The sequence below is a fragment of the Arthrobacter sp. 179 genome (assembly GCF_052379645.1).
Taxonomy (GTDB): Bacteria; Actinomycetota; Actinomycetes; order Actinomycetales; family Micrococcaceae; genus Arthrobacter_H.
In genome coordinates this window covers 1-95217 of the sequence record NZ_JBQSYU010000013.1, presented here as the reverse complement: position 1 = coordinate 95217, position 95217 = coordinate 1, and the positions used below count along the sequence as shown (strand labels likewise).

The following is a 95217-nucleotide window of genomic DNA, read 5'->3' as shown; positions in this document are numbered from 1 at the left end:
CGGCGGGTGACCTTGCCGGTGAGCTGGGCGACCGGCTGCAGGAACAGCGGCCGGGCGGCGATCCAGCCGGCCACCACGACGATCGCCGCGACCACGAAGATCCAGAACCCCACCCAATTGACCACATCGGGGCCCTGGCCGCTGTACATGTAGTTGAGGTTCCGGCGCATGCCGGTGGTGAAGACCAGGACGACGTGCACGAAGATGAACACGACGAAGTAGAACATCACCGGCAGGTGGATGATCCGCGCCAGCAGGACCGGATAATAGCGGTTGATCTTCCACTGGGTGGACCACAGCGAGGACATCCGCACCCCGGTCACCACCGCCAGCGGCGCGGCCACGAAGATGGTGACGAAGTAGGCGAGCAGCTGGATGCCGTTGTAGTTCTGCCAGGCCGATTCCATCGGCCACTCCAGCGACAGATACTGCAGCCCCGCCGAGATGGCCTGGGGGAAGACATCCCACCCCGTCGGGATGATCCGTTTCCAATGCCCGGTGGAGAAGACCAGGACGTAGAAGACCACCCCGTTCAGGATCCATAAGCTGCCCAGGCTGTAGTGCAGCCACAGGTAGATGCTCATCTTGGCCGGTGGATTCTGCCGGTTGCGGGGCCCCACCGTGCGGGTCCAATAGGCTTCCGGGGTCCGTTCGGTACGCACCATCCACCCGGCGCGGATGATCAGGATGATCAGGAAGAAGTTGAAGAAGTGCTGCCATTGCAGCCACCAGGGGAAACCGTCGGCGGTATCCGTGGTGGCCGGGGGCTGGCCCGGATACTCGGCGAGGAACCCCTGTCCGGCGGAGCTGCCCAGATACCATCTGGCCCCGAGGACGGCGGCGGCGAGCGCCACGACCACGAGGGGGCAGATCCAGACCAGTTTGAACCATTTGGACTGCCTGAAACCCGAAACAGGCCGCTGGGCCGGTGTTCTCATTGCGCTCCTCTGCCTCACCTTCGCCCCGGCTCCATGGGGTCACCGGGTCCGCCCATCATCCCCCGGACGACTCCCGCCGCCGTAGTGCGGCGGTCAGGGCCGGTACCACCTGGTGCAGGTCCCCGATGATGGCGTAGTCGGCCTGGGTGACCATGGGCGCATCGGGGTCGGTGTTGATGGCCACGATCATCTTCGCCGATTGGCAGCCAGCCCAGTGCTGGACGGCGCCGCTGATGCCGCAGGCGAGATAGACCTCCGGGGAGATCCTGCTGCCGGTCTGCCCGATCTGTTCATGGTGGGGGCGCCAGCCGAGGCTGGTCACCACCCGGGAGGCCCCCAGGGCGGCGCCGAGCTGGTCCCGCAGCTGAAGCAGGTCATCGAAGCCATCCGCGCTGCCCACGCCGCGGCCGGCCCCGACCACCACCCGCGCCCCGGTCAACGTCGAGGTGGCATCGGGGGCGCCGGTTTCGACCCGGACGACGGCGGTGACCAGATCGGCGTCGGAGAGTTCGGGCTCGAATTCGTGCCAGACGGGAGCCGAGGCGTCATCGGCCGCCACCGGGTCCACGGCATGCCCGGCGACGGTGAGGACCCGGGGTGCACCGTCGAGCCGCATGTGCTCGAAGACGCCCCCACCCATCACCTGGCGCGAGAGGACCAATGGTTCGGTATCGACGATCCCCACGACGTTGGCCGCCATCATCGCCCCTGCCCGGGCGGCCACATGGGCCAGGACCTCGCTGCCGCGCGGGGTTCCCGCAGCCAGCACGTAGGCGGCCGGCACCGCTCCGAGGGCGGTCGCCCAGCCGCTGGCGCCATAGCGTTCCAGCCGTTCGCCGGCGGCATGGTGGATGGAGTCCACTCCCTGTTCGGCCAGTTGGGCCGACAACTTCTCCTTCACCCGTTCCTGCGCTTCGGGGCCTCCGGCCGAGGCCTCCCCGGCCCCCAGGGGACCAATGATCAGTGCCTCGACGGTTTCGCCACCGAGCCGGCCGGCCAGTTCCCGCGCAAAGGTCAGGGTCTCCAGCGAGGTGGGGGTGGCTCCGTCGCTGCCGGTTTCCACGAGGACCAGAATCATCGGTTCAACACCCCGCTGCTGGCCAGGATCTCGACCAGTGCCGGGACCGCATCGGGCCCCTCACCCAGGATCTGGACCGTACTGGGTTTCGTCGGGGGCAGCGTCAGCTTCACCCGGCCGGAGCCGATCGGCTCGATCAGGGGGTCCTTGCGGTCGATGCTCAGTCGCTTGGCCTTGAGGCGGCCGCGGATCGAGGGGTAGCGCGGCTCCACTCCCCCCTCCTGCACGGCCATCACCGCGGGCAGGGGGACCTCGAACACGTCGGTGCCCTGCGGCCCGGCGCCCCGGGCCAGCACCGAGGATCCGTGGATCTCCGCGGTGTTGATCCCGGTGAGGACCGGCCGGCCCAGGGCGAATCCCAGCCGGACGCCGACCTGGAAGTCACCGGTATCGGCGGCGTCGTTGCCGACGAGGATCAAATCGTAGGCGGCCGGCGAGGCGCGGACCTCCGCGGCGATCGCGGCCGCCACATCGGCCGGCCCGTAGGATTCGGGGTCCGCGGTGATCAGGGTGGCTGCACCGGCCCCCAGCGCCACCGCGTACCGCAGTTGTTCGGCCGCCTCCGCGGTACCGAGGCTGAGCACCCGTACTTCACCGCCGGTGTCCCCCGCCAGCCCGACGGCGAGCTCGATCGCGCATTCGTCGTGTTCGCTCAGCGTATGGCCGACATGGCGGGCGTCGATGCTGTGCCCATCCTGGCTCAAGAGGATCTCCCCGGCGATTTCCGGGACCCTTTTGATGCAGACCAGCAGATTGACCATTTTCAGCTCCTGATTCTGAGGTTCTCGGGGTCGAAGACGGCGGTCGCATCGGTGGCGACCACGCTGACCGGATAGGAACGGCCCAGGTAGTCCACGGCCAGCCGGGTTCCCACCCGCGCTTGCGCCGGGGGAAGGAAGCTCATCAGCAGATGCACGCCCAGCGATGGCGCCGATCCCGCCGAGGTGACATAGGCCCCGCGCCCGTGCGCGTCGATCAGCGGTTCCCCCTCGGGACCGGTGACCGCTTCACCGCCGAGCATGTAGCGGCGCACCCCCGCCTCGTCCCGGTGATCGTCCACTTGCAACGTGCACAGGATGCGCGCCGGGTCCTGGGAGCGTTGGCGCAGATAGGCGTCGCGGCCGATGAAGTCCTGGGCCTTCACCCGCGGCCGCATCATTCCGGTCTCCACGATGGTCCGCTCCGCGTCCAGTTCCGCACCGAACGCCCGGTAGCCCTTCTCCAACCGTCCGGTGGTCCCGTAGACCCCGTTGCCCACCGGCACCAGGCCATCCTCCCGGCCGGCCTCGGCCAGCAGCGACCAGAGCCGGGCCCCTTGCTCCATCGGCACATACAGCTCCCACCCCAGTTCCCCGACGTAGGAGATCCTCGAGGCGTGGACCTCCAGGGGGCCGGCTTCCAGGGGCCGGCAGCGGGCGAACCTGAAGCCCTCCGCTGAAATATCGGAGTCGGTGATCCGGCCCAGGACGTCCCTGGCCCGCGGGCCCCAGAGGCCGATGGTGGTCAGTTCGGAGGTGCGGTCGACCACTTGGGTGGTGGCCGGATCCACCCGCCGGTCGGAGAACCACTTACGGTCGATGTTCCCGCTGCCGCCCCCGGTGACCACCCGGAAGTGTTCCTCCCCCAGGCGCATGATCGTCAGGTCGGAGCGGAAACCTCCGCGCGCGTCCAGCACCGGGGTGTAGATGACCCGTCCGGTGTCCACGTCCATCTGGGCCACCGCGACCCGCTGCACCGTGGCGAGTGCCCCCGGGCCGAGCACGTCGAAGATGGCGAAGGCGGAGAGATCCACCATCCCGGCCCGCTCCCGCATCGCCAGGTGTTCGGCATTGATGATCGGTGACCACCACCGCGAATCCCATTCGGCGGTCCGGTCCATGACCGCGTCGCCGTATTCGGCCAGCAGTGGCGCATTCGAGGCGTACCATTGCGGCCGCTCCCAGCCGGCGGCCTCGAAGAAGGTGGCTCCGAGCTCCACTTCGGCCTGGTGCATCGGGGCCAGGCGGACCCCGCGGTTGCTCAGCCACTGCTCGGACGGGTGCACGATGCCGTAGGTCTTGTGGAAGCCCTCCTCGACACGGGCCTTCACATGGGTGCGCGTGCGTTGGTGCGGATGGAAGCGGGCGATGTCGGCGGCGTGCGTATCGTATTCGGGGGTTCCGGTGGTCATCCATTCGGCGATCATCCGTCCGACGCCGGGGCCTTCCTTGATCCATACGGCCGCCGCGGACCACAGCCCGGCCACCTCGGGGGTCTCCCCCAGCAGCGGGCCGCCGTCGGGGGTCAGTGAGAGCAGCCCGTTGATGGCATACCTGATCTCCACCTGGGGGTTGCCCAGGATGTCGGGCATCAGCTCCAGGGCCTGTTCCAGTTGTCGGTCGAAGTCGTCTTCCGTGAACGGCATTTCGGTGGGTGAAAGCTTGGACTGGGCGATGGAGGGGATGTCTTCGGCGTCGTGCAGGATGGGCCGGTGTGCGTAGGAGCCGATCTCCAGATCACCGCCGTGCTGGCGTTCGTAGCATCCGGTGTCCATGTCACGGATGATCGGGAAGGAGATCTCACCGCTGGTGTCGGCGAACTGCGGAACCGGTCCGACGCTGATCATCTGGTGCACCGTGGGGCTCAGGGGAATGGAGGCCCCGGCCATCCTGGCCAGTTTCGGCGACCAGACACCGCAGGCGATGACGACGGTATCGGCCTCGATGGTTCCGGCGTCCGTGTGCACCCGGCGGATTCGCCCGTCCTCGACCTCCATGCCGGTCACCTCGACCGTGGGGCAGACCTGCAGCGCCCCGAGCCCCAGGGCCGCCTCCCGCATCAAGGTGCCCGCCCCCTGGGAGTCGACGACCCCGACCCCGGGGGTCCAGAAGGCCCCGCGGATGATCGAGGGCTCGAGATAAGGCACGCGGTCGACCACGGCTTCCGGGGTGACCATCTCCGATTCAATGCCCCAGGCCCGGGCCGAGGTCAGACGCCGGTGGAGCTCCTGCATCCGTTCGGCGGTGCGCGCGACCTCGAATCCGCCGGATTGGGTGAAAACGCCCATTTCCTTGTACTGGCGGATGCTGTCGGCCGTCAGATCGGTGATTTCGCGTGAATGGTCCACCGGGAACAAGAAGTTCGAGGCATGCCCGGTGGACCCGCCCGGATTCGGCATCGGTCCCTTATCGAGCTGGACGATATCCCGCCACCCCAGGCGGGCCAGGTGGTGGACGATGGAATTGCCCACGATTCCGGCGCCGATCACCACTACTCGTGCACTCGCGGGAACCGTACCCATGACGCCACCTCTATCGGCCGTCGTTCACTGACGCGGCGGGCAGCTCGGGCCACCGTGCATGAACCGCCGTAGCTGAACCATTGCGCGTTTGGCGGTCGCCGTCAAGGGGTGTGTCCCCGCGTGGGCATCTCGCTGAATCCGGGGTGGGCGTGGGAGGCTTCGCCGCGTTCGGGCCTGGCGATGAACCGGGCGATCTCGCGGGGCTTGGATTCCTGTCATTGAGCGTGCGGATCCGATGGTACAGCGCGTAACGGTTGGTCCCGTTGAGTCGTTCGCGGCCCGGGTCAGGCCCGTGAATTCCCCGCCCTTCCGAGGCAGGACCAGCAGAATCGGCCACCAGGGTCTATGCGCAAGCAAACTACTTTGCTAGCATCCTAATCATGCCCACTGAAGCCACCCCGGATCCGGACCGGAAGGTCCAATTCAACGTCTACCTGCCCGCCGGACTGGTGCGGGAGATCAAGCACGCGGCCATCGACGCCGAGACCTCCCTCTCGGCCTATGTCGCCGAGGCCCTGACCGGACACCTGAAGGAGAAGAACTAATGCTGCGCCTGGCCCCCATCCGGTTCACCGACCACATCGGTCCCTGGACCACCCTGCTCGAGGCCCTCGGCCTGGCCCACGCCGTCGACACCGACGGCTGGCATGAGTTCGACGCCGCGTCCGGCCGTGTCCGGCTGCACGCCACCGACGCCGATCACCCGGCAGGGACCACGCTGCTGTCCTTCGAGGTCGGCGATCTGGAGGAATTCGCCCGGCGCACCCGCGCTGCGGGAACCCCGGTGGAGGTCACCGAGGAAGCCCACGGCAGCACAGCCACCGTCACCGGCCCCGATGGCCTCGCCTTCCCCGTCACCGTCCAGGCCTCCCGCCCCGAACCGGCAGCGGCCGACCCCGACGTCCAGGTGCTCGTGCTGTGGATGACCCCCGAGCCGCAGGGTCCCGCCGAGACCCTGCGCCATATCGGCGCGCGTCCCCGCATCGCCAGCGACAGCGGCGGCTGGGTCCAGTTCCAGGCCAAGAACGGCGGGCTGGTCGCCACCCATTCGGGCCCCCGGGCCTTTGCCACGCTCAGCTTCGGGTACGACGGCGATGCCGAGGCCCTGCACACCCGGCTGCGGGAGGCGGGATTGGACGCGAGTCTGATCGACGAGTCCTATGGACGCACCGTGCTGGTGGGCAACCCCGATGGAGGGGAGCCGATCTGGATCAACGAAGCCCAGCAGGATCTCTACGGCTACCACCGGATCGCCGACTAGCCGCGGGGCTGGAGGAGTCCGGGGGGCCCGACCCTACTCGGAGGCCCCGTCCCGGTCCCGACCATCGAGGAACAGACTGAGTACCACCAGGGACAGGCTGAGGATCGCCGCGACGAAGAACCCGCTGCGGAATCCGGTCACCTGCGCCTCGATCCCGGTGGCACCGGCCAGGGCCGAGGTGGCCGTCCGCGAGGCCAGGATGCCGACCAACAGGGCGGTTCCCGCCGCCCCACCGAGCTGCTGCAGGGTACTGAGCACCGCGGAGCCATGCGAGTGCAGGCGATGCGGCAACGGGTTCAGGGCCGTGGTGAAGGCCGGGGTGAAGATGAAGGCAAAGCTCAGCGACATGCCCAGATACAACGTCAGCACCCACCAGATCGGGGTGTCGGAGGCCAGTCTGGAGAAGGCGAACATGACCACCGAGAGCAGTGCCGTCCCCGGGATCAGCAGGGGGCGCGGACCGACCTTGTCGTACATCCGGCCCACCAGGGGCGCCAGCAGGCCCATGAGCAGCCCGCCGGGGAGCATCAACAGCCCGGTGCCCAGGGTGTCCACGTCCCTCACGTTCTGTAGGTAGATCGGCAGCAGGATGATCACCCCGAACAGCGACACCATGGCCAGGACCATCAGGGACAGGGCGAGCGTGAAGTTCCGGTAGGTGAAGGGCCGCAGATCCAGCAGTGCCGTGTCGCTGCGCTGCAGACGCAGTTGCAGCACCGTGAACGCAGCCAGCGAGACGAAGGAGACCGCGAGCGCCACCAGGGCGCCGACTTCCGGGCCCTGCCCGGCCCCTTCGCTGCCGCCACCGATCCGGCTCAACCCGTAGACCAGCCCGCCGAAGCCGGGAACGGCCAGCAGCAGGGAGGGGATGGACAGCGGCATGGAACCGGCCACTGCCTCCCGGGGCAGCCGACGGGCCCCGGCGATGAGGGCGACCAGGGCGATCGGCAACACGATCAGGAACATGAACCGCCAGGACAGGTACTGCAGGATCAGCCCGGAGATGGTGGGCCCGATGGCCGGGGCGACCGAGATCACGATCGACACATTGCCCATCACCATCCCGCGACGGGCGGCCGGCACCAGGTCCAGGACGGTGGTCATCAGCAGCGGGAGCATGATCGCGGTGCCGCTGGCCTGGATCACCCGGGCCCCCAACAGGACCTCGAAGCCCGGGGCACAGCTGGCCAGCAGGGTCCCCGCGGAAAACAACCCCATGGCCAGGGTGAAGACGGTGCGCAGCGAGAAACGCTGCAAGAGGTAGCCCGTGGTGGGGATGACCACCGCGGTGGTCAGCATGAACGCGGTGGCCAGCCACTGCACGGCGTCGGCGCTCACATCGAAGGCGACCATCAGCCGGGGCAGCGCCACGTTCATGATCGTTTCGTTGAGGATGACCACGAAGGCCGAGACGAGCAGCACACCGATGGTCATCTTCGCGGCGGGGTCCAGCCGGTCATCGCGGACGACGGTGGAGCCAGCGGGGTCGGAGTGTCCCGGGTCCAGCGGGGAGTCTTCGGAAAGCACAGGGGGTCCTCTGGTTGATCGGCCGCGCCGGTCGGCGCCGCCGGGTGCATCGGTGGTGGGGTGAAGGCCCGAAGAAGTGATCGAGGGTTCCGAACCACGATAAACCATCACGTGACCCGGCAGTTTGACCAGTGATCCACCCCACAGCCCTTTTCCGTCAATCCGTCACGTCCCGGAATGGGGGCGTGAAGTGTCGGGGTGGATGCGATAAACATGGGGGTATGAACGTTCGTACCCCGGACCCCAATCCCGGCTGGCTCTCTGAAGAAGACCTCTATGAGGCCCGGCAACGCCTGCCCATGCTCTACGTCGAAGCGATTCCGGTCCGCTTGGACCCGCTGGGCTATGTCAACGAGGTCGGTCTGCTCTACACCGCCGACGCCGCAGGGCACTTCACCCGCACCTTCGTCTCGGGTCGGGTCATGTACCGCGAGACCATCCGCGCCGCCCTGGTGCGCCACATGGAGAAGGACCTCGGCCCGCTGGCGATGCCGCAACTGCCGTTGAGCCCCGTGCCCTTCACCGTCGCCGAGTACTTCCCCTCCCCCTCGGAAACCGGGCTGACCGACGAACGCCAGCATGCCGTGGCCCTGGCCTATGTCATCCCCGTCCGGGGCGAATGCAGTCCCCGCCAGGACGCCCTCGAATTGACCTGGCTGACCCCGAGCGAGGCCCTGAGCCCCTCCATCCGTGACGAATTCGCCGGTGGCCGCGCCAACATCCTTCGACAGGCGCTGGCCCATGCGGGCTGGTGCGAGTAGGTAGTGACCTTGCAGCATGACTACATCCGGGCCGTTCGCGCCGAAAAAGTGGCTCCGGGAAACCGGTTCATCACCCGTACGGGGTCCCCGAGCCTGCCGGTGACCGGCGTCCGGACCGTTCCGGACAGCTTCGGCACCCCGGCCTACATCGAAGCCACGCTGGACAACGGCCAGAAGGTCACCATCGCCCATGGCTCGACCATCCGCGTCCACACCGTGGAACCACCGCCGGAGGCCACCCTGGATGAATTGACGGTGATCCCCGTGGAGGACGGCTCGCCCGAGGCCATCCTGATCTCCATCGCCCGCGAATATCCGTGGGACCAGCGGGTGCTGGCCCCCATCGCCAAGCTCAGCCGCGGTTTCAACCCGAAATCCGGGGCCCAGCTGGAGGACGTCCGCGATCTGGCCCATCTGCTCTTCGTCGAGCTCGACGACCAGCCGAATGTGTGGCGGGCCCTGGGCGTGTTGACGGAACTTCCCTTCGACGGGAACTTCGGGCGGTGGAAGTCCATCCAGTCGGCTCTGGCGATTGCCGCCTACCTCGCCGCCACCGACGGGGACTCCGAGGCCTCCCACCGGTATTCGGAATCGTTGCGGGTCACCGACCACATCGAGGAGGACCCGCTGAAGGACAAGCTCACGGCCGAGCTGCGCCAACGCCAACTCGACGAGCCGAACCTCTTCGACCGCGAAATCCACCGGGCCACCGCCGCCGGTGACTTGGTGGCCATCCGCTCCTGGCGGATCGAGCGGCTCGACGCGCTGCTGTATCTGCTGGCACACGGCGGGTCGCGGGCGCTGACCCGCGAGGAGCTCCAGCGCATGGTCGACAACGAATTGGAGACCTTGCGCTCCATCGACGGACCGGGACAGCAGGAGGCCGCGCAGGCGGCCGACGACGCCGACGCCCCCGACTGACCCGGTTCAGCCGACGGGCGCAGCGAAGGGCAGGCGTCGGCGCAGTGCCGAGCCTGCCAGGGCGACGGCCACCCCGATGACCGAGCCGATGACCGTTTCCAGGATCCGGTCGTAGAGCAGTTGCGTGCTCATGCCCGCCACCAGCGAGATGCCGACCAGGGCGAGCGGGGTGACGCAGACCTGCGCCCAGAAGTAGTTCCGTGTGATGAGCATTTCCGCGCCGAACTGGGCCAGGCCGAGGAAGAGGATGATCATCCACGGGCTCGGTTCGGCCAGGATGATCAGTGCCATGACGCCCAACCCGGTGAGCGTGCCCAACACGCGGTGCAGCCCGCGGGCGATGCGGTGGCGGGTGGTGTGTCCCACGAGGGGGACGACGGCGGCGACCATCGCCCAGTAGGGGTGGCCGGTGCCCAGCACCGGGGCCACCAGCAGGGCGACCGTCCCGGCCAGCCCCGCGGCCACGAGGTACCCGATGGATTCCACCTTGATGGCCAGCTGGACCGCGGGGCTCTGCGGCCGCAGCCCGCCGACGTTCCACGGGGTCCGCCGTCCGGCGGAGACGCGTCCAAGCTGTCCGAGGAGCACGCACGACGTCACCGTGGCGATCGCGGTGACCAGGACCATCCCGAGCCCGGGGATCTCGGGGATGGAGGCGATCGCGGCAAAGCAGAAGATGTGGAACAGGGAGCCGGCGGGCCGCAATTGGGCGAATCCGGTGGCCAGCGAACACGCCCAGGCCACCAGGGTCGTCAGCCCCACGATCACCCATCCCCCGGCCGGGGAATCATGGTCGACCAGGAGCACGTTCACCGCCCAGGCGGCACCGATGAGCACCACGAACAGCACCCCGGCGCTGGCCTGCGAGCGCAGCCGGTCGCGGTGGCCGGGAACGCGTCCGAAGATCCCGGTGAAGGCCCCGAAGATCGCGAAGATCGCCAGGTCCAGCCGGCCCAGGCCCAACAGCACAGCCAATGGCAGGAACACTCCCAGACCGCAGCGCACCCCGATCCACGGGTCCTTGTCGCCGGGTCCCAGCGTCAGCAGTCGACGCAGCGTCAATGAGTCGTCCACTGCTCTCCTGGGTTGGTGTCTGCATCCACCCTATGACCCGCCGGCCCGCGGTCGCGGGGTCATCGCTGGCGCGTTCGTCACAACGTCCCGTCGGCATGGGGCAAAATGGTGGGGTGTCTGAAACCGATTCCCCTCCTGACGTGACGACCGCCGCCTCCGCCCCCGAGGCCCCGGCGTCGGACCCCGCGATCGCCGTGGCCCCGCATCCACGCCAGGACGCGTTCTCCTTCGAGGTCGGCACCCGGCTGACCCACGCCGACGGATCCGCCTCGCTGGGACGCACCGGCACCATTCGCACCCCGCACGGGGACATCCGCACCCCGGCGTTCATCGCCGTGGGGACCAAGGCCACCGTGAAGGCCGTGCTGCCCGAAGCCGTGGCCGAGCTGGGGGCCCAGGCCGTACTGGCCAACGCCTACCACCTGTATCTGCAGCCGGGCTCGGACCTCCTCGACGCCGCCGGCGGGCTGGGGGCGTTCATGAACTGGCCCGGACCCACGTTCACCGATTCGGGGGGCTTCCAGGTGATGAGCCTGGGCTCGGGGTTCAAGAAGGTCATCGACATGGAAGGTGCCGCCGCCGCAGGGGGCGACGACACCGTGGCCCCCGGCAAGGAACGCCTGGCCAATGTCGACGAGGACGGGGTCTGGTTCAAATCCCACCTCAACGGGGACCGGCACCGCTTCTCCCCGGAGATCTCCATGGGCGTGCAGCACCGGATCGGCGCGGACATCATGTTCGCCTTCGACGAGCTGACGACCCTGCATAATTCGCGGGGCTACCAGGTCGAATCCCTGGAGCGGACCCGACGCTGGGCCGAACGCTGCATCATCGAGCACTTCCGGCTCACCGACGAACGTTTCCCCAAGCCCTACCAGGCGCTCTTCGGGGTCATCCAGGGCGCCCAGTATGAGGATCTGCGGCGCAAGGCCTGCCGGGATCTCGGGGACATGCCCTTTGATGGCTTCGGCATCGGCGGGGCCCTGGAGAAGGAGAACCTGGGCACCATCGTCGGCTGGTGTTCGGAGGAACTGCCCGAGGACAAGCCACGGCACCTGTTGGGCATTTCGGAGCCCGATGACCTCTTCACGGCCATCGAGAACGGTGCCGACACCTTCGACTGCGTCTCCCCCACCCGGGTGGCCCGCAACTCGGCGTTCTACACGGCCCACGGCCGGTTCAACCTCTCGGGACGCCGCTACCGCGCCGATTTCACCCCGCTGCAGGAAGGCTGCCGCTGCTACACGTGCACGCATTATTCCCGCGCCTACATCCATCACCTGTTCAAGGCGAAGGAACTGGTCAGCCACACGCTGATCTCGATCCACAACGAATACTTCGTGGTCTCGATGGTGGACCGGGCCCGTGAGGCGATCGAAGACGGTACCTTCGCCGCGTTGAAGGAGTCCACGCTGGCCGCCTATTACGCTGGCGCCCCCGACCCGCAGGGCCTCTAGGCAGGCCGGGGGCGGTACGTCCCGGCGAACCAAGCGCCCACCCCGAGGCCCACCGTGAGCACCAGCAGCACGGCGGGAATCGCTGCCCCCAGCACCGCCAGGGCCCACGGGACGACGGCGATCAGCATCAGTTCCGGCCCGTGGACGGCATGGCCGATGAGCGGCAGGGCGCCGCGGCCGAACATCTGGCGTTGCAACACCGCATCCCAATCCAGTTCGGGCCGGTAGGCCAGCCGCAGGGATCCTCCGGCCACGCCGATCCCGCAGAACACCCCGATTCCGATCAGCAGGATCCATTGTCCCGGCGCGCCCGGTCCGACCAGCGCCCACCCCAGGATGGCCCCGGCCAGTGCGCCCCAGGCGCTCAAGACGATCGCCGGAAGCAACCCGTGGGCCTTGCGCGCGGACTTCGCATCCAGGGGCAGCAGGGCGTCCAGCCCCGGCACCCGGGCCGCCTCGGCCGCCGCCACCCCGGCGGCCTGCCCGGCCAGGGTCGCCGATACCGCGATGGCCACGCATAGTACGACGGCGGTGCCCCCGCCGCGGGCGGTGACGGCCCCGGCCAGCAGGGCCAGACTGATCACCAGCCGGCCCCACACCGGACCGGTGCGCAGCAGGACCAGCGCTTCGGCCCGCAGCAGGGCCCCCACCGGGGCGCCGGTGAAGCGTGCGGGGATCATCCGGGGCCAGGGATCACGGACATGGCTGCGCCGGCGGGGGCCGTGGGCAAAGGAGCCCAGCAGCGACCGGGCGTCGAGCAGGGCCAGTGAGTTCCCCGCGTGTCCGCTGATTCCACCGGCCTCGAGCAGCTCCGAGGTGGGGATCCGCCCCAGCAACGGACGCACCACCGCCCAGCCCACCAGGGCCACCAGCAGCAGGGCCGCGGGGATGGCCCAGTTCCCCGTGGATGGCCACGCCGAGGGCAGGCCCGCCCAGATCCCCGGGGTCAGCAACCTGGCCGTTCCGGCGGCCCGGAGGATCGCGTCCACGGCGTAGGCTAGGACGATCAGGCCGCCCAGGACCCGGAGCCCCCTGCCGACCATCGGGCGCAGATGCAGGATCTGGCCGGCCGCCACCAGGAGTCCGACCAACACGAATTCGGCGCCCAGCGTGAAGCTGCCGGCGGCCAGTTCGCCCAGCGGCGGGCCGCTGAATCCGTTGTATGAGGCGGTTCCGGCGGAGAGGCCCAACGGCAGCCAGAGCACGGCGCCGACGATGAAGACCCAGACCAACCGGTTCCGCAGCTGCCGGGCGAGCATCGGCACCCGGTCCACCGGCAGCGAGAACCACCACAGGCCCTGGGCCCGGTCCACGGCCACCGGCCCCATCCGGCTCAGCAGGGACGCCACCCCCAGCAGGGCCAGCAGCAGCAGGGCCGAGCCGGCGTCGGCCCCCGGGACGACGGCGATGCCCTCGCGGACCAGGGATCCGGCGGCCGATGCGCGCATGCCCTGGGCCAGGAATTGGACGACGCCGGAGAGGTAGGCCAACAGGATGACGGCCCCGAAGAAGGTGATGTAGAAATCGCTCCAGCGGTCGGGCCGCTGCGCCCGACGGCGATCCCGGCGCAGCCGGTGGGTGGCCGCGACCGGGTCGAAGTCCGAGGGTGGGCCCCCGGGGACCCATGCTGGAAGGGACCGTCCCGCCCCGGAGGCGTGGACGCTCATGCTCCGCCGATGGCCGCGGCGCCTTCGGCTGCGGTGGCGAAACGCAGTCCCTCGTCGACGATCAGGCAATGGTCCACCACCGTGGTGAGCAGGATGGCGTCGTGGGTGACCAGCAGGACCGCCCCGCCATCGTCGATCCGGGCCCGCAACCTCACCGCGAGTTTCGCGCGCATCGGCGGGTCCAGTCGTTGTTCCGGCTCGTCCAGGACCAGTAGTTCGCTGGGCCGGATCATCCCGGCGGCCAGCAGCAGGCGGCGGCGTTGGCCCGAGGACAGGGCCCCGGGCAGGGCGTGGCGGGCCGTGGTGAGTTCGAAGAATTCCAGTTCCCGCTCCACGGCTTCCTGCCCGTCGGGGACCTCGTGCCCCGAGGCGATGAGCTGCAGGTGTTCCTCCACGGTGAGCGAATCGAAGAACGCGTCCTCGTCGAAGACCGCGGAGATCATCCGGCGGTGGATGTGGGAGGTGTCGTCGGTGAAGACCCCCAGCACCGAGGCCGTACCGGCCAGTGGGGGCTGACGGCCGATGAGGGTGCGCAACAGGGTGGACTTCCCCGCGGCATTCAGCCCGACGATCCCCAGGGCGTCTCCCCGGTCGAACACCAGATCCAGGGGTCCGCAGACTTCGAATTCGCCGTAACCGGCGACCAGTTCCCGGGCGGTCAGCAATGGGGCGTCCTGCGTATCCATACCGCCCAGCGTACCGGCCCCCGTCTCAGCTCCGGCTCTGGCCGTAGGTGGGTTCGTGGCGCTTGAACCAGCGGATCACCAGCGTGGTGATCGGCACAAAGAGGAACTCCACCCCCGTCTTGTAGACGAACCCCACCAGGACGTAGTTGATGAACTGTCCGGCGTCGGCGATGCCGATCACCGAGGCGGCGATCGAGCAGAAGATCAGGGTGTCGGCGAATTCCCCCACCCCGGTGGAGCCCATCAGCCGTCCCACCAGCCCCTTTTCCCCGAAGCGGTCCTTCATCTTCACCAGGACATATGAGTTCAGGGTCTGGCCGACCAGGAACCCGCACAGCGAGGCGGCCACGATCCGCCAGACCGGGCCCAGGGTCCGTTCCAGCTCCTGTTGACCGTGGTAGAAATCCGCGGCGGGCAACATGATGATCACCCAGAAGCAGAAGGTCGCGAACGCCGCCAGCAGGAAGGTGATGATGATCGCCCGACGGGCCGCCTTGAAGCCATAGACCTCGCTGACGACGTCGCCGAGGATGTACGCCAGCGGGAAGAGGAAGAAACCCCCGTCGGTGATGATCGGTCCGAAACTCACCCCCTTGGTCGCGCCGATGTTGGACAGGATGACCACCACGGCCATCAGGGCCAGCACGGCCGAGAAGTAGGGGCTTCCGGCGGAGGCGAAGACGGCCTGGCGGGCGCGTCCCGTCGTCGGTTCGGTGGGCATGGTGTTGACGGAGTCGCCGGAGGTGGCGGGCATGAGGTGGTTCCCCTTCTGGAAGTGGTTCGCCAGGCAGGGTGCTCCGGGTCGCCCCGGGTCCGCCGCCCGCTGTATTAGCACTTGACGCCTCCCATTCTCCCATGTCCACGGCCGGCCCGGGATTCCGGTCGCAAGCCGTGGACGAAATATATTTTGAACATGTTCAAAACTTGCTATGGTGGGCTTGATCCCGGCGATGACGAGGCAACGATGGAACCGAAGACCCATAAATCAGCCCTCACCCGGGCCCGGATCCAGACAGCCGCCCTCGCATTGTTCTCGCGCGACGGCTTCCACCGCACCACGATGCGTGCCATCGCGGCGGAAGCCGGGGTCTCCCCGGGCAACGCCTACTACCACTTCTCCTCCAAGGAGGATCTGGTCCAGGAGCTGGCCCGCGGGCTGATCGATGAACAGTTGCGTGCCGCCCGCCCACTACTGCTGTCGGGCAACAACCTGCAGGACAACATCCGGATCGTGCTGGATGCGGCCTTGGACGCGGTGGCCCCGTTCCACGATTTCGGTTCCGTGTTGATCCGCGCGGCGATGAGCCCCGACACCACCACCACGGCGGGTGTCACCCGGGCCAAGGAGTTCGCCCTGTGGCGCCAGGCGGTCGCCGCATCACTGCCCCGACCGCCCCTGGCGATCCGCGACGACCTGCCCGAGCTGCTCTGGTTGGTCCAACGCGGCCTGATCATCTTCTGGGCCTACGATTCCTCGCCCGACGCCGATCGCAGTCGCCGGCTGGCCGCGAATGCGGCGGCCCTGATGGCCCGCCTGGCCGTTCTGTCCAGGCTTCCGGTGGTCCGGCACATCATCGATGACGTGATCGGGGTCGTCCGCAACGTGCAACGCGACGAAACACCCTAAAATGAGAGCATGACTTCCACGCAACAGCATTCCTCCCCGGCCATCACGCTGACCATCGCCGGTTCCGAAGCCACCGGCGGGGCAGGGGCACAGGCCGACCTGAAGACCTTCCAGCAGCTGGGAACCTTCGGGATCACGGCCCTGACCTGCATCGTCTCCTTCGACCCGAAACAGGGGTGGGATCACCGTTTCGTTCCCGTGGAGCCCCAGGTGATCGCCGACCAGCTCGAGGCCATCCAGACCTGCTATTCCGGTCAGCTCGATACGGTGAAGCTGGGCATGATGGGCAGCCCGACCACGATCGACACGGTCGCGACCGCACTGCGGGCCCAGCAGTGGAAGAACGTCGTGCTCGATCCCGTCTTGATCTGCAAGGGCCAGGAGCCCGGACATGCCCTGGATACCGACCAGGCACTGAAATCCACGTTGCTGCCGCTGGCCACCTTCGTGACCCCGAACCATTTCGAGGCCGAATCCCTGTCGGGCATCACCATCGACAGCGTCGAGGACCTCGAGCGTGCCGCCCGCATCATCCACGAGGCCAGTGGTGCCGCGGTCCTGGCCAAGGGCGGAATCCGCCTGGCCGGCAGCGACGCCGTCGACGTATTCCACGACGGGACGACCACCGAGGTCCTGTCCACCCCCAAGATCGGCGAAGTCGCCGTTTCCGGTGCCGGATGCTCGCTGGCTGCCGCCGTCACCGCCGAGCTGGCCAAGGGGGCCACCCCGCTGGAAGCCGCCCGGGCCGCCAAGACCTTCGTCACCGCAGGTATCGAACACCGGATGGCCTCCCACGCGCCGTTCGACGCCCTCTGGCAGGGAGGCATCACCGCCTGACCGGCCCCGCGGCACGGTCGTGGCGACGACACCTCATCGAGGGGTCGTCGCCACGACTTTTTTGGCGGCCGCACCGGTCCTCGAGGTCCCTCCAGTGAACACTTTCCGCGGAAGTCCACACTTCGTGTGGTTTCGTGACACCGACTCATTGAAAGTTTGCGGCGACCAGCCCTCGGACCCTCCAGTGCCGACCTGCCGAGATCTGGGGTGTCATAGCCCCGCCCCGACTACCATCCGGTAGCAGCAAGGGCCTGCCCGAGCCGCTCGCGCACCCGCTCTTTTTTGACACCAAAACCGCGCCAACAGCGCCGTTCCGGCGCGATGGAAACTCTAAAGCAACTCCTTGACTTGTGACGACACTCACTTAGGCTATGGCGTGGGGCGCTCCGGGGTAACAGCCCCATCGGTGCCCCGAAACCGCCCAATCGGTTACAAGGAGCATCATGAATCACTCGCATCGGCCACGGCTGGCCCGTTCCGTCGTGGCTGCGGTCTCAGGCTTGGCCCTGGCCGCCACCATGTCGGTTCCCGCCAATGCCGCACCGAAAGACATCAATTCAACCCCCGGAAGCCAAGCAGAGGCCTTCGGGGGTTCCTCATTGGATCAACAGGACATCAAAACGCTGCAGGACCTGAAGGTTTCAGGGCCCATGGTCAGCAAGAAGGGCGAGGTCACCGCCTACGTCCAGTTCAGTGGCGAAGGCGCCTTCGCGGCCACCCAGCCCTCGAACGTGGCCCGCAGCAAGTCGGCCCCGGTCAAGAACAAGACCAAGGTCAAGCAGATCCGCAAGAACATCGAGTCGCAGGGTGCCTCCGCGGCGAAGGCCTCCAAATCGAAGGTCGTCTACACCACCACGAACGCCCTTCCCGGCGTCGCCCTGCGCGGGGACGCCGACGCCCTGCGCGCCCTGTCCAAACGTTCCGACGTCGTGAAGATCACCGCGATCGTGCCGAAGTCCCCGACCAACAAGGGCTCGGTCATCGACACCAAGGCACTCAACGCCTGGTCGGGTCTGGACCAGACCGGCGACGGGGTCACCATCGCCGTGCTCGACACCGGCGTCGACTACACGCATGCGGACTTCGGTGGTCCCGGCACCGTGGAGGCCTATAAGAAGGCACAGGCCTCCGACGACCTGCCCGGCCCCGACTCGGGGCTGATCGATCCGGATAAGTTCATCGGCGGTTGGGACCTGGTCGGTGACGACTACAACGCCGATCCCTCCTCCCCGACCTACCAGCCAGTCCCGAAGCCGGACGCCAACCCGCTGGACTGCCAGGCGGCAGGGCACGGCACCCACGTTTCCGGCAGTGCCGCCGGCTACGGGGTGGACGCCGAGGGCGGGACGTTCGACGGGGACTACTCCACGCTCGATGCCAAGGGCGTCTCCTCGATGAAGATCGGCCCCGGCTCGGCCCCGGAGGCCCAGCTCGTGGGCATCCGCGTCTTCGGCTGCGGAGGATCCTCCTCCGTGGTGGGCCAGGCCCTGGACTACGTCCTGGACCCCAACGGCGACGGCGACTTCAGCGACCGCGCCCAGATCGTGAACATGTCCCTCGGCTCGGACCACTCCCCCGTGGACGATCCGGAGAACGACATCGTCGATGCACTGGCGGAACTGGGGATCCTCTCGGTCGTCGCCTCCGGCAACGCCGGTGACGTGACCGACGTCGGCGGCTCACCGGGCAACGCCCGCTCCTCGCTGACCGTGGCCAACACGGTGGGCTCGAAGATCACCCTCGACGGGGCCAACGTCCTGACCCCCGATGACGTGGCCGGCACCGCCGCCGGACAGTATTCGGCCAGCTTCGACTACACCGATGCCTCCAAGGAGCAGCTCACCGGTGAAGTCGTCATGGCCGACCCCTCGAATAAGTTCGGTTGCGACGCCTTCCCGGCCGACACCGACTTCGACGGCAAGTGGGTCTGGATCCAGTGGGAGGAAGACGGCGACTTCCCCTGCGGTTCGGCAGCACGCTTCAACAACATCGAGGCCGCCGGCGGCGCCGGCGTCGTCCTGGATTCACCGCGCAGCGTGTTCGACGCCGGTATTGCCGGCAACGACAAGATCCCGGGCATGCAGCTCAATAAGGACTACTCCGAGAAGCTGCGTCCGGCCGCCGAAGCCGGCACGCTGAAGCTCGAGCTCGACAAGGACCTCATCGGAACCGCCTCCGGCGAATCCGGTGCCTTGGACACCTTGAACTCCAGCTCCTCTCGCGGGGTCCACGGTTCAAACGGCGTCGTCAAGCCCGACGTCGCCGCACCGGGCACGCTCATCGGCTCGGCAGGCGTGGGTACCGGAAACGGCCCGGCCGTGATGACCGGCACCTCGATGTCCACCCCGCTGACCGCGGGCATCGCCGCCCTGGTGGCCGGCTCCGGCAACTACAGCGCCTACCAGGTCAAGTCGATGGTGATGAACACGGCCACGGCCGACGTCACCGCCGATAACGGCGAGACCTTTGGTCCGAACCGCGTCGGCTCCGGTCGGGTGATCGCCGATGCGGCGATCAAGACCCCCGCCTACGCGTTCGCCACGGATGCCCCGGATCTGACGACGCTCTCGTTCGGCGTCGTGGAGATGGGCAAGAAGAAGATCAAGAAGACCAGCTCGATCACCGTGCAGAACACCTCCAAGTGGACCCAGCACTACCGTCTGGACTACGTGCCCTCGACCACGATCCCCGGCGCTTCGTATTCACTGAGCACCGATAAGGTCAGCATCCAGCCGGGCAAGTCCAAGAAGGTCAAGGTCACCCTGACGATCAAGCCCCAGAAGTTCGCCAAGACCATGGATCCGACCATGGAGAAGCAGCAGCTGGGCCTGAACCGCCAGTACCTCGCCGACGCCACCGGTCGCATCGAACTGCGCGCCAAGGGCCAGCCGGCACTGCGCGTTCCCGTCCAAGCCGCGCCCAAGGCGTCCAGCAACATGCGGGTGAAGGGCAACAACATCAAGACCAAGAAGGGCAAGGTCACCGCCCCGGTGAAGCTCAAGGGCAAGGGCCTGCTCACCGGCAACGGTGACGAGCGCGTCCTGTCCCTGGTCTCGGCGTTCGAGCTCGGTGCCACCAGCAAGAAGCTGCCCAAGGCCATCGACGAGATCCCGGGCGCCCGCGCCATGGATCTGCAGTATGTCGGTGCCGCCTCCGATGCCCCGACCAACGGGGTCTCCGACGGTCTGCTGAACTTCGGTATCAGCACCTACGGCAACTGGGCCCACCTGGCCGGCGGGACGGAGATCAACGTGGAAATCGACACCAACGGGGACGGCAAGCCCGACTTCGTCACGTTCAACACCAACGTCGATGGCCTCGATCTCGATCTGGCGGCAACGCAGGACCTGAAGACCGGTGAGCAGGTCGACCTCTGGCCGACCAACGGCCTGACCGGTGAGACGGACTCCAACACGTTCGACACCAGTGCCGTGAGCCTGCCGGTTTCGTTGGATGCCCTCGGGGTGTCCGAGGATTCTTCGGGCCAGGTCCAGTACCGGGTCAGCACGTGGAGCCAGTACAACGCCGATGAGTCCGGGGCCCAGGTCCCGGTCGACACCACCGACTGGATCGCCTACAACGCGGTCGATCCGGATCTGTGGTTCGAGGGCGCCGGAACCGGGACGGCCTTTGCCGACCTGCCGGGCCAGAAGCTCACGGCACACGTCCAGGACTACTCCAACGCCTTCCCGAAGAAGCGGATGATGGCGAAGAAGAAGGCCAACCAGGAAGAGGGCTTGTTCCTGCACCTGCACAACAAGACGGGCAAGAAGGCCCAGGTCGTGACCTTCACCAAGAAGTAACGGCTACATGAAAGCAGGGGCCGGCGGATTTCGATCCGCCGGCCCCTCCTTCATGAGCACCTGCTGTGTTGCGTTGGATCCGGCCGACCCGCGTTGCCTGCCGGGGACAGCTCAGCGGCCGGGCCTCCAGCCGAAGTCCGGGTCCCGGCGTTCCAGGAACGCGGCCACCCCCTCGTCGATATCGGGCCCGGCGGCCATTTCCGTCCAGGCCGTCTCCCAGGCACCGGCCAGCTCCGCCGGGTCCGTGGCCGGGTCGGTGGCCCGGTCGATGAGCTCCTTGGTGGTGTGCATCGAGTACCGCGACCGTGCGGTGAGCTCGGTGAACAGCTCCCTGACGGAGTCCTCGAACCCGTCGGCGGGTACGACCTCGGCGACCAGTCCCATCTCCCGGGCCCGCGGGGCCCCGAACGTCCGGGCGCTCATCAGCACGTATTTCGCCGTGGCCGGGCCCAGCAGCCGCACCAGGCGGTCGATGCCGGCCCGCGGGTAGATGATCCCCAGTTTGGCGGGGGTGATCCCGAAGGAGGCGTCGGTGGAGGCGAAAATGAAATCGCAGGCCGAGGCCAGCTGCCATCCCCCACCCATGCAGTGGCCCTGGACGACGGCGATGGTCGGCTTGCCGACCCGGGCGAGTGCCTGGTCCGCGGCGGTGAGGTGGTCGGTCCTGCCGTCCTGGTCCAGGATGACGTCGCGCAGCTCCCCGATGAACACCCCGGCGCTGAAGGTTCCCCCGGTCCCTCGTACGGCGACCACATCCACATCGGGGCGGTCATCCAGATCGGCCGCCGCGGCGGCGATGTCCTGGCACATGCCCCGGGTCAGGGCGTTGCGCTTGGTGGGGTTGACCAGCGTGATCGTGCCGACCCCTGCCTCGACGCCGACGGTGATCCCTGGACCGCTCGGCGCCGCGGCCTTCTCGGGGGTCTTCATGACCTGGTGCTGGACGGGCGCAGCTTCACGTTGATCTGCTTGGTCTGGGTGAAGCCTTCGAGCATGCCCTCCAACGAGACCTCGCGTCCCATGCCCGACTGCTTATACCCGCCGTAGGTCTGTCCGACTACCTGGCCTCCGCCCTGGTTGACCTGGACCCAGCCGGCCTGCAGCGAATGTGCGGTGTCCAGGGCGCGGTCCAGATCGTGGCTGAAGACATAGGCGGCCAGCCCGAAGTGGGTGTCGTTGGCCATTTCGATGACTTCCTCGCGGGTGTCGAAGGGGATAGCCATGAGCACCGGCCCGAAGATCTCTTCACGGGCCAGCCGGAAGTCGTTGCGTCCCCCGCCGAAGACGGTGGGCACATGGTAGAAACCACGGGTCAGTTCACCTTCGGTGGGGGCGCTGCCGCCCAGGAGCGTTTCCAACCCGCCCATCGAGCGGCCCTCGTCGAGGTACCCCGTGATCCCGGCATGCTGTTTGGCGTTGATGACCGCACCCATGTCGCTGGCTTCCTCCAGCGGGTCCCCGACCTTCATGGCGCCCAGTCGCGGCACCAGTTCGGAGAGCACCTCGTCGTACACCTCCCGGTGGATGAACAGCCGCGATCCGGCCGTGCAGCTCTGGCCCTGGCGGGCGAACCGCGAGGCGAGCAACAGCTGGTCCACCAGCTGGTCGTCCACGGCATCGGGGAAGACGATCGAGGGGTTCTTGCCGCCGAGCTCCATGGACATGTGGGCCAACCGTTCCCCGGCCTGGGCGGCGACGCCGCGGCCGACTTCGGTGGATCCGGTGAAGGAGACCTTGTCCACCCCCGGATGTTTGGCCAGCGCGTCGCCGATGACCGCCCCGCGACCGGTCAGCGCATTGAGCACACCGGCGGGCAGGTGCCGGTTGCAGACCTCGGCCAGTTTCAGGATCGTCAGCGGGGCGTCGTCGGCGGCCTTGAGGATCACGGTGTTCCCGGCGGCCAGGGCCGCCGGGATCTTGAAGCCGGCGATCATCAGCGGCGAGTTCCACGGCAGGATCGCGGCGACGACCCCCAGCGGTTCGCGCCGGGTGTATTGCAGCTGGTCATCGCCTGCGGGCAGGGTGGTGCCCTTGGATTCGCCGGCCACGCCGGAGAAGTAGCGGAAGAGGGAGACCAGGGAAGCGACTTCGGGACGGGCCTGGGTGCGGATCGCATTGCCGGTGTCCAGGGCGGTCAGCCGCGCGAATTCCTCGGTCTCCGCCTCGATGTCATCGGCGATCAGTGCCAGCGGGCGGGCCCGCCTGGTGAAGTGCTGGGCGGCCCATCCCCCGAATGCCCGGCGTGCGGCACCCACCACGCGTTCGACGTCGTCCACGGTGGAGGCGGGCACCCGGGCGATGACCGATTCACGCAAGGCCGGGTTGGTGACGTCGCGCCACTGCCCGGAGACCGAGTCCACGCGCTCCCCGTCGATCCACTGCGGCCAGTCCAGGATGTCGGCGCCCGTGGAGCGCGAGGCCTCCACGGAGGTGCCGGCGGCCTCGTTCGTGGCCGCGCGGGCAGCCGCCTGGGGGTCGGTGCCGGCGGCGCCGTTCGTGGTGGGCGGGGTGGTGTTCTGGCTCATGCTGCGCCTCCGATGGTCGATGTGTCGTTATCGCCGGTTGTGTCGTGATGGGTCCCGTCGACGAGCTGGACGATCGCCGAACAGTCCAACCCCTGCGTCCCATCCTGCATCAGAGTCTCGGACATTGACGAGACCTGTTCGGTCAGCACCCGCTCGGTGTTGGCCTGCCTGCCTGTCAGCGGTGATGCGGAGAGAGTCCCCCGCCCATGACCAGCATCACATGCTGCTACGGTGCACTCAAGCACCAAAAAGGCATAAGCGTTGTGCAGATATGCACATACCCGATGGATACGAGCCCCCATGAACAGATCCCCCAGCCCCGATGACCTGCTGATCCTGCTGACGGTCGCGCGGTTGGGTCGCTTCACCGCGGTGGCCGAGGCCCTGGAGACCACACACACCACGGTGTCCCGCCGCATCGCCGCCCTGGACCGGCAACTGGATGGCCGGACCCTGGATCGGACCTCCACCGGGTGGGAGCTGACCGATCTGGGGCACCATGCGCTCCGGGCCGCGGAATCGATCGAGTCGAGCCTGACGGAGCTCAAATCGGCGGTCAGCCAGCGCGGGGAGGAGGTGTCCGGCGTCGTGCGCGTCCATGCCTCCGATGCCTTCGGTGCTTATATCGCCGCACCGGCGATCGCCCGACTCCAGCAGGAGCACCCGCGGCTGAAGGTCGAACTGCTCAGTGCCACCCGTCGGGCCAGCCGCAACCGTTCGGGGGTCGATCTGGAGGTCGTCGCCGGGCGGGTGGAGGATTCGCGGGCCGAAGTCATGGTCCTCACCAGATACTTCCTCCGGTTGTTCGCCAGCCCCGCGTACCTGCACGACGCCGGAGAACCGGCGACCCTGACGGACCTGGCCCGGCACCGTTTCGTCTCCTACGTCGATTCGGAGCTGCAGGTCGCGGAGCTGGACTACCGCTCCTCCGGGCTACCGGTCCCGGCGGCGGCCTTCCAGGCCACCAGCATCTTCGCCCAGCTGCAGGCGGTGCGCGCCGGCGGGGGCATCGGCATGCTGCCTTCCTACGTGGTCCACCAGGACCCGGGGTTCGTTCCGGTCCTGGCCGATGACTTCGAACGGGGCATCACCTACTCGGCGGTGGCCCGTACGGAGTCGCTGCGCTCGCCCGGCGTGAAGGCGGTCGTCGAGGCGCTCCTGACAGAGACCCGGGGCCGTCGCAAGGCGCTCCGGTCCTGACCCTCCCCCGGGGTCAGCGCGGCAGGGCCCTTCATGACGCCGCCGCCTCCGGGGGGCGGGTGTCCATCCGGCAGTGGTACCGGGTTAGTCGTCCGCATCCTTGGAGTTCGTCAGGACGTCCCCGCTACCGGCATCGATCTGCACCTCGTGCTTGGCGCCGGCGTCGTCGATCAAATCGCCTTCCCAGACGGTCGTGCCGTGCTCGTCATCGAGGCCGAGTTCGGTGATGCGGGCATCCGGGACGGCATCGCGGAACTTCGCGGCAGCCTCCTTGAAGTCAACCTTGGCGGCGTCGACCCGATCCTGGTGCTTTTGCCGATCCTGCTCGTCGTCGTCTTCCGTGGAAGGCGAGCCGATCACGCTGCCGTCGTCGGCGGAGATGTCGACTTCGTGTTCGGTGCCATCGGAGGTCACGACCTGGACTTCCCACCGGGTCCCGTTCTCCTCGGTTTCAATCGATATCACCGTACTGTCGGAGACTTCCTCGAGGGCGGCGTCGCCGGCGTCCTCCAAGGAGATGCCCTCGCTGTCGGTGCTGCTGCCCGAAGCGCCCGCTTCATTGCCGGCGTCCGAGGATGGGGACATGGCCGGCTGGCTGGAGGACTCCGCTTCCGGGCTGGGTGCGGCGGAACCGTCATCTCCGGAGCCACCACCGGAACAACCGGCCAGTGCGAGCATGGTGACGGCCGAGACTGCGACGAGCTGCCGGGGGCCCCGAAGCCGTGCCGTGGTGCGTGGCGCTCCGGCCTGAATGCTCTCAAGATCCTTGGACATTTCGCCCTCCAATACTCAACGTGCTTGAACCGGCCAAACTACGCCGCCCGTCGACCAACGTCCAGTCATTTCGCTCGCGGCCGGATCCCCTGGCCACCCTTAGACCGGAAGTTCCCCCGCCCCCTTCAGGCTCTTCATCACGATCGTCGAGGTCAGCTTCTCCACTCCGGCCAGCCCCACCAGGACCTCGTCATAGAACTGCTGGTAGCTGGAGAGGTCGGTGGCCATGACCTTGAGCAGGAAGTCAGGTTCCCCGAATAGTCGTGAGCCCTCAACGATTTCCGGGATGGATGCCACCTCGTCCTCGAAGGCATACATGTTCTGCCGATCCTTCAGGGTGACGAACACCAGGGCCTGGAAGCCCAGCCCGATCCGGGGCGCGTCGAGGATCGCCCGGTAGCCCGAAACGACTCCGGCGGCTTCAAGGTCACGAAGTCGACGGTGACAAGGGGCGACGGTCAGACCCACTTCCGCGGCCAGGGCCGTGACGGTCATCCGACCATCCTGTTGAAGCAGGCGCAAAATATTTCTATCTATATCGTCAATCACGCAAGAACCTTATCGTGAGGCGCGTCGTTTCCTCGAAAAACGGTAAGCACTTTTGGGGCGGAGTTTCCTAAGCTTTCCCCGAAGAGCAACACGACCACCAGGAGCGCCTCATGGACCCACATCTGATCCTCGGATTCGCCGCCATGTCCGTCGCCCTGGCCCTGACGCCGGGCGCCGACTGGGCGTATGCGATTTCCTCCGGACTCAGCGGGCGAAGGATCGCCCCTGCCGTGGGTGGCCTGCTCAGCGGGTTCATGGTCCACACCCTGCTCATCGTCGCTGGTCTTGCGGCATTGGTCATTGCCCTGCCCCAGTTGCTGGCCGCCCTGACGCTTGTCGGTGCCGCCTATTTGATCTGGCTCGGTGTCTCGACCACCCGCTCCTGGCGCGACGCCGGCTACACCAGTGCCGCCGAGGGGGCCCAGCCCCCGCCCGGGAACGGCAGCAGCTTCCTGCGCGGGCTGGGCACCAGCGGAACCAACCCCAAGGCCCTGTTGCTCTATCTGGCCCTCATCCCGCAATTCATCGATTTGAATGCCGGGCTGCCGGCGCCGGTGCAAACCGGCATCCTGGGGATCTCCCATATCCTGGTTTCCGCCGTCGTCTACACCGGCGTCGCCCTCGGCGCCCGCCGTCTGCTGGCCAGCCGCCCGACAGCAGCCCGCATCGTCACGCTCTCCAGTGGCGTGATCATGCTGGGCCTGGGCGCCTTGTTGCTCGGTGAGCAGGTCATCAACCTCACGGCCGGCTAGCCGCGGGTTCCGCCCGGCTTCGTCCAAGGGCGCCGAGGCCCGGCGGGTTCCGTCGTGAGCGACGGCTCAGGGGCAGGGCTTCCAGGTCCTGCCACCGGGCGCGTAGCAACGAGGTCCGGTATATCCCGGATAGGGGGTGCCGGTCTTCTTCGGCACCTTCCTGGTGGCCGGAGGCGCAGCAGGAGCCTGCGCCGGCGCCTTCCGCGTTCTCCGCTTCGCTGCCTCGCGGGCTTCCTTGGCCTGGGCAGCCTGGCGGGCCACCCGTTGTCGTTCGGCGATCCGGGCCTTCTCCTGCCGGGCTGCCTCCGCGGCGGCAGCCCGGCTCGCCGCAGCGGCCTGTTGCGCGGCAACCGCCGCTGCCTTGGCCTCGGTCTTCTTCCGTGCTTCGGCTTTGGCCTTGGCCTTGGCCTTCACGGCGGCTTCGTGTTCCCGGGTCACCAGCAGCTGCCGGCGTTCCTTCAGGATGCCCTCCTGCCGGGTGGCTGCCGCCGTGGCCTTGGATAGCCGCGGAGCCAGTTTCCCGGCCACCACGGAACCAACGACGGCACGGACCGCGTCTCCGGAGTCATCGGTCCGGCCCAGCAGCAGATCGGCCGCCTTTCCCGCAGCAAGGGCCGTTGCCGCACCGGACAGGAGCCCCGAGGCCTCGGCAGAGGTTTGCGCGGTCGCCGTCGGAACCGTTGCCAGCTGGTCGATGGCCGATTCGATCTGAGCGGGAACGGTGCATTCGACCGTTGCACTAAAAAGTCCCGTTTCCTCCTCGAGCGCTTCCTGTTGGGCCGCGAGGACCTCGTCGTGGAAGCGGTGGTTGGGCTCGAACAGGACGGCCACCCCCAGGCCTTCGCGGGCGATGTCCGCATTGACCAGGTCCCCGTCCAGATAGACGCCGGCCAGGGTGCGATCGTAGCGATCGGTACGTTCGACGTCGTACTCGAGGTGGACCCCGGTTCCGGCAGGAAGCCGCTGGCGCAGATACTCGGTGGCCTCGGGGCCCAGGCACTGCACCGGGGTGTTGGGCTTCTTGGTCTCGGGGGTGTCGACGTTCAGCAGTCGGATGGTCTCCTCGGTTCCGTCGAGTGAGGCCACGAGGGTATCGCCGTCGACCACCCGGACCACGGTGGCATCCGCCCCGGAGCTGGACGGGGTGTCCACCGCCGCCGACCCGCCGGAGGTGCAGCCCGACAGGGCAACGGCGACCGCCACGGCAGCCACGACGAACCGCGGGCTCTTCCGCCATGGCGACGGGGTCACCGGATTCCGGACCGACATTGGTCTCCCCCCAGGATTGCCCGCACGCTTCGAATGGTTCAAAGCATAACCCCGGTGCGACCGATCACGGCTTCTTGTTCTTGCCGCCCCCGTCATGGCTCCTGCCGTGCTTCTTCTCTTTTTCCTTCTTCTTCTTGGCTTCTTCCTTCTTCTTCTGTTCGGCCTTCTTTTTCTGCTCGGCCTTCTTCTCGGCCGCCTTGCTCTTTTCGGCGGCCTTGCTCTTCTCGGCGGCCTTGCTCTTCTCCGCCGCCTTGCTCTTTTCAGCGTCTGCCTTGGCCTTCTGCGACGCGGCCGCACGCTCCTGGGCGGCCCGCTGCTCGGCAGCCCGCTGTTCCGCGGCGGCGCGTTCTGCGGCGGCCTTCTGCTCGGCCGCGCGTCGTTCGGCAGCGAGTTTGGCTTCTTCCTTCTTCTTCTTGTCCTCGGCCTTCTTCTTGGCCACCAGCTTGGTGTGGACGCCTTCGACTTCACCCAGGCGCTTCTTCGCCGCGCTGACGGTTCCGGAGATCTCCTTTTCCCACCGGGCCTTCTCGGAGGCATAGACCACGGCCTGCGCGGTACCTTCCTTGACGTCCATGCCGGTCAGCGATTCCTTGGCCGATTCGCCGTCCTTGAGCACCGATTTCAGGTCGTCGATCATGTCCTCGGCGGATTCGATGCTGCTCGGCGGGGCCTTCGACACGGACTGCATCCGCTTCATGGCCGGTTCCACCGTGGCGGCGATGGTGCATTTTTTGGAACCGTCGAACAGTCCCTTGCCCTGCTCCTGGGCGGAATCCTGGGCCTCCAGGACGCGGTCGTAGTAGGGGTTGTTGGGGCTTTGCTTTTCCGCGACGGCAAATCCTGCCTTGGCCATCTCCGCGTTGACGAAGTTGCCGGCGGAGAACGCCGCCGCCATGTTCTTCCTGCGCTTGGGAGGCATGTCGTCGTCGTATTCCAGACGGACCTTCTTGCCCTCCGGCAGCATCGTCTTCAGGTGTTCGGTGGCCTGGTCACCGAGGCATTCGGCATCATCGCCGGCGGCCGGGGCCAGGACGTTGAGCAGATCAACCGTCTTTTCCTTGCCGTCGACGTCGGCGATGAAGGTATCGCCGTCGAGCACCCGGACGACGACCCCGCCGAATTCAGGGACGTGGTTGTCCTTGAAATTGATGCGGCAGCCGGCCAACGACGACGTGACGACGAAGACTCCGACGACAACGGCCGCGGCCCTCTTCAAGGGGCGGTTGTTCAAAAGCGATGGATCCACCATGCGCTGGCCTCCAGTGGGTTGCGGGTGGTGTGACCACGGGCCGTGGACTACCGAATGTAGTACCACGGACCGGGATAGGCCAAGGCCACCCAACAAGTACGACGGCGGCCCGGTGGGCCACCCGGATCTATCGTCCGAGGCGCGCCGATGGCGCTAATGGTTGCGGAGGGGCGGGGTTGGACCCCGTTTCCGCGCATCCCGGGCGTCGGAGCGGGGCACAGCCGGGATGACATTCCACAAGGATTTTACCGTGGATCGACCGACAACCCCACATCGGCATGGTGCGCCGCCCTCAGGAGGCATGGGCCGGGGTGCTGAAGGCGGCCGCCGAACGCAGCGTGGCTTCCGCCTCCACGGGGTTGATCCGCGCCAGGGTCATCCCCGCGGTCAACAAGGCGAAGAGCAGACGGGCCCGCTCGTCGATCCGGGTTTCGGCCTGGGCGTCCGGTCCCTCCGGCGGGGCCTGATCCACGGCGGGCGCCGGCAGGTCACGGCGCAAGGCGGCAGCGAAGGCCCCGGTCACTTCGACCCGGTAGGCCTCCATGGCGGTACGCACCGCTTCGTCACGGCTGTTGCGTCCCGATGAGGCGGTGAGCAACAGGCATCCGCGCTGTGGGCCGACTTCCCCGCACACGGCATCGGCCAGGGAATCGAAGTAGGCGCCAAGCCCCGCGGCCCCGTCCCGGGCCGTGACCAGGACCTCGAGCCGGGGCCGGACCACCTGGTCCAGATAGCTCTGCACTGCCGCGTCGAAGAGCCCCCGCTTGGAGCCGAAGGCGTTGTAGATGCTCGAGCGGCCCAACCCCGTGGCCCGCTCCAGTTCGGGCATGGCCGCGGCATCGTAACCCGCGACCCAGAAGACGTCCCGGGCCGCTTGGATGACCTCATCCACGTCGAATGCCTTGCTCCGTGCCATGTGTCTCCTTCCGGCCCCGTCGAATCCCCCGGCATTGCGCTCGGGGTGAACTTCGCCTCAAAATGTTTATTTTGTATCGATCGTTCTAATATTATAGACCTATCGCAGTCAGCGATACCACCGACTTCAAGGGAGCAATTCCATGACTTCCAGTACACAGATCCAGCTCGCCCAGCGCCCCACCGGGTGGCCCGACCACGAGAACTTCCGCACCGCCGTCGTCGATCTTCCGGCATTGGGCGAAGGCGAGGTACGGGTCGCCAACGACTTCATCTCCGTCGACCCCTACATGCGCGGCCGGATGAACGACAACACCGGATCCTACATCCCCCCGTTCAACGTCGGCGAGGTCATGGGAGGCGGGGCCGTCGGCCGCGTCATCGAGAGCCGCGACGATTCGCTGGCCGAAGGCACCCTGGTCCTGCACGACCTGGGCTGGCGGGATGTCGCCCAGGGCCCTGCCGCAGGATTCCGCGCCGTACAGGAACTGCCGGGCCTGCCGGCGTCGGTCTACCTGGGCGCGTTGGGCATGACCGGCCTGACCGCCTGGGTCGGCCTGCTCGAGATCGCCTCCATGAAGGAAGGTGACACCGTCTTCGTCTCCGGTGCCGCCGGGGCCGTGGGGACGATGGTCGGCCAGATCGCCCGGCTCAAGGGCGCGGCCCGGGTCATCGGTTCGGCGGGCAGCCCCGAGAAGATCGAACTGCTGACCTCCAAGTACGGGTTCGATACCGCCTTCAACTACAAGGACGGCGATATCGCCGGCCAGCTGGCAGCAGCCGCCCCCGAAGGCATCGACGTCTACTTCGACAACGTCGGCGGCGAGCACCTCGAAGCAGCCCTCGGCACCCTGAAGACCGGTGGACGGGTGGCCCTGTGCGGGGCCATCTCGCAGTACAACATCACCGAGCCCGAGGCCGGCCCACGGAACATGGCCAACCTGATCACCAAGGGCCTGCGCCTGCAGGGCTTCACGGTCGGGAACTACACCGAGCACCTCCCGGCCTTCGCCGAACAGGCAGGGGCCAGGCTGGCGGCCGGGGAGCTCGTCTTCGACGAGACCGTGGTCGAGGGACTGGATCACGCGGTCGACGCGTTCCTGGACCTGATGCGCGGCGCCAACACCGGCAAGATGGTCGTCAAGCTCTAGCCGACACCATCCCGGGGCCCCGGCCTCCCCACCGCGGGGAGGCCGGGGCCGGATTCACGCGGTGACCACGGGCAGGTCGGACCATTCGGTGGTGTAGCGGGGCGAAGCGAATTCGCGTTTCATCGTCCAGGCCGCCGGTTCGGCCAGCCCGGCATGGCCCAACCCGATCGCCGCCTGTCCGAAACGGGCGCGCACATCCCCGAGCAGCGTCCCCATCCGGCGCTCCTCCCCCTCGGCCGTGAAGGCCTCGAAAGCCGCCTGGCCATCCGCCGGCTCCAGGCCCGAGAGCACCACCCCGGCCCGCACGTACCGCATCCCGGGGACCAACCGTTCCCGCATCGCCGCGACGGCGGTCCGGGTGAGCACGATCGGATCCTGCGTCGGCGCCGACAACCTCACGCCCACCACCGGATTCGCCCCCGGTGCTTCCGCGGATCCGGCAAAGCGGCTGACCCCGGCACTGACGGTGAGCATCGTGGCCCGCAATCCCTCGGCAGCCATCCGCGCGGCCCCGCGTTGGGCGTAGAGCGCCATCACCTGGTCCATGTCCGAGGCGGTGGTCACCGGGGTGGAGAAACTACGCGAGAACATGATCTGCGCCTTGTCCGCCCGCTCCTCGACCTCGGGAATGCACGGTGTGCCGTTGAGTTCAAGCACGGTGCGCTGCAGCACCACCGAGAACTTCTTGCGGATCACCAGCGGGTCCGCCGCCCGCAGATCGGCGATCGTTTCGATGCCCAGGGCGTTGAGGCGTTGCCCGTTTCTGGCCCCGACACCCCACAGCCCGGTGACGGGGACGCGTGATTGGATGCGGTGGATCTCCTCCGGCGGGACGCTGTCGAGTGAACAGACCCCACCCAGACCGGGGTTGTGCTTGGCCACGTGGTTGGCGAACTTCGCCAGGGTCTTGGTCGGGGCGACCCCCACGCAGACCGGGACCCCGACGTTGCGCCACACCGCTTCCCGGATCCGGCGCGCGCTGTCCCGCAGCCACGATTCGTCCCCCGGTAGCCCGATGAACGACTCGTCGATCGAGTAGACCTCCTGCCAGGCGCCGAACCGTCCGATGACCTCCATCACGCGGGACGACATGTCACCGTAGAGCTCGTAGTTGCTGGAGCGGGCCACCAGCCCCATGCCCTCCGCGCTCCCGGCGACCTGGAACCACGGGGTGCCGGTCTTGATGCCGAGCTGCTTGGCTTCGGGTGACCGGGCGACCACGCAGCCGTCGTTGTTCGAGAGCACGACGACGGGACGGCCTTCCAGTCGCGGGTCGAAGGCCCGCTCGCAGGAGACATAGAAATTGTTCACGTCCACCAGTGCCATGCGCCCGCGTCCGGGACCCGGCTCAGACATGGTGCAGGCAGCGGGTGACCACGCCCCAGACGGTGAGGTCCTCCAACGCCCGGACCATGACCGGACCGGTCGCGGGGTCGTCGGTGCGCAGCCAGACCCCATCGGCGTCGATGCCCAGGCGCCGGATGACCATTTCGGCCTCCAGGACGGCGATGACGACCCGGCCGTCGCGCACCGGAAGGGAGCGGTCCACGATCACCTCGTCCCCGTCGCAGATGCCCGAGGCGGCCATCGAGTTCCCCGCCACACGCATGATGAACGTGGACGTCCTATCGCGGATCAGATGCCGGTTCAGGTCGATCCCACCGTGGAAGTAGTCGCGGGCCGGGGACGGGAAGCCGCTGGCCTGGCGTTCCGCCGTCGGCCCGCCGGTGGCCTCATCCCCGCCGAAGGTGCCGGGCGGCGGGACATGCACGGGCTCCTGACCGAACACGACACCCCCCTGGAATAGAACAAACTTTCGATGACCAGCGTAGCATCACCGGCCCCGGTTCCCGAGCCGCCGTCGGGCACCAAAAAACCGGTCCCGATCGCAGGGATCGGAACCGGTTTGGTGGGCGGCGGAGCCTAGGCGTCGACGGTGATGACCGTGACGACGGGCTTGCGGCGCAAGGCGCGGTCGGACCAGCGCACCAGGGCCTGGGAGATCGCCCGTTCCGCGTCCGGCCCGGTCTTGACGCCCTTGAGTCCGTTGAGGGTCTTCTCCACGATGCCCACGGCCTTGCCGAGGTCCTTATTGGAGAAGCTGAAGCCCACCGGGAAGAACTCGGGGTCCTCCTCCAGGGCGCCGGTCGCCGGGTCCACGATGGCCAGCACGGTCAGCGCGCCGTCCTCGGCCAGACGGATGCGGTCCTGCAGGGACTCCTCCGTGGCCGCGCCGGCGACCATGTTCTCGACGTAGACGTAGTCGGCGGCGACGTTGCCCGAGACGCGGGCGACGCCGTCCTTGAGGTCGACGGTCACGCCGTCCTCGAGGACCAGTGCATTCTTGGGATCCACCCCGGTGCGCACCGCCAGTTCGGCGTTGGCCTTCAGGTGGCGGTGTTCGCCGTGGACCGGCATGACGTTCTTCGGGCGCACCAGATTGTAGCAGTACACCAGTTCGCCGGCCGAGGCGTGCCCGGAGACGTGGACCTTCGCGTTGCCCTTGTGCACCACGTTGGCGCCGAGCTTCGTCAGGTCGTTGATCAGGCGGTAGATCGAGGTCTCGTTGCCCGGGACCAGCGAGGAGGCCAGCAGGACGGTATCGCCTTCGATGAGGTCGATGATGTGGTCCTGGTTGGCCATGCGGGCCAGTGCGGCCATCGGTTCACCCTGCGAACCGGTGCAGATGATGACGACCTTCTCCGGCGCCATCTTGTCGACCTCCTTGAAGTCCACGAGCACGTTGCGCGGGATCTTCAGGTAGCCCAGCTCGCGGGCCGTGCCCATGTTGCGGACCATCGAACGGCCCACGAAGGCGACCTTGCGGCCGTACTTATGGGCGGAGTCGATGACCTGCTGGATGCGGTGCACATGCGAGGCGAAGGAGGAGACGATCACGCGGCGCGGGGCGGTACGCATGACGTTGTCGATGGCCGGCAGCAGATCGGCTTCGGCGGCCATGAAGCCCGGGACCTCGGCGTTGGTGGAGTCCGGCAGGAACAGGTCCACGCCTTCCTCGCCCAACCGGGCGAAGCCGGCCAGGTCGGTGATGCGGCGGTCCAGCGGGAACTGGTCCATCTTGAAGTCGCCCGTGGCCAGCACGGTGCCGGCACCGGTGCGGATCGCCACGGCCAGGCCGTCGGGGATGGAGTGGTTCACGGCCAGGAACTCGAGGTCGAAGGGACCGAACTTCTTGCGTTCGCCTTCCTTGACCTGGACCACGTTGGGCTTGATCCGGTGTTCCTGCAGCTTGGTCTTCACGAAGGCCAGCGTCAGCCGGGCGGAGATCAAGGGGATGTCGGCGCGTTCACGCAGCAGGTACGGGATGCCGCCGATGTGGTCCTCGTGGCCGTGGGTGAGCACGAGGCCCACCACATCGTCCAGGCGGTCGCGGATCGCCGAGAAGTCCGGGAGGATGACGTCGACGCCGGGGTGCTGTTCCTCGGGGAAGAGGACGCCGCAGTCGACGATGAGCAACTTGCCACCGTATTCGAAGACGGTCATGTTGCGGCCGATCTCTCCCAGGCCGCCCAACGGCATGACACGCAGGGCTCCCTTGGCGAGTGCGGGCGGGGTCTGGTGCTGCTTTTTTCTCAAGAGTGTCCGTTCTCTGTGCTGTTCTGGTTTCTTCGGTATCCGGCCGGCAGCGTCAGGTGAACAGTCGACGCCGGAGCGAACCGGGAAAATCAAGGGCTTCAGCGACCCACGGGCGGCAGAAGCATATCTACCTCGACTTTACCACCGCTTCGGCGCTACGCCGCCGTCGGGCCCCGCGCAGCAGCGACCCCGCGCGCTTCCGGAGGAGGAATCGTGCGGTGGACCGGTTATTCGGCGGGGTCCTGCACCAGATGCCTGCCCAATGCCTCGCGCTCGTCATCGGTCAACGCGCGGGAGGCCGCACCGTCGGCCGCCAACGGGACGATGACCGTGGTGCCCACGAACACGGTCGTCCCGTCCTGGACGCCGGTGTGTCGCAGGGTGAAGGATTTCGTCCCGATGCGCTCGATGCCCAGGCCGATGGTCATCGACGGGATGTATTCGGCCTGGGCCAGGTAGTCCACGGTCATCGAGGCGACGACCACCCCCATCAGCAACCGGGCGAACCCGTCCTCGGTGCGGATCCACCGCACCCTGGCTTCCTCCATGAGGGTGACGATGCGGGCGTGGTTCAGGTGGCCGTTGGCATCCTGATCCGACCAGCGCAAGGCAATGGTGACGTCCGTGGAACTCATGGCCCCACCCTACCGGGGCCGCTGGCGGCTAATAGACGACGTCGAAGACCCAGACCGCCAACGTCATGGTGGTCAAAGTGGTCAGGACCAGCGAGATGACGTTCAGCCAGATGCCGGCCTTGAGCATGTCGGAGATCTCGACGTAGCCGCTGGAGTAGGCGATGGCATTGGGCGGGGTGGCCACCGGCAACATGAAAGCACAGGTGGCGGCGATGGCGACGGGAACCACCAGGAGCATCGGGTCCAATCCCAGCCCGACGGCGACCCCTCCGATCAGCGGCAGGAACGCGGCCGCGGTGGCCGTGTTGCTGGTCAGTTCCGTCAGCCCCAACACGATCAGGGCCACGGCGGCGATCAGGACCACCACCGGCAGGAAGCCCAGGCCGTCCACTTGTTCGCCGACCCATTTGCTTAGGCCGGTTTCGGTGAATTGAGCCGACAGGGCCAGCCCGCCGCCGAAGAGCAGCAGGATGTCCCAGGGCAGTTCCTTGGCACTGCCCCAGTTCAGCAGCGGGACGCCCTTGCGCAGGTTCGCCGGGATGATGAACAGGGCCACGGCGACGCACATCGCAATGACGGCATCCTCGATGGAGGTATCGGGCCACAGCAGCGGCACGGTGATCCAGGAGGCCGCGGCGAGCACGAAGATCGCCAGGACCAGTTTCTCCCCGACGTTCATCCGGCCCAGCTTCTTGTACTCATCGGAGATGAGCTGGCGGCCGCCGGGGATCTCGCTGATCTCGGGCTTGAAGATCACGAAGGTCAGCAGGTACCAGGCCACCGCCATGAAGACGACCGACATGGGAACGCCCACCAGCATCCACTGTCCGAAACCGACATGGATGTCGTGGGCCTGTTGCAGATAACCCACCATCAGGGCGTTGGGCGGGGTCCCGATGACGGTGCCCAGCGAGCCGATGGAGGCGGAGTAGGCGATGCCGAGCATCAGGGCGATCCCGAATTTCGGGGGTACCTTCTTCTCATCGCTCATCCGCGCGGTCAACGCCAGCACCGACATCCCGATGGGCAGCATCATCACCGCCGTGGCGGTGTTGGACACCCACATGCTCATGAACCCGGTGGCGATCATGAACCCGCCGATCAGCTGGCGGGGCTTGGTCCCCACCAGCAGCACGGTGGCCAGCGCGATCCGCCGGTGCAGGTTCCACCGTTGCAGGGCCAGGGCGAGCATGAAGCCACCCATGAACAGGAAGATGATCGGATTCGCATACGGTGCCGCGGCATCGCCCATTCCGGCGACGTTGAGCATGGGGAACAACACGAGCGGAAGCAGCGCGGTGGCGGCCAACGGGATCGCCTCGGTCATCCACCACAGGGCCATCACGGTCGCCACCGCGGCGGTGAACCGGGCGGGTTGGGCCAGATCGCCGGGCAGCAGGAAGAAGACGACGACGGCCAGCACCGGCCCGGCGAAGAGACCGATCCGCTTGCGCATCAACACGGCCGGGCTTTGGGCGGATTCGCGCAGCCCGGGCGCCTGTTCGGCGTCGTCCTCCGCAGTGGCGTCCGGGGCATCGTTCGGACGGGTATCCGGTTCGTTTGACGGCGTTGTCATCACGGTCCTTCTGCTGGCGCGGACGGGATGGTTCGGTCCCGTCCGCCCACTATCTCCGATACGGGCTCTTCTGCCCAGAGCACCACGCGGGCCGGCGCGGACTTCAGGAACGCAATGCCGCCAACGCGAACCCCACCATCTCGGTGAAGGTCTCCTCGCGTTCCTGCGCAGTGAGATCAGAGCTGCCCGGGCTGCCATCGGAGACGGTGCCCAGCATCAGGGTCTCGATCTTTTCCCGCATGCCCACCGCATACAGGGCGGCGGCTTCCATCTCGACCGCCAGGGTGCCGGCCTCGACGAGCCGGGCCATGGCCTCGGGGTCGCCGTTGTAGAAGTCGTCGCTGGTCAGCACGGAGCCGACATGGACCGTCTTCCCGCTGTCCTCCCCATGGGCGACGGCGGCACGCAACAACCCGAAATCGGGGGTGTGGCTGATGTGGACACCGGGGAAACGCACCGCGGTCATCGCCGAGGTGGTGTGGGCTGCGGCGGCGGCGATGACGTCCCCGACCTTCAGCTGCGGTTGCATGCTGCCCACGGTGCCGACCCGGATGATCCGCTTCACCCCGTAGAACCTGGCCAGTTCGGTGGCATAGATGCTGATCGAGGGGCTTCCCATGCCCGAGGCCATCACCGACACCGGCTGGCCGTCGACGGTTCCGGTGTAGCCCTGGATGCCACGGACCTCGGTGACCAGGCGCGGGTCCTCCAGGAAGGTCTCGGCGATGCGCTGGGCGCGTCGCGGATCCCCGGGCATCAGCACGTGGGGTGCGAAGTCGCCGGGTTCTGCTGAGATATGCGGGGTGGCCATGACTCTCCTGGATGGTCGGGGGCGGTCGGGGTGGTTGCACGGGAGGATAGCATGACCGACATGGGAACCTCCTCACACCGTGGAATGCCATGACCGGTCGCCGCGAACGCTTCCGCGATATTGCCGAGACCTTCAGCCGGCACGGTTTGGGCTTCCTGCTCGCCGCCTTGGGCGTGGACGCCCGCATCCTGGGTCCCGCGGCCCGGTTCCCCGCAGGCCAAGGCCAGAACCAGGGGCTGCCCCAACGACTACGCCTGGCCCTGGAGGAGCTGGGGGCCGTGTATGTGAAGTTCGGCCAGGTCCTTTCCACCCGCTCCGATCTCCTGCCGGCCGAGTACGTGACGGAACTGGCCAAACTCCAGGACGGGACCCCCTCGGTGCCCTTCGACGGAATCCGCGAGGTCATCGAGGCCGAGCTGGGGCCCGAGGCCCCGAAGCTGCTGGCCACCATGGATCCGAGTCCGCTGGCCACCGGTTCCATCGGCCAGGCGCATCTGGCGACGGTGAAGGGCCGCGACGTCGTCGTCAAGATCCGCCGCCCCGGCATCGTGGAACAGGTCAACAACGACCTGGAGATCATGGCAGAAATCGCCAAGCTGGCCGAACAGGCCTCGGCCACCGCCCGGGGGCTGCATCTGGCCGATACCGTCGACGAGTTCGCCCGGACGCTGCGCGGGGAACTGGACTACCTCGCCGAGGGCCGCAACGCCGAACGGTTCGCCAAGGATTTCGCCACCGATCAGAAGGTCCACATCCCCGAGGTCTTCTGGAGCACGACGACGTCGCGGGTGTTGACCCTTGAGCGCATGCGCGGGCTGAAGATCACCGATGTCCAGGGACTGCGTGACACCGGGTTGGACCCCACGGACGTGGCCTCCCGGGCGTGCAACGTGCTGCTGCGCATGGTTTTCGAACACGGGTTCTTCCATGCCGATCCGCATCCGGGGAACTTCTTCGTCGAGGACGACGGACGATTCGGCATCATCGACTTCGGCATGGTCGGACACGTCAGCGACGACCTGAAACGCCAACTCGTGAAGCTGCTGCAGGCCATCGTGGTCCGGGACCCCCACCGGATGACCACCGCCCTGTTGCGGCTCTGCGGGGGCGGGCAGAGCACGCGGCGGGCGGAACTCCAAGCACATCTGGCCCGGTTGCTGGACCGCTACGCCGATCAGCCGTTGGCCCAGGTCCCGCTGACGCTCATCGTCAACGACGTGGTCGCCATGTTGCGTCGCCACCAGCTCCGACTCCCACCCGATACCGCCTTGCTCATCAAGATGCTGGCCATGGCCGAGGGACTGGGCCAGGAGATCGACCCGGCCTTCGACCTGCTCTCCGAGGTCTCGCCCTACGCGCGCCGACTCATGCTGGCTTCGGTCTCCCCCTCCGCCATCGCCGAACAGCTCAAGCTGATCGCCTCGGAGGCACTGAACCTCGGGTCGGAAGCGCCGGAACTGATTCGCCGGGCCACCGAAATCCTGGAAAGCGGAGGCGTGGACGTACGCATCCGCACCGAGGAACTCGACGAGCTCATGGACCGGTTGGACCATACCGGCAACCGGATCGTGGCCGGGCTGGTCACCGCCGCACTCATCACGGCGGTCGGCGGGCTGGTGGGCAGCCAGCCGACGCGTTGGCATCGCTGGCCCCAGGCCCTCTTCACCGCCGGCGTGGGTGGGGTAGGCGCCCTGGGCGGCTACCTGGCCTGGACCTCACGCCGACGGCGAAGCTGATCACGGCCGGCGTTCCAGCCCGCCGCCGTCCGGCGTGGACTCACTCCTGGAGCAACATCAGCGCCGCCCGTTCACCGATCATCACCGAGGGTGCGTTGGTGTTGCCGGTGGGAACCAATGGCATGACCGAGGCATCGGCGATGCGCACGCCGTCGAGACCGCGGACCTTCAGGGTGCGCGGATCCACGACGGCCTCGGCGTCCAAACCCATGCGGCAGGTGCCGACCTGGTGGTGATAGGTCACCACCGAGTCGCGTACGTACTGCTCCAGGTCCTCGTCGGCGACCTGAGGTCCCGGGTAGACCTCGGTGGCACCCCAGGCAGCCAAGGCCTCCGTGCGACCGATCCTCCGACAGTGGACCACCGAGGCCACGAGGGCATCGACATCGGCTCGTTCGGAGAGTGCCCGCAGGTCGATGCTGACCGGATCCGATGCTTCCGGCCCGGTCAGACGGACCTCTCCCCGGCTGTGCGGACGGACCAGACCGCCAAGCATCGAGAATCCCCCGTCGGCACCGGTCATCTCCCCTCCCGCATAGTCCTGCGAGTACATCGGCACGGAGAAGAAGATCGGTTGGGTATCAGGGACTTCCAGGTCCGGGCGGCTCTTGGCGAAGAGGTGCACCTCCGCGGGGGCGGCGGTCAGTTCCGGCACCGGGCGGTCGCTCGAGAAGATCACGGGTGACAGCAGGTGGTCTTGGAGGTTTTTACCCACTCCGGGAAGGTCGTGGACGACGTCGATGCCGACTTCTGCCAGTTCATCCGCCGGGCCGATCCCCGAGCGCAGCAGCAGCTCGGGGGAATTGATGACTCCGGCCGCAAGAATGGTCTCCGCCGCGCGCAACACCCGCTGGCCACCGCTATCCTCCACCTCCACCCCGAGGACGGTGCCGTCTTCGATGAGCAACCGGTGGGCCCGGGTCCCGGTGAGCAGGGTGAGATTCGGGTGGTCGGCCACGGGCTTGAGATAGGCGTGCCAGGTATTGAATCTCTGCCCGTCCCGGACATTGAGCTGCATCCGGGAAACGCCCTCGGGGTTCCCCGAGTTGTAGTCATCGTTGAGCTCGAAACCGGCTTCGACGGCGGCCTCGAGCATCGAGTCCTGGATCGGATTGTGCTCGTAACCGGTGCTCACGTCCAGCAGCCCGTCACCACCGCGTGTCTCCGAGGCCCCGCCATCGTAGTTTTCGATCTTCTTGAACAGCGGAAGAACGTCCTTCCAGGACCAGCCCGGGCACCCGAGGTAGGCCCAGGTGTCGTAGTCCTGGCGGGCGCCTCGGACCCAGATCGTGGCGTTCAGCGCATGGGAGCCGCCCATGACCTTGCCCCGCGGCAGGTGCAGGCTACGCCCTGCTGCCCCGTCCTGCGCAGTGCTGTAGTAATCCCAATCCTGTTCGCTATGCCAGAGGGCACCGAGCGTGCAGACATTGGCGATGTCGGGGTTGGTGTCCTGTTCCCCTGCTTCGATCACGGCGACCCGTTTTCCCGCGTCAAGCAGGCGTCTGGCGATGACGTTGCCGGCGGAGCCCGCGCCGATGACAAGGTGGTCGAATTGCTGGTCTTCCATGTGTTCCTCTCCGTGGCACGCGCGATGCGATCAACCAGGCGTTGTCGATGTGGGGGCGCGGTCTCGGCCGGTCAGCCGGCGATGACCTGCGGGACGCCCAGGGCCTTGAGTCCGGCGACGCCGAATTCGAGTCCGTAGCCGGACTGCTTGACCCCGCCAAAGGGGACCCGCGGGTCCACGGCCCCGTGCTTGTTGATCCACACGGTGCCGGCTTCGATGCGGGCGGCAACCTCACGGGCCCGTGCCGGGTCGGCCGACCAGACGGAGGCACCGAGGCCCACGTCCAAGCCATTGGCCATCTGCACGGCTTCGTCGATCGTCGAGTAGCGGATGATCGGCAGGGCAGGACCGAACTGTTCCTCGGCCACCAGCGGGTTGGCATTGTCGATGTCGGCGACCAGGGTCGTCGGGTAGAAATACCCGGGCTGGCCGGACTCCGGGTTCCCTCCCATGAGCATCCGGGCCCCCGAGGCCCTGGCGTCCTCGACGAGCTTCGCAACGATGTCGTATTGGGCCTGGTTCTGCAGCGGGCCCAGCACGTTCCCCTCGTCCAGCCCGATACCCATGGGCATCTTCCCCGCCACCTCGACCAAGGCATCGCAGACCTGGTCGTAGATGGCGTCCGGGACGTAGAGCCGTTTCATGGCTGCGCAGGTTTGCCCGGTATTGATGAAGGCCCCCCAGAAGAGGTCCTCGGCAATGGCTTGGGGGTCGACGTCGTCGAGCACGATCCCCGCGTCGTTGCCGCCGAGTTCCAGGGTCAGGCGTTTCACGGTGTCGGCGGAGGAACGAATGATCGCCTTGCCCGTGGCGGTGGATCCGGTGAACATGATCTTGTCGACGTCCTTGTGGGCGGATAGTGCCTCACCGACGTCGCGGCCGCCGGGGACCACCTGTAGCAACCCCTCCGGCAGTGCCTGGTTCATCACCGCTGCCAGGGCCAATACCGACAGCGGGGTGTATTCGCTGGGCTTGAGGACCACGGTGTTGCCCATGCGCAATGACGGGGCGATCTGCCAGACGGAGATCATCATCGGCCAGTTCCACGGGCCGATGGCCCCCACGACCCCCAGTGGACGGTAGTGCACCACGGCATGGGTTTCCCCGTCGTCCACCACGACCTCGGGTTCGAGTTCGAAAGCGGCTGCGGCCCGCAGCCAGGCCGAACACGCCCCCACTTCGAAGCGGGCGTTGGGCCCGTTCAGCGGCTTGCCCTGTTCGCGGGAGAGTAGTTCGGCCAACGCCTCGGCGGAGGCCTCCACCGCGTCGGCCGCCGCGTTGAGGTACTCGCTGCGCTCGGCGTGGGAGCGCGCGCCCCACCCCGGTTGCGCCGACCTGGCGACGGAGACGGCCGCATCCAGGTCGGCGGCGGTCTGCACGGGGGTCTGCCCGATGAGTTCTCCGGTGGCCGGGTCGCTGATGGCGCGGCCCTCCCCCGATCCGACGATCCGGGCCAACAGATCCTGGTAGGTCATTGTCGCGGTGGCCGGCTGCGTGCTCATGGGCTGCTCCTATGCTGCGTGCGCCGCCCGGGGGACGGCGCGTGGTGGTCACTGACCTCCCACTTTGCCGTGGAACAGCGCCGGTGTCTTGTCTTTCCGGGTTCCGGTGTTGGACGCCAGCGCAGTGTTCCCCGACCCGCAGCGGAAAGACTACCGGCCCGCCTCCTGGACGTCACCGTCCACCATCTCCTCCAGGGGGTCGACTTCAGGGGTCGAAAGGTAGCGTTCCAGACTGTCATCCAACTCGCGCAGCCACGGGGTATGGTGCGTGGCCGCCATCGTTCCGGTCTTCACCGATCTGTAGGTCTTATCCCGGTAGGTCAGGATGTTCTTCTGCTTATCTTCCTTCCAGGCCAGGAAGATCTCCACGACCTCATCGACGTCGAAGGGCGGGTAGTCGGTGGCCTCGAGCAGGTCACGGATGTAGTCGGCCTGGAACCGTACTTCATCGGCATCGCCGTCGATGGCCAGGAAGCTCTCACGCCAGCGGCGCATATGCTCGGTGCGCTCCTGGGCCGAGGGCAGCTGGGTTTGCCCGAGGATCACATCACGCACATACCAGGCTTGGGCGTCGAACATGTTGAAGGTGAACCACTGGTCCTGGGCACCGAGGTAGAAGAGCTTCTCGTTGACGTCGGAGACGACGCCGCGGTACAGGCCGTCCGGGTAGACGTTATTGGGCGAATTCAGCGCCACGTCGGCAGGAAGGAACGGGTACTTATGCAGATAGCCGGTGCACAGGATCACTGCGTCAACGTGGCGGGAGGTGCCGTCGACGAAGTGGACGATCTGGCCCTCGAACCGATCGATCAGCGGTACTTCCTGCATCCCGGTGGGCCAGTCGTAGCCCATGGGGCCGCTGCGGTAGCTCAGCGTCACCGAACGTGCACCCATCTTGAAGGCCTGGACGCCGATGTCCTCGGCTGAATAGCTGGCGCCGATCAGCAGGACGTCCTGATCGGCCAGCTTCTCGGCACCGCGGAAGTCGTGGGCGTGGTGCAAGGTCCCGTGGAAGGTCTCGATGCCTGCGAAGTCGGGGACGTTGGGGAAACTGAAGTGTCCGGAACCGACGACGACGTGGTCGAATTCCTCGGTCTTGCTGGTGCCTGCGGACAGGTCATCCACGACCACCGTGAACTTCTGCGATTGCTCGCTAAAGTGGACCCACCGCACCGCATGGCAGAAGTGGACCTGCTCCTTGAGCCCGGACTGGGCCATCCGCCCGTCGATGTAGTCCCACAGCACCGGTCGTGGTGGGTAGGAGGAAATCGGGCGGCCGAAATGTTCGTCGAAGCTGTAGTCGCTGAATTCCAGTGCTTCCTTGGGGCCATTGGACCAGAGGTTGCGATACATGCTCGAGTGCACCGGCTCGCCGAACTCATCGATCCCGGTGCGCCAGTTGTAGTTCCATTGCCCGCCCCAGTCGTCCTGCTTTTCGTAGCAGACGACCTCCGGGACGTCCTTGCCGGCCTGTCGTGCTGCCTCGAAGGCTCGCAGTTGTGCCATGCCGCTGGGTCCGGCCCCAATAATTGCCACGCGTTGTGCCACGAAAATCCATCCTTCCGGCCTCTTCGGCCCCTGCATCAGCTGGGCCGCACGGAGTCCCGGAGTAACCGGTAGTACACCTCGACGCACGGCTTCAGTCGTCTTCTGTCCCGCCTGCCGCGCTGAAGTTCCGCTGCGGTCCTTACGGACGGTGGGTGCGTGGAATCCGCACCGTGAATCCTCCGACCTTACCACCGGGTAGGTTTTTGCCCTGCCGCCCGTCGGACACGCTTCCGGAGGCCGACCTGGGGAATCAAACAAATATTAACTTGACGCATCAACTATATGCGTTCACGATAGATGCATACGCATACAAAACTTGCTTGATCGACACCCCTCAGGAGACAGACATGGCAGCAACCTTGACCCCCGGCATCTGGCAGCTCGACACCGCGCACACGGACATCGGATTCAGTGTTCGGCATGCCGGCATCAGCAAGGTGCGCGGGTCTTTCACCGACGCCGACGCCACCTTGGAAGTCCACGATTCCCTCGCGTCCTCCACCGTGAGGGCCTCCATCAAGACCGACTCCTTCGATTCCAAGGACCCCAATCGCGATGGACACGTCAAAGGCGCTGACTTCTTCGACGTCGAGGAGTTCCCCGAGATGAGGTTCGTTTCCACCGGCGCGCAGGGCTCCACGGAGGAATTCACCCTCTCCGGTGAATTGACCATCAAGGAGACGACCTTGCCCGTCGAGCTCGAGGTCGAATTCGGCGGAGTCGCCGTCGACCCCTTCGGCACCACCCGGGCCGGCTTCTCGGCCACCACCCAGATCTCCCGCAAGGCCTTCGGCATCACCTGGAACGCAGCACTCGAGGCCGGTGGAGTCCTGGTCGGAGATCAGGTCACCATCACGGTCGACTCGGCCTTCGTCCTGCCCGCCGCAGACTAGCCGGATCAGGTCAACGGATCACGACGCCAGCCACGCCCCGACACGGGGTGGCGGCTGGCCTCTTGTGGCCCAGCGTCCCTGGAAGTCGCTAGTTCAACACCACTGCCTTGAGGGAATCCGATTCCCGCGCGGCCAACGTCAGCGCGAATTCCGTCTCCTCCAGAGCGAAACGGTGGGTGATCACGGCCTCCACATCGACGGCACCGGAGGCGATGAGACCCAAAGCCGTCGGATAGGTGTTCGCATACCTGAAGACCCCGCTGATGGTCAGCTCCCGGCCCTGGATGAGCGGCACACTCACGGAAACCTCGTCGGTACCCATCCCGACCAGCACGGCCCGTCCGGCGGGAGCCAGCGCGCGGAGTCCGTGATCCAGTGCGGCTCCAGCGCCGGAGCATTCCAGCAGAACGGTGAAGTCCCCGGGCAGTTCCTCCCCGGCCCGTACCGCCTCCAACCCCATCGCTCTGGCCACCGACAGTCGATACTCGTTCACGTCCGTCACGGTCACCCCATCCGCTCCCTGGGCGCGGGCGACCTGCGCCGCGAGCAGGCCGATCGGTCCCGCCCCGGCGACCAGCACCCGATCCCCCGCGGTGATGGAGGCCTTGCGGGCAGCCCACACCCCCACCGAGACGGGCTCTGCCAGGGCCGCCTGCTCGAGAGAGATTTCCCCCGGAGCCCGGTGGGCGAAATCGGCGTCGATCACCACGTACCTGGAAATGGAACCGTCCACCGGTGGGGTCGCGAAGAAGACGACCTCGGGGCACAGGTTATAGCGTCCAGACCGGCACTGGAGACAGCGCCGGCAGGGCACCCCGGGCTCCAAGGCGACCTGCTCGCCCACCCTCGACGGATCGACCCCCGAGCCGACGGCAGTGATGAGGCCCGCCGACTCATGACCGATCACCATCGGGGCCTCCAACACGAAATCCCCGATCCGGCCCTGCTCGTAATAGTGGATATCCGAGCCGCAGATGCCGGTGGCCTTCACCGCGACCAGGACCTGGCCATGGTCCGGGGCCGGAACCGGCCGGTCCTCGATGACGACCTCACGGATGCCACGAAGAACTGCGCTGGGATTTTCCATGGTTCTGATGCTATCGCCTCCCGCCGGCAGCCGGGCAGCATCGGCGGTCCAGGAAATCAACCTACTTCTTTTCTGAAAAGTTACTAGAAAATCTTACGACTGGCGTTAGTGTGGAGCACAGGTAGTCATCATCCGGGGGGAAGCGTGCAGGACATATTCACGTCAGGGGGCCCTGCTCATGGTGGCTTCGATGCCTGATGCTCCTCAAGACCGGATTCCTTCCCCTGCAGAGGGAACGACGGAGACCGATCTGGTTCGGCGGTTGGCCAACGGCGACACCGGGGCGATGGAGGCCTTCTATGAACTGACGTGCCGGCGGGCCTACGGCTTGGCCTGCCATATCCTCGGTGATCCGCTGCGGGCCCAATCAGTTCTTCACGATGTCTACCTGGATGCCTGGCGCAGGATGCGTCGGGACTGCCCCGCGACGGGGACCGAGGTCTCGTGGATCCTCTCCCTGGTCTTCGAGCATTGCCCCTGCCCCCTCCGGGTGGGCTGGCCACCCGTCGCCCGCATCCCCCGACGCGACGAGCTGATATGCCGGACAAATACACCAGGTTCGCCCCGTTCTACGACGCCCTCTCCGGGGAATGGCCGGTCTACCGGGCCGGTCGGGTCCGCGGAATCCGCGCCCTGCAACCGGCACCGGGCGATCAGATCCTCGATATCGGTTGCGGCACCGGATTGAACTTCGCCTCATTGCAGGCCGGGATCGGGAAGACCGGACGCATCGTGGGCATCGACAGCAGCGCGGCGATGCTCCGGCAGGCACGTCGCAGAGTGCAAGCCCGGGGGTGGACCAACGTGGCGCTGATCCAGGCCGATGCCCAAACCATGACCGCCGCCGAGCTGTCCTCAACGCTGCGCCACCAGGGGGCCCGCCCGCATTCGGCGAAGGCCCTGGCCACCTATTCCTTATCGCTGATGCCTCACTGGCAGACGGCCTTCGACCACGTGTGCTCGACGTTGGTACCCGGCGGGACCATCTGCGTCGTTGATATGCAGCGCCCTCTCGGGGCGGCCCGTGCGCTGGGCTGGCTGGCGGAGGCCGCCTGCCGGCTCGGTGGTTCCGATATCACCGCCCACCCCTGGACCGCCGTGGAGGAGCAATGCACCGACGTCGTCCCCGACCAGGCCCGTGGGGGCCATCTACAGATCCGCGCCGGAAGGATTCCCCTGCCGACCGGGAACAGGAGTCACCCCAGCGAACGGTAACCACGGATGATTCGTTCCGTGGCACTGAGGCAGACCAGGCCAGCCCACACCGCGGCGATCTGCCACGCCACCATCGGGAAGACCAGCCACAACACATGCACCACGATGGTTTCCGTCCCTTCTGTTAACCCCGAGATAAAGGACAAGGAGCGGCCATCGTCAATGCGCCGGCCGGTCTTCTCGGCAATCGAGGAGAAGGCCAGGAAGGCGGTGCCGTTGATGTAGTAGGCGAAGACCACCAGCAGGAAGGGCAACCAGGGGGCGCCGAAGGCCTCCGTGGCACCCCATCCGACGCCGATGACGGTGGCCCCGTAGACCACGAAGTCGGCACAGATATCCCAAAAGCCGCCCTGCCCGGTGTCTTCGGCACCGGTCCGCGCGCGACGAATCCGTGCCAGCGGTCCGTCCAGCCCGTCGGCCAGCCGGCACAGGAGCCAGGCCAGGAGTGCTGGAGTCCACCATTGAGCCGCAGCGAACCCGGCCGAGGCCAAGCCGAGGACCAGGTTCAGGCCGGTCAGCCGGTCCGGGGTGATCCAAGGGACGTCCAGCCGCCGTGCTGTCCGGTCCGCGAGACCGGCACTGAACTGGCGTAGTCGTGCGTCAAACATGAGGTTTCCGTTCCTTCCGGTGCTTCCAAGCCGCGAACAGGACCCCACCCAGGATCAGGACGCCCAGGACCGCCGCGGCCAGCTCCAATTGCCATCCGGGGTCGGTGCCATAGGCGCCCAGCGTGACGTACGCGGCGGTTCCGGGCAGGATGCCCAACGCCGTCCCCAAGAAATACGATCCCCAGCTGATCGAGGTCAGGCCCGCCGCATAGTTGATGGCCGTGAACGGCAGCACCGGGACCAGCCGGAGGCCGATCACCGACAGCGTGCCCCGGCGCCTGAGGGCATCATCAACGCGGCGGACCCGGGTTCCGGTGAACTTTTCCACGGCGTCCCGGCCCAGCCAGCGGCCCAGCCAGAAAGCGCCCGCGGCACCCAGCATCGCCCCGCCATAGACCAAGCCGATTCCCGCCCAGAAACCAAAGACCAGGCCCGCGGCCACCGAGAGAACACTTTTGGGCACCGGCGACAAGGTCAGTGCCGCATACCCGAGCACGAACACGCTCATTCCCCACCCCCCGGTCCCGCGCAACGAGGTCCGCAGCTCCTCCACCCCCGGCAGGGGAAGGCGCAGGACCAGCACGGACAGGATCGCCAGCAAAACCACCAGTACTGTCAACCGGACCAGGGCACGACGCCGACCGTTCATGCCTTGCACCGCTCGGCCAGGGGCCCCTCGGCAATCCACGCCCCGGGAGGATAATGGTCCACAGCCGGCCCGCCGGGCCGGACCCCACCGAGAATCAGGAGATTGTCGTGCTCTTCACCACCGACCACCAGCATCGAAGCGGCCAACACAGCCGACTCTCCGCCCGCTTCGAAATCGCCTACACGACCGTCGATTTCCTGGCAGCGGTCTTGTTCATCGTCGGCAGCATCTTCTTCTTCCGGGAGTCGACGACGATCCTGGCCACCTGGCTTTTCCTCGTCGGTTCCGTGTGCTTCGCACTCAAACCCACCTTGCGTCTGATCCGTGAGATCAAGCTCGTCCGGCTGGATGAACTCCAGGGCCTGACCGGCACCACGGATCAGGGCACCAGCTAACCGCATCCCCTCAAGAACCCAGTCGGAGGAACCATGAACGACCGTTTGCCCGTCATCGTTTTCGATGTGAACGAGACCCTGTCCGATATGTCGGTGCTGGGGTGGAGCTTCGAGCAGCTCGGAGCCCCCGCCGCGCTGGCCGATCAGTGGTTCGCCCGGCTGCTGCGGGATGGTTTCGCGCTGGCCGCCGCCGGCGACAACGCCGATTTCGCCGTCCTGGGACGCGGAAACCTGCACGCACTGTTCGACCGTCTTGATCTCTCCTGTCCCACGGCGGTGGCCGTGGAGACCATCATGGAGACCCTCTCCGGTCTCGGGTTGCACGCGGATGTCGCCGACGGGGTGAAAGCTCTGCATGAGGCCGGCCATCGCCTGGTCACGCTCAGCAACGGCGCCGCCACCCTGGCCGAATCGATGATCTCGGCCGCCGGCCTGCGCGGGTATTTCGACCTTGTGCTCTCGGTCGCCCAGGCCCCGGCGTGGAAGCCCGCTGCGGCAGCATACGCTTATGCCGCTTCCGCCTGTGCCGCGGATCCGGCGGACCTGCTGCTGGTGGCGGTGCATCCCTGGGACGTCCATGGCGCGGCGCGGGCCGGCCTGCGCACCGCCTGGCTCAATCGGGACGGCACCAGCTACCCCGGACATTTTATTGCCCCGGAGCTGACCATCACCCGGCTGACGGATCTTCCACGGGCGCTGGTATCGCGCTGAGGGCGTCGGTGGTCCGCCGCGCCTAGACATGGTCGGTGACCAGCTGATCGATGGCGTCGCCCGTTGCGTTGGGAGTGGAACCCGTGGTCGTCGCGGTCGGTTCCTCGGGTAGGACCCAGAGCGCCGAACGCGGAATCTGCAACCGCACCGGCGTCCCCTGCGCCACCGGCAGCGCCCAGGGGGCTTCGGCGTGGAGCAGCTGTCCGCCGACCTGCACGGTGAGTATCCGTCTGGCCCCCTGTGGCTTCACGGCACTGACGATCGCCGGTATTCCGGGGCCGTCGACGCCACTGACCATGATGCTTTCCTGCCGAAAAATCAGGGTTCCCGGCCCGGAGGCACCGGCAGCGTCCTCCGGCAACGCCAAGCTTCCCAGCTCCGATTCATGCCGACCGCCGCGGACCGTGCCCGGGACCTCGTTGAGGCCACCCATCAGCCGGTTGACCTCGAGGGATACCGGACGGGTGTAGATCTCCTGGACGGCGGCATGTTGCAAGAGGCACCCGTTCCCGAGCAGGGCAACGCGTTCGGCGACGGCAACGGCCTCGTCTCGGTCGTGGGTGACCAGCAGCAGGGTCGGGGAAAGTTGGCGACGCACCTCGGCCAGCAAATCGTGCATGCTGGTCCGCAGCCCGGGGTCCGGAGCGCTGAAGGGCTCATCGAGGAGGAGCAGGCCCGGCCGAGCGGCCAGGGCGCGGGCCAGGGCCACCCGCTGTTGTTGTCCCCCGGAGAGCTCGGTGGCACGCCGATTTCCCAAGTCACCGAGCTGGACGACGTCCAGGAAGTCCGCGGCGTCGCGGCGGGCCTCTCGGCGGGGGACACCGCGCACCCGTGCGGCGAAGGCAACGTTGTCCAGGACGTTCAAATGGGGAAAGAGCAACGGGCGTTGGGACACCAGGGAAATGCCGCGCTGTTCGGGCCGGATCGGGGCGAGGTCCGTGCCCCCGAGCACGACCCGGCCGGCATCGGGGACCTCAAGTCCGGCCACCGAGCGCAGCAACGTGCTCTTACCCGACCCCGAGGGGCCCAAGACCGCTGTGCAGGAACCAGCACGGACCTCCAGGCTGATGCCTGCCAAGGCCGGGCGGACGGTACCGGGAAAGGTGGTGATCAGGTCTTCGATGACCAGTGTTGCACTCATGAGCGGACTCCCAGACGTCGACGGGTGTGGATTGCCGCTCCCAGCAACAGGACCAGCGGAGGCAGGACGGCGGTGACCGACAGCACCGAGAGCATCGCATCATTGCCGGTTCCGGCAGCGGCCGAGGCCACCAGCAGGGGGACGGTCACCAGCGTGCCGCCGCCCACCAGCAAGGTGACCACATAATCGCTCCACCCCACCAGGAAGGCCAGAAAGGCAGCACGCATGAGGGCGGGAGCCAGTAATGGCAGGTGCACCCGGCTCAGCACGCGCCACCGGGAGGCGCCGAGCATACGTGCTTCATCCTCGAAGCCGCACTCATAGGCGCCGTAGGCCACCCGCAGGGTGAACGTCGTATAGGGCAAGGCATAAACGGCAAGAACCAGAACGATGCCGAACATCGGCGGAAGATGCAAGCGTAGGAACAGCACGTTCAGCCCGAAGGCGGCGGCAAAGGGTGGCAGGGCCAACGGCGCGAACACCAGGGCACTGAGGAACCCTGCGCCGTGCGGACGGTGGAACGCGAAGGCCCGCGCCGCCAGCAGGCCCATCGGGGTGGCCACCGCCATGACCGCCAGCGCCACGCCCAAGGAACGCCCAAAGGCGGGCACCGCCCCCTGCGCCAGGGCCTCCTGTACTGCCCCGGTCCCCCATTCCTGGGGCAGGATGCCCGGAAAGGACCAGCGCTCGGCGAAGAACCACAGAGCCAAGGGCAGCAGGGGGGCCAGGAACCAGACGGTCATGGCCAGCACCAGCAGCCACCTTCCCCAACGCCCGAGCCGTCGTGAAGCGAATAGGCCGTTGCGCGTCGCCTCCTTCCGGGACTCGGCGGGGGCGGGGAGGATCACTGCCATAGCGGCACCCGGCGCAGCGCCAGCGCGGCGAGGCCCGCGGCTCCCAGGGCGACGATGGTCGTGACCACGGCCAGTGCCGCCGCTTCGGGACGTGAGGACAATGAGGCCGAGCTGAAGAGCCGCAGGGCCATGACCGGTAGCGGTTCGGGGTAGGGCCGGCCCAGCAGCCAAGCCACTTCATAGGATCCGAAAACGTAGACGAAGACGATCGTTGCCGAAACTCCCAGGGCGGGCAGGCTCAGCGGGACCAGGACATGGCGCAGGCGCCGCAATCGGCCGGCGCCCAAGAGCGCGGCCGTTTCGTCGTAGGCGGTGGCCCGGGTCAGGAGGACACCGGTCACGACGAGGGCGACGAACGCCGATTCCTTCCAGCTATAGGCCGCGATGACCGCGATCCAGGCGGGCCCGCCCACCAGTTCGGGCCAGGAGTCGGCGCCGAAGATCCGGGCGAGGAAGCCCGCATCCCCGAGCAGCAGCCCCATTGAGGCGGCACCGACCAGATGCGGAAACGGGATGCTCCAGGTCGAGACCATGGCGATCAGGCGCCCGCCGAAACGTCCGCGCATCACCAACATGGCCGTGACGAAACCGAAGATCACGGCGATCAGTGTCGAAGCTGCGGCGATGCCGAAGGACAGTGCGACGGCCGATGGCAGGTCGGGGGCCACCGTGAGATAGGCGCTGGAGTTCAGCGTGGGCGGCCCCGCAAAGGGCAGCAAGCCCAGGCTTTGCATCAGGGCCGCCAGTAGACCGCCGACCACGACGAAGAAGCTGATCACCGTTGCCGGAAGCACCAGCAGGGTCGCCTTTCTATTTCCCACCGAGCAGCTCCCGGCGCCATCCCTGGTCAAGTTCGCTGACCCACTCGGCAGATAATTCGGGGTTGGCCTTGCGGGAGAGGACCTCGTAGGCAGGAACCACACTCGAGGTGGGCAGCGCCTCGAAGAGCTGCTGCTGCCGATGGTCCAACCTCTCCGCGGAGACGACGGGGAACTGGCCCCAGATGCGCGGGTCCGCCTTGGTGGCCTGTTGCTCGGCCGAGAGGGCGATATTGGCGACCACCATGGCGCCTGCCTGGTTCCCCGAGGTGGCGGGGACGGCCAGGAAGCTGGCGTTGCCCAGGGTGCCGCCGTCGAGTTCCAACACCGTGGTTTGCGGCGGGTAGGTACCGTCCTTGACCAGCTTCGTCAGCGTTGCGGGGCCGTAGGTCATGGTGAAGTCGACTTGTCCGTCGGCGAAGAGCGCATTGAGTTCCTCCCCGCTTTTGGGGTAGGTCCGTCCCTCGCGCCATAACGCGGGGGCCACTTCCGACATCGCGTCGAAGAGCGCGGGAGTGAGGTCCTCATAGGCGGAGCGGTCGAAGGCCAGGGGCACGTTCTCATATCCTCCGGAGACCGAGTTGAGGACCTGGCGGGTGAAGACCGATCCGGTGAAATCGGGAGGTGCCGGATACGTGAATCGTCCGGGGTTCTTTCGCGCCCATTGCAACAGCTCTGCGATGGATCCCGGCGGGCGCTCGACGGTGGCCGCGTTGTAGACCACCGTGAACTGGGCCTTGTTCCACGGTGCCTCGCAGTCTTCGACCGGGGTGCCGAAATCGTTCGTCAGCAGCGGGTCCTGGGGCGCCGTCAGTGCCATGTTCGGCAGCAGCGAGGTCCACCCGCAGGCCCAAGCCCCTGCCTGTTTGCCGGTGCCGAAGTTATCGCCATTGACCCACACCAGGTCAACGGCCCCGTCAGTGGTACCAGCCTGGACCTCGCTGAGCACCCGGTTCATGGCGTCCTTGGTGTCCGCCACCGGTACCCGCTCGAGCTTCACGCCGACTTCGGCGGCCGCTGGGACCAGATGCTGGTCGATGTAGGTGTTGCCCTGCTGATCACCGCCGTACATCCACAACTTCACGGTCTGGCCACGTGCCTGGTCACTGACCTGGGCCCAATCGTCGAACGTCCGGGCCGTGGGAGCGGCGCCAGAGCAGGCCGAGAGCCCGGCGACGGTACCGGTCATAACGGCGGCGGCCAGAAACTTTCGGCGGCTCCAGGAGCTCATGTCTTTCATTCGGAGCAGCTGTCCTTTTCGGATGGGGCACGGTGGGCGGGCTTGCGGTCCGGCGTCTACATCACGCCGCGGGCGGCACGGTCCAGCCGGGGTCGGTCAAGAAGGCTCAGCCGCCCCCGTCCCTGGCGCAGAATCCCGCCGGCGGCGAATTCGGACATGATCTTGCTGGTCGCCTCCCGGGAGGCACCGAGCAATCCAGCCAGTTGTTCGTGTGTCAAACGAATGGTCCGGTGCTGGCCGAAACGCGGTGGCCCGGTGGCGTCGTCGAGTTTGAGCAGCGTGGAGGCCACTTGTGCCGAGAGCGGCAGCAGTGCCAGATCGGTGAGCCGTTGCTCCAGTCTGGCCACCTGTTCGCCGAGCAAACGTGATACGCGGACGGCGATGCGGGGGTCAGCCAGCAGTTGTCCCTCGACCTGGCCGACGCTGAGCGTGCAGACCTTCGAGGTCTCGATTGCTTCCGCGTAGTTGTCATACATGCGCTGGCCCACCAGCAGCATTTCACCGAACACCGCGCCTGGTTCCAGGATGGCCATCGTCAGCGCCTTGCCGTCCTCGGCGACGCGGAAGATCCTCACCCGACCGGATTTGAGCACGAAGAGCTCCATCGCCGGTTCACCGGGGCTGAACAGCACTGTGCCCCGATCATAGGTCCGTGGGGGAAGCATGCGGTCCATGGCAGCAATTTCAGCGGCCGAAAGGTCGGCGAAGAGATCGACCTCGCGCAGGCAACTGAAGTGTTCGTAGAGCTCGGGCACTAGTGGTTCGGCCTCTCGTTGGCGTGGTGCCCACGGGCGCAGATCGCCCGGAACGGCTGCCGTCATTTCGAGCGAGCAGTTATCGGTCATGGTCGCACCTCGAACGAACGCCCGGCAACGCGGGGGTTGATGTCAGCGTCCGGGGATTGCCCCGCGGTGTCAGTCAGCAGGAGGCGCCCGCAAGGCGCTGAGGCTCTGCCCTGACGTTCTGGCGCTGTTGCCCGCATGGGGTCCATCCATTCTCGGAGTCGTTGGTGCGTCCTCGATTGCCTCACGCTAGACGCCGCGGACCGTGGTGTTCAGTGAACTGGACTACACAACGTCATGCTGCAGGCCCGCTACCGGATTCCTGCTGGTTCAGGCACCGGCGGCCGTACTATTCCAATCATGGAACGCTTCGAAAATCTGGATATGTCACCCAAGGATCGAACCATCGAGTTCCTGGTGGTTGGTGGAGGCTCGGCGGGGATCGTCGGCGCGAAGACCGCTGCCGGTTTCGGCGTCAAAACGCTCCTCGTGGAGCGTGCGCGTCCCGGAGGAGACTGCCTGTACACCGGATGTGTCCCCTCGAAGACCTTGCTTTCCTCTGCCGAGGAATCGGTGCAGGGCCACCGCTCGGGCGGGCAGCGCCTGGAATTCGGCACGGCGCGCGAACGGATCGCTGCGGCAATCGCCACGATCGAACCGGGAGATACCCCGGAGGCATTGGGGGCCGCGGGCGTCGAGGTCATGCAGGGAACACTGGTGTTCCGCGGTCCCGGCCGGGCCGACGTCGATGGGCGAACCATCCGCTTTCGGCAGGCCCTACTGGCCACCGGCAGCGCGCCTTCCGCTCCGCTGATTCCGGGCCTCGATCCGTGCCTGACAGTGACCTCTGACAGCATCTGGGATGTCACCGAGCTGCCGGATCGGTTGGTCGTCGTGGGAGGCGGACCCATCGCTTGTGAAATCGGTCAGGCCTTCGCCCGACTCGGATCTGCCGTGACCCTGGTGGTCCGCTCGCGCCTGCTGCCCAAGGAAGACCTCGAGGCAGCGGATATCCTGCGCCGGAGCCTGCAGGACGACGGGACACGGATCCTGGAGGAGGCGGCCATCACCGAAGCCACCGGTGGTCCCGACGATGCCACTTTGCATTTGGACACCGGAGAAGACGTCGTCGCCCACCTGGTGCTCCTGGCCACCGGCCGCAGCCCCCGGACCTCCGGACTCGGGCTGGAAACCATCGGCGTGAAGCTGGATACGCGCGGACACGTTCTCACCGATGCCACCTTGCGCACCTCGAACCCGCTCATTCGTGCCGCGGGCGATATCACCGCCTACGAGGACTTCACCCACGTGGCGGGCTTGCACGGGAGCGTCGCTGCCTCCAATGCGGCGCTGGGCCTGCGCCGCAGGATCCCCGCCGTCGTGCCCCGCGTCACCTTCACCTCACCCGAAGTCGCAGCCGTCGGACGCGGCGCCGCGTCCCAACCCGGTGACCGGGTGCATACCAGCTGGCATGGCGAACTCGATCGGGCCATCACCGCCGGCCAGACGCAGGGTTATACGCAGGTCGTCGTGGATCGGCGGGGCAAGCTCGTCGGAGGGACCATCGTGGGGCCCCGGGCCGGGGACACCCTGGCCGAGCTGACCTTGGCGGTGCACTCCAGACTGAGTGCCTCGGAGGTTGCCGGGACGATCCATCCGTATCCGACCTATTCCGAGGCGCTACGCGACGCGGCACTCGAGGATGTCCAGGCCCGGTTGGCTGCCCCGCCGATGAGCTTGGCCACCGGCCTCCTGGCCCGGGTTCGTCGGGCGTGGATAGCCAAAAACCCCGGACGGAACAGGTAACCCGCTGTACCCCTGCCCCACCGGTCGTTCGCTGCGTCCTTACTCCTTGGAGTATTGGGCGACGAGTTCGCGTTTGAGGATCTTGCCGCTGGGTCCGACCGGGAACTCGGAGACGATCTGCACTATCCGCGGGTACTTATAGGCTGCCACCCCGTCCTTGGCGTAGGCGCGGATGTCGTCGGCGGTGAGCTTGCTACCCGGGACCAACGAGACCGCTGCCGCGACCTCCTGGCCGTGGGTTGCATCCTCCACGCCGAAGACGGCAACGCTGTCGATGTCTGGATGTTCCATCAGGAACTCCTCCACCTCGCGTGGATACACGTTGTAGCCGTTGCGCAGGATCATTTCCTTCTTGCGGTCCATGATCCGCAGGATGCCGTCGTCGTCCTTGGTCCCCAGGTCTCCGGTACGGAACCAGCCGTCGACGACCGCTTCTGCGGTGGCCTCGGGGCGGTTGAGGTAGCCGGAAAAGAGGTTGTGTCCGCGGACCACGAACTCGCCCAGCTCTCCGCGGGGCAGGAATTCGATGGATTCGGCCACCTCGGGACGGGCGACCTCGATATCCACACCCCAGATGGCCTTGCCGACACTGCCGGGAACCGGCACGTCGCCCACGTGGTTGAAGGCGGCCACCGGTGAGGTCTCGGTCAGCCCCCAGCCCTCATGGACCGGTGCGCCGAAGGCCTCCTCGAAGTTGTGCAGTGCTGCCACCGACAACGCGGAGCCGCCGGACACTGCGTAACGCAGTTTGGCCGGCTTCTCCGGGCGGTCCCGATGAGCCTGGAGCAGTCCCATGTACATGGTGGGCACCCCGCAGAAGATATCCACGTCGTTGTCCAGCAGCAGATCCAAGGCGGCGGCCGGGGTGAACTTGGGCAGCAGCATGATCTCCGCTCCGGCGCGGAGCCCGGCATTGAGCACCACGGTCTGTCCGAAGGTGTGAAACAGCGGCAATCCGCCGAAGACGCGGTCCCCCTCGCGGTAGTCGAAGGTGCTGGTCAGCAGCACATTGACCTGCTCCAGGAGGGCGAAGTGGCAGCCCAATGCCCCCTTGGGTTTGCCGGTGGTGCCCGAGGTGTAGAGGATCGTCGCGTTGTCGTCGGGGCGCATCGGCAGGTAGGTGTCGATGGGTGTTGCCTGACCCGCGAGGTCTTCGAGGCGGTCCGGCCCCTCGCCTTCCGGGGCGAGAACGGTCACCACATCGACGTCGGATGCCGCGGCGGCCTTCGCACCTTCACCGAGCAGCGGGGCCGCACAGACCAGCAGGGAGGCCTCGGCGTCGTTGAGGATGTATTCGATTTCGTGGCGCTTCAAGAGGGCGTGCACGGGCACGACGGTCGCGCCCAGGGCCAGCACCGCATAGTAGGTGCGGGCGAAGTCGATGACGTTGGGGATCAATACGGCCACCCGGGAGCCGGGGCCGATGCCACGATCACGCAGCGCACCGGCGTAGGCGCGGGTCTGGTCCCATAGCTGCGCATAGCTCACGGTTTCCCCCGCCAACGTCATGGCCGGGCGGTCGCCGAAGCGTTGGGCGGATTCCGCGACGATGGCGGCAACTGACAGGGTGGCGAACATTGCCGCTCCTCGACTCGTGGGATATGTCACATCAGTGTGTAATGAAACCGAGGCCCACGTCAAGAAACTCCGTTCCACGCCGCCCCCGGAACCATCCGGTGGACGACGATCGCTCGAGGCGCCCATGGTGGGTGGCGGGGCGGAATGCCGGACGAAGGGTGGCCTGCACCACCGGCGCCCCCTGGCAGACCGATGGCCGCAGACTACTGCGACGAGTCTGCGGCCATCGGGCATCACCTTCAACCAAGCAGAATTAGCCTAGCCTTACTTGATTAGGCTGTAAAGATGATGCGTAATCAATGATCCGGTGGTGATCATGGCTTCTTCGACTTGCCGATGGCCCACACCCGGGGCAAGGCGGTGCCGTTCACGGTCAGGTCCCCGATCAGGCGGGCCTTGAAGACCGCCGGGTTGTGGTTCCCCGCGGTGCGGGCATTGCGCCAATGCCGGTCCAGGTTCTTCACCGTGGAGGTGGCCGAGGCCGCCAGCGCGTCGAAGGCGTGCGAAAGGGCGTCCACCGAAAGCGGGGTCAGCGCCACCTGGCCCTGTGCGGAGGCCAGTTCGGCGCCGTCGTTCAGCTCTTCCTCGCGATCGGTGTCGATCCGTCCGGCCCTGAGGTCCGCTGCGGCATCGTGGGCTTCCTGCAGGGAGGCGGCCACCCGTTCGACGATGGACTCCCCCGCGAACCCTGCGGCGGAGACCTCCCCGACGATCTGCAGGATCTGCGGGTCTTCGCGCCAGACCGGTGCAGCGGCATGGCTGAAGGTGCGGGTACGGCGATGGACCTCGGCGGCGAACTCCCGTTCGGCGGCACGGATGCTGCCGGCCTGCACGGCCAGCAACACCGTCTGGTAGAACGCCGTCTGGTATTTGAAGCGGGTTTCAAAATCGATCAGGCTCTCCTGGCGCACGACGGCGTCGACGAAGATCGAGGTTCCCGAGCCGGTGGTCTGCTGGCCGAAACCATCCCAGTCATCGTGGTGGCGCACCCCAGCCTGGTGGGCATCGACGGCGGCGATGACCCGACGGCCGGTGTCGGTGCGTTCGGAGTAGACATCGATCCAGTCGGCGAAGATGCTGCCGGTCGAGTAGTACTTGGTCCCGTTGACCCGGAAGAGGCCGGGGCCCAGCTCGGGGGCCGGGTCCACGGTGGTCTGGACCTGCCCGACTTCGACGGCTCCGACCTCGGTCCAGGCGTTGCCGACCAGTTCACCGCGCACGAAACGGCGCAACCATCGATCACGGGCTTCACCGGGCTCGGCCAGGATCCGGTCCTCGACGAAGGCGAAGTGGGCGCGCAGGGCCTGGGGGATGTTCGAGTCGGCGGCCGCCAGTTCGGTCAACAGGGCGAAGAGTTGCGGCAGGCTGGCTCCGAAGCCGCCGTCCTCCACGGCCACCCGCAGGGCCCCGAACCCGGCCGCGGCCAGTTCCCGGATCTGCGCCACCGGGAGCTGGTGGTCCTTTTCACGGGCAGAGGATTCCGCGGCGATCCCAGCGAAGAGCGGTCGGAAACGGGCGGCCAGCTGTTGGTACTGCGGCAGGGTCGTTTCGAGTCGGGCTACGGGGTGGATGACCGCCGCGGGGCGCCCCGGTTCGGCGAAGGTGGGCTGTCCTGCCGCTGCGGCGGTGGGTTTAACGGTCTGCTGGCTCATGGGCCCTCCTGCGGATCGGGCGCCAGGCGGCGCCGGGGGGAACGATTCGGAAGCCCGCGATCGGGGCCTCCCGACCGAAGCTATCCGTCCGTCCCTCGGTCCCCGACAGGCTTGACGGTCGGTGACCTCCCGTGACGAAACATGGCGCCCCTCCCCGGTCACCGGCCCGCCACCACGCCCCTCGGGTGTCACCTTCGGTCTTCCGCCGTCACGGGAGGTCACCCGGGGACCGGTGTTCCCGGCGGTCGGGAGCGGCCTCGGCCAGGCCCCGGGGGCCTCCTAGTTTCCCGTGCGCGGAACGAACATGATGACCGCGACGCCCACCAGGCAGATCGCCGCCCCCACGAGGTCCCACCGATCGGGACGGAACCCGTCGAAGGCCATCCCCCAGAGCAGGGAACCGGCGACGAACACTCCGCCATAAGCAGCCAGGATCCGCCCGAAGTTCGCCTCGGGCTGCAAGGTCGCCACGAACCCGTAGACACCGAGGGCCATGACCCCGAGGCCGGCGAGCCACCAGGCCCGGTCCTCGCGTACGGCCTGCCAGATCAGCCAGGCGCCACCGATTTCGGCGACGGCTGCCAGGGCGAAGAGGACGATGGATTTCGTGATGGTCATGCCTCCAGTCTGACCGACGCCCCCCTTCCCCGGAGTTGGGTGGGCGCCCACCTGTCCTTCGCCGGCCCGGCGGGGCAGACTGGTTCCACGATCCAACGCGGGTCTGGTGCACGCACTGGTCCCGCCGGAAAGGGGCGCACGATGAAGATCCTGATCACCGGGGCCGGGGGACAACTCGGGGCCCCGACGTTTGCCGCGGTGGAGGCCGCCGGCCACGAGGCCGTGGGGACCTCCAGTTCCGGGCGGGTCGGCCTGCTCCCGGCCGACCTGTTCACCGGAGCAGGTCTCAACGAGGCCCTGCGCGGGGTGGAGACGGTTGTGCATTGCGCCCATACCGGGGGTGCCCGGGATCTGAGGCTCGCCCGGAACCTGGTGGCTGCCGTCCAGCGGGCCGGCATCGGACATCTGGTGCTCATCTCGATCGTCGGCATCGAGGACATCCCGCTGTCCTACTACAACCAGCGGCTCGCGATCGAAAGGGTCGTGCAGGCCTCCGGGGTGCCGTTCACCGTGCAACGGGCCACCCAGTTCCACTCATTGATCGACGGGCTCTTCACCGCCCAACGCCACCTACCGGTCGTGTTGGCCCCGGCCGCACGGTTCCAGACCATCGCCGTGCCCGAGGTGGCCGGCCGGCTGGCGCATTGGGCTGCCGGCGTCCCCCAAGGCAGGGTGGCTGACATCGGCGGCCCCGAACGACTGGGCATCGGTGAGCTGTACCGGCAATGGCGCACGGCCCGCGGGGGCAGACGCCCCTCGCTCCAGGTGCGCCTGCCCTTCCTCCAGATCTTCAAGGGGCTCGACGCCGGGGCGAACCTGGTCCCCGGAGAACCCTACGGGGACCAGACCTTCGCGCAGTACCTGCAGGAGCGGCCCGGTCCCCGCTGAGGTGCGGGACCGGCACCCCCTACCCCCATCTCTCCAGGGGTGCCGGCATCTTCGTGATGGTTGGCTCAGAAGGCCCAGTCGGAGTCGGTGGTGTCCTCCCCCTTGCCGATGACATAGGAGGAACCTGAGCCGGAGAAGAAGTCATGGTTCTCATCGGCCCCCGGGGACAGGGCGGCCAGGATCTCCGGGTTGACCTCGGTTTCCTCGGCCGGGAACCGTGCGGGATAGCCCAGGTTCATGAGCGCCTTATTGGCGTTGTACCGCACGAAGACGGCCACGTCCTCCATCAGCCCCAGCGGCTCGTAGAGCGCCCCGGAGTAGTCCAGTTCCAACTCGTAGAGTTCCTCGAGCAGCTCGTACGTGAACACGCGGATCTCTTCTTGTTCCTCCCGACTGCGGGTTTCCAGCCCGCGCTGGAACTTATAGCCGGAGTAGTACCCGTGCACCGCCTTGTCCCGCAGGATCAGGCGGATCATGTCCGCGGTGTTCGTCAGCGTCGCGTGCACCGAGAAGTGCAGGGGCAGATAGAAGCCCGCATACAGCAGCAGCGAGGACAGCAACGTGGAGGCGACCTTGCGTTTGAGCGGATCATCCCCGTAGTAGTGGTGCAGGACCTTCTTGCACCGTTCCTGCAGCTGGTCGTTGCCCACGGCCCAGGCGTAGGCCTCATCGATTTCCCGGGTGCTGGTCAGCGTCGAGAAGACCGAGGAATACGAGCGGGCGTGCACGGCCTGCATGAAGGCGATGTTGGTGTAGACGGCCTCTTCGTGTTCGGTCCGCGCATCCTGGATCTGGCTGATCTCCCCGACGGTCGCCTGGACGGTGTCCAGCATGGTCAACCCGGTGAAGACCCGCATGGTCAGGGTTCGTTCCTCCTGGGACATCCGCTGCCAGGCCGGGATGTCGTTGGAGAGAGGGACCTTCTCGGGCAGCCAGAAGTTGGCCGTCAAACGGTTCCAGACCTCCAGGTCCTTCTCATCGGTGACGCGGTTCCAGTTGATCGGCCGCAACCGGGCGGCGGGGTCGATCCGGTAGGAGGGAGGGGTGACTGAGTCGCGCAGCAGGTGCTCGGCGACCGGGGCCTCTGGGGACAAGCTCATGGGTATGGGGTCTTCCTTCGTCGGGGGTGGAGGGTCAGAGTTCGCAGGAAACGCAGTTCTCGACTTCGGTGCCGGTCAGGGCCATCTGCCGCAACCGGATGTAGTAGAGCGTCTTGATGCCCTGGCGCCAGGCATGGATCTGCGCCTTGTTGATGTCGCGGGTGGTGGCGGTGTCGCGGAAGAACAACGTGCAGGACAGTCCCTGGTCCACGTGTTGCGTGGCCGCTGCGTAGGTGTCGATGATCTTCTCGTAGCCGATCTCGTAGGAGTCCTTGAAGAACTCCAGGTTCTCGTTGTCCATATGCGGCGCCGGGAAGTACACGCGTCCGAGCTTGCCTTCCTTGCGGATCTCGATCTTCGAGGCGATGGGGTGGATCGACGCGGTGGCGTTGTTGATGTAGCTGATCGATCCGGTCGGGGGCACCGCCTGCAGGTAGGCGTTGTAGATCCCGTGCTTCTGCACGGATTCGCTTAGTTCCTGCCAGTCCTGCCGGGTCGGGATGTCCACGCCGGCTTCACGGAAGACCTCACGCACCCGCGCCGTGGCCGGCTCCCAGACCCTTTCGGTGTATTTCTCGAAGTAGGAGCCGTCGGCATAGGAACTGTTCTCGAAGTCCCCGAAGGCCTGTCCGCGGTGGATCGAGATCCGGTTCGAGGCGCGCAGTGCGTGGTAGGTGACCGTGTAGAAGTACATGTTCGTGAAATCCACGCCCTCCTCGCTGCCGTAGTGGATGCGCTGGGACGCCAGGTAGCCGTGCAGGTTCATCTGCCCCAGGCCGATCGCATGGGAGAGCTCGTTGCCGTGGGCGATGGAGGGGACCGCGTCGATGTCCGAAAGCTCGGAGACACTGGTCAGCCCGCGTACCGCGGTGTCGACCGTGCTCGCCAGGTCACCGGAGGCCATGGCCGCGGCGATGTTCAGCGATCCGAGGTTGCAGGAGATGTCCCGGCCGACCTGCTGGTATCCGATGGCGTTGTCGTAGTCCGACGCGGTGTTCACCTGCAGGATCTCCGAGCACAGGTTCGACATGTTGATCCACCCCTTCAGCGGGTTGGCGGCATTGACCGTGTCTTCGAACATCACGTACGGGTAGCCCGATTCGAATTGCAGTTCGGCGATGGTCCTGAAGAAGGCCCGGGCGCTGAGGGTCTTCTTGCCGATCCGCGGGTTCGCGACCATCTCGTCATAGTGCTCGGTCACCGACAGATCCGAAAGGGCCGTGCCGTACTCCCGCTGGACGTCATAGGGCGAGAACAGGTGCATGTCCTCCCCCCGCTTGGCCAGCTCGAAGGTCACATCGGGGATCACCACACCCAGCGAGAGGGTCTTGATCCGGATCTTTTCATCGGCGTTCTCCCGTTTGGTGTCCAGGAACGCCAGGATGTCGGGGTGATGGACGTGCAGGTAGGCGGCGCCGGCGCCTTGGCGGGCCCCGAGCTGGTTGGCGTAGGAGAAGGAGTCCTCCAGGATCTTCATGACCGGGACGACGCCGGAGGCCTGGTTCTCGATCTTCTTGATCGGTGCGCCCTGCTCGCGCAGGTTCGTCAGCAGCAGTGCGACGCCGCCGCCGCGCTTGGAGAGCTGCAAGGCGGAGTTGACGCTGCGGCCGATGGATTCGAGATTGTCCTCGATGCGCAGCAGGAAGCAGGACACGAGTTCACCGCGCTGGGTCTTTCCGGCATTCAGGAACGTCGGGGTGGCCGGCTGGAACCGTCCACTGAGCATCTCCTGAACCAGCCTGCCGGCCAGCTCCTCGTCCCCGCGGCCCAGGAACAATGCGGTGGACACCACGCGGTCCTCGAAGGTTTCCAGGTAATGGTCCCCGTCGAAGGTCTTCAGGCTGTAGCCGGCATGGAACTTGAAGGCGCCCAGGAAGGTCGAAAAGCGGTACCCATGGGCGTAGGCACTGCGATACAGCTCCTTCACGAACGCCCAGGGGTAGGCGCGGATCGGCGCTTCCTCGTAGTACTCATTGGCGATGAGGTAGTCGATCTTCGCTTCCAGGTCGTCGAAGCGGATCATCCGCGGTTCGACGTGGCCCGCGAGATAGGCCTCGACCGCTTCATGGTCCTTGCCCAGTTGGATCGAACCATCGGCGGCGAAGAGGTTCAATTGCGCGTTCAGCGCGTGGTAGTCCTTGCGGGCCCCGATGCCGTCGGTGGTGGGCTCCATGATGTCGGTGGTCATGCGTACTCCTCGAGTGGTGTGGTGGCGTGGTGGTCGTGCCAGAAGGTGGAGAGGCCCTCGCGGACCCGGTGTACATCGCGTTCGGTGCCCAGCAGTTCGAACCGATACAGTTCGGGCACCTGGCATTTATCGGAAATGACCGTCCCGGCCAGGCAGTAGTCCTCGCCGAAGTTCGTGTTCCCGGCGGTGATCACCCCGCGCAGTAGGCCACGGTTGACCGGATCGTTGAGGAAGCCGATCACTTGTTTGGGCACTGCCGTGGAACGGTGGCCTCCCCCGTAGGTGGGCACCACCAGGACGAACGGGCGGGAGACCTGCAGCTCTCCCTCGATCCGGGGGCGCAAGGGAATCCGCACCGCGGGCAGGTCCAGCCGTTCAATGAAGCGTCGGGTGTTTCCTGAGACGCTGGAAAAATACACCACCTCCGGCGAGGTGTCCGTGTCGAGCGGGGTGGACGCCGTGCGCCCGGCCCCGTCCAAACGCCCCGATTCAGTCGTCTTCATGCGCAAGGCTCCTTGACTCCCGCCCTGACGGCGGATCTAGATGTTGTGGTCAGTTGACCCCTCATGGCCTACATCTAGTAATAGCACCTCATTGAAACACTTGTCTACGTGGCTTCGTAGTATCTAGTTCGAAGTACCGAACTCTATAATCGTCCCTGAAATACTCCCGCGGGAAATGCCGGCCCCTCGAGGCTCAAGAGCATGAAAACAGGGATTTGCCTGCGGAAGTGCGCTTGACGTGGGTGCCCGGACAGTGGTCCGGGGCGATAGGACAGCACAGCGAGGGGGTGCACGTGGCACCCCCTCGCCGGGAGGAGTATCTGCTGTTGTCCTTTTCCGATCAGTCGGGACGACGTTTGGGAATGGTGTCGACCTTCTCCCAGCCGCGCCGGACGTCCCGCGATCCCGCATGGGCATCACGGCTGCGGTAGAGGACGTAGGGGCGGAAGATGTACCCCACTGGCGCCGTGAAGACGTGCACCAGGCGGGTGAAGGGCCACAGCGCGAAGAGGAAGATGGCGATCAGGGCGTGGAACTGGAACGTGAACGGGGCATCGACCATCAAATCGGGCTGCGGGTTGAAATAGAAGATGCTGCGGAACCAGATGGAAACGCCTTCGCGGTAGTTATAGGCTCCAGCCACGCCCGAAACGGTATTGGCCAGTCCTGCCACGATGACCAGCCCGAGGGTGAAGTACATCGTCTTGTCCATCTTGGTGGTGGCGCCCAGTACGGCCTTGGTGAAGCGTCGCCGATACAGCAGCCCGATGAATCCGACGATCGTGAAGACCCCCGCGATGGCTCCGACCGAGATCGCCATGAAGTGGTACATCCCTTCGGAGATCCCGACGGCATCGGTCCAGGCCTGGGGGATCCCCAGACCCATGACGTGGCCGAGGAAGACCGCCAGGATCCCGAAGTGGAACATCGGGTTCGCCCAGCGCAGGATGCTGCTCTCGTACATCTGGCTCGACCGTGAGGTCCACCCGAACTTGTCATAGCGATACCGCCAGATGTGCCCGAGGATGAAGATGGTCAGACAGATATAGGGAAAGATCAGCCACAAAAAGACATTCAACGGGTCGTCCATTACATGCCTCCCGGCATCGGCGCCAGATCCGGCGTTCCATAGGTGTCCAAGCCGACTTCCTCTTCTTCGGGGCCTTCGGCGATCAGCCGTTGCACGGCCTCATGGTCCTTGCCCTTCAGTGCTGGCAAGGTGGCGCAGACGGAATCGATGGCCCCGAACCAGGGGGATTCGACTTCGCGCAGATGGATCCGCAGCAGCTCCAGACCCGCACGGTTGTCCAAGATGATCTTCAGCCCCGCCTTGACGTCGGTCAGGGCCCCGAACTCCAGGACCACGCACAGATGATCCGGGAGCTGGTCCTCGGTCAAGGTCAGTCCGGCCTTCACATAGACCTGCTTGATGCGCAGGAGCGCCAGACCCCGTTTCCGGGTCTCCCCGTTGGAGAAGTACGTCAGGAACAGGCATCCCCGACGCCGGGTGTCGAAGGTGTCGACATATTCGCTCTGGATCTCGCGCAACGTCCCCTGCTGCAGGTGCTGGATGGTCTTCTGCAATCCCGCCCCGACCTTCGTGGGCAGGCCGGCGGCCACTTCACTGAGTAGTTCCAGCCGGGAGAACAGTTCCTCATCGGGGTAGTCCAGCAGGATGGACGCGGATTGCCAGATCCCGGTGAGCTGTTCGGTGGAGTATTTGAGCGCGGGGGCCTTGGGGGGTGTCATGAGGAGGATCCTCCCTGCGGCGAAGCCGCCGAGTCCGACGACGATTCGGGGAACAACCCCTCGGGGGTGCCTTGGCCGTCCCAGTTCAACAGGTTGATGCGCACTCCTTCGGGACGTCCCGGCACATCGGGGGATCCCAGGCCCGGGTCCTTGCCCATATCCGGATCCTGGGCGAAGGAGCCGTCCATCCCGCCCATGCCGCCCATACCCGGACCGCCGTCGACGTCGAGCGAGCACTCGGTGGCGATGTTCTCCAGTTTGTGGGCGTCTTCGTAGTGGGCGGAGGGGATGACATAGCGTTCTTCATATTTGGCGATGGCCAACAGACGGTACATGTCCTGGACCTCCTGGCCGGTCATCCCCACCGATTCGGCAATGGACTCCTGGGGTTCCCACCCCATATTGATATCGCGCATGTAGGAGCGCATGGCCGCCAGCTTATGCAGCACCAGATCCACCGGCTTGGTGTCCCCGGCCGTGAAGAGCCCGGCCAGGTACTCGATGGGAATCCGGAGCTTGTCGATGGCCGCGAACAGGTTGTCCTGCTTTTCGGCGTCCTCGCCGGTGTCGCTGACCGCATCCACCACCGGGGAGAGCGGCGGAATGTACCAGACCATCGGCATGGTGCGGTATTCGGGGTGCAGCGGCAGGGCCACCTTGTATTTGTTGATCAGCGCGTAGATCGGCGACCGCTGGGCCGCTTCCACCCAGTCCTCGGGGATGCCGGCCTTGAGCGCCTCACGCATGACCTCGGGATCGTTCGGATCCAGGAACACCTCGCGCTGGGCTTCATACAGGCCGTGCTCGTCCGGGGTGGATGCGGCCTCGAGGACCCGGTCGGCGTCATAGAGCATCAGGCCGAGATAGCGCAGACGACCCACGCAGGTCTCCGAGCAGATCGTGGGTTGGCCGATCTCGATGCGCGGATAGCAGAACGTGCACTTCTCGACCTTGCCGGTCTTGTGGTTGAAGTACATCTTCTTATACGGGCAACCGCCCACGCACTGCCGCCAGCCGCGGCAGCGGTCCTGGTCCACCAGCACGATGCCGTCCTCTTCGCGCTTGTAGATGGCGCCGGTGGGGCAGGAGGAAACACAGGAGGGGTTCAGGCAGTGTTCGCAGATGCGGGGCAGGTAGAACATGAACGTCTGCTCATATTCGAATTTGATCTTGTCCCCGACCTTCTGCAGGATCGGGTCGTGGTGGGTGTTCTCCACGGACCCGGCCAGGTCGTCGTCCCAGTTGGACGACCAGGTGACGGTGGTGTCCTGCCCGGTGAGTAACGATTTGGGCCGGGCTACCGGCATATGGTCCTGGGCGGGAGCCGTGGTCAGGTTCTCGTAGTCGTAGGTCCACGGCTCGTAGTAGTCCTTGATGCCTGGCAGATTGGGTGCGGCGAAGATGGTCATCAGGTTCTTCAGCCGGCCACCGGCCTTGAGCTTGAGCCGACCACGCTTGGTCAGCGTCCAGCCGCCCTTCCACTTCTCCTGGTCCTCATAGGTACGCGGATAGCCCAGACCGGGCCGGGTCTCCACGTTGTTGAACCAGATGTGTTCGGCACCGGAACGGTTCGTCCAGACCTGCTTGCACGTGACCGAACACGTGTGGCAACCGATGCACTTGTCCAGGTTCATCACCATTGCCATTTGAGCCATGACACGCATTAGTACGTCACCTCCTGGTTGCGGCGGCGAATGACCGTGACTTCGTCGCGTTGGTTTCCCGTCGGCCCCATGTAGTTGAAGGCGTAGGTCTGCTGGGCGTAACCGCCGATCATGTGCGTGGGCTTGATCATCAGGCGGGTGAGCGAGTTGTGGTTGCCACCGCGCTGGCCGCTGGTCTCGGAGAGCGGCATATCGATCAGCCGGTCCTGCGAGTGATACATGAACACGGTGCCCTCGGGCATCCGGTGCGAGACGATGGCTCGTGCCGTGGTCGTGCCGTTGCGGTTGACCGCCTCGATCCACTCGTTGTCCTTGACCCCGATCTTCTCGGCGTCCAGCGGACTCATCCAGATTCCCGGACCACCCCTGAACAGCGAGAGCATGAACAGGTTGTCCTGGTATTCGGAGTGGATGGACCACTTATTATGCGGGGTCAGGTACCTGACGGACACGCCCTTGGAGGAGGTGGAACCGATGGCCGGTTCATCGAATAGCGCCGTCATGTCCAGCGGTGGCCGGAAGATCGGCAATCCCTCACCCAGTTCGGTCATCCAGTCGTGGTCCAGATAAAAGTGCATCCGGCCGGTCAGGGTATGCCACGGTTTGAGTCGTTCAACGTTGATGGTAAACGGGGAGTACCGCCGGCCGCCGGTTTCAGAACCTGACCATTCGGGTGAGGTGATCACCGGCGCCGGACCGTTTTGTGTATCGGCGAACGTCACCCGGTGGCCTTCGTTCTCCGAGGACAAGTCGTGCAGCAAGGTGCCGGTGCGTTTCTCCAGCGTTTTGAAACCCTGGGTCGCCAAATGTCCGTTGGTGGTGCCGGAGAGGGTCAGGATCATCTCGCAGGCCTGGTAGTCCTTGAGGATGTCGGGGCGCCCATGGCCCGCACCTCCCCTCACGGTTCCGTTCTTGATCTTTAGTTCTTCGATTTCCCGGCTCACGTCAAAGGTGATGCCCTTGGTCGTGGCCCCGAGCGTGTCCATCAGGGGTCCGATCGAGCGCATCATGTCGCCGATCTTCGTGTAGTCGCGTTCGACTTCGATGATCTTGGGCATGGTGACCCCGGGCTCGGGCTCACATTCGCCGTATTTCCAGTCCCTGACCTTCCCATGTGGGGAAACCATCGCATCGGGGGTGTCATGGGTCAGCGGCGCCGCGACGACGTCGGTCTGCTTGCCCAGGTGCGGTTCCGCCAGACGGCTGAACACCCGGGAGATTTCCTGCCAGGCGTCCCAGTCCGTACGGGATTGCCACGGCGGGGCGATGGCCGGGTTGAAGGAGTTCACGAACGGGTGCATGTCAGTGGTGGACAGGTCGTACTTCTCATACCAGGTGGCCGCCGGGAGCACGATATCCGAGTGCAGCGTGGAGCTGGTCATTCGGAAGTCCAGCGTGGTGAGCAGGTCGAGTTTCCCCGTCGGAGCCTTCTCCCGCCATTTCACGTCCTTGGGGCGGAAGCGTTCTGCGGTTTCCTCGGCACTGATGGTGTGCGAGGCCCCCAGCAGGTGGTTCAGGAAGTATTCGTTGCCCTTGGCCGAGGAGCCGATCAGGTTCGAGCGCCACAACGAGAGCACCCGGGGGTAGTTATCCGGAGCATCGGGGTCCTCGGCGGCGAAGTTCAACCGTCCCGCCTTGATCTCGTCAACCACGTAGTCCTTGGCCGACTGGCCCTTCTGCCTGGCCTGGGCCCCGATGATCAAGGGGTTCCGGTCGAAGGTGGGGTAGGAAGGCATCCACCCCAGCCGGGCCGATTGGGCGATGATGTCCGCCGTCGTCTTTCCGGCGAGCTGCCCCTTGCCGGTTTGGGCGGTCAGGGCATCGGCACCGAACTGGTCATAGCGAAACTGGTCGGTGTGGAGGTACCAGTAGGCCGTCTGCACCATGTTGCGGGGAGGACGCAGCCAGTCCAGTCCGTTTGCGAGTTGGTTGTATCCGGTGAGTGGACGGACCTTTTCCTGTCCGACATAGTGCGCCCAGCCGCCGCCGTTCACGCCCTGGCAACCGGTGACGGTCGTCAAGGTCAGGAAGGTGCGGTAGATGGTGTCGGAGTGGAACCAGTGGTTGGTGCCGGCTCCCATCAGGATCATCGAGCGGCCCTTGGAATCCTCGGCGTTCTGCGCGAATTCCCGACCGATCCGTTCGCAGGCCTCGGCCGTGACGCCGGTGATATTGGCCTGCCAGGCGGGGGTGTTCGGCGATTCGGCGTCGTCGTAGCCCGTGGGCCACTCCCCCGGTAGCCCGGGGCGCCCCACGCCGTATTGGGCGAGCATCAGGTCGAAGACCGTGGTGACCAGCCGTCCGGCCACCCGGCGTGCCGGGACGCCGCGGCGGATGACACCGATATTGCCCTGGCCGGCGTCGAAACGTGGCATGTCGATGGATACGTTTTCGTCGGCACCATCGATCAGGGTCAGCTTGGGGTCGATATCCCCGAGGTTGAGGTTCCATTTGCCCTCACCGGTTTCGCCGTAGCGGTGGCCGAGGGTGCCCGGGGGCACCACGAGGCGGTCGGTGGCCGCATCAACCAGGACCGTCTTGAATTCGGGGTTTTCAGCTTCCGCCTCAATCTCTCCGTCCAGGTCGGCGGCGGTCAGGAACTTGCCGGCAGTGAACATCCGTTCTCCGTCGGCGTCCTGCGCTTCGTCGAGGGTGACCAGGAACGGCAGGTCGGTGTACTTCTTCACGTACTGGGTGAAATAGGGGGTCTGCCGGTCCACGTGGAATTCCTTGAGGATGACATGTCCCATGGCCATCGCTAGGGCGCCGTCGGTTCCCGGTTCGGCGGGCATCCATTCATCGGCGAATTTGGTGCTGTCGGCGAAGTCGGGGGAAACGACGACCACTTTTTGTCCCCGGTAGCGGGCTTCGATCATCCAGTGGGCATCGGGGGTCCGCGTCACCGGGACGTTGGTGCCCCAGATGACCAAGTAGCCGGCATCCCACCAGTCCCCGGATTCGGGTACGTCGGTCTGGTCGCCGAAAACCTGGGGGGAAGCGACCGGCATATCGGCGTACCAGTCGTAGAAGCTGAGCATGGACCCGCCGATAAGGTTCACGAACCGGGCACCTGAAGAGTGCGAGACCATCGACATGGCCGGGATGGGCGAGAACCCTGCCACTCGGTCGGGACCGTATTTGCGGATGGTGTGCACATGGGCGGCCGCGACGATCTCGATCGCTTCGTCCCAGGTCGCACGCACCAGCCCGCCCTTGCCGCGGGCACTCTTGTACCGCACGGCCCGCTCGGGGTCCTCGGTCAGATCGGCCCAGGCCAGCACCGGATCCTTCAGCCGGGCCTTGGCTTCCCGGTACATCTCCAGCAGGACGCCGCGGATGTATGGGTAGCGGGTTCGGGTTGGCGAATAGGTGTACCAGGAAAAAGAAGCGCCGCGCGGGCAACCGCGCGGCTCGTATTCCGGCTTATCGGGGCCGGTGGTGGGGTAATCGGTGGCCTGGGTTTCCCAGGTGATGATGCCGTCTTTGACGTAGACATTCCAGGAGCACGACCCCGTGCAGTTCACCCCGTGGGTCGATCTGACCACCTTGTCGTGGCTCCAACGATCCCGGTAGAAGGAATCCCCGGAACGGCCCCCGACCTTGAGTAGCGTGCGTCCATCGGGCGAGACGACTTCCTTCGGTTTGAAAAACCTCCGAGTCCTGATCAGCGCATCTTGTAGTCCGCTATTCATGGTCGTGCTCATGTCGGCCCTCCCGCATTCGCCGTTATACGGCCCGCCATGAGGCCGTATGCCTCCTCGGACAGGGGGTTTCCGAATCCTGTGGAATCAAAGACCCCGCGTCGATGAAACTCACAGTAGCAGGGAAAAAATGAGACCACCATCACATAGTTGCAATCAACAAAACTGCAGGTGACATGGGAAATTCTTCACGCTCTAAGGTTCCGGCCCGCGGAGGGAACGACGAAGGCCGCCCCCGCGGGAGCGGCCTTCGAAGAGCTGATCCGCGCGGACTCGGCTCAAGGGGAACCGGAACCATCACGCTCGCGGGTCGCCGGTCAACCACCGTGGGCTAGGCGAAAGGCAGCACCAGTTCTGCGTAGCGTTCCTTCACGGTGGAGAGGACCGTATCGCCGTCGGTATCCCAGATTTCCTGGTTGAAAATTTCCACCTCGATATCCCCGGTGTACCCGGCATCACGGACCCAGGAGCCGATGGTCGCGAAGTCGATGACACCGTCTCCCATCATGCCGCGGGAAAGCAAAGCGTCGGCTGCGATAGGCAGGTTGAAATCGCAGATTTGGTAGGAAGCGATCCGCTGTTCGCGGCCGGCCCGCCCGATCTGCGCCTTCAGATCAGGGTCCCACCAGACGTGGAAGGTGTCTACGGCCACGCCGACGGCGCCCGGATCGTACGGTGCCGCCAGGTCCAGGGATTGCCCTAGCGTGGAGATCAGGGCCCGGTCTGCCGCATACATCGGATGCAGCGGTTCAAGGACCAGCCGCACCCCGTGTTCGACGGCGTAGGGCACCAGGTCCTTCAGGCGGTCGGCCACGCGTTGGCGGGCCGCGACGACATCCTTCTCCCCCGGGGCCAAGCCGCCGACCACCAGGAACAACTCGGTGGTGCCCAGCGCCACGGCCTCTTCGATCGCCGCACGGTTGTCGGCCAGCGCCACTGCCTGGCCCTCGGCATCGGCTGCCGTCAGGAAGCCTCCCCGGCACAGCGATGAGACCCGCAGTCCGGCATCACGGATCAGCTGCGCCGATTCCGCCAGGCCGTGGTCTGCGACGATGTCCCGCCAGGGGCCGATGGCCGGGATCCCGGCGCGGACGCAGCCGTCCACGACCTCGGGCAGGGTCCATTTCTTGGTGGTGGCGCTGTTCAGGGCCAACCGCGAGAAATCGCTCATGCTCCCACCCCATTGGTCTGAAGGAAGGTGGACATCCGGGCTGCGGAGCGCTCAGGATCTAGGAGCAGCCCGGCAGCATCGGCCAGTTCGAAGGTGGTCGCCAGGTGCATGAGCGACCGGCCCGAATGTAGTCCGCCCACCATCTGGAAACCGGGCTGCTGCGCGTTGATCCACGAGAGGAACGCAATGCCCGTCTTGTAGTAGAAGGTGGGGGCGCTAAAGATGTGCTTTCCCAGTTCCCGGGTCGAATCAAGGGTGGCTCGTGCCGCCACCGAATCACCGGCGTCGTAGCTTTGCAGCGCTGCGGAGGCCGCCGGGTAGATGGCGGCGAAGATGCCCAGCAGCGCATCGGAGTGGTGACTGCCGTCCCCGTCGATGAGTTCGGGATAGTTGAAGTCATCCCCGGTATAGAGCCTGACCCCTGCAGGCAGTGAGGCCCGTAGTGCGACCTCGTGCCCGGCGTCGAGCAGGGAGACCTTGACCCCGTCGATCTTCTCGGCATGACCGCTGACCAGCGAGGAGAACGTATCGGTCGCCGTGGCGACGTCATCGGAGCCCCAGTAGCCGGCCAAGGCCGGATCGAACATGGTGCCCAGCCAGTGCAGGATCACCGGTTGCTTGGCCTCACGCAGCAACGTCGAATAGACGTGCAGATAGTCCTCGGCGTCGGTGGCCACGGCGGCCAGCGCGCGGGAGGCCATCAGGATGGTCTTCGCGCCGGCCTCCTCCACCAGAGCCATCTGCTCGCGGTAGGCATCGAGCACGACGTTCAGCCCGGCAGGGCCCGAGGGGACGGTGGCCAGATCCAGCTGGTCGGTTCCCGCGCCGCAGGCGAGCAGATCGCGCACCGATTTGCCGGCGGTGGCGGGGGCCTTCGAGGAGACCACAGCGGCCGCTTCGGCGGCACTGCGGCGGATCAGTTCTCCGGTGGCCGCCCAGTCCAGACCCATGCCGCGCTGGGCGGTGTCCATCGCATCGGCGACACCCAGGCCGTAGGACCAGAGTTCGTGGCGGTAGGCGAGGGTGGTATCCCAGTCCAGTGCCGCCGGGGCTCCGGGCACGTTCTCCGCGTGCACGTCGGGGATGACGTGGGCCGCTGCGTAGGCGTGCCGGGAGGTGATCGGGGCGGTGGGCCTGGACCAGGTCCGTGCCTCGGATAGCTGGTGCGTGCGGGTTCCGCCGTCGTTCCGGGGAAGAATCAGCGAGGCCATCAGAGCGTGATTTCCGGGATGTCGATGGTACGGCGTTCGTCGTTGGAGCGCAGGCCCAATTCGGCCAGCTGGACGCCGCGGGCCGCGGAGAGCAAACCGAAGCGGTGTTCGCGTCCGGCGACGACGTCGGCCAGGAACTCTTCCCACTGCAGCTTGAAGCCGTTGTCCAGCTCGGCGTTGGCCGGGACTTCCTGCCATTGGTCGCGGAAGGATTCGGTCACCGGCAGGTCGGGGTTCCAGACCGGCTTGGGGGTGTGGGCGCGCTGCTGGGCGACGCACTTATTCAGGCCGGCCACTGCCGAGCCGAGCGTTCCATCGATCTGGAATTCGACGAGTTCGTCGCGGTAGACCCGCACGGCCCAGGAGGAATTGATCTGCCCCACGACCTCGTCGCCGGCGGGGGTCTCGAGTTCGAAGATGCCGTAGGAGGCGTCATCGGCGGTCGCGACGTATTCCTGGTCCTGCTCGTCCCAACGGGCCGGGATGTGGGTGGCGGTCTTGGCGTTGACGCTTTTGACCTTCCCGATGATCCCCTCGAGGACGTAGTTCCAGTGGCAGAACATATCGGTGGTCATGCCGCCGCCGTCTTCGGCGCGGTAGTTCCAGGACGGACGCTGCGCTGACTGCACATCGCCTTCGAAGACCCAGTAGCCGAATTCGCCGCGGATGGACAGGATGCGGCCGAAGAATCCCTCATCGACGAGGCGGCGCAGCTTCACCAGCCCGGGCAGGTAGAGCTTGTCATGCACGACGCCGGCGGTCACCCCGGACTCGGTGCCGATGCGGGCGAGCTCGATGGCTTCGTCGAGGGTTTCGGCGGTGGGCTTCTCGGTGAAGATGTGTTTGCCGGCCTGCATGGCCTTCTTCAGCGTCGCGGCGCGCAGGCTGGTCATCGAGGCGTCGAAGACGACGTCGACGGTCGGGTCGTTGATGACCGCATCCAGATCGGTGCTCCATTCGGCGACCCCATGCAGTTCTGCAAGTTCGCGGACCTTGGCTTCGTTGCGCCCGATGAGGATCGGCTCGACCTGGACGCGGCTGCCATCGGCCAGGGTGAAGCCTCCGGCGTCGCGGATCGGCAGGATGGATCGCAGCAGGTGCTGGCGGTAGCCCATCCGGCCGGTAATGCCGTTCATGGCGATACGGATGGTGCGTGGTGTCGAGCCCATGGGACCTCTTTGCTGGGGGTGGATGGTATGAAGACTGATTGGGAAAGCGCATTCCCGTTGTGTCCATCATGCCCATCCAAACAATGCTTGGCAAGCGCTTTCCCAAACTTTTCTGTCATGCGATACTGGAACTCTTGTCCACCATGTGAGCCGTGACGGCCGGCGAAGGGGTAGCGATGTCCGCAACGACACTGGCCGAGGTGGCCCGCAAGGCAGGAGTCTCCCCCGCCACCGCGTCCCGGGTACTCAATGGTTCGGCGCGGATCCCCGGACCGGAGATTGCCGCAAACGTCCGGCGGGCGGCCCTCGAACTGGGGTACGTGCCCAATGCGCAAGCTCAGGGGCTGGCGAAATCCAGCTCGGGGGTCATCGGCCTCATCGTCCACGACATCGCCGACCCGTACTTCGCGGCCATCGCCCACGGCGTCCAGGAAGCTGCGCGGGAACGCAATAAACTCGTCATGCTCGCCACCACCGGCGGCACCCCTGCAGAGGAGGCCACCGCAGTCTCCGCCTTCGCCGCCCACCGGGCTGATGCCATCATCCTGGCGGGCTCGCGGACCACCGCTGCTGCGGACCGTGAAGCCAACAGCACCTTGGCCAACGAGCTGGACCTCTACTGCCGTAATGATGGCCAGGTCGCCGTCATCGGTCGCCCCGTGGAGGGGACCGGTTCCCCCGAACACCACCATGTCATCGCCGTTCCCAACGAAGACCTGGCCTGTCAGCTGGCGGGCGCATTGGCCGCCACCCATCGCGGCCCCTTCCTGATCGTGGCGGGCCCCGAGGGCTTGGCCACCTCGGACGATAGGGTCCGTGGATTCCACCATGGTCTACACGCCGCGGGTGTTCCGGCGGCCGAGGTCTTGCATACCGGATTGGACCGGGCTGGCGGCCATGCCACCGGCGCCGAGCTGGCACCACGGGTCGCCGCGGCTCACCGGGAAGGGGCCCCTGTCTGCCTTTTTGCGGTCAGTGACGTGATGGCCATCGGGCTGGTCGCCGGGCTGCGTGAGGGCGGGGTCCAGGTTCCGCGCGACGCCGCCGTCGCGGGATTCGACGATATCGAGACGCTGCGGGATTTCCATCCCGGATTGACCACCGTGCGGCTGCCGTTGCTGCACATCGGACGGATCGCCGTCGAAAGCACCGTGGCCCTCCCTGGAGGTGCTGCCGGAGCCGAACCCACCGTCACCGGCGAACTCATGCTCCGACGCAGCACCACCGCGGCGGGGCAGGGCTAACGCGGTATTAGTGCCGCGCCAGGCTGAACTGCACCGGCAGCCCGTCCCGGGTGCGGACCGCGATCTCGGTGCGCCCCTGCCGGCCATGATCATGGCCGTGGCGTCCTCCATGATGGTCGTGGCCGCCGTGGCCCTTGCGGGAAGTGACCTTCACGCCGTCGACCTTTTCGGCTAGCTTCCAGGAGCCCTTGACCTTCACGGTCAGGGTGTGGGCCTGGCTCGCGTTTTCCCTCCAGGACACCACGTAGGGAAGGACACCGCCGACGAAACGGCCCTTGGCATCGTATTGGTCCGGGTCTTTGCCCGAATACAGGCGGAGATCCGGATCCGTCACCGACATGACCAGACGGTTCTTTTCACGCCGGGTCATCAACAACGAAGGAGTATCCACCCCTTCGATATCGCCCTCGAACCCGTGCCCCGCCTCGAAGACCGCGTAGCCGGTGATACCGGTCTCCCGATCGCGGACTGCATGCCGGTCGGAGCGCGCCTCCAACACCTCATAGGGGGCTCGCCGGCCGCCCATGGCTTTCGCGAAGGCCGCCGTTTGTTGTGGAGTCCGCCCGATCAGCATCGCGTATTCATAGGATCCGCTCCTCGGTTTGGTCCCATGGCTCAGCCACGCCGTGGCGAAGTCCCCACTGGTGGGTTCTCCGGAGCTCTGGTCCTTCGACTTCTGCGTGGAACGCTCGATCCCCAGGTGCTGCTTGGCCGGGATGTAGTAGCCATTGCCCTTCCCGTCGGCCAGCCATTGTGCATGCTTGGATTTCTTGCGCGATTTGCGCTCGAGCGGGAAGTCGGCGACGGGCCGGGTGGAGTCGATGTAGGTGGGCTCCGACGTCGCCGCCAGGTGGCTCTGGAACAGGGTCGTCCCCGTTTCGTTTCGGCGGTCATTGTTTTCGATCCCCGTACCCACTGCGATGACCCGCTCGTCGAAAAGGAACACTGATTTGCGGGCCCGGTGGCTGGGATCCCAGGAAGGGATCTCGTGCAGGTCCATGGCAAAGAGACCGTGCCGGCCATCGATGTTGGTGGCCCCGCCGAAGCGCGAATCCGAGAGTGGCATGATTTCCACTCCGAGCCCGAGATCGATGAACAGGTCATCAACGGGCTTATGGATCGCCGTCGTGCCCGGGAAACGCCCCCAATCCCAGCCTTCCTGGGAGAACCCGCTATCCAGCAGGGTGATCGGATCGCCCGTGGACTGAACGTTGATCTGCCCGTAGGTGCCGTAGCGGCCATAGATATTGGCGTTTTCGTAGGTCTCCGAGCTCCACAGGTAGCGGTTGTGTCCGCGAACGGTCACCGACCAGTCCTCGCGGCGGTGCACTCCGAGGGCGCCGTAGTTGTAGGTCCAGTGGCCCGTCGGGGAATCTTCCACGGTGACCCCGGTAGCAGCCAATTTGGCGGCCAGCCGTTGGTGGATCGAAGACTGCTTTTCCGGCAGCAGGCGCAGGAAGGCAGCCCCCAGTTCGGGGTCCAGGGCCTTCTTCCCGTCGGGCGTGCCAGCCTGGAACAGCCACTGGAAGGGATCGAGCTTGAGTGTTTGGCCCGCCTTTGGATGGCGGTTACACACGGTCAGCGACCATTCGAATTTATTGGCAAAGGTGCGCATCCCCAGCACCGCCTTTTTCAACAGGGAGTGCGCCGCCTCGGACAGACGGAACGACGTGCCACCCAGGACCATGACCATTGGCGCCAGTCCGGAGAGGCCATCAGCGCTGTAGGCGGGGTAGAACCCGACATGGTGGAATCCCGAGCCATCGGCTTTAATTCCGCCCTGCAAACCGTCACTTGGCTGCAGGGTGACATCGAGGAAGTCGCGGACGGCTGAAAGCCAAGCCGCCTGTTCGCCAGGAGTCTCCCGCAGCATGGCCGCTGCCACAAGGCCCCGGACGTTCGTGTTGTAGATGTCCATGATGCCATCGCGTCGCAGCGGGCGTTCGAGAACGCGCCCCAGGCCGACGAACCAGTCGACATCGGCCCGGGCTTCCTCCAGCAATCCTTCATCCTGGAGGACGTCCTTCATGATAAAGACGGAGTCGTAGTACCCACGGATGTTGTATCCGAGATGGTGGACACTGCCCTGGCTACTGCCCTTGGCCCAACCCACGCGGCGAAGATGCAAGACGGCGCGGACGTACAGCTCGGCCACCAGCGGCCTGCGCGTGGCATCGGCACGTTCCCAGGCCCGGGCGATCTTCTGCATCAGATCCGTGAGCGTGCGCAGTTTGGCGCTTCCAGCCAGCGCAGCCAGTTCGGGGGCGATCTGAGGCGGGAAGATGGCCTGCTGGTTCAAGAGGACCGGTGTCGCCGGCCCACTGGTGGACCGCTCGGGGATGCCGAGCTTGGCCAGTTGCGCCGTCAGATCGGCCACCTGCGAGCCCGTGGTCGCGCCGCCACCGGTGAGGTAGGCCTCAAGGTACCTGGACTTCACCGTCGACACATCGGCCAGCAACGTCGCATCTGTGACCGGTGCCGGCGCCTGGGCATCCTGTAGTTCCTGGAACTTCAGCAGGGCGAGCCAATGCGCATTTTGCGCCGTATCGGCTTCCGGGTTGACGAAAGGGGCCTGCTCGCTCCGCATCGGGTGGTCGGTGCGCATGGACATGTTCAGGACCAGCTGGTCCAGGAAGAGCGTCCCGGAACCCGACGACGGGGCGACGAACCGGAGGGTATCCATGTCGCGGCGCGGTGTGCCTTCCAGGTCCTGGGCCAGGCGGATCCAGACGGTTCGCCAGCCGGTGAAGTCCAGATGGAGGTCGCACCAGGCGTCCTTGCTTCCCTGCCGGCCGAATTCCAGGCGCAGGGTGCCCTGGCGGGCCGTGGAATTGTAGATCCACAGGCCGAAGGTGCTGCGCGATCCGAGCTTCGTCTCGTCGTCCTCCGGGATTCTGGAGTCCTCGGCGTCCAGTGCCGCATCGATCTGCAGGACGGAGCCGGCGGAGTAGTCCCAGCGGAGGGAGTGCTTGCCGATGATGGCCTGCTCGTCACTGATCGCGGGCTCCGCCCCCGAGACCGCAGTGACCTGCTCGGGCACCTTCGTTTCGAAGAGGAAGGTCGGCGGCTGCAGGGCCAGGGCCTTCGCTTCGACGTCACCGGGAGCCGCGGGGGCCATCGGGACCCGGGCACCGGCGGCTTGGGCAGGTGCGGCGCTGAGCGCGAACGCAGCCCCCGCGCTGGCGACGCTGCCGACCTTGATGAGGGTGCGTCGGTTGAATTCGAGGTTGGTCCAGTTCATTGTTTTCCAATCTTCTCCGGTACGCGAACGGGCAACCGGAAGGGCTTTCCATGAGCTCAATCTGGTAGACACCTCCGGCATTTCACCGGGTGCCTCCAGCTGGGACACGGTCAGTCAAGGTGACGCACACCATAGGAATAAATGAGCACCCCGAAGTTCTGTCCGGCCGCGCGGGCCTCAAGCCGGACGGCGGATTAGCTCGAGGACAGCGAGTCGAGGATCTTCCGGGTGGCGGCCAGCGCCTCGCCCAGCTCCGGCAAATCGGGGTTCCAGGCCTTCTCCCATTCCAAGGACACCCAGGGGTCGACTCCGGTCGGCGCCTGTTCCCCGTACAGCCGGAGCATCTTCTCCAACGGGATGTCCCCCTCCCCTGGCAGGGTCAGGATCGGGGCATCGGCGGTGGAGCCACGGCGGGCATCCTTGAGCTGGAGGTACTCGATGCGCCCGGCGAGCGCCTTCACGGTCGCTTCGGGTTCCTCCCCGCGTTTCCACGGGTGCAGGACATCCCAAATGGTGCGCACCGCGCCCTGCGGCCCCAGCGGGAACAGGATGCGTGCGGCATCGACCCCGCGTGGATGCGAATCATGAGTCTCCAATAAGAGCTGGACCCCATGCATGGCCGCCGGCCCTTCGGCCGCCGTCAGCCTGCGGACTGCATTTTCCTCCAACTCAAAGGCCTCCTCGCGGTCGTCCTCGGAGGTTGAATCCAGTCCGGCACCGGGAAAGACCCTCACGGCCTTCGCCCCGATGTCTGCCGCGAGCCGCAGCGCGGCCTCGAGTTCCCGAAAGACGTCGATGTCCTTTCCGGGCGCGCAGATCTTGACATAGCTCCCCACCGCCAAGATGGTGATCCCGGCATCGGCGAAGGCGGTCTTGACCTTCCCACGCTCGGCGTCGTCCATGCTGGCGGAGATAATTCCACCCTCGTGCATCCGCAGTTCGACGCCGGTGGCACCGTGCTCGCCGGCGAGCGCCAGCACTTCGTCGACATCGGCGTCTGGGCATCCCAACGTGGAGAAGGACAGTTGCATGGGGCGTGGTGCTCCTTGGTATCGCTGACGGTGGTGTGCTCCATTGTTGGCCATGTTCCGTTCAGGCGCTACTGCTTTATTCCTTACCTTGACGTGCCGTTGAGTTCCCCTCCAACAGGGCACCGGCACTCGGGGCCGGCCCCGTCACGGACATCAGGAGCGAATTCATGGACCAGGAACTATCCCGCAGGACCGCGCTTAAGGGCGCCGGAGGGGTGGCCGTGACCGGCCTGCTCCTGAGCTTCATCAGCCAAACCGCCCAGCCTGCCCAGGCTGCCGAATTGCCCGCCTTATCAAGCGCCGATTTCGCCACACTGCGCTCCACCTGGGTGGACCAGCTCACCGGCCGGAGGGAATTCATTGCCGGCGATCGGGATTTCGCCAACGCCTTGGCCACCCTGGACCACGCCGCCGCATCGGCCGTGGCCACCCTGGACTCCTCCACGGCCAGAGCCCGGATCTTCACGGACTTGGACCTGGCCGCAGCCGGGGACCTGCGCTATACGTATGTGCGCTTATCCCAGATGGCCACTGCTTGGGCCACCCCCGGGGCGGCTTCCTTCGGCCAGGGCACCTTGTTGAAGCAGATCCGTGCCGGGCTGTCCGACGCCCACCGGCTGCGCTACAACGACACCACTGAGGAGGAGGGCAACTGGTGGGCCTGGGAAATCGGGGTTCCCCGGGCCCTGGCGGACACGCTGGTACTGCTCTTCGACGAGCTGGACGAGGACGAGCGGGCCGCATACTGCGCAGCGATCGACCACTTCGTGCCGGACCCGTGGCAGCAGTTCCCGCCCTCGCGCGGGAAGATCACCTCGGTCGGGGCGAACCGCGTGGACCTGTGCCAGGGCATCATCGTCCGCTCACTGGTCGACGGGAACGAAGAGAAGCTCCACCATGCCGTCGCCGGACTGGCCGAGGTGTGGCAGTACGTCACCAGCGGCAACGGCTTCTTTGCCGACGGCTCCTTCATCCAGCACAGCACCACCCCCTATACCGGCTCCTACGGGGTGGTTCTGCTCAGTGGTCTCGCCAAGCTCTTCGCGCTGCTCGGTGGAACCGATGCCGCGGTCTCCGATCCGAGCCGGGACATCCTCTTCAAAACCGTTGAGGACTCCTTTGCCCCCTGCCTGATGGCCGGGGCCATGGCCGATTCGGTGCGCGGGCGCAGCGTCTCCCGCGAGGAAAACACCGGTTTCGATTTGGGGGCCAGCACCATCGAGGCCGTGCTGCTGCTGTCACGTGCCGTCGACGCACCCACCGCCAAGCGCTGGCGCCGGCGCGCGTTGCAATGGATCACCGATAACGACCACGCCCCCATTCTGGACGGAGCCAGCGTCGCGCGTACGGCACTGGTGAAGGAACTCCTGTCGCTGGGCCTGTCGCCGGCGGCCCCACTGGCCGGCCATTTCCTGTTCCCGGCCATGGACCGCACCATGCACCGCGGCCCCCAATGGTCGCTGTCCACGGCGATGTGCAGCAACCGGATCTCCTGGTACGAATGCGGCAACGGCGAAAATGACCGGGGCTACCATTCCGGCTCGGGCATGACCTATGTCCATGACGCCGATCTGGGCCAGTACGACGACGCCTTCTGGGCCACCGCAAACCATGTCAGGCTACCCGGGACCACCGTAGACACCACGTCCCTGCCGGATAGGGTCGAGGGCCAGTGGGGGGCCGGGACACCGGACAACGAATGGACCGGCTCGAGCGCCAACGAGGAGATCGCCGCCGTCGGACAGCATCTCATCGGTCCCGGAGGCACCGGGCTCAGCGCCCGCAAATCCTGGTTCGTCAGCGAGGACGTCATCGTGTGCCTGGGCTCCGACATCCACACCGGTTCCTCGGCACCGGTGGAAACCATCGTGGACCACCGCAACCTGCACCAGGGCTCCAACGCCTTGGTCACCGCTTCGGGGCGCGTCGCGGCGGCGACCGATGCTGAGTCAGTCCTCTCATCGGACCGCTGGGTCCATCTAGAGGGCTTCGGCGCTTACGTCGCGCTGGACGAAGCGCCACTTCACGTGCTGCGCGAACGCCGGTCGGGGTCCTGGTCAGATGTCAACGCCAAGGGCAGCACCGAGGTGCAGAAACGCAACTACGCCACGCTCTATTTCGATCACGGCACCTCACCGGAGCAGGCCGGCTACGCGTACCTGATCGCCCCGGGCGCCTCGATCCAGGGGGCTGCGAAACTCGCCCGACGGAAGCAGCACACGGTGCTGCGTAATGACGCGGTCGCCCAGGCCGTCTCCTTCGCCCACGAGAAGACGCTGGCCGCCACGTTCTGGGGGCAGGGCACGGTCGCCGACCTCGAACTGTCGGGCCCGGCCTGCGTCGTCCAGCGCGAGGACGGAAACCGGCTTCAGTTGTCGATCAGCGAACCCACCCAGGGCGCTTCCTCGCTCTCGTTGACCTTCAGGACCAGGCGGCGCTACCGGCTCCTCGAGGGTGATAGAGCCAGGCTGACCCGCAACGCCGACGGGTCGACGACGCTAGAGGTCGATACCCGCGGTCTGGCTGGGGCCACGGTGCACCTCGCCGTTCAGGCCAAGGGCCCGCGGACCTTCACGCCGTCGGGCCGGCAGCACTAGGAGCCGGGGCCCGGCGGTCCGTCGGGCCCGCGGTGGCGGTGCCCGGCACGGTGGCACAGGATTCGCGCACCACAATGCGCGGTCGCAGACGGATCTGGTAGATCGGGCAGGCATCGCCTTCTTTCAACCGGCGCAGCAAGATCTCTGCGGCCATCATGCCCAAACGGTGCTTCGCGGGCGAGATCGCCGTCAACGGGATCGGGGCGATATCGGCCATCTCATCGTCATAGGAGACCAGGGATAGTTCCTCGGGCACGTTCACCCCACGCCTCAGGGCTGCGGTCTGCAGCAGTGTCGCTTCGCGGTCCCCGAACACCAAGGCCGCCGTCGCACGGCTGTCCCGTAGCCGGGTATACATGGCCTCGGCCTGATCCTGCTCCCATTCGGGTTTTGTCGAACTGAAAATCGGCAGTTCCTCCCCGTCGGCAAAAAGTCCGAGGTCGACTACGGCACTGCGGTACCCGGCGACGACGGCCGATTGGGTGGGGTTGGCGCTCTTGCCCGCTACATTCGACCTCGTCAACACGGCGATGCGTTCGTGGCCCAGCCCGGCCAGGTGTTTCACCGCGTCATAGGCCCCGCCCTGGTGGTCGGAGCAGATGTGTTCGGTCCGATCCGCAGCCCCGAGGTCCTCGAGGCTACGCTCGAGCAGCACCACCGGGACCGGCAGGGCCGCCAGTTCGGCGACCCTCCGCTCCGGATCGGGAATGCCGGTCAGGGTCGGTACGAGCAGCAGCCCGTCGACGCCGGCGTCGAGCAGGAACTGGATGCTGGAGTTCTCCCGGCTCAGATCGTAATGGTAGGTGGACAACTGCAGGCTGGCCCCCTGCGCCGTGAGGTGCTCCTCGATCCCCTGCAGGACTTTCGGATAGTACAGCTGGGTATCCGGCAGCAGAACACCGATGGTGTAGCGCGGTTTCTTCAAGGCCCGCGAGGGTGGGGGGGCGACGAAGCTGCCGGCGCCCTGCCGCCTGATGACGAGCCCTTTCTCGACCAGATCCTCGTAGGCACGCCGGACCGTGGTCAGAGACAGGCCGGTCTCCCGGGCGAGTTGGGCCTCCGTGGGTAGCTTGCTGCCCACGGCCCAAGTGCCCGCGAGGATCTCCCGGCGAAGGTCTTCACTGAGTTCCTGAAATTTCAGGGGCTGCTTGCGGACGTTACGCAGTTCCCCCTGGTCGGCGACGAGCCGTCGGTAGTCTGGCACGGATACTCCTTTGGTCATTCCTTCCATAATGCACGATCATTGAAGGAGTTTTAAGGGATGATTCGTCAATGACTTCTGAATTCACCGGGTTTTAGCCGTTTTTCTCCGTCGAGAGGACGCTGATGGCACCTAGTCATTCTTTATTCCTCTCGACAATGCCGGGTATGAAGTAAGGAACACCCGCCATATCCCGTGTAGGACTAGGAGTGCCCGTGCATCGGAACCCACCCAACATCTTGATGATCCTCAGCGACGATCAGGGCGCCTGGGCCATGGGATGCGCGGGCAACGAGGACATCCAGACACCCACCCTGGACGCGTTGGCTGCCGAAGGCACCAGGTTGGAGAACTTCTTTTGTGTCTCACCCGTGTGTTCCCCGGCCCGAGCGAGCCTCATGACCGGCCAACCACCCTCCCGGCATGGAGTCCACGACTATCTGCACGGCGTCGAGGCCGGCCCCAACGCCACGGACTTCCTCTCCGGCCAACCACTCTTCACTGATGAGTTGGCGGCCGCTGGCTACTACATGGGCCTGTCGGGAAAATGGCATCTTGGCGCCAATGACGAGGCCCGCCACGGCTTCGACCATTGGTACGCCTTGGAGGGTGGCGGATGCCCCTACGACCACGCCACCATGTACCGCAACGGTGAGAAGGAATTGGTCACCGACTACCTGACCGACGCGATCACCAACGACTCTGTGGGGTTCATCGAGCAGGCTGCCCGCCAGGATGCCCCGTTCTTCCTGGCGCTGAACTACACGGCCCCACATATGCCGTGGAAGGACCAGCACCCCGAAGAATTCACGCGACTTTACGAGGACACGGCCTTCGCCTCCTGCCCACAGGAACCCATGCACCCGTGGACCACCACCGTGGGTGGGGTCCCGCTGGGCGGCGAGGCCGATACCCGTGCGGCCTTGGTGGGCTACTTCGCGGCGGTCAGCGCCATGGACGCCGGCATCGGGCGCGTATTGCACCGGCTCGAGGAACTCGGACTGCGTGAGGACACGATCGTGGTCTTCTCCAGCGACAACGGCTTCAACTGTGGTCATCACGGTATCTGGGGCAAGGGCAACGGCACCTTCCCGCAGAACCTCTACGACTCCTCGGTGAAGGTTCCCGCCATCTTCTCCCACCGCGGCAGCATCCAGACCGGCCGGGTGGCGCAGGAGCTACTCTCCGCCTATGACGTCGCCGCCACCCTGCTGGAACTCGCCGGTCTCGAGGCAAGTGAATTCGAGACGGGGCCCGGTCGCTCCTTCGCCTCAGTGTTGACTGGCCAGGAAACGGAGGCGGCGTCCGTTCCCCGGCCCGTAGTGGTCTTCGACGAATACGGCCCCTCCCGCATGATCCGCAATCGCTTCTGGAAGTACAACCACCGTTACCCCCACGGCCCACACGAGCTCTACGATCTGGAGAACGACCCGGAGGAACGGGAGAACCTGGTTGATAACCCGGCCCATGCCGACCGGGTCGCCGAGATGCGCGCCGAGCTGCAGGAGTGGTTCGACACCTACGGTTCGGCGGACTTCGATGGCAGTTCCCTGCCCGTCGCCGGCGCCGGACAACTGCATCCGCTCACCGGGAACCCGTTGGGCGCATTCACTGCCCCGAATTGGGACGGAACCCCGATCGGGGACGCAGCACGGAAGGAACACCATGGCGCCTGAGCAACCGAACCTGCTGTTCATCATGGCGGACCAGTTCCGCGATGCGGCACTGGGGTTCCGAGATGCCGACCCCACCTACACGCCCAATCTCGACGGCCTGGCCAGGGAATCAGCCGATGTCGCCCATGCCGTGAGCAGCTACCCGGTGTGCAGCCCGCATCGGGCGATGATGATGACCGGCCAACACCCGCACCGCAACGGGGTGCCGGTGAACATCAACTCCAACACCGATGCCGGGCTTCCACCAGACATCGACACCTGGTCCAGGGTTCTCCAGGAATCCGGCTACCAGACCGGGTACATCGGCAAATGGCATCTGGAGGCCGTAACCGCCGAGGACGCCATCTGGGGCGAGGGCTTCCGCGAAGGCGCCGTCTGGGACGCCTATTCCCCACCGGATCGCCGGCACGGCTTCTCCTTCTGGTATTCCTACGGCGCCGCCGACAATCATCTGCGTCCGCACTACTGGATCGGTGACGCGCCGCGCGAGGAAAAGACGATCGTCGAACAGTGGTCGGTCGAACACGAAACGGACGTCGCGGTCGATTTCCTGCGTACCGTGGACACGTCCGGAGGTCCTTTCGCCTTGGTGGTCTCGCATAATCCCCCACACCAACCCTTCGACCAGGCCCCGACCACGTTCCGGGACCGCTATACCGCCCTGACACCCGAGGAACTGTTGACCCGGCCCAACGTCGACCTCGAGACGCCGGCCGGACGGGAGGCCGTGGAGAAGGCCCCCGACTATTTTTCCACCGTCTCGGCCGTCGATGAACAGATTGGCCGCCTCCTGGCGGCCTTGGAGGAGACCGGACAGCGGGAGAACACGATCGTCATCTTTACCTCCGACCACGGGATGCAACTGGGCAGCCACGGCCTGATGTACAAGAACGTTCCGTGGGAGGAGTCGATGTCGCTGCCGTTCCTCATCCGCTGGCCCGGCCATATTGCCGCCGGTCGTAACGAACGGACGCTGATCGGTTCGGTGGACGTTGCCCCGACCCTGCTGGGTTTGACCGGACTGTCCGGCAAGATCCCCGACGCCATGCAGGGCACCGACGTTTCCGCCGATCTGGTGGACCGGACGCCTTCCGGCTCCGCCGGAGGCGGATCGGCCCTCTACTACGGTCCACCAGCGCCCGACGGCGGCCCGGGAATGCGCGGTTTGCGCACCACCGATTACAAGCTCCTGGTCGATTGCCGTCCCGACCCCCGTCGGCCGGGCCGGTACCTGCTCACACCGCGGCTCTTCGATCTGCAGGCAGACCCCTACGAAATGCGTCATCTGGCAGCAATGGAGGACGCGCGCGGCAAAGAATACTGCGTACAGTTGCTTCATGAGCTCGAAGTCGCCGGCGACACCTGGCCGGCTTTGGAGGACCTCCGGGCGATGGTCGCGGACCTGGACCGTTGGTCACTCTGATTCCGCATCGGCCCAAGCCGCCCCGGCCAGCCTGCCCCATCCCCTGAAGAGGACGCCATGAAACTCGAGATCGCCGTCGTCGACCTTCCCGGAGCACTGATTGCCTCCGAGGAGGGCGCCAACCGGGTCGAGCTGTGCGCGAATCTGGAGGTCGGCGGGCTCACCCCTTCCACTGCCCTGCTCGAGTCGTGCCGCGGCCCCTTGGCCGGCACCACCGAGATCCATCCGATCATCCGTTGCCGTCCCGGGAACTTCGTCTACTCCGGTGAAGAGCTGAGGACCATGGCGGAACAAATCGCCTCCTGTGCCGCCCGAGGCGCCGACGGCGTCGTCTTCGGCGCGCTCACCCCCGATGGCTGGATCGACCGGGCGGGAACCCGCACTCTTCTCGATGCGGCCCGCTGGGCCAACCCCGACATGGAAATCACGTTCCATCGGGCCATCGACGAATGCCGCGACCCGATGGAAGCCATCGATCTGTTGGCCGGACTCGGCTTTACCCGCGTGTTGACCTCGGGGGCCGAGGACTCGGTGGGGGCTGGCCTGGACCTGCTCGCCCGTCTGGTCCAGCGTGCCGCCGGACGGCTTCAGGTCATGGCTGGTGGCGGGCTCGTCGTCGAGGATATCCCGGCATTGAAGGCCGCGGGTCTGGACGCCGTACACCTCTCCGCCAGAAGGAAGCCCGCTCCGGTGCCGGCCGGCGCAGCAGCGGCAAGCCCCCGGGTTCGCACGAGCACCGGGACCATGCCGATGGTGCTGACCCCGTCGCCGGAAACCGCAACCGACCGAGAACTGGTCAAGGAAGCCCGCGCCGCTTCGCGCTGACCCGTCGGTTTCAGGCCCCGAAGACTCCCTGATTGATCGCGTCGGCCGGCCATCGTTCATGGCGAATCCACGACAGGTTCGCGGTGATGGCCCCGTCCGACGCCTGCAGCCCGTCGGGCGTCCAGTTCAGAACGAGGCGCCTGGCCACCGCCTCCAGATCGACGTTCCGCCGGGTGAAGCAGACCAGCCAGGACCATCGCGTCTCCGCGCCGGCGGCAGGATCCAGCGTGATCACCGGTACGGCAACCCGTTCACCAAGGATCGATCCGGAGGCTTCGCGGATGCGGGGAGTGGCAGCTACCGTGTCACCTTCCGGGGCACCGACGAACTGGATACCGGAGCGCAACCCGTCCGAACCGGCGGCCAGGGCTCCCGCGGCGGTGAGTACGGATTCCGGTTCGGTATCACCAGCCAAGGCATAGCCGCTGGCTTCGAGGGGCATGGCCACGGCACCACGGATACGCGCGGCACGCAGCTCCACGCCGTCGGGCAGCAGCGCCGTCGCATAATCGACCTCGATATCACGTCCCGCGGCGTCCAGCCGGAATCTGCTGCTGCCACCTCCCGGACGGGCCACCCCGGCCACCGGTCCGCGGTTCAAACTCGTTGAGTCGTCCAACGGCACATAGAGGTCGTTATCGCGCAGGCTGCCCTGCTGGACCGGGGCACTGGCCGTGCTGAAGGCTAGTCGGCGATACAGGGCCGAATCGTGGCGCGGGTGGCCCCCGGTGCCGAAGTTGGCGACTTTCACGATGTCGTCACGGTGGTTCCCCTGGACCAGCCACTGCGGTCCGGACAGGACCCGATTCACATCGGCCCCCTCAATCTCCAGGGCCGCCTCCGGCGCGGTCCAGGCCGGATGGTCGGCCGGGAGCAGCAACCCCAAAAACCCCTTGGCCGCCCACAACGGGGAGCCCGGGGCGTTATAGGACTGCAGGATGGAGGATCGCGGCCCCCACCATCCCAGCGGGAGCACCCCGTCGTCCCCGACGCCCCGGTCCGTGAAGTGCCGGGCCACCCCGGAAGCGAGCCGCCGGGTCCGCCCCGGAGGCAATGCCTCCACCCCTTGGAGTTCGCCCATCCACAAGGGGGCGACGACGCCCCAGCGATAGATCAGCGACCGCCCCTGGATCAACGGGCTCCCTCCGGCAGCGAAGAGGTGCTGGTAGCCCCGCAGGAACATCTCCAGGCGCTCCCGGTAGAGCCGCAGGCGTTCGGCCGACGCCGTGGCCGCCGCCACGGTTCCGGAGAGCATCTCCAGGATGAAGAACGGGTACAGCTGGAAGGTCCAGGCGTTGTAGTGGTCGAATCGGCGTCCCTCGCCGTCGGAGTACCAGCCATCCCCGGCGTACCAATCCTCGATGCGGTCCAACGCGGCCTCGATGCCGAACCGGTCGCAGGGGGCGCCGACCGAGGCCAGGAAGGCCTGGATGGTGGCCCCGAAAAGGACATGGTTGTTATCGGCAGAGGCCTGGCCGGTGGCTCCGGAGAGCCAGTGGATGATCCGGGCTTGCACCCCGTCGTCGAGCCCGTCCCAGAGCCAGGGGCGGGAGAAATGCAGACCGAGGACGATCGCGGTGGCTTCCACCGTGGGTTGGCCGTGGTCGGTCAATCGCGGCCACTGTTCGGCATCGCCGCACCGGGTTCCTGCCGCCAGCGCGTCGGCGTACCACTGCACCAGGGCAGGATCTGAACCTGCCGAACCGGCGATGCGCAGCGCAGCCAGCAAGAACGACCGCGCGAAACCCTCCAACTGGTCGGTGGCGTTTTGTCCCGCTGCCGGCGGAAAGACCACGCGGGCTCCCGCGGGAGAGGAATGGCGGTGGGCCCCGGCGATCAACCGGTCGGCCAACCGTTCCCACTCGACGCGGCCCCATCCGGTGAAGCTCCGGGCTTTCTCCATGGCCTGCTCTTTTCGCGTCGGTTCCACCTGGTGTCGCTACAGTGCCTGTTGCAGATCCGCTACGGTTTCGGCACGGACGGGTTCGGTCTTCCGTGAGGTGGCGGAACGGTAGGCGGCGAGGATGGTTTCCACGATGCTGCGGGCATGGTTGTTGCTCACCTGTGGTGAGGCCCCGTTGACGGTAGCCAGGAAGTCGGCCAGCTGGGCGGTGAACCCCGTCTGGATGTTATCCGCCGAGGGGACGTGGAGCGTGCTGCTTTGTCCGTGGTGCCGAATGATGGTCCCGCGGTCGGGGGTGCAGGAGATCGTGCCTTCCTCGCAGATCAACAGGATCTCGTCCAGCCGCTGCGGTGGATCCGAGACGATGACGATGTTGATCTCCACCCCGTTGCGCAGGTGCAAATTCAGGTAGCCGTCGGTCTCGACCTCGACACCGAAACGTGCCAGGGTCCGGGAGTCGACGGTTTCGGCCGCCGAATCAGCGAGCCAGAGTGAGCGGTCGATGCAATGCCCGCCGATGTTCATGAACGCACCGCCGCCGGCCATCACCGGGTCGAAGAACCATGCCGGCCGGGTGCCGGGGCGGTAGTTCGTACTGCGGAAATCACGGATCATCAGCAGCTTTCCCAGCTTCCCGGAGGCCAAGGCCTCGTGGGCGGCAACCTTTTCAGGCAGGAAATGCTGGATATGCCCGACAACGAGTGTCACCCCTGCTTGTTCGCAGGCGCGCATCATGACATCGCAGTCCGCCAGGCTGATGGCCATGGGCTTTTCCACCAGCACATGCAGGCCTGCGTCGGCGGCGTCGAGCACCATTTGCAGATGCAGGGCATGCGGGGTGTTCACGATGACCGCATCCAGTTCCGCCTCAGCGTACATCTTCAGGTAGTCGGTATAGACGGCTGCCCCGGTCAACACGGCGACGTCGGAGGCCGTATCGGGCCGAAGGTCACAGACGGCGACCAGTTCGACGTCGGGCAGCGTGGTGGCTGCCTGTGCATGCAACGGGGCGACGGCACCTGCCCCGATGATTCCTAGACGGATCAATTGCTTACCTCTTAATATGCGTCGTGGACCGTGGTTGATGCGTGGTCCTGATCGTGGGTCGTGACCTTGGGTCGGCACGGCCGGTCCTTAAGAGATGATTATTCAAGCCAATAAAGAATGATTCCAGACGTAATCGTCGACGATTATGATCTGCGCTGCTTTCACGGGTCGACGGAATGCGGATAAAACCATGAAAGACCATGTTTTGTCACAGGACTTCTTCAAGTACCACTTGAATCCTTCTTTTTGACGCTGTGATAGTCGTCTCAACCGAACCGCAGTATCCGCGGTTCACCCTCACGAAAGGTGAATGCCATGGGCAAAACAGCCCGCTATTTTCGCCCCACGGCCCTCCTCCTCGGATCGGCTTTGGTCTTCTCGGTCACCGGTTGCGGCGGCCCCGCCTCCTCCTCGAGCGCCGAAGCACAGGCAGATGACATGACGACTTCCATCGACGGCCAGACGCTGACGTACTGGTCCATGTGGAAGGAAGGCGAAGCCCAGCAGAAGGTCATCGCCTCGGCCATCAAGGACTTCGAGAAGGACACCGGCGCCAAGGTGGACGTGCAGTGGCAAGGTCGCAGCAACACGCAGAAGCTGGTGCCGGCACTGAACACCAACAACGTCCCTGACCTGGTGGACGGGGCCTACGGCAAGTTGGCGACCTCGGTCGGCGACACCGGCCAGGCCCTCGGCCTCGGCAGCACGTACGACGCCGATGTCGACGGCAAGACAGTTTCCGAACTGATTCCGGAGAAGTACCTCAAGAACGCAGACATCTCCGACGAGAACGACCAGCCCTGGATGCTGCCCTATAACTTCAGCTCCGAAGCGTTCTGGTTCAACAAGAAGGACCACCCGGAGATCGCCGCCAACCCACCCAAGACGTGGGACGATTTCATGGCCACCTTGAAGAAGCTCGAGAAAGGCAAGGCCGCGCCGCTGGCAGCGGACGGCGACATCGGCGGTTACAACTCGGCGTGGATCATCAACCTGGTCCTGCGACACGGCGGGCCCGGCTCCTTCAAGAAGCTGGCCGCGGACACGTCCGGTGAGGCCTGGTCCTCCCCCGAGGTCCTGGATTCGGCGAAGAAGGTCGAGGAAATCGCCAAGAGCGGTTACCTGATCAGCGGTTACGACGCCAGCAAGTTCCCCGCCCAGCAGCAGAAATGGGCCACCGGCAAGGCAGACCTGCTGTTGAACGGTTCGTGGATCCCGGCCGAAACCGCGCCTTATGCCTCGAAGGGCTTCGACTACGCCTCTTTCCAGTTCCCCTCCGTTGACGGCAACCCGACCAGCGTCCGCGCCGACTTCGTTGGATTCTCGATCCCGCGCAAGGCCGAGCACGCAGCCGCTGCCGAACAGCTCGCAGTGACCCTGCTGGACAAGAAATACCAGGACCAGTTCGGCGCCAAGGCCAAGGTCTTGCCGATCCGCACCGATGCCACCATCGCCCCGGAAATGCAGGACATCAAGGATGCTGTCGATGAGACCGAGAGCATCAACCTCGCCTTCGACGGCGTGGTCTTCCCCGGCTACCAGGAGAAGATCCTCTGGCCCAATACCGACCAGCTCTTCCTGGGCAAGATCACCGCTGAAGAGTACGTCAAGAAGATGCAGCAGGATCAGAAGCAGTACTGGAAGGACAATGGCTAATGACCTTGACCCCAGTCCAAGAGGTCGGCGCTGAACCGGCCGAGCAGCCCCGGGGCGCACCACGGGGGCGCAAGAAGAAGCAGGAATCCGGCAGTTCCATCGACCGGCAGCGGCGCAAGCTCCTGATCCCGTTCGTCGGGCCAGCGTTCCTGTTCTACACCATCCTGTTCATCGTCCCGTCCATCGGCGCCTTCTGGATCAGCCTGCATAAGTGGTCCGGTTCGGGGCCCATGAAGTTCGTGGGTCTGAAGAACTACTCCCAGGTCTTCCGCGACGACCTGTTCCTCACGTCGTTCGGCAACACCCTGCTCCTGCTCTTCGTCGTCGGCATCGCGATCTTCGTGATCGCCTTCGGGCTGAGCCTGGTGCTGCGGGACATGATGGGCAAGAAGATCGCCCGCTCGGTGATCTTCTTCCCCCACCTGATCAACGCGTTGGTCTTTGGCGTTCTGGCCGGGTTCATCTTCAATCCGGGCGGGCTGGTCAACAAGCTGCTCGAGCCATTGGGGGTCACCGACCCGCCCAAATGGCTCGCCGCGGACAACCTCTTCCCACTGATCATGGTGACCATGGTGGCCACCACCACCGGCTACTTCACCACCATCTTGATGGCCGGAGTGGACCGCATCCCCCCGTATTTCTATGAGGACTGCGCTCTCGCCGGGGCGACCCCGTTCCAGCGGCTGCGCTACGTGATCCTGCCGCTGACCTGGGATGTCTTCGGGACGTGTGCGGTGTTGTGGACGATTTCGTCGATCAAGATCTTCGAGATCATCTGGGTGTTCGGCGGCAGCAGCGGCGCCGGACTCCCTCCGACCGAAACCTGGACGACTGCGGTCTACACCTACGTCACCGCGTTCTCGGGCCAGTCCACGCCGGCCTACGGTGCGGCGACCGCCTCGGCGATCATCTCGCTGGCCCTGATCTCCGTCCTCGTCATCATCCTGCGTCGTGCCATGCGCCGTGACGCCGTCGAATTCTAGGAGGAAGCATGTCTGAAAACCTGGACGTCGCCGTCGTCACTCCCATCCGCAGGAAACGCAATCGTGCCGCAAGCCCCGCCATGGCGGGGGAACGCACCTTCCTGCGCGGTCTGGGGATCACGGTCCTCTGGATCGCCGTCGCCGTCATGATCCTCATGCTGGTGTGGATGGTCGCCCAGTCCTTCCGTGGCACCAGGGAAATCCTGAGCGACCCGTGGGGCATCCCGGCCTCGATGGACTTCACCAACTACGTGAATGCCTGGACCGTGGGCAATTTCGCCCAGGCCACGTGGAACAGCTTCATGACCACCGTGGTCTCCTCCGTGGTGGCCGTGGCGGTGGCGGCACCCGCTGCCTACTATCTGGGCCGCGTCGAGAACAAGCTGACCAATGCGTTGAGCCTGTACTTCATCCTGGGTCTGGGCATCCCCGCCCAGGTGATCCTCATTCCGCTGTTCGTCATGCTCAACAAGGTGTACCTGACCGATAGCCTGCTCGGGCTGAACCTGGTGTATATCGGCATCTCGATGCCGTTCACCGTCTTCCTGCTCACGGCCTTCTTCAGGTCGCTGCCGATCGAGATGGAGGAGGCTGCGGCCCTGGACGGTTCCAATGCGTTTGGAACGTTCTTCCGCATCACCCTCCCGCTGGCCAAGGGCGGCATTTTGACCGCCTTCGTCCTGCAGGTCATCGCGCACTGGAATGAAACCCTGCTGTCGTTGACGC

The 95217-nt window shown here is 66.2% G+C and carries 78 protein-coding genes; 26 read left to right on the top strand and 52 right to left on the bottom strand.

Going from position 1 to position 95217, the window contains the following annotated elements; translation table 11 throughout:
- From ACT3UE_RS09735 to ACT3UE_RS09720, 4 genes are all read right to left on the bottom strand, one after another.
- A partial coding sequence (locus ACT3UE_RS09735; RefSeq protein ID WP_444566632.1) for a cytochrome b/b6 domain-containing protein occupies nucleotides 1–938 on the bottom strand: 938 nt, incomplete at its 3' end.
- A 55-nt stretch (nucleotides 939–993) separates the two neighbouring features.
- A complete protein-coding gene (locus ACT3UE_RS09730) occupies nucleotides 994–2001 on the bottom strand; it encodes an electron transfer flavoprotein subunit alpha/FixB family protein (protein WP_444561334.1) in 1008 nt (335 codons plus the stop codon).
- An 11-nt stretch (nucleotides 2002–2012) separates the two neighbouring features.
- Nucleotides 2013–2777 carry an electron transfer flavoprotein subunit beta/FixA family protein gene (locus ACT3UE_RS09725; protein ID WP_444561333.1) on the bottom strand — a complete coding sequence of 255 codons (765 nt, stop codon included), beginning with the start codon at nucleotides 2775–2777 and terminating at the stop codon, nucleotides 2013–2015.
- Nucleotides 2778–2779: 2 nt separating this feature from the next.
- On the bottom strand, nucleotides 2780–5296 hold the full coding sequence (locus ACT3UE_RS09720) for a GcvT family protein (protein WP_443382937.1): 2517 nt from the start codon (nucleotides 5294–5296) through the stop codon (nucleotides 2780–2782).
- Between the two features lie 380 nt (nucleotides 5297–5676).
- On the opposite strand from ACT3UE_RS09720, the gene ACT3UE_RS09715 reads away from it, so the two are divergent.
- Both ACT3UE_RS09715 and ACT3UE_RS09710 read left to right on the top strand, forming a co-directional pair.
- Nucleotides 5677–5841: a CopG family transcriptional regulator gene (locus ACT3UE_RS09715; RefSeq protein WP_443382934.1), complete on the top strand. Its 165-nt coding sequence runs from the start codon at nucleotides 5677–5679 to the stop codon at nucleotides 5839–5841.
- Complete coding sequence (locus ACT3UE_RS09710) at nucleotides 5841–6557, top strand: VOC family protein (RefSeq protein WP_443382932.1); 717 nt, start codon at nucleotides 5841–5843, stop codon at nucleotides 6555–6557. Before ACT3UE_RS09715 ends, ACT3UE_RS09710 begins: the two co-directional genes overlap by 1 nt.
- Nucleotides 6558–6590: 33 nt before the next feature.
- On the opposite strand, the gene ACT3UE_RS09705 is transcribed toward ACT3UE_RS09710, so the two are convergent.
- On the bottom strand, nucleotides 6591–8084 hold the full coding sequence (locus tag ACT3UE_RS09705) for an MDR family MFS transporter (protein WP_443382930.1): 1494 nt from the start codon (nucleotides 8082–8084) through the stop codon (nucleotides 6591–6593).
- 221 nt (nucleotides 8085–8305) lie between these two features.
- Here ACT3UE_RS09705 and ACT3UE_RS09700 point away from each other — a divergent pair, with 221 nt between their 5' ends.
- Together ACT3UE_RS09700 and ACT3UE_RS09695 are read left to right on the top strand one after the other, a co-directional pair.
- Nucleotides 8306–8845 carry an NUDIX hydrolase family protein gene (locus ACT3UE_RS09700; RefSeq protein WP_443382927.1) on the top strand — a complete coding sequence of 180 codons (540 nt, stop codon included), beginning with the start codon at nucleotides 8306–8308 and terminating at the stop codon, nucleotides 8843–8845.
- A 3-nt stretch (nucleotides 8846–8848) separates the two neighbouring features.
- Nucleotides 8849–9766: a DUF6707 family protein gene (locus ACT3UE_RS09695; RefSeq protein WP_443382925.1), complete on the top strand. Its 918-nt coding sequence runs from the start codon at nucleotides 8849–8851 to the stop codon at nucleotides 9764–9766.
- A 6-nt stretch (nucleotides 9767–9772) separates the two neighbouring features.
- Here the strand turns inward: ACT3UE_RS09695 and ACT3UE_RS09690 are convergent, their stop codons facing one another.
- Nucleotides 9773–10840, bottom strand: a complete 1068-nt coding sequence (locus ACT3UE_RS09690; protein WP_443382923.1) for an FUSC family protein — start codon at nucleotides 10838–10840, stop codon at nucleotides 9773–9775.
- A gap of 140 nt (nucleotides 10841–10980) precedes the next feature.
- On the opposite strand from ACT3UE_RS09690, the gene tgt reads away from it, so the two are divergent.
- Entirely contained in the window at nucleotides 10981–12297 is a 1317-nt protein-coding gene (gene tgt / locus ACT3UE_RS09685; RefSeq protein WP_444554216.1) for a tRNA guanosine(34) transglycosylase Tgt, read from the top strand.
- Here the strand turns inward: tgt and ACT3UE_RS09680 are convergent.
- Genes ACT3UE_RS09680 through ACT3UE_RS09670 form a run of 3 tightly spaced genes read right to left on the bottom strand, consistent with a single transcriptional unit; the run spans nucleotide 12294 to nucleotide 15404 of the window.
- A complete protein-coding gene (locus ACT3UE_RS09680; protein ID WP_444554192.1) occupies nucleotides 12294–13964 on the bottom strand; it encodes a DUF6297 family protein in 1671 nt (556 codons plus the stop codon). The genes tgt and ACT3UE_RS09680 overlap by 4 nt on opposite strands.
- Nucleotides 13961–14650: an ABC transporter ATP-binding protein gene (locus ACT3UE_RS09675; protein ID WP_443384289.1), complete on the bottom strand. Its 690-nt coding sequence runs from the start codon at nucleotides 14648–14650 to the stop codon at nucleotides 13961–13963. Before ACT3UE_RS09675 ends, ACT3UE_RS09680 begins: the two co-directional genes overlap by 4 nt.
- A gap of 25 nt (nucleotides 14651–14675) precedes the next feature.
- Nucleotides 14676–15404: a queuosine precursor transporter gene (locus ACT3UE_RS09670; RefSeq protein WP_443384288.1), complete on the bottom strand. Its 729-nt coding sequence runs from the start codon at nucleotides 15402–15404 to the stop codon at nucleotides 14676–14678.
- 159 nt (nucleotides 15405–15563) lie between these two features.
- On the opposite strand from ACT3UE_RS09670, the gene ACT3UE_RS09665 reads away from it, so the two are divergent.
- The 3 genes from ACT3UE_RS09665 (at nucleotide 15564) to ACT3UE_RS09655 (ending at nucleotide 20917) form a co-directional block, all read left to right on the top strand.
- Nucleotides 15564–16277 carry a TetR/AcrR family transcriptional regulator gene (locus ACT3UE_RS09665; protein WP_443384287.1) on the top strand — a complete coding sequence of 238 codons (714 nt, stop codon included), beginning with the start codon at nucleotides 15564–15566 and terminating at the stop codon, nucleotides 16275–16277.
- A 9-nt stretch (nucleotides 16278–16286) separates the two neighbouring features.
- Entirely contained in the window at nucleotides 16287–17114 is an 828-nt protein-coding gene (locus ACT3UE_RS09660) for a hydroxymethylpyrimidine/phosphomethylpyrimidine kinase (RefSeq protein WP_443384286.1), read from the top strand.
- Nucleotides 17115–17557: 443 nt separating this feature from the next.
- Complete coding sequence (locus ACT3UE_RS09655) at nucleotides 17558–20917, top strand: S8 family serine peptidase (RefSeq protein WP_444554193.1); 3360 nt, start codon at nucleotides 17558–17560, stop codon at nucleotides 20915–20917.
- Between the two features lie 111 nt (nucleotides 20918–21028).
- On the opposite strand, the gene ACT3UE_RS09650 is transcribed toward ACT3UE_RS09655, so the two are convergent.
- The 3 genes from ACT3UE_RS09650 to ACT3UE_RS09640 are packed head-to-tail and all read right to left on the bottom strand — an operon-like array spanning nucleotide 21029 to nucleotide 23567.
- Nucleotides 21029–21847: an enoyl-CoA hydratase/isomerase family protein gene (locus ACT3UE_RS09650; protein WP_444566631.1), complete on the bottom strand. Its 819-nt coding sequence runs from the start codon at nucleotides 21845–21847 to the stop codon at nucleotides 21029–21031.
- The gene (locus ACT3UE_RS09645; RefSeq protein ID WP_444566630.1) at nucleotides 21844–23442 is read right to left on the bottom strand and encodes an aldehyde dehydrogenase family protein; all 1599 of its coding nucleotides are present in this window, start codon (nucleotides 23440–23442) and stop codon (nucleotides 21844–21846) included. Before ACT3UE_RS09645 ends, ACT3UE_RS09650 begins: the two co-directional genes overlap by 4 nt.
- Complete coding sequence (locus tag ACT3UE_RS09640) at nucleotides 23439–23567, bottom strand: hypothetical protein (RefSeq protein ID WP_443384065.1); 129 nt, start codon at nucleotides 23565–23567, stop codon at nucleotides 23439–23441. Before ACT3UE_RS09640 ends, ACT3UE_RS09645 begins: the two co-directional genes overlap by 4 nt.
- A 175-nt stretch (nucleotides 23568–23742) precedes the next feature.
- Between ACT3UE_RS09640 and ACT3UE_RS09635 the strand changes: the two genes are divergently transcribed.
- Nucleotides 23743–24642, top strand: coding sequence for a LysR family transcriptional regulator (locus ACT3UE_RS09635; RefSeq protein WP_444566629.1), 900 nt, complete (start codon nucleotides 23743–23745; stop codon nucleotides 24640–24642).
- Nucleotides 24643–24726: 84 nt separating this feature from the next.
- Here the strand turns inward: ACT3UE_RS09635 and ACT3UE_RS09630 are convergent, their stop codons facing one another.
- Nucleotides 24727–25416, bottom strand: a complete 690-nt coding sequence (locus ACT3UE_RS09630; RefSeq protein WP_443384063.1) for a PepSY domain-containing protein — start codon at nucleotides 25414–25416, stop codon at nucleotides 24727–24729.
- 99 nt (nucleotides 25417–25515) lie between these two features.
- Nucleotides 25516–25965: an Lrp/AsnC family transcriptional regulator gene (locus ACT3UE_RS09625; protein ID WP_443384062.1), complete on the bottom strand. Its 450-nt coding sequence runs from the start codon at nucleotides 25963–25965 to the stop codon at nucleotides 25516–25518.
- Between the two features lie 110 nt (nucleotides 25966–26075).
- Here ACT3UE_RS09625 and ACT3UE_RS09620 point away from each other — a divergent pair, with 110 nt between their 5' ends.
- Nucleotides 26076–26717, top strand: coding sequence for a LysE family translocator (locus tag ACT3UE_RS09620; protein WP_444566628.1), 642 nt, complete (start codon nucleotides 26076–26078; stop codon nucleotides 26715–26717).
- A 66-nt stretch (nucleotides 26718–26783) separates the two neighbouring features.
- Here ACT3UE_RS09620 and ACT3UE_RS09615 read toward each other — a convergent pair whose 3' ends face one another.
- From ACT3UE_RS09615 to ACT3UE_RS09605, 3 genes are all read right to left on the bottom strand, one after another.
- Nucleotides 26784–27968 carry a thermonuclease family protein gene (locus ACT3UE_RS09615; protein ID WP_444566627.1) on the bottom strand — a complete coding sequence of 395 codons (1185 nt, stop codon included), beginning with the start codon at nucleotides 27966–27968 and terminating at the stop codon, nucleotides 26784–26786.
- An 82-nt stretch (nucleotides 27969–28050) separates the two neighbouring features.
- A complete protein-coding gene (locus ACT3UE_RS09610) occupies nucleotides 28051–29235 on the bottom strand; it encodes a thermonuclease family protein (protein WP_444566626.1) in 1185 nt (394 codons plus the stop codon).
- Between the two features lie 292 nt (nucleotides 29236–29527).
- On the bottom strand, nucleotides 29528–30151 hold the full coding sequence (locus ACT3UE_RS09605; RefSeq protein ID WP_443384058.1) for a TetR/AcrR family transcriptional regulator: 624 nt from the start codon (nucleotides 30149–30151) through the stop codon (nucleotides 29528–29530).
- Between the two features lie 142 nt (nucleotides 30152–30293).
- Here ACT3UE_RS09605 and ACT3UE_RS09600 point away from each other — a divergent pair, with 142 nt between their 5' ends.
- A complete protein-coding gene (locus tag ACT3UE_RS09600; protein WP_444566625.1) occupies nucleotides 30294–31301 on the top strand; it encodes an NADP-dependent oxidoreductase in 1008 nt (335 codons plus the stop codon).
- Between the two features lie 54 nt (nucleotides 31302–31355).
- Here ACT3UE_RS09600 and ACT3UE_RS09595 read toward each other — a convergent pair whose 3' ends face one another.
- The 6 genes from ACT3UE_RS09595 to deoD form a co-directional block, all read right to left on the bottom strand.
- The gene (locus tag ACT3UE_RS09595) at nucleotides 31356–32657 is read right to left on the bottom strand and encodes a Y-family DNA polymerase (RefSeq protein WP_444566624.1); all 1302 of its coding nucleotides are present in this window, start codon (nucleotides 32655–32657) and stop codon (nucleotides 31356–31358) included.
- Nucleotides 32650–33090: a LexA family protein gene (locus ACT3UE_RS09590; RefSeq protein WP_444566623.1), complete on the bottom strand. Its 441-nt coding sequence runs from the start codon at nucleotides 33088–33090 to the stop codon at nucleotides 32650–32652. Before ACT3UE_RS09590 ends, ACT3UE_RS09595 begins: the two co-directional genes overlap by 8 nt.
- A gap of 134 nt (nucleotides 33091–33224) precedes the next feature.
- Nucleotides 33225–34841 carry a ribonuclease J gene (locus ACT3UE_RS09585; protein WP_443384069.1) on the bottom strand — a complete coding sequence of 539 codons (1617 nt, stop codon included), beginning with the start codon at nucleotides 34839–34841 and terminating at the stop codon, nucleotides 33225–33227.
- Nucleotides 34842–35125: 284 nt separating this feature from the next.
- Complete coding sequence (locus tag ACT3UE_RS09580) at nucleotides 35126–35533, bottom strand: acyl-CoA thioesterase (protein ID WP_444561328.1); 408 nt, start codon at nucleotides 35531–35533, stop codon at nucleotides 35126–35128.
- Nucleotides 35534–35561: 28 nt separating this feature from the next.
- Nucleotides 35562–37109, bottom strand: a complete 1548-nt coding sequence (locus ACT3UE_RS09575; protein ID WP_444566622.1) for an SLC13 family permease — start codon at nucleotides 37107–37109, stop codon at nucleotides 35562–35564.
- Nucleotides 37110–37212: 103 nt separating this feature from the next.
- Complete coding sequence (gene deoD / locus ACT3UE_RS09570) at nucleotides 37213–37920, bottom strand: purine-nucleoside phosphorylase (RefSeq protein ID WP_444566621.1); 708 nt, start codon at nucleotides 37918–37920, stop codon at nucleotides 37213–37215.
- A gap of 89 nt (nucleotides 37921–38009) precedes the next feature.
- On the opposite strand from deoD, the gene ACT3UE_RS09565 reads away from it, so the two are divergent.
- Entirely contained in the window at nucleotides 38010–39656 is a 1647-nt protein-coding gene (locus tag ACT3UE_RS09565; RefSeq protein WP_444566620.1) for an ABC1 kinase family protein, read from the top strand.
- A 40-nt stretch (nucleotides 39657–39696) separates the two neighbouring features.
- On the opposite strand, the gene ACT3UE_RS09560 is transcribed toward ACT3UE_RS09565, so the two are convergent.
- The 3 genes from ACT3UE_RS09560 to ACT3UE_RS09550 all read right to left on the bottom strand — a co-directional run bounded on the left by ACT3UE_RS09560 (nucleotide 39697) and on the right by ACT3UE_RS09550 (nucleotide 44309).
- Entirely contained in the window at nucleotides 39697–41223 is a 1527-nt protein-coding gene (locus tag ACT3UE_RS09560; protein WP_444566619.1) for a GMC family oxidoreductase, read from the bottom strand.
- Nucleotides 41224–41294: 71 nt separating this feature from the next.
- The gene (locus ACT3UE_RS09555; protein ID WP_444566618.1) at nucleotides 41295–42725 is read right to left on the bottom strand and encodes an aldehyde dehydrogenase family protein; all 1431 of its coding nucleotides are present in this window, start codon (nucleotides 42723–42725) and stop codon (nucleotides 41295–41297) included.
- A 150-nt stretch (nucleotides 42726–42875) separates the two neighbouring features.
- Complete coding sequence (locus tag ACT3UE_RS09550; RefSeq protein ID WP_444554199.1) at nucleotides 42876–44309, bottom strand: NAD(P)-binding domain-containing protein; 1434 nt, start codon at nucleotides 44307–44309, stop codon at nucleotides 42876–42878.
- 311 nt (nucleotides 44310–44620) lie between these two features.
- On the opposite strand from ACT3UE_RS09550, the gene ACT3UE_RS09545 reads away from it, so the two are divergent.
- Complete coding sequence (locus ACT3UE_RS09545) at nucleotides 44621–45166, top strand: YceI family protein (RefSeq protein WP_444566617.1); 546 nt, start codon at nucleotides 44621–44623, stop codon at nucleotides 45164–45166.
- 88 nt (nucleotides 45167–45254) lie between these two features.
- On the opposite strand, the gene ACT3UE_RS09540 is transcribed toward ACT3UE_RS09545, so the two are convergent.
- Nucleotides 45255–46253, bottom strand: a complete 999-nt coding sequence (locus ACT3UE_RS09540; protein WP_444566616.1) for an NAD(P)-dependent alcohol dehydrogenase — start codon at nucleotides 46251–46253, stop codon at nucleotides 45255–45257.
- Between the two features lie 537 nt (nucleotides 46254–46790).
- On the opposite strand from ACT3UE_RS09540, the gene ACT3UE_RS09535 reads away from it, so the two are divergent.
- On the top strand, nucleotides 46791–47468 hold the full coding sequence (locus ACT3UE_RS09535) for a class I SAM-dependent methyltransferase (RefSeq protein ID WP_444566615.1): 678 nt from the start codon (nucleotides 46791–46793) through the stop codon (nucleotides 47466–47468).
- On the opposite strand, the gene ACT3UE_RS09530 is transcribed toward ACT3UE_RS09535, so the two are convergent.
- Nucleotides 47450–48076 (bottom strand): CDP-alcohol phosphatidyltransferase family protein, encoded by a 627-nt coding sequence (locus ACT3UE_RS09530; protein ID WP_443348183.1) that lies wholly within the window; start codon nucleotides 48074–48076, stop codon nucleotides 47450–47452. The genes ACT3UE_RS09535 and ACT3UE_RS09530 overlap by 19 nt on opposite strands.
- Nucleotides 48069–48725 (bottom strand): TVP38/TMEM64 family protein, encoded by a 657-nt coding sequence (locus tag ACT3UE_RS09525; protein WP_443384046.1) that lies wholly within the window; start codon nucleotides 48723–48725, stop codon nucleotides 48069–48071. Before ACT3UE_RS09525 ends, ACT3UE_RS09530 begins: the two co-directional genes overlap by 8 nt.
- A gap of 107 nt (nucleotides 48726–48832) precedes the next feature.
- On the opposite strand from ACT3UE_RS09525, the gene ACT3UE_RS09520 reads away from it, so the two are divergent.
- Nucleotides 48833–49120: a YrhK family protein gene (locus tag ACT3UE_RS09520; protein WP_443384045.1), complete on the top strand. Its 288-nt coding sequence runs from the start codon at nucleotides 48833–48835 to the stop codon at nucleotides 49118–49120.
- Nucleotides 49121–49153: 33 nt separating this feature from the next.
- Nucleotides 49154–49831, top strand: a complete 678-nt coding sequence (locus ACT3UE_RS09515; RefSeq protein WP_444554203.1) for a haloacid dehalogenase type II — start codon at nucleotides 49154–49156, stop codon at nucleotides 49829–49831.
- A gap of 22 nt (nucleotides 49832–49853) precedes the next feature.
- Here the strand turns inward: ACT3UE_RS09515 and ACT3UE_RS09510 are convergent, their stop codons facing one another.
- The 5 genes from ACT3UE_RS09510 to ACT3UE_RS09490 form a co-directional block, all read right to left on the bottom strand.
- Nucleotides 49854–50972, bottom strand: coding sequence for an ABC transporter ATP-binding protein (locus ACT3UE_RS09510; protein ID WP_444566614.1), 1119 nt, complete (start codon nucleotides 50970–50972; stop codon nucleotides 49854–49856).
- Nucleotides 50969–51826, bottom strand: coding sequence for an ABC transporter permease (locus ACT3UE_RS09505; protein WP_444554205.1), 858 nt, complete (start codon nucleotides 51824–51826; stop codon nucleotides 50969–50971). The genes ACT3UE_RS09510 and ACT3UE_RS09505 overlap by 4 nt, the downstream gene beginning before the upstream one ends.
- Nucleotides 51817–52647 carry an ABC transporter permease gene (locus tag ACT3UE_RS09500; protein ID WP_444566613.1) on the bottom strand — a complete coding sequence of 277 codons (831 nt, stop codon included), beginning with the start codon at nucleotides 52645–52647 and terminating at the stop codon, nucleotides 51817–51819. The genes ACT3UE_RS09505 and ACT3UE_RS09500 overlap by 10 nt, the downstream gene beginning before the upstream one ends.
- Nucleotides 52637–53875, bottom strand: coding sequence for an ABC transporter substrate-binding protein (locus tag ACT3UE_RS09495; RefSeq protein WP_443348175.1), 1239 nt, complete (start codon nucleotides 53873–53875; stop codon nucleotides 52637–52639). Before ACT3UE_RS09495 ends, ACT3UE_RS09500 begins: the two co-directional genes overlap by 11 nt.
- A gap of 65 nt (nucleotides 53876–53940) precedes the next feature.
- The gene (locus ACT3UE_RS09490) at nucleotides 53941–54729 is read right to left on the bottom strand and encodes a Crp/Fnr family transcriptional regulator (protein ID WP_444554208.1); all 789 of its coding nucleotides are present in this window, start codon (nucleotides 54727–54729) and stop codon (nucleotides 53941–53943) included.
- Nucleotides 54730–55026: 297 nt separating this feature from the next.
- Here ACT3UE_RS09490 and ACT3UE_RS09485 point away from each other — a divergent pair, with 297 nt between their 5' ends.
- Nucleotides 55027–56472 (top strand): dihydrolipoyl dehydrogenase family protein, encoded by a 1446-nt coding sequence (locus ACT3UE_RS09485; protein WP_444566612.1) that lies wholly within the window; start codon nucleotides 55027–55029, stop codon nucleotides 56470–56472.
- Nucleotides 56473–56511: 39 nt separating this feature from the next.
- Here the strand turns inward: ACT3UE_RS09485 and ACT3UE_RS09480 are convergent, their stop codons facing one another.
- From ACT3UE_RS09480 to ACT3UE_RS09470, 3 genes are all read right to left on the bottom strand, one after another.
- Complete coding sequence (locus ACT3UE_RS09480) at nucleotides 56512–58050, bottom strand: AMP-binding protein (RefSeq protein WP_444566611.1); 1539 nt, start codon at nucleotides 58048–58050, stop codon at nucleotides 56512–56514.
- 314 nt (nucleotides 58051–58364) lie between these two features.
- Nucleotides 58365–59702, bottom strand: a complete 1338-nt coding sequence (locus tag ACT3UE_RS09475) for an acyl-CoA dehydrogenase family protein (protein ID WP_444566610.1) — start codon at nucleotides 59700–59702, stop codon at nucleotides 58365–58367.
- A gap of 279 nt (nucleotides 59703–59981) precedes the next feature.
- Nucleotides 59982–60320 carry a YnfA family protein gene (locus tag ACT3UE_RS09470; protein WP_443384213.1) on the bottom strand — a complete coding sequence of 113 codons (339 nt, stop codon included), beginning with the start codon at nucleotides 60318–60320 and terminating at the stop codon, nucleotides 59982–59984.
- 141 nt (nucleotides 60321–60461) lie between these two features.
- Between ACT3UE_RS09470 and ACT3UE_RS09465 the strand changes: the two genes are divergently transcribed.
- Complete coding sequence (locus ACT3UE_RS09465; RefSeq protein WP_444554211.1) at nucleotides 60462–61208, top strand: SDR family oxidoreductase; 747 nt, start codon at nucleotides 60462–60464, stop codon at nucleotides 61206–61208.
- 65 nt (nucleotides 61209–61273) lie between these two features.
- Here the strand turns inward: ACT3UE_RS09465 and nrdF are convergent, their stop codons facing one another.
- From nrdF to ACT3UE_RS09415, 10 genes are all read right to left on the bottom strand, one after another.
- Nucleotides 61274–62308, bottom strand: coding sequence for a class 1b ribonucleoside-diphosphate reductase subunit beta (gene nrdF, locus ACT3UE_RS09460; protein ID WP_443384211.1), 1035 nt, complete (start codon nucleotides 62306–62308; stop codon nucleotides 61274–61276).
- A 34-nt stretch (nucleotides 62309–62342) separates the two neighbouring features.
- Nucleotides 62343–64496, bottom strand: a complete 2154-nt coding sequence (gene nrdE / locus ACT3UE_RS09455) for a class 1b ribonucleoside-diphosphate reductase subunit alpha (RefSeq protein WP_443384210.1) — start codon at nucleotides 64494–64496, stop codon at nucleotides 62343–62345.
- Nucleotides 64493–64999 (bottom strand): class Ib ribonucleoside-diphosphate reductase assembly flavoprotein NrdI, encoded by a 507-nt coding sequence (gene nrdI / locus ACT3UE_RS09450; protein ID WP_444554212.1) that lies wholly within the window; start codon nucleotides 64997–64999, stop codon nucleotides 64493–64495. The genes nrdE and nrdI overlap by 4 nt, the downstream gene beginning before the upstream one ends.
- A 340-nt stretch (nucleotides 65000–65339) precedes the next feature.
- Nucleotides 65340–66089 (bottom strand): respiratory nitrate reductase subunit gamma, encoded by a 750-nt coding sequence (gene narI / locus ACT3UE_RS09445; RefSeq protein ID WP_443384208.1) that lies wholly within the window; start codon nucleotides 66087–66089, stop codon nucleotides 65340–65342.
- On the bottom strand, nucleotides 66089–66748 hold the full coding sequence (narJ, locus tag ACT3UE_RS09440) for a nitrate reductase molybdenum cofactor assembly chaperone (protein WP_443384207.1): 660 nt from the start codon (nucleotides 66746–66748) through the stop codon (nucleotides 66089–66091). The genes narI and narJ overlap by 1 nt, the downstream gene beginning before the upstream one ends.
- Nucleotides 66745–68412 carry a nitrate reductase subunit beta gene (gene narH, locus ACT3UE_RS09435; RefSeq protein ID WP_443384206.1) on the bottom strand — a complete coding sequence of 556 codons (1668 nt, stop codon included), beginning with the start codon at nucleotides 68410–68412 and terminating at the stop codon, nucleotides 66745–66747. The genes narJ and narH overlap by 4 nt, the downstream gene beginning before the upstream one ends.
- Entirely contained in the window at nucleotides 68412–72116 is a 3705-nt protein-coding gene (locus tag ACT3UE_RS09430; RefSeq protein WP_444566609.1) for a nitrate reductase subunit alpha, read from the bottom strand. The genes narH and ACT3UE_RS09430 overlap by 1 nt, the downstream gene beginning before the upstream one ends.
- Before the next feature lie 328 nt (nucleotides 72117–72444).
- A complete protein-coding gene (locus tag ACT3UE_RS09425) occupies nucleotides 72445–73284 on the bottom strand; it encodes a sugar phosphate isomerase/epimerase family protein (RefSeq protein WP_444555176.1) in 840 nt (279 codons plus the stop codon).
- Nucleotides 73281–74495 carry a dihydrodipicolinate synthase family protein gene (locus ACT3UE_RS09420; protein WP_444555175.1) on the bottom strand — a complete coding sequence of 405 codons (1215 nt, stop codon included), beginning with the start codon at nucleotides 74493–74495 and terminating at the stop codon, nucleotides 73281–73283. Before ACT3UE_RS09420 ends, ACT3UE_RS09425 begins: the two co-directional genes overlap by 4 nt.
- On the bottom strand, nucleotides 74495–75664 hold the full coding sequence (locus ACT3UE_RS09415) for a Gfo/Idh/MocA family protein (protein ID WP_444555174.1): 1170 nt from the start codon (nucleotides 75662–75664) through the stop codon (nucleotides 74495–74497). Before ACT3UE_RS09415 ends, ACT3UE_RS09420 begins: the two co-directional genes overlap by 1 nt.
- 176 nt (nucleotides 75665–75840) lie before the next feature.
- Here ACT3UE_RS09415 and ACT3UE_RS09410 point away from each other — a divergent pair, with 176 nt between their 5' ends.
- Nucleotides 75841–76908, top strand: coding sequence for a LacI family DNA-binding transcriptional regulator (locus tag ACT3UE_RS09410; protein ID WP_444555173.1), 1068 nt, complete (start codon nucleotides 75841–75843; stop codon nucleotides 76906–76908).
- Between the two features lie 7 nt (nucleotides 76909–76915).
- Here the strand turns inward: ACT3UE_RS09410 and ACT3UE_RS09405 are convergent, their stop codons facing one another.
- Both ACT3UE_RS09405 and ACT3UE_RS09400 read right to left on the bottom strand, forming a co-directional pair.
- Entirely contained in the window at nucleotides 76916–80149 is a 3234-nt protein-coding gene (locus ACT3UE_RS09405) for a chondroitinase family polysaccharide lyase (protein ID WP_444555172.1), read from the bottom strand.
- Nucleotides 80150–80343: 194 nt separating this feature from the next.
- On the bottom strand, nucleotides 80344–81180 hold the full coding sequence (locus ACT3UE_RS09400) for a sugar phosphate isomerase/epimerase family protein (RefSeq protein ID WP_444566608.1): 837 nt from the start codon (nucleotides 81178–81180) through the stop codon (nucleotides 80344–80346).
- 167 nt (nucleotides 81181–81347) lie between these two features.
- Here ACT3UE_RS09400 and ACT3UE_RS09395 point away from each other — a divergent pair, with 167 nt between their 5' ends.
- Nucleotides 81348–83777, top strand: coding sequence for a polysaccharide lyase 8 family protein (locus ACT3UE_RS09395; protein WP_444566607.1), 2430 nt, complete (start codon nucleotides 81348–81350; stop codon nucleotides 83775–83777).
- On the opposite strand, the gene ACT3UE_RS09390 is transcribed toward ACT3UE_RS09395, so the two are convergent.
- The gene (locus ACT3UE_RS09390) at nucleotides 83752–84981 is read right to left on the bottom strand and encodes a GntR family transcriptional regulator (RefSeq protein ID WP_444566606.1); all 1230 of its coding nucleotides are present in this window, start codon (nucleotides 84979–84981) and stop codon (nucleotides 83752–83754) included. The genes ACT3UE_RS09395 and ACT3UE_RS09390 overlap by 26 nt on opposite strands.
- Before the next feature lie 212 nt (nucleotides 84982–85193).
- Between ACT3UE_RS09390 and ACT3UE_RS09385 the strand changes: the two genes are divergently transcribed.
- Genes ACT3UE_RS09385 through ACT3UE_RS09375 form a run of 3 tightly spaced genes read left to right on the top strand, consistent with a single transcriptional unit; the run spans nucleotide 85194 to nucleotide 88902 of the window.
- On the top strand, nucleotides 85194–86654 hold the full coding sequence (locus ACT3UE_RS09385) for a sulfatase-like hydrolase/transferase (protein ID WP_443359113.1): 1461 nt from the start codon (nucleotides 85194–85196) through the stop codon (nucleotides 86652–86654).
- Nucleotides 86644–88077 (top strand): sulfatase family protein, encoded by a 1434-nt coding sequence (locus ACT3UE_RS09380; RefSeq protein ID WP_443384174.1) that lies wholly within the window; start codon nucleotides 86644–86646, stop codon nucleotides 88075–88077. The genes ACT3UE_RS09385 and ACT3UE_RS09380 overlap by 11 nt, the downstream gene beginning before the upstream one ends.
- A gap of 57 nt (nucleotides 88078–88134) precedes the next feature.
- The gene (locus ACT3UE_RS09375; protein WP_443384173.1) at nucleotides 88135–88902 is read left to right on the top strand and encodes a copper homeostasis protein CutC; all 768 of its coding nucleotides are present in this window, start codon (nucleotides 88135–88137) and stop codon (nucleotides 88900–88902) included.
- A gap of 10 nt (nucleotides 88903–88912) precedes the next feature.
- Here the strand turns inward: ACT3UE_RS09375 and ACT3UE_RS09370 are convergent, their stop codons facing one another.
- Both ACT3UE_RS09370 and ACT3UE_RS09365 read right to left on the bottom strand, forming a co-directional pair.
- Complete coding sequence (locus tag ACT3UE_RS09370; protein ID WP_443384172.1) at nucleotides 88913–90805, bottom strand: DUF2264 domain-containing protein; 1893 nt, start codon at nucleotides 90803–90805, stop codon at nucleotides 88913–88915.
- 36 nt (nucleotides 90806–90841) lie between these two features.
- On the bottom strand, nucleotides 90842–91852 hold the full coding sequence (locus tag ACT3UE_RS09365; protein ID WP_443384171.1) for a Gfo/Idh/MocA family protein: 1011 nt from the start codon (nucleotides 91850–91852) through the stop codon (nucleotides 90842–90844).
- 315 nt (nucleotides 91853–92167) lie between these two features.
- On the opposite strand from ACT3UE_RS09365, the gene ACT3UE_RS09360 reads away from it, so the two are divergent.
- The 3 genes from ACT3UE_RS09360 to ACT3UE_RS09350 form a co-directional block, all read left to right on the top strand.
- Nucleotides 92168–93508, top strand: a complete 1341-nt coding sequence (locus ACT3UE_RS09360; protein WP_444561321.1) for an ABC transporter substrate-binding protein — start codon at nucleotides 92168–92170, stop codon at nucleotides 93506–93508.
- Complete coding sequence (locus ACT3UE_RS09355; protein ID WP_443384308.1) at nucleotides 93508–94491, top strand: carbohydrate ABC transporter permease; 984 nt, start codon at nucleotides 93508–93510, stop codon at nucleotides 94489–94491. Before ACT3UE_RS09360 ends, ACT3UE_RS09355 begins: the two co-directional genes overlap by 1 nt.
- Before the next feature lie 8 nt (nucleotides 94492–94499).
- On the top strand, nucleotides 94500–95217 hold a 718-nt coding region (locus ACT3UE_RS09350; RefSeq protein WP_443384309.1), incomplete at its 3' end, for a carbohydrate ABC transporter permease.

Coding starts and splice junctions, on each gene's coding strand:
- ACT3UE_RS09540 (WP_444566616.1), bottom strand. CDS start 46,253: ATGGAAAATCCCAGCGCAGTTCTTCGTGGCATCCGTGAGGTCGTCATC.
- ACT3UE_RS09395 (WP_444566607.1), top strand. CDS start 81,348: ATGGACCAGGAACTATCCCGCAGGACCGCGCTTAAGGGCGCCGGAGGG.
- deoD (WP_444566621.1), bottom strand. CDS start 37,920: ATGGCCACCCCGCATATCTCAGCAGAACCCGGCGACTTCGCACCCCAC.
- nrdI (WP_444554212.1), bottom strand. CDS start 64,999: ATGAAGACGACTGAATCGGGGCGTTTGGACGGGGCCGGGCGCACGGCG.
- ACT3UE_RS09560 (WP_444566619.1), bottom strand. CDS start 41,223: ATGGAAGACCAGCAATTCGACCACCTTGTCATCGGCGCGGGCTCCGCC.
- ACT3UE_RS09675 (WP_443384289.1), bottom strand. CDS start 14,650: ATGGATACGCAGGACGCCCCATTGCTGACCGCCCGGGAACTGGTCGCC.
- ACT3UE_RS09405 (WP_444555172.1), bottom strand. CDS start 80,149: ATGAACTGGACCAACCTCGAATTCAACCGACGCACCCTCATCAAGGTC.
- ACT3UE_RS09545 (WP_444566617.1), top strand. CDS start 44,621: ATGGCAGCAACCTTGACCCCCGGCATCTGGCAGCTCGACACCGCGCAC.
- ACT3UE_RS09555 (WP_444566618.1), bottom strand. CDS start 42,725: ATGAGCACGCAGCCGGCCACCGCGACAATGACCTACCAGGATCTGTTG.
- ACT3UE_RS09610 (WP_444566626.1), bottom strand. CDS start 29,235: ATGGTGGATCCATCGCTTTTGAACAACCGCCCCTTGAAGAGGGCCGCG.
- ACT3UE_RS09725 (WP_444561333.1), bottom strand. CDS start 2,777: ATGGTCAATCTGCTGGTCTGCATCAAAAGGGTCCCGGAAATCGCCGGG.
- ACT3UE_RS09475 (WP_444566610.1), bottom strand. CDS start 59,702: ATGAGCCAGCAGACCGTTAAACCCACCGCCGCAGCGGCAGGACAGCCC.
- ACT3UE_RS09380 (WP_443384174.1), top strand. CDS start 86,644: ATGGCGCCTGAGCAACCGAACCTGCTGTTCATCATGGCGGACCAGTTC.
- ACT3UE_RS09715 (WP_443382934.1), top strand. CDS start 5,677: ATGCCCACTGAAGCCACCCCGGATCCGGACCGGAAGGTCCAATTCAAC.
- ACT3UE_RS09525 (WP_443384046.1), bottom strand. CDS start 48,725: ATGAACGGTCGGCGTCGTGCCCTGGTCCGGTTGACAGTACTGGTGGTT.
- ACT3UE_RS09585 (WP_443384069.1), bottom strand. CDS start 34,841: ATGCCGTTGGGCGGCCTGGGAGAGATCGGCCGCAACATGACCGTCTTC.
- ACT3UE_RS09490 (WP_444554208.1), bottom strand. CDS start 54,729: ATGACCGATAACTGCTCGCTCGAAATGACGGCAGCCGTTCCGGGCGAT.
- ACT3UE_RS09400 (WP_444566608.1), bottom strand. CDS start 81,180: ATGCAACTGTCCTTCTCCACGTTGGGATGCCCAGACGCCGATGTCGAC.
- ACT3UE_RS09605 (WP_443384058.1), bottom strand. CDS start 30,151: ATGGCACGGAGCAAGGCATTCGACGTGGATGAGGTCATCCAAGCGGCC.
- ACT3UE_RS09465 (WP_444554211.1), top strand. CDS start 60,462: ATGAAGATCCTGATCACCGGGGCCGGGGGACAACTCGGGGCCCCGACG.
- ACT3UE_RS09645 (WP_444566630.1), bottom strand. CDS start 23,442: ATGAGCCAGAACACCACCCCGCCCACCACGAACGGCGCCGCCGGCACC.
- ACT3UE_RS09370 (WP_443384172.1), bottom strand. CDS start 90,805: ATGGAGAAAGCCCGGAGCTTCACCGGATGGGGCCGCGTCGAGTGGGAA.
- ACT3UE_RS09480 (WP_444566611.1), bottom strand. CDS start 58,050: ATGTTCGCCACCCTGTCAGTTGCCGCCATCGTCGCGGAATCCGCCCAA.
- ACT3UE_RS09535 (WP_444566615.1), top strand. CDS start 46,791: ATGCCGGACAAATACACCAGGTTCGCCCCGTTCTACGACGCCCTCTCC.
- ACT3UE_RS09515 (WP_444554203.1), top strand. CDS start 49,154: ATGAACGACCGTTTGCCCGTCATCGTTTTCGATGTGAACGAGACCCTG.
- ACT3UE_RS09360 (WP_444561321.1), top strand. CDS start 92,168: ATGGGCAAAACAGCCCGCTATTTTCGCCCCACGGCCCTCCTCCTCGGA.
- ACT3UE_RS09640 (WP_443384065.1), bottom strand. CDS start 23,567: ATGTCCGAGACTCTGATGCAGGATGGGACGCAGGGGTTGGACTGTTCG.
- ACT3UE_RS09530 (WP_443348183.1), bottom strand. CDS start 48,076: ATGTTTGACGCACGACTACGCCAGTTCAGTGCCGGTCTCGCGGACCGG.
- ACT3UE_RS09660 (WP_443384286.1), top strand. CDS start 16,287: ATGACTTCCACGCAACAGCATTCCTCCCCGGCCATCACGCTGACCATC.
- ACT3UE_RS09595 (WP_444566624.1), bottom strand. CDS start 32,657: ATGTCTGAGCCGGGTCCCGGACGCGGGCGCATGGCACTGGTGGACGTG.
- ACT3UE_RS09655 (WP_444554193.1), top strand. CDS start 17,558: ATGAATCACTCGCATCGGCCACGGCTGGCCCGTTCCGTCGTGGCTGCG.
- ACT3UE_RS09630 (WP_443384063.1), bottom strand. CDS start 25,416: ATGTCCAAGGATCTTGAGAGCATTCAGGCCGGAGCGCCACGCACCACG.
- ACT3UE_RS09565 (WP_444566620.1), top strand. CDS start 38,010: ATGACCGGTCGCCGCGAACGCTTCCGCGATATTGCCGAGACCTTCAGC.
- ACT3UE_RS09550 (WP_444554199.1), bottom strand. CDS start 44,309: ATGCAGGGGCCGAAGAGGCCGGAAGGATGGATTTTCGTGGCACAACGC.
- ACT3UE_RS09375 (WP_443384173.1), top strand. CDS start 88,135: ATGAAACTCGAGATCGCCGTCGTCGACCTTCCCGGAGCACTGATTGCC.
- ACT3UE_RS09485 (WP_444566612.1), top strand. CDS start 55,027: ATGGAACGCTTCGAAAATCTGGATATGTCACCCAAGGATCGAACCATC.
- ACT3UE_RS09470 (WP_443384213.1), bottom strand. CDS start 60,320: ATGACCATCACGAAATCCATCGTCCTCTTCGCCCTGGCAGCCGTCGCC.
- ACT3UE_RS09495 (WP_443348175.1), bottom strand. CDS start 53,875: ATGAGCTCCTGGAGCCGCCGAAAGTTTCTGGCCGCCGCCGTTATGACC.
- ACT3UE_RS09420 (WP_444555175.1), bottom strand. CDS start 74,495: ATGGCCTCGCTGATTCTTCCCCGGAACGACGGCGGAACCCGCACGCAC.
- ACT3UE_RS09425 (WP_444555176.1), bottom strand. CDS start 73,284: ATGAGCGATTTCTCGCGGTTGGCCCTGAACAGCGCCACCACCAAGAAA.
- ACT3UE_RS09510 (WP_444566614.1), bottom strand. CDS start 50,972: ATGAGTGCAACACTGGTCATCGAAGACCTGATCACCACCTTTCCCGGT.
- ACT3UE_RS09580 (WP_444561328.1), bottom strand. CDS start 35,533: ATGAGTTCCACGGACGTCACCATTGCCTTGCGCTGGTCGGATCAGGAT.
- ACT3UE_RS09670 (WP_443384288.1), bottom strand. CDS start 15,404: ATGCCCGCCACCTCCGGCGACTCCGTCAACACCATGCCCACCGAACCG.
- ACT3UE_RS09710 (WP_443382932.1), top strand. CDS start 5,841: ATGCTGCGCCTGGCCCCCATCCGGTTCACCGACCACATCGGTCCCTGG.
- ACT3UE_RS09620 (WP_444566628.1), top strand. CDS start 26,076: ATGGACCCACATCTGATCCTCGGATTCGCCGCCATGTCCGTCGCCCTG.
- ACT3UE_RS09700 (WP_443382927.1), top strand. CDS start 8,306: ATGAACGTTCGTACCCCGGACCCCAATCCCGGCTGGCTCTCTGAAGAA.
- narH (WP_443384206.1), bottom strand. CDS start 68,412: ATGCGTGTCATGGCTCAAATGGCAATGGTGATGAACCTGGACAAGTGC.
- ACT3UE_RS09355 (WP_443384308.1), top strand. CDS start 93,508: ATGACCTTGACCCCAGTCCAAGAGGTCGGCGCTGAACCGGCCGAGCAG.
- ACT3UE_RS09410 (WP_444555173.1), top strand. CDS start 75,841: ATGTCCGCAACGACACTGGCCGAGGTGGCCCGCAAGGCAGGAGTCTCC.
- ACT3UE_RS09720 (WP_443382937.1), bottom strand. CDS start 5,296: ATGGGTACGGTTCCCGCGAGTGCACGAGTAGTGGTGATCGGCGCCGGA.
- ACT3UE_RS09680 (WP_444554192.1), bottom strand. CDS start 13,964: ATGAGCGTCCACGCCTCCGGGGCGGGACGGTCCCTTCCAGCATGGGTC.
- nrdE (WP_443384210.1), bottom strand. CDS start 64,496: ATGACCACCGACATCATGGAGCCCACCACCGACGGCATCGGGGCCCGC.
- ACT3UE_RS09665 (WP_443384287.1), top strand. CDS start 15,564: ATGTTCAAAACTTGCTATGGTGGGCTTGATCCCGGCGATGACGAGGCA.
- ACT3UE_RS09600 (WP_444566625.1), top strand. CDS start 30,294: ATGACTTCCAGTACACAGATCCAGCTCGCCCAGCGCCCCACCGGGTGG.
- ACT3UE_RS09505 (WP_444554205.1), bottom strand. CDS start 51,826: ATGGCAGTGATCCTCCCCGCCCCCGCCGAGTCCCGGAAGGAGGCGACG.
- ACT3UE_RS09650 (WP_444566631.1), bottom strand. CDS start 21,847: ATGAAGACCCCCGAGAAGGCCGCGGCGCCGAGCGGTCCAGGGATCACC.
- ACT3UE_RS09635 (WP_444566629.1), top strand. CDS start 23,743: ATGAACAGATCCCCCAGCCCCGATGACCTGCTGATCCTGCTGACGGTC.
- ACT3UE_RS09430 (WP_444566609.1), bottom strand. CDS start 72,116: ATGAGCACGACCATGAATAGCGGACTACAAGATGCGCTGATCAGGACT.
- narI (WP_443384208.1), bottom strand. CDS start 66,089: ATGGACGACCCGTTGAATGTCTTTTTGTGGCTGATCTTTCCCTATATC.
- nrdF (WP_443384211.1), bottom strand. CDS start 62,308: ATGAGCTTGTCCCCAGAGGCCCCGGTCGCCGAGCACCTGCTGCGCGAC.
- ACT3UE_RS09415 (WP_444555174.1), bottom strand. CDS start 75,664: ATGGGCTCGACACCACGCACCATCCGTATCGCCATGAACGGCATTACC.
- ACT3UE_RS09575 (WP_444566622.1), bottom strand. CDS start 37,109: ATGACAACGCCGTCAAACGAACCGGATACCCGTCCGAACGATGCCCCG.
- narJ (WP_443384207.1), bottom strand. CDS start 66,748: ATGACACCCCCCAAGGCCCCCGCGCTCAAATACTCCACCGAACAGCTC.